General features: G+C 60.8%; 88 protein-coding genes, 2 tRNA genes and 3 rRNA genes (2 of these 93 cut by a window edge). 24 read left to right on the top strand and 69 right to left on the bottom strand.

Annotated features, from left to right (window positions below; all coding sequences use genetic code 11):
• From cyoA to BLS41_RS33290, 5 genes are all read left to right on the top strand, one after another.
• Positions 1-182, top strand: partial view of a ubiquinol oxidase subunit II gene (gene cyoA / locus BLS41_RS33310; RefSeq protein ID WP_083380199.1) — the final stretch only. The gene continues 820 nt to the left of window position 1, outside the view; only the last 182 of its 1,002 coding nucleotides appear in the window; the start codon falls outside the window, past its left edge; the stop codon is at positions 180-182.
• A 5-nt stretch (positions 183-187) separates the two neighbouring features.
• Entirely contained in the window at positions 188-2,164 is a 1,977-nt protein-coding gene (gene cyoB, locus BLS41_RS33305; protein WP_074772065.1) for a cytochrome o ubiquinol oxidase subunit I, read from the top strand.
• 2 nt (positions 2,165-2,166) lie between these two features.
• Positions 2,167-2,784: a cytochrome o ubiquinol oxidase subunit III gene (gene cyoC / locus BLS41_RS33300; RefSeq protein ID WP_074772063.1), complete on the top strand. Its 618-nt coding sequence runs from the start codon at positions 2,167-2,169 to the stop codon at positions 2,782-2,784.
• On the top strand, positions 2,781-3,164 hold the full coding sequence (gene cyoD / locus BLS41_RS33295; RefSeq protein WP_074772061.1) for a cytochrome o ubiquinol oxidase subunit IV: 384 nt from the start codon (positions 2,781-2,783) through the stop codon (positions 3,162-3,164). The genes cyoC and cyoD overlap by 4 nt, the downstream gene beginning before the upstream one ends.
• A gap of 96 nt (positions 3,165-3,260) precedes the next feature.
• Positions 3,261-3,641, top strand: coding sequence for a winged helix-turn-helix transcriptional regulator (locus tag BLS41_RS33290; protein WP_074772059.1), 381 nt, complete (start codon positions 3,261-3,263; stop codon positions 3,639-3,641).
• A 33-nt stretch (positions 3,642-3,674) separates the two neighbouring features.
• Here BLS41_RS33290 and BLS41_RS33285 read toward each other — a convergent pair whose 3' ends face one another.
• On the bottom strand, positions 3,675-4,316 hold the full coding sequence (locus BLS41_RS33285; protein ID WP_074772057.1) for a DUF1109 domain-containing protein: 642 nt from the start codon (positions 4,314-4,316) through the stop codon (positions 3,675-3,677).
• Positions 4,313-4,885: a sigma-70 family RNA polymerase sigma factor gene (locus tag BLS41_RS33280; protein WP_074773371.1), complete on the bottom strand. Its 573-nt coding sequence runs from the start codon at positions 4,883-4,885 to the stop codon at positions 4,313-4,315. The genes BLS41_RS33285 and BLS41_RS33280 overlap by 4 nt, the downstream gene beginning before the upstream one ends.
• A 260-nt stretch (positions 4,886-5,145) precedes the next feature.
• On the opposite strand from BLS41_RS33280, the gene BLS41_RS33275 reads away from it, so the two are divergent.
• The 5 genes from BLS41_RS33275 to BLS41_RS33255 all read left to right on the top strand — a co-directional run bounded on the left by BLS41_RS33275 (position 5,146) and on the right by BLS41_RS33255 (position 9,408).
• The gene (locus tag BLS41_RS33275) at positions 5,146-5,334 is read left to right on the top strand and encodes a pentapeptide MXKDX repeat protein (RefSeq protein WP_074772055.1); all 189 of its coding nucleotides are present in this window, start codon (positions 5,146-5,148) and stop codon (positions 5,332-5,334) included.
• A gap of 147 nt (positions 5,335-5,481) precedes the next feature.
• Positions 5,482-6,261, top strand: coding sequence for a DUF1223 domain-containing protein (locus BLS41_RS33270; RefSeq protein WP_074772053.1), 780 nt, complete (start codon positions 5,482-5,484; stop codon positions 6,259-6,261).
• Positions 6,262-6,319: 58 nt separating this feature from the next.
• On the top strand, positions 6,320-6,946 hold the full coding sequence (locus BLS41_RS33265) for a cytochrome b/b6 domain-containing protein (RefSeq protein ID WP_074772051.1): 627 nt from the start codon (positions 6,320-6,322) through the stop codon (positions 6,944-6,946).
• 24 nt (positions 6,947-6,970) lie between these two features.
• The gene (locus BLS41_RS33260; RefSeq protein WP_074772049.1) at positions 6,971-7,747 is read left to right on the top strand and encodes a molybdopterin-dependent oxidoreductase; all 777 of its coding nucleotides are present in this window, start codon (positions 6,971-6,973) and stop codon (positions 7,745-7,747) included.
• A 47-nt stretch (positions 7,748-7,794) separates the two neighbouring features.
• Positions 7,795-9,408 (top strand): MFS transporter, encoded by a 1,614-nt coding sequence (locus BLS41_RS33255; protein ID WP_074772047.1) that lies wholly within the window; start codon positions 7,795-7,797, stop codon positions 9,406-9,408.
• Positions 9,409-9,452: 44 nt separating this feature from the next.
• Here BLS41_RS33255 and BLS41_RS33250 read toward each other — a convergent pair whose 3' ends face one another.
• Positions 9,453-10,997 (bottom strand): carboxylesterase/lipase family protein, encoded by a 1,545-nt coding sequence (locus tag BLS41_RS33250; RefSeq protein WP_074772045.1) that lies wholly within the window; start codon positions 10,995-10,997, stop codon positions 9,453-9,455.
• Between the two features lie 103 nt (positions 10,998-11,100).
• Positions 11,101-12,048: a LysR family transcriptional regulator gene (locus tag BLS41_RS33245; RefSeq protein WP_074773368.1), complete on the bottom strand. Its 948-nt coding sequence runs from the start codon at positions 12,046-12,048 to the stop codon at positions 11,101-11,103.
• 111 nt (positions 12,049-12,159) lie between these two features.
• Between BLS41_RS33245 and BLS41_RS33240 the strand changes: the two genes are divergently transcribed.
• The gene (locus tag BLS41_RS33240) at positions 12,160-13,200 is read left to right on the top strand and encodes a LysR substrate-binding domain-containing protein (protein ID WP_083380198.1); all 1,041 of its coding nucleotides are present in this window, start codon (positions 12,160-12,162) and stop codon (positions 13,198-13,200) included.
• 17 nt (positions 13,201-13,217) lie between these two features.
• Here BLS41_RS33240 and BLS41_RS33235 read toward each other — a convergent pair whose 3' ends face one another.
• The 15 genes from BLS41_RS33235 to BLS41_RS33165 all read right to left on the bottom strand — a co-directional run bounded on the left by BLS41_RS33235 (position 13,218) and on the right by BLS41_RS33165 (position 31,953).
• Positions 13,218-14,747 (bottom strand): FAD-dependent oxidoreductase, encoded by a 1,530-nt coding sequence (locus BLS41_RS33235; RefSeq protein ID WP_074773365.1) that lies wholly within the window; start codon positions 14,745-14,747, stop codon positions 13,218-13,220.
• Between the two features lie 18 nt (positions 14,748-14,765).
• Positions 14,766-15,509, bottom strand: coding sequence for an SDR family oxidoreductase (locus BLS41_RS33230; protein WP_074772043.1), 744 nt, complete (start codon positions 15,507-15,509; stop codon positions 14,766-14,768).
• Between the two features lie 30 nt (positions 15,510-15,539).
• Positions 15,540-16,502 (bottom strand): NAD-dependent epimerase/dehydratase family protein, encoded by a 963-nt coding sequence (locus BLS41_RS33225; protein ID WP_074772041.1) that lies wholly within the window; start codon positions 16,500-16,502, stop codon positions 15,540-15,542.
• A 48-nt stretch (positions 16,503-16,550) separates the two neighbouring features.
• The gene (locus tag BLS41_RS33220; protein WP_074772039.1) at positions 16,551-16,973 is read right to left on the bottom strand and encodes a cupin domain-containing protein; all 423 of its coding nucleotides are present in this window, start codon (positions 16,971-16,973) and stop codon (positions 16,551-16,553) included.
• Between the two features lie 2 nt (positions 16,974-16,975).
• On the bottom strand, positions 16,976-17,893 hold the full coding sequence (locus BLS41_RS33215) for an NAD-dependent epimerase/dehydratase family protein (RefSeq protein WP_074772037.1): 918 nt from the start codon (positions 17,891-17,893) through the stop codon (positions 16,976-16,978).
• On the bottom strand, positions 17,890-18,747 hold the full coding sequence (locus BLS41_RS33210) for a sugar phosphate isomerase/epimerase family protein (RefSeq protein WP_253189871.1): 858 nt from the start codon (positions 18,745-18,747) through the stop codon (positions 17,890-17,892). Before BLS41_RS33210 ends, BLS41_RS33215 begins: the two co-directional genes overlap by 4 nt.
• The gene (locus tag BLS41_RS33205) at positions 18,744-21,332 is read right to left on the bottom strand and encodes a branched-chain amino acid ABC transporter ATP-binding protein/permease (protein ID WP_074773359.1); all 2,589 of its coding nucleotides are present in this window, start codon (positions 21,330-21,332) and stop codon (positions 18,744-18,746) included. The genes BLS41_RS33210 and BLS41_RS33205 overlap by 4 nt, the downstream gene beginning before the upstream one ends.
• Positions 21,333-21,340: 8 nt before the next feature.
• On the bottom strand, positions 21,341-22,210 hold the full coding sequence (locus BLS41_RS33200) for a branched-chain amino acid ABC transporter permease (RefSeq protein ID WP_074772035.1): 870 nt from the start codon (positions 22,208-22,210) through the stop codon (positions 21,341-21,343).
• Between the two features lie 32 nt (positions 22,211-22,242).
• Entirely contained in the window at positions 22,243-23,475 is a 1,233-nt protein-coding gene (locus BLS41_RS33195; RefSeq protein WP_074772033.1) for an ABC transporter substrate-binding protein, read from the bottom strand.
• A gap of 107 nt (positions 23,476-23,582) precedes the next feature.
• On the bottom strand, positions 23,583-25,361 hold the full coding sequence (locus BLS41_RS33190; RefSeq protein ID WP_074772031.1) for a thiamine pyrophosphate-binding protein: 1,779 nt from the start codon (positions 25,359-25,361) through the stop codon (positions 23,583-23,585).
• Between the two features lie 13 nt (positions 25,362-25,374).
• A complete protein-coding gene (locus BLS41_RS33185; RefSeq protein WP_074773356.1) occupies positions 25,375-26,811 on the bottom strand; it encodes an aldehyde dehydrogenase family protein in 1,437 nt (478 codons plus the stop codon).
• Positions 26,812-26,887: 76 nt separating this feature from the next.
• Positions 26,888-28,588: an FAD-dependent oxidoreductase gene (locus tag BLS41_RS33180; protein ID WP_074772029.1), complete on the bottom strand. Its 1,701-nt coding sequence runs from the start codon at positions 28,586-28,588 to the stop codon at positions 26,888-26,890.
• 129 nt (positions 28,589-28,717) lie between these two features.
• Positions 28,718-29,506 (bottom strand): class II aldolase/adducin family protein, encoded by a 789-nt coding sequence (locus BLS41_RS33175; RefSeq protein WP_083380197.1) that lies wholly within the window; start codon positions 29,504-29,506, stop codon positions 28,718-28,720.
• Positions 29,503-30,867 carry an MFS transporter gene (locus tag BLS41_RS33170; protein ID WP_074772027.1) on the bottom strand — a complete coding sequence of 455 codons (1,365 nt, stop codon included), beginning with the start codon at positions 30,865-30,867 and terminating at the stop codon, positions 29,503-29,505. The genes BLS41_RS33175 and BLS41_RS33170 overlap by 4 nt, the downstream gene beginning before the upstream one ends.
• A gap of 78 nt (positions 30,868-30,945) precedes the next feature.
• Positions 30,946-31,953 (bottom strand): NAD(P)-dependent oxidoreductase, encoded by a 1,008-nt coding sequence (locus BLS41_RS33165; RefSeq protein WP_253189870.1) that lies wholly within the window; start codon positions 31,951-31,953, stop codon positions 30,946-30,948.
• Between the two features lie 280 nt (positions 31,954-32,233).
• Here BLS41_RS33165 and BLS41_RS33160 point away from each other — a divergent pair, with 280 nt between their 5' ends.
• Positions 32,234-33,157: a LysR family transcriptional regulator gene (locus tag BLS41_RS33160; RefSeq protein ID WP_074772023.1), complete on the top strand. Its 924-nt coding sequence runs from the start codon at positions 32,234-32,236 to the stop codon at positions 33,155-33,157.
• A gap of 59 nt (positions 33,158-33,216) precedes the next feature.
• On the opposite strand, the gene BLS41_RS33155 is transcribed toward BLS41_RS33160, so the two are convergent.
• From BLS41_RS33155 to BLS41_RS33140, 4 genes are all read right to left on the bottom strand, one after another.
• Positions 33,217-34,530, bottom strand: a complete 1,314-nt coding sequence (locus BLS41_RS33155; RefSeq protein WP_074772021.1) for an MFS transporter — start codon at positions 34,528-34,530, stop codon at positions 33,217-33,219.
• Between the two features lie 62 nt (positions 34,531-34,592).
• Complete coding sequence (tcuB, locus tag BLS41_RS33150) at positions 34,593-35,765, bottom strand: tricarballylate utilization 4Fe-4S protein TcuB (protein WP_074772019.1); 1,173 nt, start codon at positions 35,763-35,765, stop codon at positions 34,593-34,595.
• Entirely contained in the window at positions 35,752-37,170 is a 1,419-nt protein-coding gene (gene tcuA, locus BLS41_RS33145) for an FAD-dependent tricarballylate dehydrogenase TcuA (protein ID WP_074772017.1), read from the bottom strand. Before tcuA ends, tcuB begins: the two co-directional genes overlap by 14 nt.
• Before the next feature lie 100 nt (positions 37,171-37,270).
• Complete coding sequence (locus BLS41_RS33140; protein ID WP_074772015.1) at positions 37,271-38,206, bottom strand: LysR family transcriptional regulator; 936 nt, start codon at positions 38,204-38,206, stop codon at positions 37,271-37,273.
• Between the two features lie 483 nt (positions 38,207-38,689).
• On the opposite strand from BLS41_RS33140, the gene hpnH reads away from it, so the two are divergent.
• Positions 38,690-40,249, top strand: a complete 1,560-nt coding sequence (gene hpnH, locus BLS41_RS33135; protein WP_216350637.1) for an adenosyl-hopene transferase HpnH — start codon at positions 38,690-38,692, stop codon at positions 40,247-40,249.
• Between the two features lie 602 nt (positions 40,250-40,851).
• On the opposite strand, the gene rrf is transcribed toward hpnH, so the two are convergent.
• The 5 genes from rrf to BLS41_RS33110 form a co-directional block, all read right to left on the bottom strand.
• Positions 40,852-40,965, bottom strand: a 5S ribosomal RNA gene (gene rrf / locus BLS41_RS33130).
• 166 nt (positions 40,966-41,131) lie between these two features.
• A 23S ribosomal RNA gene (locus BLS41_RS33125) occupies positions 41,132-44,011 on the bottom strand.
• Between the two features lie 322 nt (positions 44,012-44,333).
• A tRNA-Ala gene (locus BLS41_RS33120) sits at positions 44,334-44,409 on the bottom strand.
• A 57-nt stretch (positions 44,410-44,466) separates the two neighbouring features.
• A tRNA-Ile gene (locus BLS41_RS33115) sits at positions 44,467-44,543 on the bottom strand.
• Between the two features lie 64 nt (positions 44,544-44,607).
• Positions 44,608-46,138, bottom strand: a 16S ribosomal RNA gene (locus tag BLS41_RS33110).
• Together the 16S, 23S and 5S rRNA genes with 2 tRNA genes alongside form the textbook arrangement of a ribosomal RNA operon.
• Positions 46,139-46,396: 258 nt before the next feature.
• On the opposite strand from BLS41_RS33110, the gene BLS41_RS38710 reads away from it, so the two are divergent.
• The 3 genes from BLS41_RS38710 (at position 46,397) to BLS41_RS33100 (ending at position 48,067) form a co-directional block, all read left to right on the top strand.
• Positions 46,397-46,765, top strand: a complete 369-nt coding sequence (locus BLS41_RS38710) for a hypothetical protein (RefSeq protein WP_143026440.1) — start codon at positions 46,397-46,399, stop codon at positions 46,763-46,765.
• A 173-nt stretch (positions 46,766-46,938) separates the two neighbouring features.
• Positions 46,939-47,415: a YqhA family protein gene (locus BLS41_RS33105; protein WP_074772013.1), complete on the top strand. Its 477-nt coding sequence runs from the start codon at positions 46,939-46,941 to the stop codon at positions 47,413-47,415.
• A gap of 382 nt (positions 47,416-47,797) precedes the next feature.
• The gene (locus BLS41_RS33100) at positions 47,798-48,067 is read left to right on the top strand and encodes a DUF4148 domain-containing protein (RefSeq protein WP_074772011.1); all 270 of its coding nucleotides are present in this window, start codon (positions 47,798-47,800) and stop codon (positions 48,065-48,067) included.
• A gap of 306 nt (positions 48,068-48,373) precedes the next feature.
• Here BLS41_RS33100 and BLS41_RS33095 read toward each other — a convergent pair whose 3' ends face one another.
• From BLS41_RS33095 to BLS41_RS33045, 11 genes are all read right to left on the bottom strand, one after another.
• Positions 48,374-49,561 (bottom strand): fumarylacetoacetate hydrolase family protein, encoded by a 1,188-nt coding sequence (locus BLS41_RS33095; protein ID WP_074772009.1) that lies wholly within the window; start codon positions 49,559-49,561, stop codon positions 48,374-48,376.
• 84 nt (positions 49,562-49,645) lie between these two features.
• On the bottom strand, positions 49,646-51,430 hold the full coding sequence (locus tag BLS41_RS33090) for an IlvD/Edd family dehydratase (RefSeq protein WP_074772007.1): 1,785 nt from the start codon (positions 51,428-51,430) through the stop codon (positions 49,646-49,648).
• 5 nt (positions 51,431-51,435) lie between these two features.
• On the bottom strand, positions 51,436-52,860 hold the full coding sequence (locus tag BLS41_RS33085) for an MFS transporter (protein ID WP_074772005.1): 1,425 nt from the start codon (positions 52,858-52,860) through the stop codon (positions 51,436-51,438).
• 224 nt (positions 52,861-53,084) lie between these two features.
• Positions 53,085-54,101 carry a LacI family DNA-binding transcriptional regulator gene (locus tag BLS41_RS33080; protein WP_074772003.1) on the bottom strand — a complete coding sequence of 339 codons (1,017 nt, stop codon included), beginning with the start codon at positions 54,099-54,101 and terminating at the stop codon, positions 53,085-53,087.
• A gap of 138 nt (positions 54,102-54,239) precedes the next feature.
• Entirely contained in the window at positions 54,240-55,130 is an 891-nt protein-coding gene (locus BLS41_RS33075) for an SMP-30/gluconolactonase/LRE family protein (protein WP_074772001.1), read from the bottom strand.
• Positions 55,127-55,894, bottom strand: a complete 768-nt coding sequence (locus tag BLS41_RS33070) for a D-xylose 1-dehydrogenase (RefSeq protein ID WP_074771999.1) — start codon at positions 55,892-55,894, stop codon at positions 55,127-55,129. The genes BLS41_RS33075 and BLS41_RS33070 overlap by 4 nt, the downstream gene beginning before the upstream one ends.
• 79 nt (positions 55,895-55,973) lie before the next feature.
• Positions 55,974-58,379 (bottom strand): glycoside hydrolase family 3 protein, encoded by a 2,406-nt coding sequence (locus BLS41_RS33065; RefSeq protein ID WP_074771997.1) that lies wholly within the window; start codon positions 58,377-58,379, stop codon positions 55,974-55,976.
• A 183-nt stretch (positions 58,380-58,562) separates the two neighbouring features.
• On the bottom strand, positions 58,563-59,693 hold the full coding sequence (locus tag BLS41_RS33060; protein WP_074771995.1) for an ABC transporter ATP-binding protein: 1,131 nt from the start codon (positions 59,691-59,693) through the stop codon (positions 58,563-58,565).
• A 72-nt stretch (positions 59,694-59,765) separates the two neighbouring features.
• Positions 59,766-60,596 (bottom strand): carbohydrate ABC transporter permease, encoded by an 831-nt coding sequence (locus BLS41_RS33055; RefSeq protein ID WP_074771993.1) that lies wholly within the window; start codon positions 60,594-60,596, stop codon positions 59,766-59,768.
• 3 nt (positions 60,597-60,599) lie between these two features.
• Entirely contained in the window at positions 60,600-61,517 is a 918-nt protein-coding gene (locus tag BLS41_RS33050) for a carbohydrate ABC transporter permease (RefSeq protein WP_253189869.1), read from the bottom strand.
• Between the two features lie 59 nt (positions 61,518-61,576).
• Entirely contained in the window at positions 61,577-62,869 is a 1,293-nt protein-coding gene (locus tag BLS41_RS33045; protein WP_074771991.1) for an extracellular solute-binding protein, read from the bottom strand.
• Between the two features lie 244 nt (positions 62,870-63,113).
• Here BLS41_RS33045 and BLS41_RS33040 point away from each other — a divergent pair, with 244 nt between their 5' ends.
• Positions 63,114-64,160 carry a LacI family DNA-binding transcriptional regulator gene (locus tag BLS41_RS33040; protein ID WP_253189868.1) on the top strand — a complete coding sequence of 349 codons (1,047 nt, stop codon included), beginning with the start codon at positions 63,114-63,116 and terminating at the stop codon, positions 64,158-64,160.
• 11 nt (positions 64,161-64,171) lie between these two features.
• Here BLS41_RS33040 and BLS41_RS33035 read toward each other — a convergent pair whose 3' ends face one another.
• The 10 genes from BLS41_RS33035 to BLS41_RS32990 all read right to left on the bottom strand — a co-directional run bounded on the left by BLS41_RS33035 (position 64,172) and on the right by BLS41_RS32990 (position 74,204).
• Complete coding sequence (locus tag BLS41_RS33035) at positions 64,172-64,561, bottom strand: type II toxin-antitoxin system VapC family toxin (protein ID WP_074771987.1); 390 nt, start codon at positions 64,559-64,561, stop codon at positions 64,172-64,174.
• A complete protein-coding gene (locus tag BLS41_RS33030) occupies positions 64,558-64,791 on the bottom strand; it encodes a type II toxin-antitoxin system Phd/YefM family antitoxin (protein WP_074771986.1) in 234 nt (77 codons plus the stop codon). The genes BLS41_RS33035 and BLS41_RS33030 overlap by 4 nt, the downstream gene beginning before the upstream one ends.
• Before the next feature lie 594 nt (positions 64,792-65,385).
• The gene (locus tag BLS41_RS33025; RefSeq protein WP_074771984.1) at positions 65,386-65,619 is read right to left on the bottom strand and encodes a type II toxin-antitoxin system Phd/YefM family antitoxin; all 234 of its coding nucleotides are present in this window, start codon (positions 65,617-65,619) and stop codon (positions 65,386-65,388) included.
• A gap of 85 nt (positions 65,620-65,704) precedes the next feature.
• Entirely contained in the window at positions 65,705-66,835 is a 1,131-nt protein-coding gene (locus BLS41_RS33020) for an ABC transporter ATP-binding protein (protein ID WP_074771982.1), read from the bottom strand.
• Between the two features lie 118 nt (positions 66,836-66,953).
• Complete coding sequence (locus tag BLS41_RS33015; protein ID WP_074771980.1) at positions 66,954-68,291, bottom strand: GH1 family beta-glucosidase; 1,338 nt, start codon at positions 68,289-68,291, stop codon at positions 66,954-66,956.
• Between the two features lie 76 nt (positions 68,292-68,367).
• Positions 68,368-69,207 carry a carbohydrate ABC transporter permease gene (locus BLS41_RS33010; RefSeq protein ID WP_074771978.1) on the bottom strand — a complete coding sequence of 280 codons (840 nt, stop codon included), beginning with the start codon at positions 69,205-69,207 and terminating at the stop codon, positions 68,368-68,370.
• On the bottom strand, positions 69,204-70,229 hold the full coding sequence (locus tag BLS41_RS33005; protein WP_074771976.1) for a carbohydrate ABC transporter permease: 1,026 nt from the start codon (positions 70,227-70,229) through the stop codon (positions 69,204-69,206). The genes BLS41_RS33010 and BLS41_RS33005 overlap by 4 nt, the downstream gene beginning before the upstream one ends.
• Before the next feature lie 103 nt (positions 70,230-70,332).
• The gene (locus BLS41_RS33000; protein ID WP_074771974.1) at positions 70,333-71,580 is read right to left on the bottom strand and encodes an ABC transporter substrate-binding protein; all 1,248 of its coding nucleotides are present in this window, start codon (positions 71,578-71,580) and stop codon (positions 70,333-70,335) included.
• A gap of 182 nt (positions 71,581-71,762) precedes the next feature.
• On the bottom strand, positions 71,763-72,839 hold the full coding sequence (locus BLS41_RS32995; protein ID WP_074771972.1) for a LacI family DNA-binding transcriptional regulator: 1,077 nt from the start codon (positions 72,837-72,839) through the stop codon (positions 71,763-71,765).
• A 213-nt stretch (positions 72,840-73,052) separates the two neighbouring features.
• Positions 73,053-74,204 carry a porin gene (locus BLS41_RS32990; protein ID WP_074771970.1) on the bottom strand — a complete coding sequence of 384 codons (1,152 nt, stop codon included), beginning with the start codon at positions 74,202-74,204 and terminating at the stop codon, positions 73,053-73,055.
• A gap of 899 nt (positions 74,205-75,103) precedes the next feature.
• Between BLS41_RS32990 and BLS41_RS32980 the strand changes: the two genes are divergently transcribed.
• Positions 75,104-75,397 carry a BON domain-containing protein gene (locus tag BLS41_RS32980; protein WP_074771966.1) on the top strand — a complete coding sequence of 98 codons (294 nt, stop codon included), beginning with the start codon at positions 75,104-75,106 and terminating at the stop codon, positions 75,395-75,397.
• 280 nt (positions 75,398-75,677) lie between these two features.
• Here the strand turns inward: BLS41_RS32980 and yicI are convergent, their stop codons facing one another.
• The 6 genes from yicI to BLS41_RS32950 form a co-directional block, all read right to left on the bottom strand.
• Entirely contained in the window at positions 75,678-78,002 is a 2,325-nt protein-coding gene (gene yicI / locus BLS41_RS32975) for an alpha-xylosidase (RefSeq protein ID WP_074771964.1), read from the bottom strand.
• An 89-nt stretch (positions 78,003-78,091) separates the two neighbouring features.
• Positions 78,092-79,168 carry an ABC transporter ATP-binding protein gene (locus BLS41_RS32970; RefSeq protein ID WP_253189867.1) on the bottom strand — a complete coding sequence of 359 codons (1,077 nt, stop codon included), beginning with the start codon at positions 79,166-79,168 and terminating at the stop codon, positions 78,092-78,094.
• A gap of 50 nt (positions 79,169-79,218) precedes the next feature.
• A complete protein-coding gene (locus BLS41_RS32965) occupies positions 79,219-80,031 on the bottom strand; it encodes a carbohydrate ABC transporter permease (protein ID WP_074771960.1) in 813 nt (270 codons plus the stop codon).
• Between the two features lies 1 nt (position 80,032).
• A complete protein-coding gene (locus tag BLS41_RS32960; RefSeq protein WP_074771958.1) occupies positions 80,033-80,935 on the bottom strand; it encodes a carbohydrate ABC transporter permease in 903 nt (300 codons plus the stop codon).
• Positions 80,936-81,024: 89 nt separating this feature from the next.
• Positions 81,025-82,236, bottom strand: coding sequence for an ABC transporter substrate-binding protein (locus tag BLS41_RS32955; RefSeq protein ID WP_074771956.1), 1,212 nt, complete (start codon positions 82,234-82,236; stop codon positions 81,025-81,027).
• A gap of 273 nt (positions 82,237-82,509) precedes the next feature.
• A complete protein-coding gene (locus tag BLS41_RS32950; RefSeq protein ID WP_074771954.1) occupies positions 82,510-83,568 on the bottom strand; it encodes a substrate-binding domain-containing protein in 1,059 nt (352 codons plus the stop codon).
• 306 nt (positions 83,569-83,874) lie between these two features.
• Between BLS41_RS32950 and BLS41_RS32945 the strand changes: the two genes are divergently transcribed.
• Positions 83,875-85,059 (top strand): endo-1,4-beta-xylanase, encoded by a 1,185-nt coding sequence (locus BLS41_RS32945; RefSeq protein ID WP_074771952.1) that lies wholly within the window; start codon positions 83,875-83,877, stop codon positions 85,057-85,059.
• 43 nt (positions 85,060-85,102) lie between these two features.
• Here BLS41_RS32945 and BLS41_RS32940 read toward each other — a convergent pair whose 3' ends face one another.
• The 10 genes from BLS41_RS32940 to BLS41_RS32895 all read right to left on the bottom strand — a co-directional run bounded on the left by BLS41_RS32940 (position 85,103) and on the right by BLS41_RS32895 (position 100,982).
• Complete coding sequence (locus tag BLS41_RS32940) at positions 85,103-86,668, bottom strand: alpha/beta hydrolase (protein WP_074771950.1); 1,566 nt, start codon at positions 86,666-86,668, stop codon at positions 85,103-85,105.
• A 458-nt stretch (positions 86,669-87,126) separates the two neighbouring features.
• Positions 87,127-87,348, bottom strand: coding sequence for a hypothetical protein (locus tag BLS41_RS32935; RefSeq protein ID WP_074771948.1), 222 nt, complete (start codon positions 87,346-87,348; stop codon positions 87,127-87,129).
• 10 nt (positions 87,349-87,358) lie between these two features.
• The gene (locus tag BLS41_RS32930) at positions 87,359-87,685 is read right to left on the bottom strand and encodes a hypothetical protein (protein ID WP_253189866.1); all 327 of its coding nucleotides are present in this window, start codon (positions 87,683-87,685) and stop codon (positions 87,359-87,361) included.
• Positions 87,686-88,098: 413 nt separating this feature from the next.
• Positions 88,099-89,457, bottom strand: coding sequence for a hypothetical protein (locus tag BLS41_RS32925; RefSeq protein WP_074771944.1), 1,359 nt, complete (start codon positions 89,455-89,457; stop codon positions 88,099-88,101).
• 18 nt (positions 89,458-89,475) lie between these two features.
• On the bottom strand, positions 89,476-90,252 hold the full coding sequence (locus BLS41_RS32920; RefSeq protein ID WP_074773347.1) for an outer membrane lipoprotein-sorting protein: 777 nt from the start codon (positions 90,250-90,252) through the stop codon (positions 89,476-89,478).
• Positions 90,253-90,296: 44 nt separating this feature from the next.
• A complete protein-coding gene (locus BLS41_RS32915; RefSeq protein WP_074771942.1) occupies positions 90,297-91,475 on the bottom strand; it encodes an ABC transporter permease in 1,179 nt (392 codons plus the stop codon).
• The gene (locus tag BLS41_RS32910; protein WP_083380195.1) at positions 91,475-92,212 is read right to left on the bottom strand and encodes an ABC transporter ATP-binding protein; all 738 of its coding nucleotides are present in this window, start codon (positions 92,210-92,212) and stop codon (positions 91,475-91,477) included. Before BLS41_RS32910 ends, BLS41_RS32915 begins: the two co-directional genes overlap by 1 nt.
• A 15-nt stretch (positions 92,213-92,227) precedes the next feature.
• Positions 92,228-93,262: a zinc-dependent alcohol dehydrogenase family protein gene (locus tag BLS41_RS32905; protein ID WP_074771940.1), complete on the bottom strand. Its 1,035-nt coding sequence runs from the start codon at positions 93,260-93,262 to the stop codon at positions 92,228-92,230.
• Entirely contained in the window at positions 93,259-94,608 is a 1,350-nt protein-coding gene (locus BLS41_RS32900) for an aminotransferase class I/II-fold pyridoxal phosphate-dependent enzyme (RefSeq protein ID WP_074771938.1), read from the bottom strand. The genes BLS41_RS32905 and BLS41_RS32900 overlap by 4 nt, the downstream gene beginning before the upstream one ends.
• Before the next feature lie 38 nt (positions 94,609-94,646).
• Complete coding sequence (locus BLS41_RS32895; RefSeq protein ID WP_171910367.1) at positions 94,647-100,982, bottom strand: type I polyketide synthase; 6,336 nt, start codon at positions 100,980-100,982, stop codon at positions 94,647-94,649.
• A gap of 789 nt (positions 100,983-101,771) precedes the next feature.
• Here BLS41_RS32895 and BLS41_RS32890 point away from each other — a divergent pair.
• The gene (locus BLS41_RS32890; RefSeq protein WP_074771934.1) at positions 101,772-102,254 is read left to right on the top strand and encodes a helix-turn-helix domain-containing protein; all 483 of its coding nucleotides are present in this window, start codon (positions 101,772-101,774) and stop codon (positions 102,252-102,254) included.
• 2 nt (positions 102,255-102,256) lie between these two features.
• Positions 102,257-103,588 carry a type II toxin-antitoxin system HipA family toxin gene (locus BLS41_RS32885; RefSeq protein WP_074771932.1) on the top strand — a complete coding sequence of 444 codons (1,332 nt, stop codon included), beginning with the start codon at positions 102,257-102,259 and terminating at the stop codon, positions 103,586-103,588.
• 8 nt (positions 103,589-103,596) lie between these two features.
• Here the strand turns inward: BLS41_RS32885 and nhaC are convergent, their stop codons facing one another.
• The 3 genes from nhaC to BLS41_RS32870 form a co-directional block, all read right to left on the bottom strand.
• Positions 103,597-105,108, bottom strand: coding sequence for a Na+/H+ antiporter NhaC (nhaC, locus tag BLS41_RS32880; protein WP_074771930.1), 1,512 nt, complete (start codon positions 105,106-105,108; stop codon positions 103,597-103,599).
• Between the two features lie 132 nt (positions 105,109-105,240).
• Entirely contained in the window at positions 105,241-106,497 is a 1,257-nt protein-coding gene (gene arcA, locus BLS41_RS32875) for an arginine deiminase (RefSeq protein WP_074771928.1), read from the bottom strand.
• A gap of 48 nt (positions 106,498-106,545) precedes the next feature.
• Positions 106,546-107,967: a basic amino acid/polyamine antiporter gene (locus BLS41_RS32870; RefSeq protein ID WP_074771926.1), complete on the bottom strand. Its 1,422-nt coding sequence runs from the start codon at positions 107,965-107,967 to the stop codon at positions 106,546-106,548.
• Between the two features lie 812 nt (positions 107,968-108,779).
• On the opposite strand from BLS41_RS32870, the gene BLS41_RS32865 reads away from it, so the two are divergent.
• Positions 108,780-109,853 carry an AI-2E family transporter gene (locus BLS41_RS32865; protein ID WP_074771924.1) on the top strand — a complete coding sequence of 358 codons (1,074 nt, stop codon included), beginning with the start codon at positions 108,780-108,782 and terminating at the stop codon, positions 109,851-109,853.
• A 90-nt stretch (positions 109,854-109,943) separates the two neighbouring features.
• Here the strand turns inward: BLS41_RS32865 and BLS41_RS32860 are convergent, their stop codons facing one another.
• Positions 109,944-112,202, bottom strand: coding sequence for a hypothetical protein (locus tag BLS41_RS32860; protein WP_074771922.1), 2,259 nt, complete (start codon positions 112,200-112,202; stop codon positions 109,944-109,946).
• 1,476 nt (positions 112,203-113,678) lie between these two features.
• On the opposite strand from BLS41_RS32860, the gene BLS41_RS32855 reads away from it, so the two are divergent.
• Positions 113,679-114,665, top strand: a complete 987-nt coding sequence (locus BLS41_RS32855) for a patatin-like phospholipase family protein (protein WP_074773340.1) — start codon at positions 113,679-113,681, stop codon at positions 114,663-114,665.
• Between the two features lie 2 nt (positions 114,666-114,667).
• Positions 114,668-115,343: the 5' end (the start) of a GntP family permease gene (locus BLS41_RS32850; RefSeq protein ID WP_074771919.1), read on the top strand. 833 nt of this gene lie beyond the right edge of the window; the window shows 676 of its 1,509 coding nt (coding positions 1-676); its start codon is at positions 114,668-114,670; its stop codon lies beyond the right edge, outside the window.

The following is a 115,343-nucleotide window of genomic DNA, read 5'->3' as shown; positions in this document are numbered from 1 at the left end:
AAAAGCCTAGCGAGAAGAATCCCGTGACGGTGTACGCGAACGTCGCGCCGCGTCTTTTCGATCATGTGGCGAGCCAGTACATGCACTCGTCGGCGAACGATCCGATCTGCAGCACCGCCAACACCGCGCCTTCCATTGAACATATCGGAGCCCGAATGCCTGCCCGACAGGCTGGGGAGTAGTCATCATGTTTGGAAAACTTAGCCTCGACGCTATTCCGTATCACGAGCCCATCATCATGGGCACACTGGCCGTGGTCGCCGTGCTGGGCGCCGCCCTGCTCGGCGCGGTCACGTACGCCGGCAAATGGACTTATTTGTGGCGCGAGTGGCTCACTTCGGTCGACCACAAACGCATCGGCGTGATGTACATCCTGCTCGCACTCGTGATGCTGCTGCGCGGTTTTGCCGACGCCATCATGATGCGCGCGCAGCAGGCGCTCGCCTACAACGACGCGGCCGGCTATCTGCCGCCTCATCACTACGATCAGATCTTCACGGCGCACGGCGTGATCATGATCTTCTTCGTCGCGACGCCGCTGATTCTCGGCCTGATGAACGTGGTCGTCCCGTTGCAGATCGGTGCGCGCGACGTGGCATTTCCGTTCGTCAACTCATTGAGTTTCTGGCTCGCCGCAGTCGGCGCAGTACTCGTGATGATGTCGATGTTCGTCGGCGATTTCGCGGCGACCGGCTGGGTTGCGTATCCACCGTTATCCGAACTCGGCTACAGCCCGACTGTCGGCATGGACTACTACATCTGGTCGTTACAGATATCGGGGCTCGGTACGACGCTGACCGGCATCAACTTCATCGTGACGATTCTGCGTATGCGCGCACCGGGCTTGAATCTGATGAAGATGCCGGTGTTCGTGTGGACCGCGCTCATCACCAACATTCTGATCGTCGCGGTGTTTCCGGTGTTGACGGGCACGCTCGCACTACTCGCCGCAGACCGCTATCTCGGCATGCACTTCTTCACCAACGAACTCGGCGGCAACGCGATGATGTACATCAACCTCATCTGGGTGTGGGGCCACCCCGAGGTGTACATCCTGATCCTGCCATGCTTCGGCGCGTTCTCCGAAATCATCTCGACGTTCTCCGGCAAGCCGCTGTTCGGCTACAAGTCGATGGTGTATGCAACGGCGTCGATCGGCATTCTGTCGTTCTTCGTGTGGCTTCATCACTTCTTCACGATGGGCTCGGGCGCGAACGTGAATGCGTTCTTCGGCATCATGACGTCGATCATTTCGATCCCGACCGGCGTGAAGCTGTTCAACTGGCTGTTCACGATGTTTCGCGGACGCATCCGCTATCACACTGCCACGCTGTGGACGATCGGCTTCATGATCACGTTTGCAGTCGGCGGCATGACGGGCGTGCTGCTGGCCGTGCCGGGCGCGGACTTCGTGCTGCACAACAGTCTCTTTCTGGTTGCGCACTTCCATAACGTGATTATTGGCGGCGTGGTGTTCGGCTGCCTCGCGGGCATCAGCTTCTGGTTTCCGAAGGTGTTCGGCTTCACGCTGAACGAGTTCTGGGGCAAGGTCTCTTTCTGGTGCTGGCTGGTCGGGTACTGGCTCGCGTTCACTCCGCTTTACATCCTCGGCTTCGAGGGGATGACGCGCCGCATGAATCACTACGCGGTGCCGGAATGGCATAAATGGCTGGTCATTGCGCTGATCGGCGCACTGTTCATCGCCGCGGGCATCGTCGCGATGATCGTTCAGTTCGCGGTCAGCATTCGCGATCGCGAAGCCAATCGCGACGTCACCGGCGACCCGTGGAACGGCCGCAGCCTGGAATGGTCGACCGCATCGCCCGCACCGTTCTATAACTTCGCACACGTGCCGGTTATCACGTCGCTCGAACAGCATTGGGACAACAAGGAAGCAGGCCGCGCCTATCTGGAACCGGGCGAATACGAAGACATCCATATGCCGCGCAATACGGGTTCGGGTGTGATCATCGGCGCGTTCAGCCTGCTGCTCTGCTTCGCGCTGATATGGCACATGTGGCTGTTCGCGGCGATCGGTCTCGCGGGGATGATCGGCACATTCATCGTCCGTACGTATGACCAGGATGTCGACTATTACGTGCCGCCGGAAGAAGTCGCGCGAATCGAAAGCGCGCGCTATGCGCAACTGGAAGAGGTGGTCTGATCATGACGACAGTAGCAACGAATCACGCCCACTCGCATCATGACGGGCACCACCATGCGCACGACGATGGGTCCAAAACCACGCTCGGGTTCTGGATCTACCTGATGAGCGACTGCCTCATTTTCGCCACGCTGTTCGCGACGTTCGGTGTATTGGCGAATGCAACCGCAGGCGGCCCGAGTGGCAAAGGGTTGTTCGAATTGCGCTATGTACTCGGCGAAACCCTGCTGCTTCTGGCGAGTAGTTTCACGTTTGGCCTCGCCATGCTCGCGTTGCAGATTCGCCGCAATGCTCAGGTAATCGGCTGGCTTGCGGTGACGTTCGCGCTTGGCGCGGGCTTTATCGCGATGGAACTGGTCGAGTTCGCGAAGCTGATCGGCGACGGCGCGGGGCCGCACGTCAGCGCATTTCTGTCGGCGTACTTCGTTCTGGTCGGCACACACGGCTTGCACGTCACATGCGGCCTGCTGTGGATCGCGGTTACGATGCATCAGGTCTACAAGTTCGGGCTGACGGGCGTGACGCGCCGCCGCCTCGCCTGCCTGAGTCTTTTCTGGCACTTCCTCGATCTCATCTGGATCTGCGTGTTCACCTTTGTCTATCTGCGAGAGTTTGTATGAACAAGACTTCTCAACACTCAGCTTTGCACGAGGTCGGTCACGAGTCGTCGCACGGTACGCTGAGAAGCTATGTGATTGGAATGGTGATGTCGCTGGCGGTGACACTGGCGTCGTTCGGCGTCGTCATGACCGACATCGTGCCACGCGGATTCGGCCTCGCGATCATCGTGGTGCTGTGTGTGGTTCAGCTAATCGTGCAACTGGTGTTCTTTCTGCATATCGGCGCGTCGCGCGATCAGCGGGCCAATACCGGCATTTTTATCTGCACGGGCTTTCTGATTGCCGTCATCGTCGGCTTGTCTTTGTGGGTGATGCATAACGCCAACGAAAACATGATGCCCACCCATATGACGATTGAACGGGCGATCTCCAAGGACTAGTTTCCTCGCTTCTCTATCCCGCTGACGGAAGGCAATGCAGTCCGACGCATCGCTTTCCGTTCACCCTCAGTGCCAATTGAATGCGTGGAGCAAGCCATGTTGCGAACTTCTCATTTGCCAGCGGACGCGTTTTCCAGAATCTGCCCGTCCCGCGATGTTCTCGCCAGACTCGGTCAAAAGTGGACGATCCTGGCAATGGTCGCTTTGCGCGACAGACCGCTGCGCTTTGGCGATATCCGACGCCGGATACAGGGCGTCTCCGACAAAATGCTCACGCAAACCTTGCGCGCAATGGAACGCGACGGCCTCGTTCAGCGTAGCGTGTTCGACGAACGGCTGACACGTGTCGAGTATGCGTTGAGTCCGCTGGCCCGCTCCGTGTTGCCGATTGTTGTCGAGTTGAAGAAGTGGGCGGAGCACTCGCTGGAACGTATCGAAACGAGCATGAATACGTTCGACCACAAAATCGATTCGTAGCAACGGCGCACTGAACCGGCCTGTGGTTTTCAATCACCAGCGCAATAAACGCGGCCCAAGCGTCGCGCCGACCACCGTCGGCACCAGCATGCCAAGCAGATACCACGCGCCCCAGAACGGAATGCCCATTTCCGGGCAATGCAGGCAGTAGGCAAGCGTCGCCGTCGATCCGGCGAGCAGGCCGCCCGCCGCGCCGGTTAGCGCGAGCCGCGTGGGCGCCAGTCCCTTGAGCGCCCAGAACACCGCGATAAAGCCGGGAATCGACAGCATCGCGATGGCGAACGGGCAAACCCGCCACGTCTTGCCAAGCACGATGACGAGCCGCTCGGAGTCAGGCGCGGCCATCAGCACATAAGCCGCCGCTAGCCATACCACGACGACCGGCGTCGCAACCAGCCAGCCGCTGCCGCCAGGCCGGCCACCGGGCCGCGCTAGCCGCGAGGTCATCCACAGCGCGCCGATCATCAGGCATAACGGCAACGCTACTTTGGCCCAGAAAATCGGCGTGACGGCCACCTCGGCGAGATCGCGGCGGATGCCGAGCGTCATCGCCATGATCAGCAGCGCGCCCGCCGCGCCGGTCAGCACGGCAATGCCAAAGCGTTTGGGGAGCGCCTGACGATCCACCGGCTCGACGCCGGAGGCTAACAGGGAAATGAAGTCGTCCGTTTTCATCGCGTTCCTCGAATCTTTGCCGCCAATGCCTTGAGCCCGCGATGCACGCCGACCTTCACCGCCGACTCCGACAACCCGGTCAGCTTCGCGGTCTCCGTCACGGACAGGCCTTCGAGTTTCATATGCATGATCGGCAGACGCTGCCGCTCGGGTAACTGCTCGAGCAATATGCCCAGATCGCGCCTGGCCTGCGCCGGCTCGAGATCGGGCGCGGCGAGCAGTTCCAGCGCGTCGTCCAGCGGATCGTTCAGCGCGTCGTGCCGCGAACGGGCCCGAAAGTAATCCGTCAGCTTGTAGCGCGCGATGGCATGAATCCACGCGGTCAACGGTTCTTCCGGCCGGTACGTCTGCCGCCCGTTATGAACCGCCAGCAACACCTCCTGCACGAGATCTTCGATATCCGCCGGGTCGGCCTGAAGCCGCCTGCGCAGAAAACCCCGCAGGTGCGCGCCCAATTCCGTCAGGAACTGCCGGTACGCGGCTGCGTCGCCGGTCTGTCCGCTCACGAACAAGGCTCGCAGATGCGACTCTTTCGCCTGCGCTGCGGTGATATCGGTAGTTCGATTCATCGTGGGCATTGGTTACAGGAATCGCAAGTTTATTCCATCGGTCGTGGCGTTGGGGTCTGTACACGCGCAGCTGATGCGCATTTTGCCCGCGTCGAAAAAATTTTCGTGTGTGCTGTAACCGGTCAGCCTCGCCCGGCGAATTACCTCATAGATGCGTAATGACGACGCATCGACGACGCATCGGTCGTTGCCGTGAGACAGTTTCGTTCGACACACAGACGGGTCACGACGGCCCGCTAAACCACATCCAAGGAGTTGTCATGAAGCGCATTGCAATTGCAGCATTTGCCACGGTGTTGCTCGTTAGCGGTGGCTCGGCGTTCGCGCAGGCGAGCGGCGCGATGTCCAATGATTCGATGTCGAAAGACACGATGAGCAAGGACTCGATGGCCAAGGGTTCGATGTCCAAAGACGCCATGGGCAAGGACTCCATGGCGAAGGACTCATGAGCAAGGACAGCAAGATGAAACACGACGCGATGAAGAAAGAAGACGCGATGAGCAAGTAAGTAGCCGCCGTGCGTTCCCGGCTCGCAATGGCGACCGGGAACGCGCTTACCGTTCCTCACGCTTTTCGCCATTCGGCGGGAGTCTGTCATGCGCTTCCTGTTATTCGTATCGATCTGCGCCGGGTTGATTGCCTGCACGGTTGGCAGCGTCGACGCCAATGCTTCGGCTACCTGTAGTGTCAACAGTCCGGCGCATCGTGTCGCACTCGTCGAACTCTATACGAGCGAAGGATGCAGCAGTTGCCCGCCCGCCGATAACTGGCTAAGCGCACTCGACCGCACCCGCAGCGCGAACACGGTTGTTCCAATTGCGCTACATGTCGACTACTGGGACAGCCTCGGCTGGAAAGACCGCTTCGCGCAGCCGACCTTCACCGAGCGCCAGCGTGAGCTAAGCGAACAAGGCCGCCAGCACGTCGTGTACACACCCGAAGTGTTTATCGGCGGACACGAAATGCGCGCATGGTCGGACAACGCGCGTTTCACTTCCACCATTCAGCAGTTGAATACCCAAGCGTCTCCGATTGATATTCATGTCGAAGCGCGTGCCGCTCAGCCTGGCCGTATGAAATTCGACGCGACATTTCAGTCGTCCGGCAAACCGGTCGACAACGTCGTCGCCTATGCCGTGGTGTACGAAAACCGCCTGGACAGCGATGTAAAAGCCGGCGAAAACGCGGGCGTCGTGTTGCATCACGATCGTGTCGTGCGTCAGTGGATCGGCCCCGTGACCGTCGCCAACGGACATGTTGCGATTACCGGCGACTATCCAGGCGGCTCAGGGCAAAGCGGCGTCGTGGCGTTCGCAGAAAGCCGGACAACCGGCGAAGTTCTGCAAGTCGCGGAACTGCGGCCATGCGCCAACTAGAACACGTCGAACCCAGCGGAGTTCTCTACCTTGAGCACGCCAGCCCCGGAGACTCAACATGAACGCGATACTCAAACCTCGTACCTCGAACAACGCAGCACGAACGATTCAACCGGCGTGGGTCCGTATCGCGCACTGGCTCAACGCGCTGGCTGCGGTGCTGATGATGCTGTCAGGATGGAGAATCTACGATGCGTCGCCGGTATTCGCGGGCTTCAGGATTCCGACCGGCATCACGCTGGGTGGTTGGCTCGGCGGCGCATTGCAGTGGCATTTCGCGGCGATGTGGCTGCTGTTCTTCAACGCCCTCTTCTACCTCGCGATGAACGTCGTCACCGGGCGAATCAAAACCAAGTTCTTCCCATTGTCCGTTCGCTCGATCATCCACGACCTCGGCGAAGCGCTCAAAGGACACCTGTCGCACGCAGACCCGAGCCGCTACAACGCGGTGCAGAAATTCGCGTACCTGTTCGTGATGCTCGACATTGCCGTGCTGATTCTGTCGGGCCTCGCCATCTGGAAATCGGTGCAGTTTCCGCACTTACGCGAATTGATGGGCGGCTACGACTTCGCGCGCGTCGTTCACTTCTGCGCGATGGCGTTGCTCGCCGGTTTTATCGTCGTCCATCTGACCATGGTCGCACTCGTACCGCGCTCGCTGCTTACGATGATTCGCGGACGCTAACTGACGCTAACGGGAAATACGACTGTGAAGCTCCTTAAACCCTTCACCTCGACCGTCGATCAAAAGTCGCTCAGCATCGACGTGCGCCGCGAACTCGATATGCCGTCGCGACGTCTGTTCGGCAAACGCATTCTGACGCTCGGCGGTCTTGCGATGCTGACAGGTTGCAGCCTGTCGGACGATAAATCGGTCGAGACGTTTTTGTCGCGCGTATCGCGAATGAACGACAGCGTGCAGGGCTGGCTGTTCGACCCGAACCGCCTCGCGCCCACTTACACCGAAGCACAGATCACGCGCCCGTTTCCGTTCAACGCGTTCTATGGCGTCGACGATGCGCCGCAAGTCGACGGCAACGATTTCCGCCTGAAAGTGAGCGGTCTGGTGCAGGACAGGAAAGTGTGGACGCTCGACGAACTTTACGCGCTGCCCAAAGCGGAGCAGATCACCCGGCACATCTGCGTCGAAGGCTGGAGCGCGATTGGCCGCTGGGGCGGCACACCGTTTTCCGAGTTCCTGAAGCGGGTGGGCGCGGACACTTCGGCGAAATATATCGGCTTTAAATGTGCAGACGATTACTACGAAAGCATCGATATGCCGACCGCGCTTCATCCGCAAACGCTTCTGACATTCACGTACGACGGCCAGCGCTTACCCGCAAAATACGGCTTTCCGATGAAGCTCAGAATGCCGACTAAACTGGGTTACAAGAACCCGAAGCACATCATGGAAATTTTCGTGACCAACACGTTTCCGGGCGGATACTGGGTCGACCAGGGCTACAACTGGTTCGGCGGTTCCTGAGTCGTAGAACGAAGTCTGGCGCGCAACGCGCGCTCGAGGAATATGCGATGTTCCAGACAAGCGCCACCGTCGATTCCACGCGTCAGCTTTTACCCTTTCGCCAATCGTTGCTGGCGATGCTCGGGCTGGCTTTCGTCGCGATGCTCGTCGCGCTCGATCAGACCATCGTCGGCACGGCGATGCCGCATATCGTCGCCGAACTGCGGGGCTTCGATCTTTACGCGTGGGTCGCCACGTCGTACATGCTGGCGTCGGTCATCACCATTCCGATCTTCGGCCGTCTCGGCGATCTGTATGGACGCAAGCGCTTCCTGCTTGCCGCCATCGCGTTGTTCACCGTGGCGTCCGTGTTGTGCGGGTTGGCGAACACCATGCTGGTGCTCGTCATTGCGCGCGGCGTGCAGGGCATCGGCGGCGGCATCCTGATCGGAACGATCTTCGCAAGCGTCGCCGATCTGTTCCCCGACGCGCGACTGCGGCTGCGCTGGCTGGTATTCGTCAGCACCGCGTTCGGTCTGTCGAACATCGTCGGGCCGACGCTCGGCGGCCTGCTTACTCAATACGGCGGCTGGCGCCTGGTGTTCTTCGTCAATGTGCCGATCGGCATCGTGTCGTTTCTTTTCGTGCAGCGCTATCTGCCGAATGTGCGCCAGTCGCGCATGGGGGACCATGTTCGACTCGACTGGCTCGGCGCGCTCGTCATTGCGTTGACGTTCGGCGCGCTGCAACTGCTGATCGAATTTCTTCCCGACAATGGAATTACTGCAACCACGTCGAGTCTCGCCGCGATTGCAGTAGGCGGCGCAATCACACTGTGGTTCTGGGAACGGCGTATGGGCTATCCGATCGTCCCCGTCGATATGCTGGTGGATCGCAAGCTCGCCGCGCTGTTCGCGATGTCGCTACTCGGCGGTTTCGGCCTGTTTTCGCTGGTGTTTTACGTGCCGTTGCTGTTTCAGGGCGGCTATGCGATGTCGCCGCACGACTCCGGCATGCTGATCACGCCGCTGGTAATCGGCACGACGATCGGCACCGTCGCGAACAATCGCATCGTGACGCGCATCCGGCGCGCGAACATCATCATGTACGTGGGTTTCGCGCTGTTTGCGCTGGCGAGCCTGTCGGTCCTGTTGATTACCGGCACCGCGCCGCATCTCGTCTGGATGACCTGCATGCTGGTGAGCGGACTTGGGCTTGGGCTGGTCGGCGCAAACCTGACGATTTTTTCGCAGCAGATCGTCCCCCGCGACAACCTCGGCGCGGCGACCGCGTTGCTGCAATCGCTGCGCACCTTCGGCGGTATGCTCGGTACCGCCATTACCGGCGCGTTGCTCGGGCAACTTTATGTGCGCGGCGTACATCGCTCGCTAGATGCGTATCAGGCCACTCAATGGTTCAAGTCGTTCGCGAGCCCTGAACTGTTGATCGACCGCAATGAGCAGGTGGCGCTCGTCGGGCGTCTGATCGAAGCCGGCCATGCCGGCGACGCGATGATGGACGCGGCCCGTCACGCGCTCGTCGAATCGATTCATGCGGGACTGGCGATAGCGGCCGCGACCGCTATCGCAGGATTGTGTCTCGTGTGGTTTGTACCGCCGGTGCGACTGGCCCGTCTCACCGATGACGAAGTAACGGGCAACGCTATAGAACCAGGTCATTGATGTTCGCGCGGAACAGCCGCCGTCGCACCAAATCGGGCGTCGCGTTAGAACAGCCCAATCCTTCCACCTGCTGCCAGCCAATCGTGAAATGCCGCGCGCTGATCTTTCGACAGCAACGGCGTGACCATCTGCTTATCGCCTAATAGCATGAAATTGTCGCTATCGAGTGCGGGCCATTTCATCACGCCTGGCCCATTCGGATTGCCCGTGCGGATGAAGTTCGCCCAGTAATCCTGCAGCAGATGCGAAATCGCGCGATCGCTCGCGGTGAACGGGCGATGACCGTATTGCAGCGTGCCGAACACATACGGCACCTCGGAACTATGGAACGTCGCGAACCGCGCGGCCAGCGGTCCCGGCTCGGGATGCGTGTAGCGATAACCATAGGCCGGAGCAGCTTGCGGATCGCGCGCCTCCGACCACGCAATCACGCCAGCAGTCGCGGAATCGGCGAGAAGCTGCCGCACTGTCGCGGGCACAGCCGCCTCGTCTTGCGCCGGATAAAGCGCGGCAAATCGCGCGGACAGCGGCGCAAAACGCTGATCGAGTAATTGCTGATAAGCCTGAATCGTGCTGATCTGCCAATCGGGGCTAAAGGCGCTCGCTTCGTCGTGGTTCGATCCAAGCAGCACCGGAACGTTGCTACGTTCCTTCGCGCCGTCGGGAATGAACTTGCCATCGTCGACGGGAAGGAAGCGCACGTGCTCACCCAGCCGCGAATCGGTCTGCCATGCGAGAAGTTGATCAGCGGGAAGCGCGCGAAGTGCATCTAAAGTCGTGGCCCCGCTCAGGCTCGCGACTTTCTCGCCGATCGCTTCGGCTTTCTCTCGCGGAGCGAGCTTCGTATCGGCCCACGAATTACTTTCGGCGATGGCGCGAGCAAACAATCCTTCAGCCGATGGCGCGGCCAGCAGATGGTGAACCGAGATCGCGCCCGCCGACTGGCCTTCGATCGTCACCTGCGCAGGATCGCCGCCGAAACTCGCAATATTGGCTTTGACCCACTGCAACGCGGCGACCTGATCCATCATTCCGTATTCGCCCGAGCCGCCCTGCTCGGCATCGAGCAACGGACTCGCGAGAAAGCCGAACAAGCCGAGCCGGTAATTGACCGTGACGACCACGATGCCCTTTTGCGCGAGGTGCGCGCCGCGATACACCGGCACTTCGCCCGAGCCTTCGGCAAAGCCGCCACCGTGAATCCACACGACCACCGGCAGCTTGCGGGCCGGATGCAGCGCAGGCGTCCACACGTTCAGGAACAGACAGTCCTCGCTGAAGGGCGGATCGGCGAGATATTCCTCCGTCCACGGAATGACCGCCGTCGAGTTACGTCGCGGCTGCTCGCAACTGGCTCCGAACTTCGTGGCGTCGCGTACGCCTTGCCACGCCAACGGTGCAACGGGAGGCCGCCAACGCAAAGCGCCAACTGGAGGTGACGCATAAGGAATGCCCTTGAAAGCAAACACATGCTCTTCCGACGACCCGCTCAATGCGCCGCTTTGCGTTTGAATCAACGGCGCCGCGAATGCGTCGAGTGCGAGCGCGGCGAGTGCGATGGCCAATACCAGTCGAATGACAGAGATCATGAGCACGCTTCCTTCGGGAGTGAGGTCCGCTTGAGCGAATCGATCATATACGTGCGCCCTTTCATTTGAATCACAGCTCGCGGTATTGCAGCGTCGACGTCGGTCAGGATTCCTCGCTTGCTGCGTTCAGGTCATGAAACGTGGTGCCGGGCCAGTGTCCGCCGATGGCAAGGTCGCGTGCAACATCGGCGATCACGACACGAGTGGCCTGCGCGGCCGGCGACAATTCGTCTTCGGACGGGCTTGCAATCAGGGTCTGCCGGCGTGCATCCGAATCGGCGATCAAACGCGCCTTCAGTTGACGGCCCGGCTCGCGGCATATGACGGAGCCGGGTTGCAGCGTCGCGCCGAGACCGGCGCACACGGCGTCCATCAGCAGCGCAAGGCCGTCGATTTCGAACGCGATATGCGGTTGCACGCCCGCCCGCGCGAACGCGGCGTCGAGCAGCGCACGCAGACCGTGAGAGCCGCTCGGCATCACCAGCGGCAGAGCGCCGAGGTCGGCGAGACTCAACGTTTCCGCCGACGGGAAGCCGGGAAGATCTGCACGGCCAAGCAGATAAACCCGCTCGTCGATCAACGGACGAATGCTCCAGCGCCGCACCGCATTGCCACGCGCGACCAATGCAAGGTCGAGTTGGCGCGCGTCGAGCATCGCGGCCAGATGCCCCGATAACGCTTCGACCAGGTGCACGCGCAATTCGGGGTGACGTTCACGCATCGCCATGACGAAGGGCACGCCGAGCACCGCCGCCGTGCTCGGCGGCAAACCGACACTCACGTGTCCTACCAGGCGCTTCTGGCGCGCGGCTTCGACCGCATCGACCGCGTGTTGCAACGTCAACTGCGCGTGGCGCAGGAATGCGAAACCGGCGTCGGTCGGCATCAGCCCGTTGCGCGTGCGCCGAAGAAGCTGCGTGGCCAGTTGCGCTTCGAGCCTGTCGAGATCCTGGGTGACGAGGGAAACCGTCACTCCCAATTCGGCGGCGGTCCGTCTTATACTTCCCAGTTCCACCGCACGGACGAAATAGCGCAATTGTCGAAGTTCGATCGGCAATTCGACCTGGTCCTCATTTGCAAAAATCAGACTTGCAATCGACATGGGGTTACGTCCAGAAAAGGAGACGTGCAGAACGCTCGCCGCTCCGCACAGGGATCACACATGGACATGCGTCAGTTGAAGTATTTTGTGCAGATCGTCGAGAGCGGGAGCCTGTCGAAAGCATCGCGGCAACTGTTCATCGCGCAACCTGCGCTGAGCCAGCAAATGACCCGGCTCGAAGACGAAGTCGGCAAACCGCTTCTCGTGCGCTCCTCGCGCGGCGTGACGCCGACCGAAAACGGTGAAGCGCTCTACCACCACGCGTGTTTCATCCTGCGTCAGCTCGATCAGGCGGTATCGGTTGCGCGCCGCGAACATTCGAATGTGAGCGGCCGCGTGAATCTCGGCATGGCGCCTACCACGGTGTGCGCGATCGGTCTGCCGCTCATCAAACATCTGAACGCGAAATACCCCGGCATCGTGCTCAATGTCGTCGAGGCGCTGTCCGGCCATCTCGAACACATGACGCGCCTCGGCGAACTCGATCTCGCGATTCTGTTCAGCACGACAGCCGCGCTGGATCTGAGCGTCGAATTGCTGGCGGAAGAGGAACTGTTCGTGATCCTGCCGCGCAACAGCCGGATGATCGCGCCGGACCGCAAGGACATCACGCTGCTTGAACTGACCAAAGTCCCGCTGATTCTGCCGAGCCCCGGACATGGTCTGCGCCGGCGCATCACGCTCGAATTCGAGCGCGTGAATCTGGCGGTCGATGCGGTGGCGGAAATCGATTCGCTGCCGCTTCTGATGCATTGCGTGGCCGACGGAATTGGCGCAACCATCAAGCCGATGGCCGCCGTTTATTCGCTGCAGAACAAGCCCGAGCAATGGCGTTGCCTGCGTATTTCCGACGCCGACATGGTGCGTCGAAATTACCTGTATGCACTCGCGCCGGAAAAATTGTCTCAGGCGGCTGCGATCGTGCGCGACGAACTCAAGCACGTCGTGCGCACGCTGATCGAGAGCGACGCGTGGCAAGGCGTACGGTTGATGTCGCCGCTCGACTCGCTCGATCCTCCCGATCCGCTTTCCGCAACGAGCGGACCGGATGCCGATCCGCTCGAATTCGACGATATCCCGCTGGACAACGCCGAAAGCTGATGTCCCCGGCGCGGTCGTCATGCGGGTTCTCTCAGAGCCGCTGGTTGGGACGCGCCGCGCGAGGCCGCGGCGGCGAGACGTCCCGCGCGTCGGCCGGACGCAAATGCCCACGCGAGATGATGCCCGTGTCCTTTGAGCAGCAAGCCACCCTGTCCCGTCGAACCCGCCGCGTAGAGACCGGCAATCGGCTGATCCGCCGCATCGATCACGCGATGCTCGGCATCGACCCGCAATCCGCCTTCGCTATGCACGAACACGGCGCGCACCGGTCCTAGCGCGATAAACGGCGCGCGTCCGAGCGCCCGGTCTCCCGACACGCTCGCCATGCTCGCACGCAGCGCGGCGGCGTCCATCCCCGTGATCCGGGCAAGGCCTTCCAGAGTGTCCGCCTCGCGGTACACATCGGGACGGTTGCGCCGGTAATCCGCGAGATAGGCGTACGCGACGCCTGGCGCGGTCGAAATGAAATGCGGCCAGCGCGAATAGCGCTCGGCAATCCGTCCATCGATGACGATATAGCCGATGCCGTCCGGCTGGTCGGGCAAGCGGTAAGCGGGCTTATCCGTTTCATCGCAGAAACGCTCGCCGCGCGTGTTGACCAGCAGCGCGCCGTCTTCGAACAGCGCGAGCGCGGGCGCCAGGGCGGTGGTCAGGAACTTCATCAGGAACGGCCGCAGAATCGCGTTCGGAACGTGTTTCATCGACCATTGCATGACCGCTGCCAGCGAACGCCATGGCGGCAACCTGCGCACGAAATTTTCCTTCGCCGGTGCAATGAAGCGAATCTCAGGACCCAGCGCGAGATCGCCGTTGACGATCTGCGCGCCGCAGCGCTCGGCCATGCGCTGGCCGTCGCCGGTCGCGGTCGGATTCACCGCGTCGACTTTTGCCTCCTGCGGTCCCATGAAGCGCGCCTTCAATTCGGGGCTATTGGTGAAATCGCCCGCTGTGAGAATCACGCCGCCGCGCGCATCGATACGCCGCGTCGTGCCGTCGGCCTGCTCGACTAACGCGCCTCGCACGCCGTGCGCATCGAGCACGAGTTCGGTGACTCTGGCGCGCACGCGAATGTCCACGCCACATCGGCGCGCGCGTCGCGTGAGGTGATAGATGAACGAACGCGAATTCGGCAGCACGTTGTGCATGCGCGGCACGCGATGCGGCGGCTCCGGCATCGGTCCCATGAAACGTATGCCACTGTCGAGCAGCCACTGGAAGGTGTCGGGCATCGCGTCGCAAAGCACACGCCGCAGCGCGTCGTTGTCGCGGCCCGCGAGGTCGCCCGCAAAACCTGGCATGTCCTCCCAGTGAGCTTGCGGGGTGTCCTCGATACCCTGAGCTCGCTGATGCGGCGTTTGCGATGCGCTCACGGAGCCGATCGACCATGCCGTCGATCCACCGGGCGCGGCGTTTTTCTCCAGCAGCACGACGCGTGCGCCTGCCCCGGCGGCTTCGATCGCCGCCGCGAGGCCTGCGCCGCCAGCGCCGATCACCAGCACATCAACGGTCTCGTCGGCTGGCGGATAGAGTCGGGTTCGTGTCTGCATCGTCGTGCGTCCGGGCAATCAAACGAGTGCGCCGTTGGCCTGGACGATCTGGCCGTCCACCCACGACGCCTTCGCGGACACCAGAAACGCCACCACTTCCGCCACTTCTTCCGGCGTGCCGATGCGGTTCAGCGGACTCATCCCGGCGGAGCGCTGTTTGGCCTCCTCGGTCTTGCCCGCGCGAAACAGTTCCGTGTCGATCGGGCCAGGCGCAACCGCGTTGACGCGTATGTTGCGCGACGCCAGTTCTTTCGACATCGAGCGGACGAGGCACTCCACCGCCGCCTTGGTCGCGCTATACGGACCGACGCCGGGCACCGCATGACGCACCAGCGACGTGGTCAGCGCGACAATCGCGCCGCCATCGGCCACCTCGCGCGCCGCCGCGCGCAGCACATGAAACGCGCCGATCAGATTCACCTCGACGAGCCGCCGGAAATCGTCGTCGCCGAATTGCGCGACGGGTGCGGCCGGAACGTTGATGCCGGCGTTCGCCACGACTGCCTGCACCGGGCGTCCAAAGTCGCGTTGGACATCGGCGAATACGGCGTTCACCGCGTTGGCGTCGCAAATGTCGACGCGATAGCCGCGCACTTTCGCGCCGTTGCTGGCAGCCTTGTCTTCGAGTTCGCGCGCCGCCGCCGACTGGCTCGCGTACGTGAACGCGACGTCCATTCCGTTGCCCGCCAGCACTTGTACGCACGCAGCGCCAATCCCGCGCGATCCGCCGAACAGCAGCGCCACCGGCTTGTTGTCACTCATTGTTTCTCTCCTCGTAGTGTGCGTGCCGCGTCAGGCGGCACGTTGCGCCAATGCCGCGCGGGTGGCTTCGATTGTTGCCTCGATGCCGCGTTGCAGGTCGTAGCGCGGTTCGTAGCCGAGTTCGGCGCGCGCCCGGCTGATATCGAGTGCGCCCTTCTTCGCGCTCAGCACCTTGCCGCCGTGCCGGTACGGGCCTTGACTGCCCACGCTGATACGCGCACCGGGAATCGCGCGATTGACGGCCTCGGCGACATCCGCGATGGTCGGCGCGACACCTGTCGCGACGTTGTAGCTGTCGAAGCGATGCGTTGGCTTATCGAGTGCGAGCAGCAAACCAGCCACCGTATCGTCGACATAAACCTGATCGACGGCGAGTTCCGCACCGTCCGGCTCGTGCAGCGCCTCGCCGCGCAGCGCGGCCTCGACAAAGGTGCGCGGCACCCGCAGGCGCGGCAGATGCGGTCCATACACCCAGCACGTACGCACGTTGATGCATTCGAGCCCGTGATCGCGCGAATACATGCGCCCGTAATGCTCGACCGCGAGCTTGGTCGCCCCGTAGACGCTGACCGGCTTCTGCGGATGCTCTTCGTCGATAGACGGCGCGGTGAAGTCGCCGTAGGTTTCCTCGGTGCTGACATGCACGATCCGCTTGATGCCCGCGAAGCGCATCGCCTCGAACAGATTGATCGAGCCTTCCACGTTCACGCGATTGGCCTTGAGCGGAATATCGGCGCACTGAATCACGCCGACGATCGCCGCCGCGTGAATCACCGCATCCGGCCGATGGTCGCTCAGCAGACGCATGACCTGCGGCCACTCGCACAGGTCCGCAGCCACCGTCCTCAGCGCCGGATAACGTGCAGCGAGGGCGGTCGTCGCCGGGCTGACGACGATATCGGTGCCGATCACCGCGTCGCCGCGTGCCAGCAATGCCTTGACGATTTCAGTGCCGAGCCAGCCGCTCGCACCCGTCACAAGAATCTTCTTCATGGTCTTCTCTCGTTGTCTTCGATCGCTGTCTTCTCCCGATGCACAGCCTCAACGCGGCTGCGGTTCCTCATCGGTCGGCGGACTGGTGATCACCAGAAACACCAGTGTGTCCGTGCCGGTGCAATGAAACTCGTGACGCACGCCGGGCGGGATATAGGTCACATCGTTCGCGCGCACCAGACGCCGCTCGCCGTCGACCACCAGAATGCCCTCGCCCGACAGCACGTGATAAATCTGCTCCTGCACCTTGTGCACATGATCTTCGACGTAAGCACCCGGCTCGTAGCACGAGATGCGGTGATCGAAGAAGCGGCTGCCCACCGTGTCCGGCGTCACGATCGCTTTCGACAGCGCCTGGTTGAAATGGCCGGGGTACTGCACCCATAGCAGTTCGCCGAGATTGCGCGTCACAGCCTGCTTTTCCTTGGCTGCGTTCCTGAAATGCTTATCGTCGGGGATGATCGTTGTCATGGTCAGTTCTCGAAGCCGGGCAGGCCGGCCAACAGATGCCGCTGATCGAACTCGGGCACGAAGCCGAGCCGCGTCGCGGCGTGCTTGAGGTCATAAAGCGGGGCAAACGGATTGCGGCGGTAATACTCGGGATCGCGAATCTCGACCGCGTCGCCATGCAGGCGGCGCAACCGCTCGACAGTCGGCTCCGGCGACAGCGTGACGCTCGCCGACAGATAGAAGCGGTCGAATTCGCCGGGCTGCATCGGCAACTCCAGCGCGAGGCGGAACGCGCGGGCCAGGTCGCGTGCATCGATATGGTGATGCAGCGGGCCGCCGCCCGCCGTGGACGGTCCGCCCGCGACCGGCACGTGATAGTTGAGCGGATCTTTCGCACGCGCGACGATCTCGCCCGCCATCTCCGGGTACGCGACGAACACCGTGCGCAGCGCCAGCACCGACATGCCGCGCAGCGAGTAAGCACGCGCAATGTCCTCACCCGCGACCTTGCTCAGCGCGTACGGGTCGGTTGCATTCAGCGGATGCGCGAGATCGAGCGGCGCGTAGCGCGGCGGCAGCATCCGGCCTTCGCGCACGGTGTAGCCCGCGACCGAATCGCTCGAACAGAACACGACGCGCTGAATACCGGCCGCTTCGGCTGCATCGAAAACGAGCCACGTACCCTGCGTATTCACGTGCATGATGGTCGGCCCGTCGCCGGACCAGATGTTCGGCACCGCCGCGATGTGCAGCACCGCATCGATCCCGCGCATCGCGTCCTTGACTGCCGCAGGATCGGTCACGTCGGCCACGATCCATTCGATGTCGTCGTCGCCCGCGCGACGGTCGAAGCCGCGCACGTCGTAGCCGTGCGCACACAATTCGCGGACCACGAAGCGCCCCAGCAGACCCGCTGCTCCGGTGACGAGAATGCGGCTCATGCGGCCCCCTGCACGAGCGGTGCGAAGCCGAACGCGGTCAGCGCGTGATGGCTGCGCTGAATCGCGCGAGCCGGTTCGTTCGAGATGATTTCGAGCATGCAAGCTCCGTCGAAGTTGATGTCGTCCAGCGCGGCGGGCACCTCCGCAAAGGGCACGTCGCCCAGACCGACTTCGTCGTGACGCCACGCGTCGCGCGTGGTATCCGACAGATGAACCAGCCGCACGAGTTCGCGCAACACACGCAAGCCCGCAGCAGGCGACTCGCCGATGAAATGCGCGTTGGCCGCGTCATAGCAGACACCGAGCGCGGGCGACGCGTATTCGCGCACGAACGCGCCGAGCGTGTTCGCATCGGGGAACGACGCGAACGGCACGTTCTCCAGCGCCAGCGTCACGCCGCGCCGCTGCGCGTGCGGCACGAGTGCGTCGAGGCTTTCGCGCATCCACGCCTCGCGCTGTCGAAGCGGCGGCGCAAACAGCGGACTCATGCGACCAGGCACGACCACCAGATGCGCCGCGCCGAGATCGGCGGCGAGATCGATCGCGTCGAGAAAAAGATTGACCGAATACTGGCGCATACGCCGCATCGGACTCGCGAGGTTGTGATCGAGGCTCGGCACGTTCAGCGAGCGCACCACGAGTCCGCTGGCAGCCAATGACGCCGCGAGCCGTTTGCGCTCGGCCGGCGCGAATTCATCGAGCGCGAGATGCGGCGGATTGAGCACGAGTTCGAACTCGCGATAACCCAGCGCATCGAGCTGGCGAAGGCAATCGGCCACCGGCGTCGACCAGATGTAGCTGTAGGTGTTCACGCCAAGCGAACGAGCGCGGTGCTTCGTTTGTGTCGACATCATGCTGTTTTCCGCAGAAGTTGTTCCGGATCAGCGGCTGTGACGCCAAGCAGGCGCTCCTGCAGCGCGGTGTCGGCGGCCAGTTCCTGCGCGCTTCCGCCGAACGCCACCTTGCCGTTGACGAGCACGTATGCGCGATCGGACATCGACAGAACGGACTCGGCATGGTGCTCGACGATTACGAGGCTCGCCCGCGAGGTCAGTTTCGCGACCGCCTCGCGCACCTCGTGTACGACCGCCGGCGCAAGACCTTCGAACGGTTCGTCCAGCAGAATGAGACGGCACGGCACCATCAACGCGCGCGCAATCGCCACCATCTGACGTTCGCCGCCGGACAGGTTGCCGGCCCGCGAACGCATCAGCACCTTGAGCTTGGGGAACAGTTCGCAGATTTCGTCGAGCGGTGCGCCGCCCGCGCGCGCGCCGATTCTCAGGTTGTCCTGAACCGTGAGGTTCGAAAACAGCCGGCGTCCTTCCGGCACCAGCGAAATGCCGAGCCGGTTGATCAGATCGGCCCGCATCGCGCTGATATCGTTGCCGTTGAAGTCGACGCGTCCTGCGGTGGCGGGCAGCGTACCGGTGATCGTGCGCAACAGCGTGGTCTTGCCGACGCCGTTGCGGCCAAGCAGCGCGACGACTTCGCCTGAATGCACGGTCAGGTCGATGTCCTCCAGCACGGTGCCGCCGTCGTAGCCTGCGCTGACCTTTTCAAGTTGCAGCAGCGTCTGCTGCTTTGCCTCAGCCGTTTTTGCGACGACTCGCACTAGTTCGGGCGTGACGTCGCTATGCTCGACCTTCGTCCCCTTGACATTCGAATCGCCGAGATATGCGCTGATCACCTGCGGATTGCGAGCGACGTCAGCCGGCAAGCCGTCCGCGATCAACCTGCCCTGATGCAGCACCGTGATGCGATCCGACAGCGCGAGCACGCGGTCGATGTCGTGCTCGATCAGCAGCACCGCGTGCGAATTGGCGAGACGCCGGATCAACGCGGCCACGACGATCCGATCCGATTCCGCGAGACCCGCAAGCGGCTCGTCCAGCAACAGCAGTTTCGCGCTGGTGGCGAGCGTCATCGCGATTTCGAGCAGACGCTTCTCGCCGTGAGACAGGTCCGCGCAGAGATGGGCGGCACGCTCGGCGAGACCGACCGCGTCCAGCAGCGACCAGACGCGCTCGTTGGCTTCCTCCGTCGTGTACGCGTCGTGCAGAAAACCGCGCCATTCCTTGCGCGCAGCCTGCACGGCAATGCGCACGTTCTCGAACGCGCTCAGATTCGGAAACACGCTAAGAATCTGGAACGACCTCGCGAGTCCCAGGCGGGCGCGCTTGTGCGCCTGCATACGCGTGATGTCGGTGCCCTCGAAGACGATACGGCCGTCGTCGGGCATGAGGAAGCCGGTCAGGATATTGAAGAACGTCGTCTTGCCCGCGCCGTTCGGACCGATGAAGCTGTGCAGCTGATTACGCTTCACATCGAGCGAAATGCCGTCCTGCGTGACGATCGAGCCGAAGCGCTTCGACAGGTTCTGCACCGACAGCACGGCCTGCCCTTCGTCACCGCCCGCATCGAGCGGACGATACGGCGTGATGCGTGCCGGCCGCACGGGAATGGTGTTGCGGGTAAGGGTCCAGCGCGAGCGCTTCGTGAAGCGTTGCCAGAAGCCCTGAATGCCTTCCGGCGACAGCAGCGCCATGATGATGATGACCGGCGCGAAAAACAGCCACCAGTTCTCCGTGATCGCGCTGAGCCGGTCTTCCAGCACGATGAACGTAATCGCGCCCCACAGCGGTCCGAGAAACTGATGCACGCCGCCGAGCACCGCCATCAGCACCGGATCGCCCGCATGCTCCCAGTTCAGGTTGTTCGCATAGACGCCTTGCAGCAGCAGCGCCATCAGGCCGCCTGCCACGCCAATCGTGCCGCCCGCGATCAGCAGCGCGATCAGCCGCGTCGTGTAGACATCGTAGCCAAGGCTGGTCACGCGCTGCTCGTTGTCCCGCAGCGCCTGCATCAAGCGGCCGAAAGGTGCGTGCGCGATGCGCCACAACATCCACGACAGCGCGATCACGATCACCAGCGTGAACGCATGGAACGACAACGCCGAGCCGAACAGCGGCCGCGCGATATTCTGCAAGCCGTTCTCGCCGCCGGTCACTGCTGTCCACTTGTACGCGATCTCGAATGCGATCTGCGAACAGGCGAGCGTCAGCAACGAAAAATATAGTCCCTTGCGACGCAGTATCAACGCGCCGATCACCAGCGCCAGCAGCAGCGAAAACGCCGCCGCGACCAGCACGCCGGTGATTTCGTTGCCGCCCCAAGCGCCGAACGCAATCGCCAGCGCGTAGCTCGAACAGCCGAAGAAAAACGATGCGCCGAACGGCACCAGGCCGAGATAGCCGATCAGGAAATTGGTCCCGGCGGCGTAGAGCGTATAGATCGCGATCTGCGTGATGCGGTCGATCGGCATCCCGACCGCCAGCGCCATCCCCGACACGGCGACCAGCACCGCCGCCATCGTCACGACCGGATGTCGCCACGGACGCACAGGCGCCCGCTCGTGCAGCTTTGCGTCCGTATTCATGCGCGTGTTCATTCGAAGCGCTCCCAGTGTTCACCAAACAACCCACGCGGACGCAACAGCATCACGAGGAACATCAACGCATACATCGACGCGGCCGCCGCATCGGGCTGGAACTGGATCGTCAGCGAACTCACGACGCCGACCGCCAGCCCCGCCACCACCGCGCCCGCAAACGAACCGAGACCGCCGATCGCGACGACCACGAACGCGGGCATGATCGCGTTGGCCGCCATCGACGGCGACACGGTCCACAGCGGCGCCGCGAGCACGCCGGCGATCGCCGCCAGCGCGCAACCGAGTCCGAACACGCCGGTCAGCACGCGCGGCAGATTGATGCCGAGCAACTCGACCATCTCCGGATCGCGGCTGCCCGCGCGCAGGATGCGGCCATACGGCGTCCATGCGAGGAATGCGCCGAGCGCGACCAGCGTGCCGACCGTCGCCACCAGCACCGCGACCCGGTATTTGGTGATCAGCAACGGCCCCGCCTCGACGATGCCCGACAGGAACTCCGGCTGGTTGAACGGCTTGCCGTCCGCGCCCCAGAAGAAGCGGATCAGCGCTTCGATCAGCAGCGCCAGCGCGAAGGTGACGATCAGGCTGGACAGCGGCTCCCTGCCATACAGCCGCCGGATGATGACAACCTCCACCACCATGCCGATGATGCCGACGAGGATCGGCGCGAGCACCACGGCGGGCCAGCCGAACATCTGATAGAGCTGGTAGGCCACGTAGGCGCCCAGAGCGAAGAACGCGCCGTGCGCGAAATTGATCACGCCGAGCAGTCCGAACGTGATGGACAGGCCCACGGCGATCAGCACGTAGACGAACCCCAGTACGAGTCCGTTGGCGGCCTGTGAAACGAGCATATCGAGCATGACGCCCCCTGAAACGTGCGGTCGCGACGCTGTTAGAGCGGCGGCATGTTGCAACCGACCTGCTGCCTGTCACCGAAAGCCTTCTCGGTGTCGGCGGCCGAATTCGACGTATCTCTCACCACGTCGAAGAAATCGTACTTGTCGGTGATCTTCGACTTGACCCGCACGACCACCGAAGGACGCACAAGTTGATGATCCCAATCGCGGAAGTAGAACGGGAATGCGCCGTCGGTGTTCTTCCACTTTTCGAGCTGGGTGACGATCGACTTCGAATCCGTCGCCTTCGCGGCGTTGATCGATTCGAGCAGCGAGCGCATCGCGATCCAGCCCGACCATGCCTTGTCAGACGGCGGACGGCCGTATTTCTTCTCGAAGTCGGCGGTGAACTGCTTTTCGGCGGCGGTGTTCTTCGGATTGTTGTAGTACCAGGGCTTCACGTAGATGCCCGCCGACGCCTGCGGGCCGACATCCCAGAAATCGGTGTCGGTCACGGCGACGGCCACGTAGGGAATCTTGTCCTTCATCCCCATCTCGTTCCATTGCTTCAGGAAGTTCGAGAAGTCGCCGCCGACCAGGCCGCCGAGCACCACGTCCGGCTTCGCCTGCCGGATCTTCAGGATGTACGAGCTGTAGTCGGCGGTATTGACGGGCACCTCATCCACGCCGACTTCGGTCATGCCGTTTTCCTTGAGCCGGCTGCGTGCCGATCGCAGGATGTCCTGGCCGAATGCATACGAGGGCGTCAGGAAATAAACCTTCTTGCCGATCTGCGACAGATACGGCATCACGCCGCCAATCTGCACCGGCACCGTCGCCTGGGTGCGGAACGTGTAGCGGCTGCAATCCTTGCCGGTGATCTCGCTGGCCGCCGCGCCCGGCAGAATCAGCGGAACCTTCGCGCGATTGGCGACGCTCATCATGGCGAGCGCGGACGAACTGTAGTTGCCGCCGACCACCGCGACGACCTTGTTCTCGTCGACCAGCTTCTGCATGTTCTGTTGCGACACCTGCGGATTCGGTTCGTCGAGCCACACGAGTTCGACGGGCCGGCCGAGCACCTTGCCGCCGGCCTGTTCGAGCGCGATTTCACTGCCGCGTTCGAGGAACTGGCCGATCGACGCGCCCGGCCCCTGCTTCGAATAAATCAGGCCGATGCGCACGGGGTCCGTGCCTTGCGCGAGTGCGGTAACACCGCAGGTCAACCCCATTACGATGGCGAAAAGCGAGCGAACACCTACCCGCCCGCGCGGATTGCGGAAAATCATGACTGTCTCCTGTTCTTGGGACCGGCGCGGACCGTGCGGTATCACGGCGCGCCGTGGAGCTTGCGTGGAACGACTGCTCTCTCGTTGTGCTGAATCTGCTGCTGTGGTCAGGCGATATACGGCTTACCGTAAATCGGCTCTTTATACGGAATAGGCGGCAATTGCCAGGTGCCGGTTGACGGCGGTCTGACTTCGGCGTCGACGTGTACGTCGATCACGCACGGGCGGCGGTTTTTGAGCGCCTGTTCGACCGCATTGCCGAGGTCCTGCGGACGCGTGACGGTCACGCCGTCTGCACCGGCCGCGCGTGCCCATGCTGCAAAGTCGGGGTTGTAGCGCTCGCCGCTCTGGCCTTTATAAAACGCGGTGCCGATCTCCCGGCCGTCGAACAGACCGTATTGCAGATCGCGAATCGCGCCCCACGCAAAGTTGTTCCAGATGATCCACACCACTGGCAGGTTGTATTCGACCGCCGTGCACAGCACGTACGGCGTCATCGTGAAGCCGCCGTCGCCGACCACCGCGACGCACGGACGATCCGGCGCGGCCAGTTGCGCGCCCAATACGCCGCATACGCCGAAGCCCATCGACGAATAGCCCCAGCTGTTGAGCATGCTTTGCGGACGCTTCGGCTTCCAGAACTGCATGAACCAGTTGTGATGCACGCCGGAATCGAGCGCCAGAATGACATCGTCGGGCAGCGTGTTCTGCAATGTGCCGACCACGAACTCCGGCCGCAGCGGGTTGGTCGAATCGCCGAAATGCGGGCGCACGAACGCTTCCCACTGACGCACCCAGCCCAGCACTTCCTCGGCCCACGGCGCGTAGCGCTTCGCTTCGATCGCGGGACGGCCGGGCAGCGCGTTGAGCAACTGCCGCGTGAACACCTTCGCATCGGCGACGATGCCGACCGTCGCCGCATAGTTGCGGCCCAGCTCGTTGGGATCGATATCCACGTGGACGAGGCGCGTGCTCGGGAAGTTCCACGAATAGCCCGGATGCCAGCTCGACGACGAACGGTCGTCGAAGCGCGTGCCGATCGTGATCACCAGATCGGCGTGACGTCCCGCTTCATTGGCCGGAAACGCCCCGTTACGGCCGATGAAACCGAGCGTCAACGGGTCGGTGGCGGGCACGCAGCCCATCCCGTTCGGCGACGTGATCACCGGGATCTGCAGCGTTTTTTGCAACTCGGCCAGTTCAGGGCCGGCTTCGGCCAGCGTCGCGCCGTGACCGATGAACAGCACCGGCTTGCGGGCGGCGGCGAGCAGATCCAGCACGGCGGCGATATCGGCTTCGTTCGCGCCCGGCCGCACCCGGCGATCCATTTGCGAGGCGGGCGGCAACTCGACATCCGCCTCTTCCTGGAACACGTTGTACGGGATGTCCAGATTCACCGGACCTGGGCGGCCCGACACCATCGTATCCATCGCCTGACGCAGCGCGAGCGGCAGCATGTCGACGCGTGAAGGCTGGAACGCGCGTTTGACGACCGGCCGCAACACCTGCGCGAAGTCGGCCTGATTGTGGTGATACAGCTCCTGGAACGGGCCGCGATTGTGCTGCGAGGTCGGCACGTTTGCGGTGATCGCCATGAACGCCGACGAGTCCGACAACGCCGTCGCCAACGACATCACCATGTTCGCCGACCCCGGTCCGGTGGACGTCAGCGTCGCGACGGGCCGGTGCTTCACACGAAAGTACGCGTCGGCCATGTGACCCGCGCACTGCTCGTGGCGCGGCGAAATCAGTTGCAGTTTGTCGCGCACGTCGTACAAGGCATCGAGGATGCCGACATTGCCATGACCACAGATACCAAAGACGTACGGCACCTTTTCCTTGACCAGCGTCTCGGCGATCACCTGACCGCCCTTCATCATCGGCATTGCATCGTCCCCTTCAAGTGCTTAGCGTGATCAAACGTTCTTCGCTCATCTCCCGCACAGCGTAGTGCGGTCCTTCCCGTCCGAAACCGGAGTCTTTGCTCCCGCCGTACGGCATCAGGTCGACGCGCGAACTCGACGTCTCGTTGATATGCACCCCGCCCACATGCAAGCGGCGCGCAGCTTTGAACGCCGCGTCGAGGCGGTTCGTGAAAATGCCGGTGGCGAGGCCGTACGGCGTCGCGTTGACGCGATCGATCGCTTCGTCGAGCGTGTCGAACGGCACGAGCGACATCACCGGACCGAATACTTCCTGGCAACTCACCTGCGAAGCCGGATCGACATCGGCGAGCAGGGTCGGCGGAACCACCGCGCCTTCGCGTGCGCCGCCTACCAGCCGGGTCGCACCGCGCGTCACCGCATCGTCGATCCATCGTTCGATACGCTCGGCCGACGCAAGACTGATGACAGGGCCGACAAGCGTCGACGGATCGCGTGGATCGCCAAAGCGCAGTTCGCCGACGAGTTCGGTCAGACGCGCTTTCACTTCTGCGAGGCGGCTGCGTTGCACGAGCAGCATCTGGATCGACGTGCATACCTGGCCCGCCTTCCGGTAGCCCGCGGCGACGATCTTCGGCAGCGCCTGATCGAGGTTCGCGTCGTCGCCGACGATCGTGAAAGCGAGGCTGCCGAGTTCCATCTGCGTGCGGCGGAGGCCTGCGCGCTGCTGGATCGACCGCCCGACGTCGGTACTGCCGGTGAAGGCAAAGAAGCGCACGGCAGGTTCGTCGATCAGCCAGCCTGCCACATCCGCGGCCCCGTGCAGCACGGTGATCAGCCCCGGCGGCAAACCGGCTTCAAGCAGACACGACGCCATCAGATTGGCGAGCGTGGGCGTATGCGTCGACGGCTTGAGTACGACAGCGTTGCCCGCCGCGAGTGCCGGAGCGACCTTGTGCGCAACCGTGTTCAACGGCGCGTTGAACGGCGTGATCGCGCACACCACGCCGAGCGGTACGCGGATCGTGAAGCCGAGACGGCCCGACTGCTGCGGCGCGCCGTCGAGCGGCACGATGTCGCCGGCCAGCCGCCGCGCTTCTTCCGCCGACAACCTGAAGGTCTGCAGACAGCGCTTGATCTCGCCTTGCGCGTCGGTCAGCGTAAACCCGCCTTCTGTCTGCAACGCGGCAACCAGTTGCTGCGAGTCGCGTTCGAGCAGCACCGCCGCCCGTTCGAGTACGGCACCTCTTTCGTACGGTGTCAGCGTCGATGCGGCAAACGCACGATGCGCCGCCGTCACCGCGCTATGCACCTGTTCCCGCGAGGCGATATGCAGGCTCGCGCTCTGCGTCAAACGGTACTTGTCGAGCACTGCCATGCGGTCGACACCGTCGGTCCATTCGCCGTCTATCAGCAGTCGTACCTCGGGCAATGCAGTGAATGATTCGGTCATCGAATTGGGCTCCATGCGATAGCAACCAGTGTAGGGTCGCGATTTCGTGAGCAAAACTATTGTTTTCCGAGACCTGCTATACGGTCAGCTTATGGCCGAGCGCGTGACATGCCGCGATCACGCCGAAAACCAGTGCAGGGCCGAGCGTGATGCCGGGACCGGGGTACGCACCGTTCATCACCGATTGCATGTCGTTGCCGCACGCGTAGAGTCCGTCGATCGGCGAGCCGTCCGCTCGCAGCACGCGCGCATGTTCGTCGGTGATCAAGCCAGCAGCCATGCCGAGGTCGGCGGGAAAAACGCAGACGGCGTAGAACGGGCCTTGCTCGATTGGCGCAACGCAAGGGTTGGGATGCTGATCGCCGTCGCCAAGATGACGTTGATAGATATCGCCGCCACGGGCGAATTCGCTGTCGCGGCCTTCTTTTGCTTCGGCGTTGAAACGCTGCAGCGTCTGAGCGAATGCCGCAGGAGGTACGCCGATTAGCGCGGCCAACGCGTCGAGCGTGGACGCTTTCTTCAGATAGCCGCTGGCGACGTCGTGTCGGGTCGACAGCGCGAATGGGCGCACGCGGCCCAGCCCGTATTTCCACAAAAAGCGGCTATCGCAGACGAGCCATGCGGGAATCGCGTCGTCTGCGTGGCGCAGTTGTGCTCTGACGAACTCGTGATACGAAAGCGCTTCGTTGACGAAGCGCTTGCCGTGCCGATCCACGGCGATCAAGCCGGGTTTCGCGCGATCGGTTACGGTGTGCGGGAACATCGCGGTCGAACCGTCTTCGCGCTGCCAGCAGGAAACGGGGACCCAGAACGCGAGTGCGTCGTCCACGTTGTGTGCGGGTCGGCTCAACGCCGCGCCCGCAGCCTGCGCGATGCGTACGCCGCCTTGCGCGGTTCCGGCGTTGGCAGTCGCGGACCGCTGCCCCGCCGACGCCGGGACGAACGACGCGCGCAGTGCGGCATCGTGTGAGATGCCGCCGGTTGCGAGCACCACCGCTCGCGCGTGAATCTGCCTCTCGCTTCCGCCGATGTGCACGCGCAAGCCCGAAACGCGCTCACCGTCCAGCACGAGATGAACGACGCGGGCCTTCGTGACGATATCGACGCCGAGATCGCGCGCCGACTTGAACAGGCGCGCGGCAAGCGCATTACCGAGCACGAGCGTCGTTCCGCGATGCGCGCGCAGCCGCTGCCAGCCGTACCTACCGATCAGCTTGAGAACGTCCCAGGTCGCGAGCGGCGACTTGCCGATCCGGCGCAATTTGGGAATGTCTTCGCGGCTGATCATCATCCCGCCGAACAGCATGAACTCGGGCAACGGATCGCGCAGCAGCGCGAAGTCGCGACCCAGTTCGCGGCCGTCGAATGGAACGGGTTCGAGTACGCGGCCGCCCGCTGTCGCGCCGGGCAGGTCCGGATAATAGTCGGGATAGCGACGCACCGGTCGCAACTTCAACGCGGTATGGACTTCGAGATAGCGAATCGCCGGGTCGCCATGCTGAAGAAACGCGCGCATCCGCTCGCCATTCGCGCCACCGGGCACGGTCTCGTCGATATAGCGGCGAGCGGCTTCAGCGCTATCGTCGAGGCCGGCTTCCTGCATCTTGTGATTCGCGGGAATCCAGACCATGCCGCCGGAAATCGCGGTGGTGCCGCCAATTCGCGCGGTGTGCTCGATCAGTAGAACACGATGCCCCTGCGCCGCGCCGACCGATGCAGCCGCGAGTCCCGCCGCGCCCGCCCCGACAACAATCAGATCGTAGTTTTCATCCGTCATGTAAAGCAGTGTAAGCCGGTGGGTCGCCCGTGCGGGACTAGCGATTTACGATACCGGCCATCGCTTTTTTGTATGGCCGTCCGCGTTGCACCGTACCGACGGCCACCTTCCCGCGACGATACCCACGCACTAATCGCGATAACCCCGATCCATCCGGTCGAGCATGCGCAGCAACGCGGGCCACTCCATCAATCCATAAGGACGACGCGTTTGCGGTTGATAGTTCATATACGTTTCATCGAGCACTTTGGCAGGTACGTCGTTGAGTTCGACACCGCACGCCATCGCCGCGAGTTGCGATTTGCACGACAGTTCCAGCCGGTGCATCGCATTGAATGCCTCGGCAATCGTATGCCCGACCGTCAGCAGTCCATGATTGCGGAAAATCAGTGCGTTATTGTTGCCGAGGTCGTTCACAAGCGAGTCGCGCTCCGCCATGTCGAGCACCACGCCCTTGTAATCGTGATAGCCGATGTGGACGAAACGCATCGACGTCTGCGTGATCGGCAGCAAGCCGCATTTCAGCGTCGACAGCGCCATGCCCGCCCAACTGTGCGTGTGAATCACGCAGGCAATCTCGGGCTTCGCATCGTGGATCGCGCCATGAATCACGAAGCCCGCGCGATTGACGCCGTAATCCGCACCGACGAACGCGGGCTTGCTCAGAATCGTGCCGTTGCTGTCGATCTTGATCAGGCTCGATGCAGTGATCTCCTCATACATCATGCCGTACGCGTTGATCAGGAAACTGCCGTGTTCGCCGGGAATGCGCGCTGAAATATGATTCGCGGCCATGTCGGACATGCCGTAATGCGCGATCAGCCGGTAACACGCGGCGAGGTCCACGCGCATTTGCCACTCTTCGGGCGAGCACTGGTCGCGCATCGACGGAATTGAAAATTCGGGTTGTGTTGTCACAGCGGCCTCCTGCCGGAAAGAGAAGTCGGAAGATGTTCGGTGTCGGATTTGCGCATGCAGAGCGCGGCGATCAGCGTGCAGGCAATGCAGAGCGATGCGTACGCATAGAAGCCCGTTTCATGGCCGATGCTTTTGAACCAGAGCCCGACGTATCCGGCCGATCCGCCGAAAATCGCCGTGGCGATCGCATACGGCACGCCCACGCCGAAGGCCCGCAAATGCGCAGGAAACAGTTCGGCTTTCACGATCGAGCACACCGACGTGTAGCCGGTGACGATCAGCAAGGCGAGCGACAGCAGCAAAAACGCGGTGCCGACACTATGCGTACGCGACAACGCGGCAAGCAGCGGCCAGGTTCCAAACGTGCCGCCGATGCCGAACGCCAGCAGCAACGGCCTCCTGCCGATGAAATCCGATAGCGCGCCGAACAGCGGCTGCACGAGCATGAACAGCGTCAGCGTCGACAGCGACACCCAGGCGCTTTGCTGCGCGCTCAGGCCCACCGTGTTCACCAGATAGTTGTGCATGTACACGGTGTACGTGAAGAACGCGAGCGTGCCGCCGGTCGTCAGACCGAATACGAGCAATGTCGCGCGCGGACGCCGCAGCAGTTCGCGGAAACCCGACTTGCGCTTGTCTTCCGTGGTGAGCTGTTTGAATTCGCTGGTTTCGTCGATATTGCGTCGAACGTAGTACGCGACCAGCGCGAGCGCCGCACCGATCAGAAACGGCACGCGCCACGCCCATGCGTCGAGTTGCGACGTGCTGAAAACGACGCCCTGCAGAATCACCTGCACGGCAGTTGCCAGCAACTGGCCGAGAATCAGCGTCACGTAATGGAAGCTGCTGTAAAACCCGCGTCTACCGGGTGGCGCGATTTCGCTGAGGTACACCGAACTCGCGCCGTATTCGCCGCCGAGTGAGAAGCCCTGCACAAGACGCGAGAGCAGCAGCACGACCGGCGCGGCCAGGCCAATCTGCGGATAGGTCGGACACAGGCCGATTGCGAGCGAGCCGCCGCACATCAGCGCGACGGAAAGCGTCAGCCCCGCGCGTCGTCCTTTGAGATCGGAATAGCGGCCGATCAGCCAGCTACCCACCGGGCGCAACAGAAAACCCAGCGCAAACACGGCAGCGGCGCTAAGCAACTGGATCGTGCGGTTCTCGCGCGGAAAGAACGACGCCGCGAAGTACACGGAAAACGTCGTGTACACGTGAAAGTCATACCACTCGATCAGATTGCCAATCGATCCGCCGACGATCGATCGCGCCTGACTTCGTACGCCCGTGGTCCGCTGATCGCGGGCTCCTGCGAGGCTGCCGAAACTACCGCTCGCCTTGGTACTCGACGTTTCCGCCATGGTTCGTCTCCATTTTTTTATTGAACGACTGGTATCGTGGGTGCCGCTTGCTGCGTTTCCCGCTGAGCCGTCTCAGCCTTATTGCGCTTCGACGCCCGTGTGTAGTGCGGACACGCCGGCCACGGGCGTGACCTCGTTGTTCAAACGCTCGCGCCGGTTCCAGCGCGCGAGGTTATCCAGCCACATGCGATCCACCGCAGCGGCATTGCCGCTCGAATGACCCGCGCTGTGCGGCGACACGATGACGTTCGGCAGGTCCCACAATGGCGACGCCGGATCGAGCGGCTCCCGTTCGAATACGTCGAGGTAAGCGCCTGCCAGCTTGCCGCCGCGCACCGCAGCGATCAGGTCGGCTTCGACCAGCACCTCGCCTCGCGATACGTTGATCACATGTGCGCTAGCGGGCAGCAGCGCGAGACGGCGTGCATCGATCAGGCGGGACGTCAGTGAAGTCAGCGGACACGCGAGAATCAGCCAGTCGCAGCGCGGCAAAGCGACGTCGAGATCGCTAAAAGCAATCGCGTTCGGCGTCACGGCTTCGCGCCGAACGACCATCACGTCGATGTCGAGCGCTTCGAGCAGACGAACGAGGCGCTGGCCGATCGGCCCGTAGCCGACCACGACGGCGGTTTGTCCGGCGAGCGGCGGCGGGGCGTCCGCGAGAAGCTGACGCCATGCATGCTCGCGCTGGGCTTCGGCCAGTTGGGGAAAGCGCCGCGCGAGCGCCAGCAGCGCGCCCAACGCGGTCTGAGCGACGATCGGCGCAGTCGCGCCGGACGACGTCGTCACCCGAACCTCGCGTCGCAGCAGCTCGGTAAAAATGGGACGATCGGCGCCCGCCGAGTGCGTATGGACCCACGTGAGTCCGGGCGACGCGCGCATCGCGTCGTAGAACGCGAGCGTGGCCGGTTCGAGTTGCGTCTTCGACGATCCGCCGGTCACATCCCGGCTGACGAATGCGATATCGGCAGGACCGCTGCCAGCGGCATGCGGCGCAACCAGGCGATACGGCCGACCGGCGAGAACACGCCCGATCTCGCGATCAAGCCGTTCCGACGCCACGCTGGATAAAAGAATATTGATCAACTTTGTCTCCTTGCCTCCTGTGCCGAGGTTCAGATTCATTGTCGCCATTCGATGCCCGCGTGCCGCGCTTTTTAGTGAACGCAGCGTTTCCTGAAATTCAAACCGGCGTCGATTTCGAGCCGTGAAAATGGGGCTCGTGATGCGCCGCGTTGCTTTCCGTCGAAAGCGCGTGCAAAAAAACGGCATCGACCAGGGCAATCCCCGAGCGCTTTTACGGCTCGAAACTTTCGGCGCAATTTCAGCGCTATATTGACGGCCGGCATCCCAACGAAGCGCATCCATGAAGATAGATCTACCCGGTCTGCAGATGCTGGTCTCAGCCATCGAGCTGAAGAGTCTGTCGAAGGCGGCCGAGCACGAGAACCTCGTCACGTCGGCGGCGAGCAAGCGCATCTCCGAACTCGAACGGCAACTCGGCGCGGTGCTGCTCACGCGTCACGGCCGGGGCGTCGAGCCGACCCCGGCGGGCATCGCGCTGTATCACCGCGCCAAGTCGATTTTGCGCAGCGTGGAACTGGCGCAGAGTTGCGTCGCGGAGTTCGGGCCTGGCGGCATGCCGCGCATCCGGCTGGCCGCCAATCGTTCGGCCATCGCGCAATATCTGGCGCTCACGCTCAGCCGCTATTTCGCCGAACGGCCCGATGCGCAGGTCGATCTGCAGGAGCGCTATAGCTACGATATTCCGCGGCTTGTTCATGAAGGCGACGCGGACCTCGGCATTTATCACGCGCTGTCACCCGCACCAGGCGTGCACTCGGTGCCGTACCGGCGGGATCGGGTGGGGCTGGTGGTGCCGCTGGATCATCCGCTTGCTCAACGCGCGGAGATCGAGCTTGAAGAGGCGGTCGAATATCCATTCGTCGGATATTTTCCGAGGCATTCGTTCGAGGCGTTTCTGTCGCTAGCGGAGCGCAGCCTGTCGCATCCGCTGAAGGTGCGCATCGAGGTGTCGAACTATGAGGCGCGCTGCCAGATGATCCGCGAAGGGATCGGGATCGGCATCATGCCCGAGCAGATTGCCGCGTCCTACGTGGCGGCGCATGGTCTCAGGATCGTTCACTTGCGCGACGCGTGGGCGTTCCGGCAGTTCTATCTCTGTACCCGCGCGCTCGAAGAGCTTGAGCCGCCGATTATCGAGTTCATGCAGCATGTGCTGACGTTCGATCCTGAGCAGACGCATGCCGCGCAGGACGGCCTGCAATAAAAAAACGGCGCTTGCCGTGAGGAAGCGCCGCCTTTCTGTTCACTCCAGTTCTCAGCGGATCACCCAAGCTTCGCCTGCAACTCTGCTGCTCCGCCTCGCCGGTAGAGCGCGAGCGTCGCCGAGAATCCGCACAGCGCCGCGAAAATAAGCCAGTACGCGGGCGCGGCCTTGTCTCCCGTCGCCTGAATCAGGAACGTGGACACCGCCGGGGTGAAGCCGCCGAATATGGCCGTCGCGAGACTGAACGCCAGCGAGAAACCGGCGACCCGCACGTTGACCGGCATCACTTCGGTCAACGCAGCGACCATCGCGCCGTTGTACACGCCGAAGAAGAACGAGAAGTACAGCAGCACCGCCAGCATCCGCAGAAAGCTGGGCGATTGCGCGAGCCACGAGAGCGCCGGGTACGAACTCACGATGGCGAGCGCCGAAATGAACAGCAGCAACGGCTTGCGCCCGATCCGGTCCGACAGCGCACCGCCGATCGGCAACCACACGAAGTTCGATACGCCCACCAGCAGCGTCACCACGAGGCTGTCTGCCGTGCTCAGGTGCAGCACCGCGCGGCCGAATGTCGGCGTGTAGACCGTGATCAGGTAGAACGTGGTCGTCGTCATCGCGACCATCAGCATGCCGGCCACGACCGTCCGCCAGTTTTCGAGCATCGAGCGGAAGACTTCGGAAGTCGCCGGGTGATGACGACGCGCCTGGAACTCCGCGGTCTCCTGCAGCGAGCGGCGCAGCACGTAAAGAAACGGCACGATCATGCAGCCGATAAAGAACGGCACACGCCATCCCCACGCGCCGATCTGCGCGGGAGTCAGCATGAGGTTCAACGCATAGCCGAGCGCCGCCGCGACGACGATCGCCACCTGCTGGCTCGCCGACTGCCACGCGGTGTAGAAGCCCTTCTTGCCGGGCGTCGCCATCTCAGCCAGATAGACCGAGACGCCGCCGAGTTCCGCGCCCGCCGAGAAGCCCTGCAGAAGCCGCCCGATCAACACGAGCGCTGGTGCGACGAGCCCGATACTCGCGTACCCCGGCACACAGGCGATCAGGATCGTCCCGCTCGCCATGATCGACAGCGTGACGATCAGCCCGCGCCGTCGCCCGACCTTGTCGATATAGGCGCCCAGTATGATTGCGCCGAGCGGACGCATCAGGAAGCCCGCGCCGAATACGGCGAAGGTCTGCATCAGCGACGCGAATTCGCTCGCGGCCGGGAAAAACGTCTTGGCGATGAAAGTCGCGTAGAAACCGAATAGAAAGAAATCGAACTGCTCGAGGAAGTTGCCGCTCGTGACGCGCAGCACGGCACCGAACTTCGAAAGGGGCGGTGCGCTCGCCGATTGTGTATTGGGGGCGGTTGCCATGGAGAGTCTCCTTGTAGGTATGAATTCGCGATTCGTACTTATTGTTATGTGCGTAGTATGGACTAATCCTCGACCAGCAATCCGCTCGGTTTTCTCTTTTCCACCGCCCATTTCAGGAGCGCCGCGCTCCGGTAAATGCCGTGCGCGAACTTCCCGTACGGCAGTGTCAGGAACAGCGCCATCACCACGCCCAGGTGAACGGCGAGCAACGCTGTCATGAACGTCGTGTCGCGCAGCAGCATCAGCGCGAGGCCGCTTGCGCTCGTCAGCAGAAGCAGCGCGATGAAGCCACGGTCCATCGGACGCTGCGCTGCATCACCGGCTAGCGGATGGCGCTTCAGGTTCAGCCACAAAAGACCCGCAGGACCGCCGAGCAAACCGAGGCCGCCGACTGTACCGAGTATCACCGGCAGGCTTGTCAATGCGTAGGGCGCTTCGAGTTTCAGCAGGTAGTGATAGAGCGTGGCGACGCAGGTCGACGCGAAGCACAACATGAAGCCGTAAAACGTCAGATGATGAAAACGGCGGCGTGCTAGTGAGAACTTGTCGTCGCCGGTATTGCAGCCTTCGCCGTGACCACCGCCGAGATAACGCAGGCTCAGCACGTCGTGAACCGCCTCCCCGACCGCTGCGCCGGACATCGCGCCGGGGTCTTCATTGCGCCAGAAACGCCGCACGCCGACACCTAGCGCGATCATCGAGAACAGGAAGACCACGCCGAACAGCAGCGCGAGCGTGTTGTGCGGAAACACCGCGTAGAAGTTGCCGGCGAGTGGTGACGAAAACAGCGAACCCTTGAGCGCCATCGCGAGCGCGAGGAACAGCGCGAGGCCGCCCGCCAGCGCCAGTGCGAGCGTCACGCCGTTGCGCTTGTACAGCGCACCGAAGCCTGCGGGCCACGCGTAATCCACATACGTTTGCATGCGCACCTCGGCCATCGCCTTCGGCACATTGACCATGAATTCGTGCGGCGGCGCGTACTGACAGGCATGCAGACAGGCGCTGCAGTTGTGGCAGAGATTCGCGAGAAAGTGCGCGTCGGCGCGGCCGAATTCGAGGCGGCGGGTCATTGCGGGGAACACGGCGCAGAAGCCTTCGCAATAGCGGCACGCATTGCAGATCTGCATGACGCGGCTGACTTCCGATTCCGCGGAGGTCATCGCCGTCAGCGTGATGGGCATTTCGTTCGAGGCGAGCGCACTCGCCTCGCGGGTGAGCGCTTCAAGCGACTGCATGAGTGGCTTCCTTCAAGGCTTGTTTCGATTTCAATGCCGCCCGCGCGGCTTCGGTTCCGGCGATCCGTCCGAACGCGGTGCCGATCGCCATGCCGACGCCCGCCGTGTAGCCCTTGCCGAGCACGTTGCCCGCCATCATTTCGCCGGCCACATAGAGGTTCTCGCTCGGCTTGCCGCCGAAATGCACCGCCGACCGTTCGTCGACCTTCAGCCCGAGATAGGTGAACGTGATGCCTGGTCGCAGCGCATATGCATAGAAAGGCGGTTTGTCGATCGGCTGGGCCCAGTGCGTTTTCGCCGGTTGAATGCCTTCGGTATGACAGTCGTCGAGTACCGCGTGGTCGAACTTGCCGATCCTGCACGCGGCGTTATACGTCTCGATCGTTTTGACGAAAGCCGCTTCGTCGAGCCCGCTCGCACGCGCGAGTTCGCCAAGCGTGTTGGCCTTCGTGCCGGGGAAAACGGGCGGCATGAAGCGGCCAATCGCTTTTGAATCGATAACCGAATACGCAATCTGTCCCGGTTGCTGCGCGACGAGGCGGCCCCAGATCGCATAGCGCTTCGGCCAGAAATCCTCACCTTCGTCGTAGAAGCGCTCCGCGTTCCGGTTGACCACGACGCCGAGCGACACACAGTCCACTCGCGTGCAGATGCCGCCGTCGTAGAGCGGCGCGCGCGCGTCGATCGCCACGCAATGCGACTGCGACGGATCGCCGATGGCATCCGCGCCTGCATCGATCATGTATTTGAGCAGCACGCCCATGTTGAAACGCGTGCCGCGAATCAGGAAGTTTTCGGCGACCCATTCGCCATTGACTTGCCCCCAGGCCTCGCGCAGCCACTCGCGATTCGATTCGAAGCCGCCGGCCGCGAGCACGCACGCGCGTGCTTCGATCCGTTCGTCACCGATGCGCGCGGCGACGAAACGGTCGCCGTCGAGTTCGATCGAATCGACGGGCGCGTTGTAGCGAATCTGCACGCCGAGCGCTTCGGCACTGCGGAAATACGCGTTGACGAGCGCCTTGCCGCCGCCCATGAAAAACGCGTTGGTGCGCGCGACATGCAGCGCGCCCGACAGCGGCGGCTGAAAATGCACGCCGTGATGGCGCATCCAGTCGCGACAGGACGACGATGCGCGAATCGCGAGACGCGCGAGTTTTTCGTCCGTCAGTCCGCCGGTCACTTTCAGCAGATCCTGCCAGTACTCTTCTTCCGGGTACGCGTCGATGAGCACGTCTTGCGGCGCGACGTGCATGCAACGCAGGTTGCGTGTGTGTTGCGAATTGCCGCCGCGCCACTCGCGCGGCGCCGCTTCGAGCAGCAATACCGACGCGCCGGCTTCGCGCGCCATTAATGCGGCGCACAAGGCCGCGTTGCCCCCGCCGATGACAAGTACGTCCACCATGTTCGAGCGTCTCCTCCAGTTGCCCGGAGTGTAGGACGCCCGACCCTTCAGCCGCCAGAAGCCAACCGGCAACAGGTGTTCACGAATCGTGAAGACAGAGTTATCGCGCTGGCGATTCGGCGAGCGTCGCGCCCACCCATTGGCCGCTCGTGACCAGCGAACGCGCGACATCCGCGAGCACCACGCGGGCGGCGAGCCCGGCGGGCGACAATTCGTCGTCGGAAAGGCTCACGAGCTGGTTGGTGCGAACCATGTGCCTGTCGGCAATCGGAATGGCACGAAAGGCCGCCCTGTCGCGTCGCGCGAGCGCCGCCCCCGGCTGGATGGTTACGCCGATGCCGCCGCCCACGGCATCCATCAGCATCGCCAGCCCGTCGATCTCGGCGATGATGTTCGGCTCGCACCTGGCGCTCGCAAACGCGGACGTCAGCAGCGAGCGCAAGCCGTGCGGACTGCTCGGCAGGATCAGCGGCAGCGGCGCGATTTGCGCGAGCCTGGCTTTCTTGGTCGCCGGCATGGGTTCGAAATCGGCGGCGGCGATGGCGAACAGACGTTCGTCGATCAGCGGTGTCGCGCTGAAACGCTGTCCGACAGCGCTCTGGAACAGGATAGCGAGATCGATCTGGCGGCCGTTGAGCATGGTGGCGAGGTGCCCCGACAGGCTCTCGACCATGCGCAGGCGCACGTCGGGATAACGCTCGTGCATCGCGCGCATGAACGCGAGACCGAGCACGCCCGTCGTGCTCGGCGCCATGCCCACGCTCACGTGGCCCGACAGGCGCGCGTGCTGCGCGGCGTGCGCCGCACCGTCGACGTGACGCAGCGCGAGTTGCGCCTGACGCCAGAACGCCAGCCCGGCATCCGTGAGAATCACGCCGCTCGATGTGCGTTGCAGCAGGCGCGTCGACAGTTCGCTTTCGAGGCGGCTGATCTGCTGGCTCAGCGCAGAGGTGACCACACCGAGTTCCGCCGCTGCGCGGCCCATGCTGCCGTGTTCGACCACGGCCACAAAATAGCGAAGCTGGCGCAGTTCCAACAGTTCCCCCTTTCCTCGTCGGCACGTTTTGAGATCCATTCCTTATACACGACCGAGGGGTAGCCGGAAGGCAACATCCCCGATTAAGCGGCCGTAAGTAGATGGCGTATTTCGGTCGCCTGTTCGAGCAAATATTTGAGAAAATCACGGGTTCGCAGTTTTGCGCGGTGTTTCGTCAGCAACGAAAAACAGTTCTTTCATAACGACAAAAAACCACCCGCAAATGGCTTGCGCCGTGGCCCGCGCGAGCCTCCGGAATGTTTCGCAGCCTGCTCGATATGGCGGTTTGTGCGATCATCCCTTAATTTCAGAAATTTCGAACCCACAGAGTCGGGTGCCAGCTCGGCTCACGCCCGGTCGCGCACACTTGCGCCGACCCGTTTTCGCAGACAATGGCGCCCGATCGGGGTGCGTTGCACCCTGAATGAACGCATTTGCGGGGCTTGCCCCGCCAAGTAATAGTTACCGAGGAGAATTAGCAGCATGGGAGTGCCAATTTCACAGGCATGGACGGTCGCCAGTTACGTCCTGAAGCAGAAGTTGATGCGGCGGAGCAAGTATCCGCTCGTCCTGATGCTCGAACCGCTCATGCGCTGCAATCTGGCGTGTGCGGGGTGCGGGAAAATCCAGTACCCGGCGCACGTTCTGAAGTCGCAACTCACGCCTGAACAGTGCTTCAAGGCCGTCGAGGAATGCGGCACGCCGATGGTCGCGATTCCCGGCGGCGAACCGCTTCTGCATCCGCAGATGCCGGAGATCGTCGCTGGTCTCGTCGCGCGCAAAAAGTACGTGTACATGTGCACGAACGCGTTGCTGCTCGCAAAGAATCTTCATCTGTTCACGCCGAGCAAGTACCTGTCGTTCTCGGTTCACGTCGACGGCCAGCGCGACCACCACGATTTCGCCGTGTGCCGTGAAGGCGGCTACGACATCGCGATGGAAGGCGTTCGGGCAGCGGTCGCGGCGGGTTTCCGCGTGACCACGAATACGACGCTGTTCGACGGTGCAGACCCGAACAGCGTGCGTGCGCACTTCGACGAAATGATGACGGCGGGCGTCGAAAGCATGATGGTGTCGCCCGGCTACACGTACGACAAAGCGCCGGACCAGAAGCACTTCCTCGGCCGCGCTCGTTCGAAGAAGCTGTTCCGCGCGATCCTGTCGAACCGGAAGAAGAGCTGGCGCTTCAACGCGTCGCCGATCTTCATGGAATTCCTGATGGGCAAGAAGGACCTGACCTGCACGCCGTGGGGCATGCCGACATACAGCATTTTTGGCTGGCAGAAGCCGTGCTATCTGCTGCAGGACGGCTACGCGGACAGCTTCGACGAGCTGATGGAAAGCGTGAAGTGGTCCGAGTACGGCACTGAAAGCGGCAACCCGAAATGCGCGAACTGCATGGTGCACTCGGGCTACGAAGCGAGCGGCGTGAACTACACGTTCGGCTCGTTCAAGGGCATGTTCCAGACGGTCAAGGCGATGCTGTTCGACCGTTACGACGACAAGGGCGCGACCGAAATTCTCGCCGGCTGGAAGAAGACGTCGCACGAAGTGCCGATGGTGTTCGTCCCGAAGGCTGAGCGCACGGACGCTGCCGCCAAGCTGGCCGCAACTGGGGCGCAAGCCGCGGCAGCCGCCAAGGTCGATCCGGATCAGATGGAAACCGCCGCCGGTACCGAGCACGAGCAACTCGAGGGTTGGACGCCGGAACTGACGACCGAAGCCGAAATTCGCGAGGCGATGGAAAAGGCCTTCGATTATCGCGGCGACGTGACGATCACCCGCAAAGACGGCTCGACCGTCGCGGGCTATCTGTACGACCGTCAATACGGCGCGGCCTTCAAGGACTGCTTCGTCCGCATCATCCCGACCGGCAAGCAGACGAAGGAAGTGATTCCGTATCCGGAGATCAGCGCTATTGCGTTCACCGGTAAAGATACTGCGGCTGGCAAGACCTTCGAAAACTGGGTCAAGCGATATTGGGAAAAGAAGGCCGCTGGCGAGAAGAACATCCAGATCGAGCCGGAATATCTCGGCGATTAAGTGGTGCGATATGCCGGCGCGGAATTTAGCGTCGGCATATCGGCAGGTGATCGCTCCTGCCAAACAGGAGCAACTTTCCGCTATCAACCGATTGGCCGATGCAGTCGGTTGGTAACGCGGGTTTCTTTTCCCCGCAGTTGTGAATCCCCGTTCAGACTCTCTTCGACGCGACTCGCTGTGTATTCATTAGCGTGCGTTTGAGCGCGTTAGTCCGCTAATGGCAGCGTTACCTGTCGGCAATGGGCAGCTTTTCAGTTTCGAAACGTTGGCGACTGTCCGGCAGTCATGCAGAAATCCAAACTCGACGACTTCGTAGAAGCGATACGCGTCGCAGGCCGTAAGCCATTCCCTCGATTCGTTCCGTCACCACCGACGTTGAACACGGTCGCGTTGCATTCGACGCAGCTCACATCGTCACGGTGCGTGCGGCGTCTTTATCGCGCGCTAGCGCCCGAACCGGGCGATTGAACTCGCGATGATGTCCCTGCGGATCAAGGCGTAGGAGTGGTGGACAACTCAGCGATTTGACATGCGGAGTATTTTTGGCCTGTAAACGCAGAAACCCCACCTTTGTGGGGTGGGGTTTCTGATACTGCTGGGGAGCCTGACGATTACCTACTTTCACACGGGCAATCCGCACTATCATCGGCGTGGAGTCGTTTCACGGTCCTGTTCGGGATGGGAAGGGGTGGTACCGACTCGCTATGGTCATCAGGCATGACTTGTTGTCGTACTGCTCGTGGAGCAATACAACCAATCTGGAAGAAGTAGTTTCTGGTGATGCTCACCAGAGAAGCTTTTGGGGTTGTGCTGTTTCTGGCACAACACTGATCTCAACCGTGCGTCTCGTGTCCCTTTGCGGGAGCAAGACACACCTGTTATAGGATCAAGCCTTACGGGCAATTAGTATCAGTTAGCTTAACGCATTACTGCGCTTCCACACCTGACCTATCAACGTCCTGGTCTTGAACGACCCTTCAAGGGGCTTAAAGCCCCGGGGATATCTCATCTTAAGGCGAGTTTCCCGCTTAGATGCTTTCAGCGGTTATCTCTTCCGAACATAGCTACCCGGCGATGCCACTGGCGTGACAACCGGTACACCAGAGGTTCGTCCACTCCGGTCCTCTCGTACTAGGAGCAGCCCCCTTCAAATATCCAGCGCCCACGGCAGATAGGGACCAAACTGTCTCACGACGTTTTAAACCCAGCTCACGTACCTCTTTAAATGGCGAACAGCCATACCCTTGGGACCGGCTACAGCCCCAGGATGAGATGAGCCGACATCGAGGTGCCAAACACCGCCGTCGATATGAACTCTTGGGCGGTATCAGCCTGTTATCCCCAGAGTACCTTTTATCCGTTGAGCGATGGCCCTTCCATACAGAACCACCGGATCACTATGACCTGCTTTCGCACCTGCTCGACTTGTCGGTCTCGCAGTTAAGCACGCTTATGCCATTGCACTATCAGCACGATTTCCGACCGTACCTAGCGTACCTTCGTACTCCTCCGTTACACTTTGGGAGGAGACCGCCCCAGTCAAACTGCCTACCATGCACTGTCCCCGACCCGGATAACGGGTCAAGGTTAGAACCTCAAACAAACCAGGGTGGTATTTCAAGGTTGGCTCCACGCAGACTGGCGTCCACGCTTCATAGCCTCCCACCTATCCTACACAGATCGGTTCAAAGTCCAATGCAAAGCTACAGTAAAGGTTCATGGGGTCTTTCCGTCTAGCCGCGGGGAGATTGCATCATCACAAACACTTCAACTTCGCTGAGTCTCGGGAGGAGACAGTGTGGCCATCGTTACGCCATTCGTGCAGGTCGGAACTTACCCGACAAGGAATTTCGCTACCTTAGGACCGTTATAGTTACGGCCGCCGTTTACCGGGACTTCAATCAAGAGCTTGCACCCCATCATTTAATCTTCCGGCACCGGGCAGGCGTCACACCCTATACGTCCACTTTCGTGTTTGCAGAGTGCTGTGTTTTTATTAAACAGTCGCAGCCACCAGTTTATTGCAACCCCTTCACCCTTTGCCCGCAGGGGCATCAAGCTACAGGGGCGTACCTTATCCCGAAGTTACGGTACCAATTTGCCGAGTTCCTTCTCCCGAGTTCTCTCAAGCGCCTTAGAATACTCATCTCGCCCACCTGTGTCGGTTTGCGGTACGGTCTTGTTAAACTGAAGCTTAGAGGCTTTTCTTGGAACCACTTCCGATTGCTTCTTCACCTAAGTGAATGGCCTCACACCCTTGAATTCCGCGCCCGGATTTGCCTAAGCGCCTTCTCCAATGCAAGGACCGGGACTTCCAACACCCGGACAACCTTCCGCGATCCGTCCCCCCATCGCATTTAACAATGGTGCAGGAATATTAACCTGCTTCCCATCAGCTACGCATTTCTGCCTCGCCTTAGGGGCCGACTCACCCTACGCCGATGAACGTTGCGTAGGAAACCTTGGGCTTACGGCGAGGGGGCTTTTCACCCCCTTTATCGCTACTCATGTCAGCATTCGCACTTCCGATACCTCCAGCACACTTTTCAATGCACCTTCGCAGGCTTACGGAACGCTCTCCTACCATGCACATAAATGTGCATCCGCAGCTTCGGTATATTGCTTAGCCCCGTTACATCTTCCGCGCAGGACGACTCGATCAGTGAGCTATTACGCTTTCTTTAAAGGATGGCTGCTTCTAAGCCAACCTCCTGACTGTTTTAGCCTTCCCACTTCGTTTCCCACTTAGCAATATTTGGGGACCTTAGCTGGCGGTCTGGGTTGTTTCCCTCTTGACACCGGACGTTAGCACCCGATGTCTGTCTCCCGTGATTGCACTCTTCGGTATTCGGAGTTTGCTATGGCGTAGTAATCCGCAATGGACCCCACAACCATGACAGTGCTCTACCCCCGAAGGTGATACACGAGGCACTACCTAAATAGTTTTCGGAGAGAACCAGCTATTTCCAGGTTTGTTTAGCCTTTCACCCCTATCCACAGCTCATCCCCTAACTTTTCAACGTTAGTGGGTTCGGACCTCCAGTACGTGTTACCGCACCTTCATCCTGGCCATGGATAGATCACCTGGTTTCGGGTCTACACCCAGCGACTGAATCGCCCTGTTCGGACTCGCTTTCGCTACGCCTGCCCTAATCGGTTAAGCTTGCCACTGAATGTAAGTCGCTGACCCATTATACAAAAGGTACGCAGTCACCCCTTGCGAGGCTCCTACTGTTTGTATGCATGCGGTTTCAGGATCTATTTCACTCCCCTCCCGGGGTTCTTTTCGCCTTTCCCTCACGGTACTGGTTCACTATCGGTCGATCACGAGTATTTAGCCTTGGAGGATGGTCCCCCCATCTTCAGACAGGATTTCACGTGTCCCGCCCTACTTGTCGTACACCTAGTTCTTCCTCGCTGCTTTCGTCTACAGGGCTATCACCTGCTATGGCGGCACTTTCCAGAGCCTTCGACTAACAATGAAGATAAAGAGTACAGGCTGGTCCCATTTCGCTCGCCACTACTCTGGGAATCTCGGTTGATTTCTTTTCCTGCGGTTACTTAGATGTTTCAGTTCACCGCGTTCGCTTCTCATAGCCTATGTATTCAGCTATGGATACTCCATTAGGAGTGGGTTTCCCCATTCGGATATCGGGGGATCAAAGCTCGTTTGCCAGCTCCCCCCCGCTTTTCGCAGGCTACCGCGTCCTTCATCGCCTGTGATCGCCAAGGCATCCACCACATGCACTTGTTCGCTTGACCCTATAACGGGTGTGTCTCCCGCCGTCTTCACTGGGAAGACCGCGTTTTCTCACACTCGCTACAGGTTGAGTATTCGTGTTGCGCCGTATTCCAAAGCAATCTTTCGATCACCTTTTCATACATTGATACAATCACAACCCTGATCCACCTACTCACACACCCATCTCTAAGTATGCTTTCGTGAATCTCTTTACTACTTCTTCCTGATTGTTAAAGAACGACAGCCGATATCGCGATTGCTATAACCGCGTATCCCTACTGACTGGCTCAATCGCCAATGCATAACGTTCTGCGCATTCACAGAACACTAGGCACTGAAGATTGGTGGAGGATGACGGGATCGAACCGACGACCCCCTGCTTGCAAAGCAGGTGCTCTCCCAGCTGAGCTAATCCCCCAGTCATACAGATATCACAGAGGTTTTTTATCGATTAGTGCAGCCACCGCAGAAACAGTGGTGGGTCTGGATGGATTCGAACCATCGACCCCCGCCTTATCAAGACGGTGCTCTAACCGACTGAGCTACAGACCCCTGAGTCTGTCTTGATTTACAGCCGATAAGCGTGAGCGCTCAACACTTGATGCGTTAGCTCGAGAAAGGAGGTGATCCAGCCGCACCTTCCGATACGGCTACCTTGTTACGACTTCACCCCAGTCATGAATCCCACCGTGGTAAGCGCCCTCCTTGCGGTTAGGCTACCTACTTCTGGTGAAACCCACTCCCATGGTGTGACGGGCGGTGTGTACAAGACCCGGGAACGTATTCACCGCGGCATGCTGATCCGCGATTACTAGCGATTCCAGCTTCACGCACTCGAGTTGCAGAGTGCGATCCGGACTACGATCGGTTTTCTGGGATTGGCTCCCCCTCGCGGGTTGGCGACCCTCTGTTCCGACCATTGTATGACGTGTGAAGCCCTACCCATAAGGGCCATGAGGACTTGACGTCATCCCCACCTTCCTCCGGTTTGTCACCGGCAGTCTCCCTAGAGTGCTCTTGCGTAGCAACTAGGGACAAGGGTTGCGCTCGTTGCGGGACTTAACCCAACATCTCACGACACGAGCTGACGACAGCCATGCAGCACCTGTGTTATGGCTCCCTTTCGGGCACTCCCACCTCTCAGCAGGATTCCATACATGTCAAGGGTAGGTAAGGTTTTTCGCGTTGCATCGAATTAATCCACATCATCCACCGCTTGTGCGGGTCCCCGTCAATTCCTTTGAGTTTTAATCTTGCGACCGTACTCCCCAGGCGGTCAACTTCACGCGTTAGCTACGTTACCAAGTCAATGAAGACCCGACAACTAGTTGACATCGTTTAGGGCGTGGACTACCAGGGTATCTAATCCTGTTTGCTCCCCACGCTTTCGTGCATGAGCGTCAGTATTGGCCCAGGGGGCTGCCTTCGCCATCGGTATTCCTCCACATCTCTACGCATTTCACTGCTACACGTGGAATTCTACCCCCCTCTGCCATACTCTAGCCCGCCAGTCACAAATGCAGTTCCCAGGTTAAGCCCGGGGATTTCACATCTGTCTTAGCGAACCGCCTGCGCACGCTTTACGCCCAGTAATTCCGATTAACGCTTGCACCCTACGTATTACCGCGGCTGCTGGCACGTAGTTAGCCGGTGCTTATTCTTCCGGTACCGTCATCCTCCCCGGGTATTAACCAGGAAGTTTTCTTTCCGGACAAAAGTGCTTTACAACCCGAAGGCCTTCTTCACACACGCGGCATTGCTGGATCAGGCTTGCGCCCATTGTCCAAAATTCCCCACTGCTGCCTCCCGTAGGAGTCTGGGCCGTGTCTCAGTCCCAGTGTGGCTGGTCGTCCTCTCAGACCAGCTACAGATCGTCGCCTTGGTAGGCCTTTACCCCACCAACTAGCTAATCTGCCATCGGCCGCCCCTGTAGCGAGAGGTCCTAAGATCCCCCCCTTTCCTCCGTAGAGCGTATGCGGTATTAATCCGGCTTTCGCCGGGCTATCCCCCACTACAGGACACGTTCCGATGTATTACTCACCCGTTCGCCACTCGCCACCAGGGTTGCCCCCGTGCTGCCGTTCGACTTGCATGTGTAAGGCATGCCGCCAGCGTTCAATCTGAGCCAGGATCAAACTCTTCAGTTCAAACCTGTTACTGTTTTTCGGTTCCGTTAAGAACCGGTCGCTCACTCAACGTACTGACGAATGATTCATCTGTCCGAAGACAGAAAAACCTTCCTTTCATTACTGTGTGAGACTTGATACTTTTGCTTTGCAGCAGACCCCGAAAGATCCGCTCGCATCGCGCATCAAGCGCCCACACTTATCGGCTGTTAATTTTTAAAGATCATTCGCTTGGAAGCTCTGCTTTCTTCGCGTCCGTCATCTAACGGGAGGCGAATTATGCAGACTGAAAACGCATTGGTCAACACCCTTCGCGCAAATAATTTTTTCTTTTCTGTGTTGCTCAGAAAGAAGGCAGAAGCAGAACTACTCCTCTCATGCAAAGTTCTGCTGCGTTCGCTCGATTCGATAAGTTCTCTGTTCGCCAGAAAAGGGCACAGAAGATTTGGCCTGTCGCTATTCGCGCAGGAAGAACACGAGATCGGGCAGCGCGTTCTATTCGTGGAGGCCGGACCTCTTCGCACGAAGACGATACTGCGCGCGTCATCAACTGCGTCGCATCCATACCTGGCCAGATGGATCCACGCCGTCACTAACGCAGCATCATTGCCGCAGATTCATTCGCCAATCCCGCTTGCTCGAATTTGAATCAATCGACGGATCTATACTTCGTCATACACGCGGGCAGCCAGATCGTCCGCTTGATTCCCCTCATCACTTCACTTATAAATTCTGAGCCGGAAGGTCGAACTCATTGATGCAGCACCGACGCAAAGTGTGATCTAGCCCAACTCGCCCAATCATGCCGACAGAGGTTTCTGATGGTACGACGTATCCTGGCTTCGAGCCGTTACATCATGGTCGTTCCGGTCGTCGGAACGTTTCTGGGTTCGTTGGCGCTGATTCTTTACGAGGCGGTAGTCCTGTACACGAACGCCGTTGATGCCATCCGGAATCGCTCGTTCACTACCAAGTCGGTCAAGATATTCGCGGTTGGAATCGTGGAAGCTGTCGACGTATTCCTGATCGCGATTGCGGTCTACATCATCAGCATTGGCCTCTATTCGCTGTTCGTCGATGACAAACTGCCGCTGCCGAAGTGGCTCGAAGTCAGCAATCTCGAAGACCTGAAGGGGAATCTGGTCAGCGTCGTCATTGCCGTCCTTGCGGTTCTGTTTCTGCGCGAAGCGGTGGCATGGGATGGATCGCGTGAAATCGCTCCGTTCGGCATTGCGTTAGCGTTGGTGATTGCTGCCCTGACTTTCTTCCTTATGAAAAACAATATCCGGAGAAAGTGAGGCGCCAACATCTGCGTTACCCCGCCCCTTTCGTCAGCAAAATTTGTCCGATATGAGAAAACAGAGGTCGCATCGGGGGCGGCCCCACCTGGCCCAAAGCCGCGCAGCCCTCAGAAAAAACTCACCTCCGGACCGTCCCACACACACCGCATCTCTACGGAGAGCCGCGCCGCGCAAAGCAACACTCAAATCCCAATGTTTGAAACATGCGTATTAATTTCCGCAAAATGCGACCTTCAACCCCCACATTGTTTTAATTTTGGCAACAGTGATTTCATAAATTAGGTATTTACCCTAGTTTCCCCGACTCCTAGACTGTCATCACTGCTGCAAACGAATGAGTTCGCAGCCTAAACAAGACAAATCTCTGGAGGTAGTAATCATGAAGTCGCTCGTTCAAGCCGTTGTTATCGCCGCTACCCTTGCTGCTCCGGTTGCTGTTTTCGCCCAGTCGAACCAACCCCTGACCCGCGCTCAAGTGCGTGAACAACTGGTTCAGATCGAAAAGGCTGGTTACAACCCGGCACGTTCGAACCCGAACGAATATCCGGCGAACGTCCAGGCTGCTGAAGCACGCGTTGCTGCTCAAAACAGCGCAGTGGGTGGCGTCACCAGCGGTTCGTCGCAAGAAGGCCACGCAGTCGCGCAGTAAGCTGTATCAAGCTGCAAATGCTGTTGATGTAGCGGAGCGCGTGTCCCCACCGCGCTCCGCTACATGAAATACCGAACCCGCGATCGTGCCTTGTACGGCGATCGCGGGTTTTTCACGTCAGAACCTCCGCCTCCGGATTTCCGGCGGCTTCTGCCTCCCCTCCGCGTTTTCGACTGAGCCACGTAGACTGCCCTGCGCCGCTCGGCTTCAAACCTGCTGGTCTGAAGCCGGACGGAGGCGACAAAAATTACGCTTCGAAGCCGAAGGTGGTTCAGCCACCGCTTACGCCATGGCTCGTCACACCGCTCACTCAGCGCCCAGCAAACCGCGCGCGGCCAGATTGCGGTAAAGCGCGCGCACGCCGAACGTCCATGGCTCGATTTCCGTGCTCAGGCGGACCGTGTTGGTCAGCGCGCCCAGTTGCGACGTCGAAATCGTCACCACGTCGCCGAGGTGATGAGTGAAACCGCCGCCCGCTGCATCGCGGTCCTTGATCGGCGAGAACATCGTGCCGAGGAACAGCATGAAGCCGTCCGGGTACTGGTGATGACGTCCCCACGTCTGCGACACGAGGTCGGCCGGGTCGCGGCTGATCTCGCTCATGTGGCTCACGCCTTCGAGCACGAAATCATCGTCGGCGCCTTCCACCCGCAGCGCAACGCTGGCCGAGCGCACCGAGTCGAGCGAGAACGTGTCGTCGAACAGACGCACGAACGGACCAATCGCGCACGAGCCGTTGTTGTCCTTGCACTTGCCGAGCAGCAACGCCGAACGGCCTTCGATATCGCGCAGGTTCACGTCGTTGCCGAGCGTCGCGCCGACGATCTCGCCACGGCTATTCACCGCCAGCACAATTTCCGGCTCCGGGTTGTTCCAGGTCGACGCGGCCAGCAGACCCACGTCCGCGCCGAAACCAACCGCCGACATCGGCTGCGACTTCGAGAACACTTCCGCGTCGGGACCGATGCCGACTTCCATGTATTGCGACCACGCACCGCGTCGTTCGAGTTCGGCCTTCAACTTCATCGCCGCTTCCGAGCCCGGCTCGATCTTCGACAGATCCGTGCCGATCATCGACGCGATGGTTTCGCGCACTTCCTTCGCCTTCGCCGGATCGCCGCCCGCCTGTTCCTCGATGACGCGCTCGATCAGGCTCACCGCGAACGTGACGCCGCATGCCTTGATCGCCTGGATGTCGCACGGCGCGAGCAGTCGCACGGAGGACGCAGCGGCACCGGGCACGTTAGCCGCGATCAGATCGGCGACCGCGCCGAGCGACACGCCGGGCGCCGTACGCGCGACCTGCGCAGCGTTTTCGCGCTCGAACAGATCGGCCGTGGTCGGCACGGTTGCGGTGATGTCGAACACCTCGCCGTTACGCACGACGACCACGCACGGACCTTCGTGCTGATCGCTTTTACGCCACACGCGGCCCACGAGCAGCGCCTGATCGACATCGCTCGGGAGGAAACTGGAGGGGGAAGTTGCGGACATGGAAATAGATATCTTCAGGAAAGTTGGGAGACAAAAAAACCGCGCTCGATATCGGCTATCAGGCGCGGCTCTGCAACTTGCACTTCAATGCGAATGCCGCGGATTGCCACGCTCGGCAATCACCTTGAGATAAAGCGTCGCCGGTTCGAGACAGCCGCCGGTCGACAGCTGGCCGACGGTCTTGCGATACAGCTCCTGCCACGGCGTCTGCGCCGGGGGAATCTCGAAGGTCGCTGTTTCGCGGCGTCGCGCGAGTTCATCTTCGTCGACCAGCACGTTCACGCTGCGCGAATTCAGATCCACGCGGATACGGTCGTTCGTGCGCAGCAGCGCAATTCCGCCGCCAACCGCCGCTTCCGGCGACATGTTGAGAATCGACGGACTCGCGGACGTGCCGCTCTGACGTCCGTCGCCCAGAGTAGGCAGCGACGTGATGCCCTGGCGCACGAGTTCAGCGGGCGGCGCCATGTTCACCACTTCGGCGCTGCCCGGATAACCGACCGTGCCCGCGCCGCGAATCACCAGAATGCAGTGCTGGTCGATTTCGAGCGACGGGTCGTTGATACGCGCGTGATAATCCTCGGGACCGTCGAACACGATCGCGCGTGCCTCGAAGGTATTTTCCGCGCCCGGCTCGCTCAGATAGGTCTGACGGAAAGCATCGCCGACCACCGACATCTTCATGATCGCACTGTCGAAGAAATTGCCGGACAGCACGATGAAACCCGCGCCATGCTTGAGCGGCTCGTCGGTCGTCTTGATGACGTCGCGATCGGGCGTCGGCGCCTGATCTGCGATCTCGGCAATCGTGCGGCCCGACACGGTGAGACATTCACCATGCACGAGGTCGGCCTTCCTGAGTTCCTGGAACACGGCAGGCACGCCGCCCGCGCGGTGAAAACTCTCGCCGAGGAATTCGCCCGCGGGCATGCAGTTGACGATCAGCGGCACCTGCTCGCCCACACGCTGCCAGTCGTCGAGACTCAACTCCACGCCGATGTGGCGCGCAATCGCAATCAGATGCGGCGGGCAGTTGCTCGACGCGCCCAACGCCGACGCCACGACAATCGCGTTTTCAAATGCTTCCTTCGTCATGATGTGCGACGGACGCACGTCGTCACGCACGAGGTCGACGATGCGCTTGCCCGTTGCATACGCCATCTGGCCGCGCTCGCGATACGCCGCCGGAATGCTCGCGCAACCGGGCAGCGACATGCCGAGCGCCTCGGCGATCGCGTTCATCGACAGCGCGGTGCCCATCGTGTTGCAGTGGCCGATGGAAGGCGACGATGCGGTCGTCAGTTGCATGAAGCCTTCGTAGTCGATTTCGCCGGTCGCCAGCAGATTCCGCGCGTGCCAGATGACCGTGCCCGAACCGACCCGCTTGCCTTCATGCCAGCCGTCGAGCATCGGACCGCCCGACAGCACGATAGCGGGCATGTCCACGGTCGCGGCTGCCATCAGTAGCGCGGGCGTGGTCTTGTCGCAACCGGTGGTCAGCACGACGCCGTCGAGCGGAAAGCCGTGCAGGATTTCAACGAGGCCGAGGTAGGCGAGGTTGCGGTCGAGCGCGGCGGTCGGCCGGCGGCTCTGTTCCGCGAGCGGATGAACCGGAAACTCCATCGGAATTCCGCCCGCATCGCGAATGCCCGCCTTCGTGCGCGCCGCCAGTTCGATATGGTGGCGATTGCAAGGCGCGAGGTCGCTGCCCGTCTGCGCAATGCCGATGATCGGACGACCCGACTGAAGCTCTTCGCGCGTCAGGCCGTAGTTCATGAAACGTTCGACGTACAGCGCCGTCATATCCGCGTGCGATGGGTCGTCGAACCATTCCTGGCTACGCAGCCGGCGCGGTGTGGATGCTGACATGTTGCTTATCTCTCTGTCATGGGGAGGGTTGAACCGCTTGCGTGTTCCATGGCACGCGGTGCGTGGCTGGGCTTGCCGCCATCGGCCGATGCGTTGCGTGCCAGCATGCTGCGCGGCACGAGCAGGATCAGCACACAGCTGACCAGCAGGCACGCACCGAGCGCATAGGTACCGTTGTTGATATCGCCGGTCACGTTCTTGGCGACTGCCGTAATCATCGAGCCCGTAAAGCCGGACAGATTGCCGATTGCGTTGATCATCGCGATGCCGGCGGCAGCCGCCGCGCCTGACAGCAACTGGCCCGGGAAGGTCCAGTAAATCGGCATCAACGCGAGGATGCCGGCCGTTGCAATGGTCAGGAACGTGATGGCGAGCACGATCTGATGCGCAAACGCCGCGCTCAGAATCAGCCCGATTCCGCCGATCAGCGCAGGAATCGCCGCATGCAGGCGCCGCTCACCGGTTTTCTTCGAATGCCACGCGTTGGCGAGCGTTGCGATGATCGCCACTCCATAAGGAATAGCCGTCAGCAAGCCGATATGCAAGGGATCCTGCACGCCCGTCGCCTTGATGATCGACGGCAGCCAGAAGGCAAGGCCGTAGAAGCCGGTGTTGAAAGTCAGCAGGATGGCAACCAGCAGCCACACTCGCGGATCGCGCACGGCCGAGCCGAAACGCGCGGTCTTGTGCGTGCTTTCGCGTTGCAGATTCGCGGCCAGCAGGCTCTTTTCCTGCGGCGTCAGCCAGCGCGCGCGGTCGATACCGTCGTCGAGCGAGAAGTACACGACGAATGCGGTCAGCAGCGACGGTACGCCTTCGAGCAGCAGCATCCATTGCCAGCCCTGATAGCCGAACAGCCCCGCCGTGTGCTCCATCAACCAGCCGGAGATCACGCCGCCGAGCATCAGGCTGACCGGCATCGCGATCAGGAAGCCGGACATCACGCGGCTCTGGCGTTGCGCCGGAAACCAGTAGTTCAGGTACAGAATCACGCCGGGGAAAAAACCGGCCTCGCAGATACCGAGCAGAAAGCGCAGCACGTAAAACATGGTCGCGGTTTCGACATGTGCGAGGTGCGCGAGCGGTTCGACGAACGCGAGCGCCATCGACACGATGCCCCATGTGAACATGATCCGCGCGATCCAGAAGCGCGCGCCGTACTTATGCAGAAATACGTTGCTGGGTACTTCGAAAATGAAATAGCCCCAGAAGAACACGCTGGCGCCGATTGCGTACATGGTGTCGGACAGACCGAGATCGTCGAGCATCTGCAATTTCGCGAAGCCGACGTTGACGCGGTCCAGATAGGCCACCACGTAGCACAGCAGCAGCACGGGCAGCAGGCGGCGCACGACCTTGCGATAGGTGCGCTCCTCGAACTCGCTGGTCCCCGCGGGATGGGTCGCGCTGGTGGAAGGCGCTGTGGTCATTCGTATCTCCGTTGCGTATTTGTTCTGGCAATGCGTGGCGCGATGGTGGGCGTTTTCTTCAAACCCGCGCCGTTCGCGCCCCCGGTTAAGTTACCGGTAACATTTGATGCTGTGGATGTTACGCGTGGTGAATCATCCGAACAACCAAGGGATATCCCTGACCCGCGCCGCCGGACCGCAGGTGGAATGTAATGCGGAGGCGCTATGCGTTCAGCCGCGCCCGCTCACGTGCTTTCGCGAGGAATCACGGTGAAGTCGATCTTGACGGCTTTCGCGCGCTGCGTCGGAACCGGCGCATTGCCAGCGCCGCCCGCTTCACGCGCTTTCAGTTCGGCGAGCAGCGTTTCGCCCGCGCGCAGTCCGATACCGTAAGCGTCTACCGATACCGTCGTGATGGTCGGCTGCGAACACCACGACACTTCGAAATTGCCGAAGCCTGCAATCGCGATATCGCCCGGCACCGACAAGCCGCGCCGATGGCACTCCATCATTGCGCCGAACGCCGACATGTCGCTCACGCACATCACGGCGTCGGTGTCGGGCCACGCTTCGAGCAATGCGCCGATTGCGGGCGCGCCGTGACTCATCGTGATCGGCGAATCGCCGAGGCGGATCACGCGTGGCTCGCCAAGACCGAGGGCTTTCATTTCGGCGATATACCCGCGCATCCGGTCAAGCCCGCGCCGGTCACGCTCGCTCGCCCCGCCGATAAACCCGATACGCCGATAACCACCTGCATGCAGATGCCGGACCATCGCGCGCGCCGCCGTTGAGTTCGAGAAGCCGACAGCCGCGTCGATCGGATCGGCGGGCAGGTCCCACATTTCGACGACCGGAATGCCCGCGCGCTTGAGCAGCGTGCGCGTCGCTTCGGTATGCCGCCCGCCGGTCAACGCAACACAGCGCGGCTGATGACGCAGCATCGAACGAACCAGCAGTTCTTCCTGCTCCAGACGGTAGTCGGTATCGCCGAGCAACAATTGCAGGCCGTGCGGGGTCAACGCGGCATTCAGGCCGCGCACGGTATCGGAAAAGTTGGAACTGGCAAGCGACGGCACCAGCACCGCGACGAACTCCGAGCGCCCCGACGACAACGCGCCAGCCGCCGCATCGGCCACATAGCCGAGTTCGTCGATCACTTTCTGAACCCGCTCGCGGGTTGCCTGCGACACGCTGCGCCCGGCCAATACGCGGGACACGGTCATCTTCGACACGCCGGCGCGTTCGGCAACATCGGACATGCGGGGCGGAACAGGCGGCCTGGACGTCATGGTATCGATCACTGCGAGTGCGCAGAAGTCAGAGAACGCACATGATACCTGGCGACACTGCGGGCAGGGCCAGGTTTCATGGATCGCGACTCTGGCGGTATTGACGCGCTATTGCGCGAAGCCCCATTTGCACTGCGCCTGAGGCTGCCCCGGCACTGGCGCGCGAAACGAGAACAGGCCGCCCGCCTGCGGCTGCCGCTGACGTTCGGCGGCCGACAAACCTTTCCACGCCGTCGACGCATACACGGTTTGCAGATCGTCGCCGCCGAACGCGAGCTTGGTGACGTTGGCGCACGGAAACGGCACCTGCTCGACCAGTTCGCCCGCGGGCGAGTAGCGCTCGATGCGCCATCCGCCGAACAGCGCGACCCACACGAAGCCTTCGGAATCGACGGCCATGCCGTCCGGGTGGCCGTCGCCGGAAATGGTGGCGAACGTGCGCCTGTTCGACAACGCGCCGTCTTCGGCGACATCGAACGCGTACACCACGCGCTGCATCGTGTCGTTGTGATACAGCGTGCGCCGGTCGGGGCTCATCGCGGGGCCGTTGGTGATCACATAGCCGTTGTCCTGAGCAAGCACCTCACCGCTGTCGTTCACGCGATACAGCGTGCCGGTGGGTTGCTCCTCGGCGTCGTCCATCGAGCCGAACCACAGGTGGCCGCTTGCATCGACGAAACCGTCGTTGAGACGATTGCCCGGCAAATGCGCTTCGATATCTTTGAGCTTGATGAACTGACCGCTGCCCGTATCGAATCGATACAGACCGCCCGGCATTCCGCAGATAAAAGCGCGATCGCGGTTAGCGAGCGGCGCGACAAAGCCGGGCTGATCGGGGGCATTCCACGTCTGCGTATCACCCAACCCACCCGACCAGCGGTGAATCTGACGGCCCTTGATATCAACGAAGTAAACCGCGTTCTCTTCGGCACGCCAAACCGGGCCTTCGCCCAGCTCCGCATTGACCGGCCATACGCAGACAGGAATGCGGAGTTTCATTCGCCGTACCACCCTGCATCGACGAAATAATCACGGCCCGAGCAACGCGATGCGTCGTCGGAAGCGAGGAACAACGCCATGCGCGCAACGTGCTCCGGTTCGACACGCAAACGCAGGCACTGGCTCGCGACCACCTTCGCTTCGCTTTCGGGCGATTGCCACAACTGCATCTGACGCGGCGTGCGAACCGCGCCCGGAATGATCGTGTTCACGCGGATGCCGGCATCGCCGAGATCGCGCGCAAGCCCACGCGTGAGGCCCTCGATACCCGCCTTCGCGGTCATGTAGATCGCGAGGTTCGGCAGCGCGAGATGCCACGACACCGAGCCGAGATTCAGGATCACACCGCGCCCCAGCTTGCGCATGCCGGCCGCGACGGCCTGCGCGCAAAAGAACTGATGCCGCAGATTCACCGCGATGCGTCCGTCCCAATACTCAGGCGTGACGGCTTCGATCTCGTGCCGGTCGTCATTGCCCGCATTGTTGACGAGGATCTCGATCGGGCCCGCCGCTTCGGCGATCGCGTTGAACGTGCTCTGAATGGCGTCGGCGCTGCGCAGATCGCAGCGATGGAACACCGGCGGATGAGCGGAGCCGCGCAGCGCTTCCTGCAACGCCAGCGAATCTTCTTCGGCTACGTCGAGGAAAAAGACCCGCGCGCCCTGCTGCGCGAAAGCCTCGACCATCGAGGCGCCGATACCGCTGCCGCCACCGGTGATGACAACCGTTTTGCCCGACAGGCTGGGATAGATTGCGTACGACATCTGTTATTCCACTTGTTCCGAGTATGACTACGAACGATGGCGCGCTGCCTCCCCTCGGCTGCGCGCCACACCCTATCCTTTACCGCTCGACCTTGACCTCGCTGACCATCCGCCAGTCGCGCTCGAGCGTTCGCACTGCATTTCCGGTGACCGTCACCGTACCGCTCAGGTGCAGGTCGCGGCTCGAACTGCCGACCATCAGGTCGAAGTCGCCAGGCTCGACAATACGCTCACCGCGCCCGTCGGTGAAGTTGAGCATATCGACGGGAATCTTCACATGAACCTGTGCCGTGTTGCCAGCGGCCAGCGGAACGCGTGCGAACCCCTTCAATTCGCGCACCGGGCGCGTGGCTGATGCGAGACGGTCGCGTACGTAGATCTGCACGATTTCGGTGCCTTCGCGCGAACCGATGTTGTCGACCGAGAAGCTGAGTTCGATCGTGCCGTCGGCAACCGGCACTTCGCGCTGCGCCACCGCGAGATTGCCATAACGGAACTGCGTATAGCTGAGCCCGAAGCCGAACGGGTAGCGGCTGCCGAAGTGATACGCCACCGGAGTGCCCGCGCTCTTGAGCTTGTGGTTATACACGTAGGGCACCGCGCCCGCGCTTTTCGGCACCGACAACGGCAGACGGCCGGTGAAGTTCGCGCGGCCCACCAGCAGGTCGGCGAGCGCTTCCGCGCCGCGTTCGCCCGGCGCGAAGGCCATGATTTGCGCCGCGATACGATCTTCCAGACCGCCGAGGTTGTACGGACGGCCGCCCGTCATCACGACGACCGTCGGCGTGCCGCTGTCGACCACCGCCGCGAGCAACGCCTGTTGCACGCCCGGCAGATCGAGGCTGTCGGTATCGGAACCTTCGCCCACCGTGCCGGACTGGAACAGCCCCGACAGATCGCCGACGAAGACGATCGCCACACCGGCCGCGCGCGCGGCATCAACCGCCGCTGCGATGCCCGCCGTATCCTGGCTGATCAGTTCGTCGCGATTGGTGATGGCCATCGTGTCGAGCGATACGTCGCCCGGGAACACCGGCGCACCGGCGCGTCGTTCGGCGATGATGTCGCACCCGTGCGAGTGGACCACGCGATCGTCGCCGAGCAATGCGCGCAGCGATTTCAACGGCGTGCTGATCGACGCCACCGATTGCTCGCCCGAATTGATCAGATGCACCGGGAAGCTGTAACCGGCCAGCAGCGCGAGCGGATCGTCGGCGGTCGGTCCGATCACTGCGATCTTCGTCGCGCCCTTCGGATCGAGCGGCAGCACGCCGCCTTCGTTGCGCAAAAGCACTGCCGATTCGAGCGCGACCTGATAAGCGGTATCGCCTGCGGATTCGCTTTTTACATCGACCTGATCCGGGTCAGCATACGGATTCTCGAACAGGCCGAGACGGAATTTCGTGCGCAGCACGCGCGACACCGTCGCATCGATCGTGGCCTCGCTGATCTCGCCACGTGCCAACGCCTCCTTCAGATGCAGCGCACATTCGTGACCGGGCAACTCGACGTCGAGGCCCGCATTGAACGCGAGCGCGGCCGCTGCGGCGCTGTCGGGCGCGACAGCGTGGTGGCTGAACAGCAGATCGACACCCGCATAGTCGGCGACGATCAGACCATCGAAGCCCCACTTGTCGCGCAACGTTTCGGTCAGCAGCTTGCGGTCCGCATGACACGGCATGCCGTCGATGTCGTGATATGCGGGCATGACCGAACCGGCATCCGCGAGCTTGACCGCCATTTCGAACGGCAGCATGAACACGTCGTTCAGTTCACGCGGACCGACATGCACAGGAGCGTGATTGCGCGCACCTTCGCTCGCCGAATGGCCGACGAAATGCTTGAGCGTCGCGAGCAGATCACGCTTCTCGCCTTGCAGGCCCTTGACGTAATGACACGCGAGCACGCCGACCAGATACGGGTCTTCGCCGAGCGTTTCTTCGGTGCGGCCCCAGCGCGGATCGCGCGACACATCCAGCACCGGTGCAAGCCCTTGATGGCAACCAATCGAGCGCGCCTGTTCGCCGATGATTTCCCCAACCTGTTCGACCAGCGCCGGATTCCACGTGGCCGCATAGTTCAACGGCGACGGAAACAGCGTGGCGTCCTTGATCATCAGGCCAACCAGACATTCTTCGTGCGACATCACCGGAATGCCGAGCCGCGTGTCTTCCACCATCTGACGCTGCAACGCATTCAATGCGCGCACGCCTTCTTTCGGGTCGACCGTGTGCGTGCCGAGCGGACGCGTGATCTGGCCCAGACCGTGCTGCAGGATCATGTCGACAGTCACGCCGGCATCGCCATGCGCGAAATCCACCGTACGCGCTTCGTGCTTGCCGTCGGACGACAGCTTCAGCCACGCCGAGTGAAGCTGCGCGATTTTCTCGTCCTGGGTCATGCGCGCCAGCAGATCGGCGACGCGCTCGTCAACGGCAGCTTCCGGGTTGCGGTAAAGCGGAACATCACTTTGGCGAAGCAACATCAAGAACTCCTTTAAATGATCCTGGTGGCCGGAGCGCGCATCGCGTCCGACATTTTTTTGTTCTTCACAATTTCGCGCCTCCTAAACCAGTTGGAGTACTAATAAAACGCGAAATTCATCGATCTGGAATGGCGGCGAGGCTACACCGCCTCGCCTTGGTGAAAAGTATTGGTTGCCGCTCGATCAGTGCAAACGTGGCAGCGCGAAATCCTGTTGATCGAACACATGGCAGGCTTCCGGCGTGAGCGTGAGTTCGATTCGCTCATCGTGTGTCACGCCGCCGTCGCCCGGCAATTTGGCGATCATCGGACTGCCGTCGCGACTGCCGCCGTCGATATGAACGTAGCTGTGCTCGCCCATGCGTTCAACGAGACGCACCGCGCAGCGAATCGTCTGTGCGCCCGCGTGACCATTGGGCAAACCCAGATGCTCCGGCCGGATGCCCAGCGTGACCGGGTTGCCCAGTTGCTGCTTGCGGCCATCGACCTGCGCCCGCACGCGCTCACCGCTCGTCAGTTCGACCTCGATACCGTTGGCGTCGATTGCTGTCACATAGCCCGGCAGGAAGTTCATCTTCGGCGAGCCGATGAAGCCCGCGACGAAGCGGCTCTTCGGACGGTGATACAGATCGAGCGGTGCACCAATCTGCGCGATGCTGCCGTGTTTCTCGAGGTCTGCACCCGCTTGCAGCAACACGATCTTGTCGGCCAATGCCATCGCTTCGATCTGGTCGTGCGTGACGTAAATCGCGCTCGCCTGACGGAATTCGCGATGCAGTCGCGCAATCTCGATACGGGTCTGCACGCGCAGCGCGGCATCGAGATTCGACAACGGTTCGTCGAACAGAAACACGCCCGGCTCGCGCACGATCGCCCGGCCAATTGCCACGCGCTGCCGCTGTCCACCGGACAACGCAGCGGGCTTGCGTTCGAGCAGTCCGTCGAGTTGCAGCGTCGCAGCCGTGCTGCGCACCTTGCGGTCGATGGTCGCCTTGTCGATCTTTGCCTGACGCAGCCCGAACGCCATGTTCTCGTAGACGCTCATGTGCGGATACAGCGCGTAGTTCTGGAACACCATCGCGACCCGGCGCTCTGCCGGCGACACGCTGTTCATCAGCTTGCCGTCGATGCGCAAATCGCCGGAGGTGATCGATTCGAGGCCCGCGATCATGCGCAGCAGCGTGGACTTACCGCAGCCCGACGGCCCGAGGAACACGCAGAATTCGTTGTTGCCGACTTCGAGGTTGGCGTCGCGAATCACCGCGTTGCCGCTCGCATAGGACTTCTGTACGTTAGAGAGAGAAATGCTTGCCATATCGTTTTATGCGAAGTTCGGTGTGTGCGGGCCACGTCGGCCCGCACGATTGGAGGCGGTGTGCGATACGGATCAGCCCTTCAGCGAGCCGGCCATCATCCCCTTGATCACGCGCTCCTGACCGAACGCGTAAGCGACGATCAGCGGCAACGACGTGAGCACCAGGACGGCCAGCATCGACGGGATATTCGACGCGTATTGGCCCATGAAGTCCCAGATCGCGAGCGGCAGCGTGCGGTGTTCGGATGTCGACGTGAGCATGTACGCGAAGATAAATTCGTTCCACAGTCCGATGCCGTTGAAAATCGCCACCGTGGCGAGCCCCGGTCCCGACAGCGGGAAAAAGATGCGCCAGAAGATCGTGAACGGACCGCAGCCGTCGAGTTGCGCCGCCTCTTCGAGCTCGCGCGGAATCTGGCGCATGAACTCGGTCAGAATGAAGATCGACACCGGCAGACTGAGCGCCACATAAGGACCGAGCAGCGCGAACGGTGTGTCGTAAAGACCGAGGTTGCGCGTGAGCAGATAGATCGGCACGAGCGTTGCATGCAGCGGCACGATCATGCCCGCCACCACCAGACCGAACAGCAGCTTGTTCAGCTTGAAGCGCATGCGCGCAAACACGTAGGCCGCCATCGCGCTGATGATGACGATCAGCAACACCGACACGCCCACCGTGAACACGCTGTTACGAAAGTACGTGAAGAACGGCCCCTTCAGCACGGCCGCGTAATTGCCCCAATACAGTTGGCTCGGCGGTGCCCAAACGGACGTCGCAAAGGTCTCTTCCTGACTCTTGAGGCTCGACACGACCATGAAGAGAAACGGGATCGTCGTGACAGCCAGCCAGATCAACGCAAGCAGAGGAATCCCCACGCGAGGGAAGCGCAGTGTCTTGTTCATGGTTCAGACCTCGGTTGCAAAACGGCGGGTGAAATACATCGATACCGCCGCCACCGCGATGACGATCAGGAACATCGCCGAGCCGATGGTGCTGCCGTACCCGAGCTGGAACGAACTGAATACCGTGCGATACATGTAGGTCGCCATCACTTCGGACGAGCCTTCGGGACCGCCGCCAGTCATCACGAAGACAAGATCGAAATAGCGCAGCGAGCCGAGCACGGACAGCAGCACCGCCGTGCGCACCGTGCCTTGCAGATGCGGCAGCTTGATGCGCCAGAAAATGGTCCACTCCGAAGCGCCGTCGAGGAGAGCCGCTTCGTTGACTTCGGCGGGCATCGACGAGAGACCGGCGAGAAACAGAATCATGTAGAAAGGCGCGTTCTGCCAGATGATCACGGCAATGGTCGCGCCCAGCGACAAGTGCGGATCGCCCAGCCAGTCCTTCGCGAGACCATCGAGCCCGAATGCCTGCAGCGCGACGTTGAGCGGCCCGAAGTTCGGATCGTAGATCTGCTTGAACAACACGCCGATCGCCACGCTCGACATCAGCAGCGGCAGGAAATAGAGAACCTTGAGCACGCGCGAGCCACGGCCGGCTTTTTCCAGCAGCACGGCGAGCACGAGCGCGATAGGAAGCTGGATGACGATCGACGCGACAGCCAGAATCACGTTGTTCCTGAGCGATTGCCAGAACACCGCGTCGTGCGCAAGACGCTCCCAGTTCGCGAGCCCGATATAACGGGCGGTATTGCCGAGACCGTTCCAGTCGACCAGCGACAATCGCAGGCTGGAGACGAGCGGATACAGCAGGAACACGGCCAGCAGCAGCAGCGACGGCGCAAGGAACACAGCCGTGACGAGCGTTTGCGACGAGATTCGCAGCCGGCGTTCGGGTGTAACGGAAAGTGCGATATTCACGAGCTTGTATGCCGGCCGGCACCTCGCGGCGCCGACCGGCCCTTCCTTAAGGACTGAGATTAACCGCCCTTCTTCGAAGCGGCTTCCATTTGCTGCGCGGCAGCCTCAGGCGTCAGCGACAGACCGAACAGTTGCTGCGTCGTGTCCTTGTGCATTTCGCCGAGCGCCGGCGGCAGAGCCTGGTCGTACCAGAGCTGCACGCTCGGAGCGGCGGCAAGCAGTTGCTGCAGACGCTGCGTGAACGGATCGTCGATCTTGACGTTGTTGACCGGCGGGAGCTTGTGGTCGTCCGATGCGCGAGCCTGCATCGCCGAGTCGTCGGTCATTGCCTTGATCAGCTTGAACGCTGCGTCGGGCGTCTTGCACTCGGTCGAGATGCTCAGGAAGCCGTCGCCGACCGTACCGATCAGGTCGCGCGGATCACCCTTCCCGCCCGGCACGCTCGGGAACGGGAAGAAGTCGAGATTCTTCGAGAAAGCCGGATCTTCGTTCGCGATGGTCGAGGCTTCCCACGCGCCCATCAGTTCCATTGCGGCCTTGCCCGAATACAGCAGACGGCGCGATGCGCCCGAGTCGTAATCCAGACCGTTGATACCCGGCGCAAACGCACCCGCTTTCACGAGTTCCTGAATACGCTTGCCGGCTTCGATGAACGCCGGATCTTCGAAGCCCTTGCCCTTGCCGTCGATCGCGTCCTTCACGACTTGCGGACCACCGATACGGTCGACGAGGTACATGTAGTACATCGAGCCGGTCCACTTGTTCTTGTTCGCGAGCGAGAACGCAGCGACGTTGTGCGACTTCAGCACGGCGACGACGTGCATCAGTTCATCCCACGTCTTCGGCGGCGTGATGCCGTACTTCGCGAAAACGTCCTTGTTGTAGAAGATCACCGCAGCCGCCGCGTTTTCAGCCGCGACACCGTAGGTCTTGCCGTCGAACGTCGTGACGTTCCACGACGATTGCATGAAGCGATTGCGATACGCCGGGTCTTTGTTCAGGTACGGCGTGAGGTCCACGATCTGGCCGGATTTGACATACTCGTGCAGGCCGCCGCCGCCCCAGTTCTCGAACACGCACGGCGGCTGGTTCGCGCCGAACGCGACCTTCAGCTTCGTCTTGTAGGCCTCGTTCAGAATGTGCGAATTCTCGACCTTGTAGCCCGGGGTCGCCTTCTCGAAGCGATCCGACGCGTCACGAATGATCTTGCTCGACGACGTGTTGGTTTGCTGATCCCACGCGGTGATCGTCGAATCTGCGAATGCGGCTGTCGAAACGACTGCGGACAGCGTGAATGCGAGCGCCGCGGCGCTGGCAATTGACCGCGCTTTGGAAAAAGCCGGGTACGCCATGTTTGTGTCCCCTCTCATGGATATTAGAATGTCAACCGGATCGTGTAACGTTAGCCTTAACGTTAGCGAATGTTAGACTTGTGTTCAAACGGTTGCTATGCGGGATTTTACCTGGTGACCTGAGACGCCTGTCACCGACTGCGCAATACGATCAAACCCTGCGTAGCCGCGATCATAGCCGGTTCTGGTAGAATAATCGCCATCAAGACGTTACCGCTAACGTTGGCAACGAGTCGATTTCGACATGACCACCCGGACCCCCTCGTCACGCATGGCAAAGCAGACCCCTACGCTCGAGCACGTTGCCAAGCTCGCTGGCGTGTCGCAAATGACCGCTTCGCGCGCACTGAACGGCCGTCCCGGCGTGTCGCGCGAAACGCGCGACGAAATCATCCGCATCGCGTCGGACATCGGCTATGTCGTCAACCGCACCGCGCAAAAGCTGTCGGGTGGCCGCAACGGCATCATCGGCATCATCACGCCGACGCTCGACACGCAGTTTTCCAGCGAACTGATTCTCGGCGCGGGCCGTGCGGCACGCGGTGCGGGCTGCGAGATTCTGGTCTACACCGTGTTCGACGAAGACCGTCATCCGCATCACGATCTGCTCGGGCTGATCCAGCAGTTCTCGGACGGCATCCTCGCGATTCTGCCGCGCGAGTCGTTGTGCCTCGAAGCGCTGGCTAATGCGAAGGTGCCGGTGGTCGTCGTCGATCAACGCGGCAGCACGCTGACCGATTTCCCGTCGGTTTCCGTCGACAATTACGGCGGCGCCCGCCTCGCAGTCGAGCATCTCGCGGAACTCGGTCACAAACGGATCGCGTTTCTCGCGGGCAATGAGACGATTGAAGGCGTGCGCGACCGGCAGCGCGGGTACCAGGACACGTTGGCCCGGCTCGGCTTGCCGCGCGAAGATGCGCTCGTCGCCGAAGGCGATCTGTCGCAAATGATGGCGTTCGACGTCACATTCGATCTGCTCAATCTCGCCGATCCGCCCACCGCGATCTTCACGGCGAATGACCAGAGCGCGTTCGGCGTGATCGCTGCGATTCGGGAAGCGGGCCTGCGCGTGCCGGACGACATCTCGGTGATCGGCTTCGACGACATCCCGATGTCGGAGCAATTTCATCCGGCGCTCACCACGATCCGCCAGCCGTTCCAGCAAATGGCGCGTTCCGCCGTCAATACGTTGCTCGCGCAGATCGCCGGGATCGGCGCCGCTTCGCAACGCATCACGCTGCCGGCGGAACTTGTCGTGCGCGACTCCACCGGCCAGGTCCGGACGAAGTAGAGCCGCGCGCATTACCAGATTGTTTCTACGTAAGTGGAGGCGCGCACCTTGGCATCCGAGGTGACGAGCGCCCCGCCGAAAGTGCGCGCGGTGGCGACGATCAATCTCTGATGCGACGTCAACGCGGGCGGCAACGTGGCCGCGCGAATCGCGATCTCGGTGTCGACCGGGACCATCCGCACGCCTTCCATCGACGCAAACGTGGACAGCCAACTACGGGCGTCCATCGACAACCCGAGCCGGCCATCTTTCACGAACTCCGCGATTTCAAGCGCGCTAATCGCCGAGATGAGGATTTCGCCGCCGTTCAGTTCGCGATCGATTGCATCGTGTGCCGCCTGACTCAACGCCTTCTGCCTGCCTAGCCAACACACCAGCGCAAGCGTGTCGAGCGTGATCATCGCTCTTCCTGTTCCAACGCCGTTGGAACAGCCGGGTGTTTCATATTGATGTGTACGATCGACGCGCGCAGCAGTTCGAGCGGATTTTCCTGCTTGCTCCGGTAGGGCCGGATTTCAATGGTGGGTTGTCCCCGGTCGGTGACGACCACGGTTTCACCCAGCATTTCCACTTGCCGGAACAGTTCGCATGCGCGCGACTTGAAAATGGCCTTCGATACTCTCTTTTCCATTGCGATCTCCACCCAACCTATTGGTACGGCTATTTTTATGAATCGGGACCACCGCCCTGACTTACGGTTCGCGGCCCGATATTCTTTATCAATCTTGCCCAGCAACTTCCAGAAGCTCTCTCAGACTTCCAATACTTTCCAATGCTTATGGCTCTCGCCGGCGAACATGATTACGATGTAGGCTCGCCTCAAGCATCAGCTCAACGCCACTACGCGCTTCATCAGCAACAAACACGATGAAGCCGCCCCAAACCGGTCCTTGCGCCGGTTTCTATCGATCAGAAAACGCTCCGATACGGTCGATATTTGTCCTCGCCGTGGATAGTCGAATAAGCACAGAATCTGTCTAACGTTATCCCTAACGTTAAATGATGTTAATGTCGTGCAAGTATCGCCGCCATGCGGAGTTTACCTGGTCTCCTGAACCCTTTTCACGCTTACTGGTCATGGGATTGCGCCGAATCTGCCACGCCGTGAAAGTCCCATTGGGGATTCGTTCATTGCATGCACATATGACACCAGAATCGTCCGTTTTAATAATGCGATTCGCATATAAAAATGAGCCCCGGAATGCCGTGAAAATATTGCACGCTGTTACTGGCTTTCCGTTTCCAACGGGTCCGGCTGCGACGCGTGATGGGCATCGAAATGCACGATCGACGCGCGCAGCAGTTCAAGCGGATTTTCGTCCTTGCTGCGGTATGGCCTGATTTCGATGGTGGGTTGTCCGCGATCGGTGACGACCACGGTTTCGCCCATCATTTCCACGTGCCTGAACAGTTCGCATGCTCTCGACTTGAAAATGGCTTTCGATACCCTCTTTTCCATTTCGCTCTCCACCCAGGCAATTCATACGTCTACTATTTTTTGAGCCGCAACCGTCGTGCGCGACGGCCGGGTTCCCGACGAGTCGTCAGGCGACGGCCTGCGCCCGCTCTCCCACTTCACGATGTTCAAATGCCACCGCAGCGCCTTTCGCATCGAAGAGCGTGACCGACGCCGCCGCCACCTTGATGCCGACGTGCGCGCCGACAGCGTGCTGAGCGTCCTTCTTGTCGAGCTTCAGCGAAATGGGCTTGCCCACGCCGTCGAGTTGCGCGTGCAGAAGCGACACGTCACCCAGGTGCTCGACCAGTTCCACGCGAGCAGGAAGCCCTTCACCCGGCGCGCCGACGCCGAGGTACTCAGGGCGCACGCCGAGCGTCAGCTCACCGGCAATCGCGCGATCCGGGCGGCCCGGCAAGACGATCTGGTCACTGCCGCCGGTCAGCGTGACCACCGTTTGCGATTCGCTCTGCGACACGAGCGTGGCGGGCAGCATGTTCATTTGCGGCGAGCCGATAAAGCCACCGACAAAGCGGTTCGCCGGCCGGTCGTACAGGTCGAGCGGCGCGCCGATCTGCTCGATATGTCCTTTGTTGAACACGACGATCTTCTGGCCGAGCGTCATCGCCTCGACCTGGTCGTGCGTGACGTAGATCATCGTCGTGCCGAGTTCGCGGTGCAGCTTCGCAAGTTCGATCCGCATCTGCACACGTAGCGCGGCGTCGAGATTCGACAGCGGTTCGTCGAACAGAAATACGCGCGGCTTGCGCACGATCGCGCGGCCGATCGCGACGCGCTGACGCTGGCCGCCCGAGAGCGCCTTCGGCTTGCGGTCGAGCAGATGGGTAATCTGCAGAATCTCGGCGGCACGCCCCACCGCGTCGCTCACTTCGCGCTTCGATTTGCCCGACAGCTTCAGCGAAAAACCCATGTTTTCCGCGACCGTCATGTGCGGATATAACGCGTAACTCTGGAACACCATCGAGATGCCACGGTCCGCGGGTTGCAGGTCGTTGACCCGTACGCCGTCGATCAGAATGTCACCGCCGCTCACCGATTCGAGTCCGGCGATCATGCGCAGCATGGTCGACTTGCCGCATCCCGACGGCCCGACGAATACCGTGAACTGACCATCCGGAATATGAAGGTCGATGCCCTGAATGACCTGTGGTCCTTCACCATACGTCTTCGCGACGTTACGCAATACGAGTTCGCCCATTTCTAGCTTCTCCTGAAACCTGAATCCTGATGCCCGATACCTGCTGTCCCGCGCGACGTGGCGCGCCGCCACGTTCTGCCGCGTCGCGCGGGTTGCGTGCGATGCCGATGAATCCGCGTTAGCGCGACGCCGCCACGCCCGCGTGCTGCGCAATCACGTCGCGATACCAGAGCGCGCTGTCTTTCGGCGTGCGCTGCTGGGTTGCATAATCGACGTACACCATGCCGAAGCGCTTGTCGTAACCCGACGCCCATTCGAAGTTGTCCATCAGGCTCCACGCGAAATAACCGGCGACGTCCACGCCCTTCTTCGCCGCATCCGACAACGCCGACAGATGCAGGTCGAAAAAGCTGATGCGGTCGGTATCGCGCACGCGACCGTTATCGAGCACGTCTTTCGCGGCACAGCCGTTTTCGGTGATGTAGATCGGCGGCAGGTGATAGTCGGCGTTCAGCTTCGTCAGCAGTTCCGTCAGGCCTTGCGGATAGATTTCCCAGTCCATGTCGGTAAAGCCGAGCACGCCCGGCGGACGCTTCGGACCCGACGCGCTCGCGAAAATGCGCGTGTAGTAGTTCACGCCGAGAAAGTCCATCGGCGTGCCGATGATGTCGAAGTCACCGTCGCGGATCACCTCTTGCGGGCCGTTCTCGCCGTACCACGCAAGCGCTTGCGCCGGATAACGGCCTTTGAACAGCGGGTCCATGTACCAGCTCACGAACTTCTCGTATTCGAGCGACGCGGCGGCCTGGTCTTCAGGCGAATCGGTCGCGCCATCCGACGACGACTGGTTCAGCACGATGCCGAGCGGCACCTTCACGCCGTCGGCGCGCAACGCCTGCAACGCGAGACCATGCGACAGCAGCAGGTGGTGCGCGACATGGGCCGCTTTCTTCAGGCTCTCGTTGCCCGGCGCGAAATAGCCGGTCACGTTGCCGAGCCACGCGGTACACCACGGCTCGTTATGCGTGGCGATGGACGCCAGACGGTCGCCCAGCACGCTGCCGATCTTGCTTGCGTAGTCTGCGAAACGATAGGCGGTGTCGCGGTTTTCCCAACCGTTTTGCGAGTCCTGCAATGCTTGCGGCAGGTCCCAGTGATACAGCGTCGCGAACGGCTGGATATTGCGCTTCAGCAGACCGTCGACGAGACGCTCGTAAAAGTCCAGTCCCTTCTCGTTGAATGCGCCACGGCCGTCCGGCTGCACGCGCGGCCACGCGATCGAAAAGCGATACGCCTGCAGGCCCAGTTCGGCCATCATGTCGAGATCCTGCTCCAGACGATGGTAGTGATCGCAGGCAACGTCGCCGTTCTCGCCTCTCACCACTTTGCCCGGCACCTTGCAGAAGGTGTCCCAGATCGACGCGCCGCGGCCGTCTTCGTTCGCTGCACCTTCGATCTGATACGAACTGGTCGCTACGCCCCAGACGAAGTCTTCTTTAAACCGGTATGTCGACATAAATAATGTTGCCCTGAATGGTCATGCCCGTGAGGGTCAAAAGTGAGTCGTTAGTCGTTAATCGGGAGAAACGGGATCAGGCCTTGACCGCACCGGTCGTCAGACCGTCGATCAGTCGGCGCGACGTGAAAGCGAACAGCACGAGCAGCGGTATCACGGCGACCGCCGAGCCCGCCATCACCGCGCCCCAGTCCGAATTGGTCGGGCTCTGCAAGATACGCAGCGCGAGCGGCAGCGTGTACATCGACGGCGAGCGCAGCACGACGAGCGCCGACAAAAAGTTGTTCCATGCCTGAATGAAGCTGATCAGGCCGAGCGTGCCGAGTGCCGGTCCGAGCAGCGGCAGCACCACGCTCCAGTAAATGCGGAATTCGCCGCATCCGTCGATACGCGCCGCCTCGATCAATTCCGACGGAATCGCCGACGCCACGTACTGACGCATCAGGAACACGCCGAGCGCGGCGGCCGCGCCGGGCACATACAGCGCGCGCGGCTCGTTGATCCAGCCCAGCAGGTTCATCGTCATGAAGGTCGGAATCATGCCGAGGAACGGCGGCACCAGCATCGCCGTCAATGCGACCGCGAACAGCGCCTTCTTGAAACGGAACTCGTACATCGCGAATGCGTAGCCCGCCATCGATGTGACCAGCAGCGTCAGCACCGTTTGCATCGTCGCTGTGTAGAAGCTCCAGCCGAGGTTGCGCCAGAACGGGATATGCCGCATCAGCGACGCCATGTTGTCCAGAAACGCGCTGCCGAACCACAACGGCGGCGGCATCGAGAAGATTTCCGAACTCGTGTGCGTCGCGAAGACGAACATGAAATAGAACGGCGAGAACATCAGCACCGCGCCCGCCAGCACGATCGCGTAGCCGGTATAGCGGGCCTTGTTATTCGACAGTTGCGACAGTTTCATCGCTGTCCCTCCTCGTTCATGCCGCTGCGGTGAAAGATGCGTGTGTTGAGCCACATCAGCGCGGCAATGGTGATGAACAGCAGCCACGCAATCGAACTCGCCGTACCGAAGTCGCCGTCGTGAAATGCCGTGCGGTACATGTAGACCGCCGTCGTCAGACCCGACTGACTCGTGCCCATGCCTTCATTCGGCAGCAGGATGAACGGCTCTTCAAACAGTTGCAGGCCGCCGATAATGGAGAGCGTCACCGCGAAGAAAATCATCGGCTTGATCAGCGGAATCGTGATGCGCGTGAACTGTTGCCAGCCGTTCGCGCCGTCGATTTTCGCGGCCTCGTAGAGATCCTTCGGAATGGTTTGCAGCGCCGACAGATAAAGCACCGTATTCCAGCCGACATAACGCCAGAAGATCACCACCGACACCGCCGGTTTGACGTTGGCCGGGTTATACAGCCACTCGATGCGATGCGCGGGCACGATCCAGTGAAGCCCCGGCAATTTGCCGATCTCGGCAATAGCGAGATTGATCATGCCGAAGTCGGTCGAATACAGCGACGAGAAGATCAACGCAATCGCCACACTCGACGTGATGAACGGCAGAAAATACAGCCCGACGACGAAATTGCGCCAGCGCCGGAATGCGGTCTGCAGGAAAAACGCGAGCGGCAATGCAATCAGATGTTGCGGCAGACCCGACGCGATCGCCATGTACGCCGTGTTGTACAGCGACTTCCAGTACCACGGGTCGGTCAGCGTGAACATGAAGTTCGACAGGCCCACCCACTTCATGCTGGCGAGCCCCGCTGTTGCGTCCCAGCTCTGGAACGACAGGTACAGCGAGAACAGCAGCGGAAACGCGATGAACAACGCGAACAACAGAAAGAACGGCGCGACAAACAGATAAGGCGCGACCTTCACTGGATTGACCAGCGATTTTCTGCGCGGCGCCGCGAGCGGCGGCCGCACGTCGCTCACGCGCCCTTCATGGGCGCCCGGCTCGGGTGTGGGCAGTGACAAGCTCATCAGTAGTTCCGTCCAGTCGGGCGTGGCCGGCAGGCATCGCCGGCCACGCTAGTGCAAACTTCAGCCACGGCGACGCTGCATGACAGCACGCCGTGGTGTTTCATCAACGGCGAATGCGGTGCGTGATCTGGTCTTGCGCTTCCTTCAGTGCCGTGTCGACGTCCTCGTTGTCGTCGACCACCTTGTCGAGCGCGGAGTGGACGGCTTCTTCCGCCACCTGGTCATACTTGCTGCGCTGGATTGCCGGAATGTGCGACGCTGCATCGCGCCAGATCAGACGGGCCTTTTCGTTGCCGAGGAACGCAACCGGCTCGGCGAAGAAACCGTCGTTCTGCGCGGAGAGCAGTGCGGGGAATGCGTCGATCGAACGGAACGAGGCCAGTTGCGTATCCTGGCGGGTGGTCAGGAACTTGATGAATTCCCACGACATCGCCTTTTGCGTCGCCTTCACGGGAATCGAGTAGAACGTGCCGCCGAACGATGCGTAAGAGTTGTTCGGCAGATTCGCCGCGCGCCACAGACCCTTCGTGTCCGGTGCGATCCACGACGACAGATGGCCGCCGAGCCATGCGCCCATCATCTGCGTGGCGACGGTGCCGCGCTTGAAGCTCTCGGCCCATTCGTTCGACCACGGCGTGATCTTCGCGTCGAGACCGAGGTCGCGCGCCTTCTTCGCGAGCTTGAACGCAGTGACGAAACGCGCGGACGTAACGACCGGATTGCCCGCCTTGTCGAAGTACACGCCATCGCCCTGCTTCAGATCGGCACGAATGTAGATGTCTTCGATATCGCGCGACGACGCCATCAGATACGCGCCCGTCGCCTTCTTGATCTTCACGCCCGACGCGAGATACGAGTCCCACGATTTGTTCAGATCGGCTTCGGTCACGCCGGCCTTGTCGAGAATGTCCTTGCGATAGAACAGCGTGCCCGGACCGATATCCGACGGCATGCCGACAATCGCGCCATCCTGCGTAGTGGCCTGCGCGAACGTATAGCCGATGAACTGGCTCTTGTACTGGCCCGCGTTGTACGGTGGCTTCGACAGGTCTTCAAGACCGCCGCCCGCTGCGAACCGGCCGATAAAGCCCACTTCGACCGCCATCACGTCGGGCAGATCGGAGCTGGTGGCGAGCGCGGTCGTCATTGCGTTGTGGTGATCGGCAATCGCCAGCGACGACACCTTGATGTCCACATCCGGATGGAGCTTCTTCCATGCCGGAAGCGCGTCCTTGATTTCCTGATCGAGCTTCGGGAAGACGGCGACCGTCAATGTGGTGTTCGCGTGTGCGCTGATCGCCGCGATGCTCAGCAGAACTGCGGCGGCTGGCCCTGTAAATCGGAATGTCATTTGTTTGTCTCCTGTTGAACCGTTTGTAGATTGCTGTCGGTTACTTCGTCGTTGCTTCTGGGGCTTTCCTGTTGCGACTCATCAATTACGATTTACTTTCCTTTATGCGTTTTGAAAGCGCTTTCATGGGCTTTCAAAAAAAACGCACCGAAGGGTGCATCCCGCTAACTTCTCGTCCGTGCCTACTGCTGACGCCGCGGTTTTGACCGCTTCGACACAGGTGTTGGCGCTGGCGCCGGACCTATTCGCTGCGTCGTCTCTCGTGTCACCAGCGTGAGCGGAATCGGATTCAGCGCGACGGCCTGCTTGCGGATCATCTGCACGATGCCTTGAGCCGCGAGACGGCCAATTTCATAAGTGGGCTGGCGGACCGTAGTGAGCGGCGGCGTCATGTACGACGAGGTGGGCAGATCGTCGAAGCCGACCAGCGACATATCTTCCGGCACCCGCAACCCGCGACGGAACAACGTGAGACGCGCGCCGTAGGCGGTTTGATCGTTCGCGCAGAACACGGCACTGAACGACGGCCCGCGCTCGAACAGCCGCTCCATGGCCGTGACTCCACCGGTCTCGAGATAGTCGCCCTGCTCGACCAGTTCCGCGTCGAACGGGATGCCCGCTTCTTTCAATGCGATCCGGTAACCGTCGAGACGCTCGATCGCATCTTCGTGATTCGGCGGCCCGGCGATAAACGCAATCTTGCGATGCCCCTCGCCGATCAGATGACGGGTCGCATCGCGCGCGCCCTGCAGATTGTCGATCGGCAAGCTCGCGAGAACGGCACTGTTCCGCACGGAGCGTCCGAGTACGAGCAAAGGTGCATGCCGCGAGTATTCGATCAGCGAGGTTTCGTCGAGCTGGGCATGCAGAAGAATGATGCCGTCGACACGACGCGCAATGAACTGCTCCATGCGCGACATTTCATCCTTGACGTTCCAGCGACTGCTGACGAAGAGCGGCGTAAAGCCTGGCTCATACAGTCCGTCTTCGATACCGCGCAGCCACTCCGCGTAAAACGGGCTGGACACGGTTTGCGTAAGGACGCCGATGGTGTCGGTCTTGCCGCTCGCGAGGCTTCGCGCCAGCACGTTCGGCCGATAGTTGAAACGCGCGATAGCCTGTTCCACCGCGTGCTGCTTCGCGGGCAACACACGCGCAGTGCCATTCAGAATGCGCGACACCGTACTGGGGGAAACGCCGGCTGCCCGCGCGATTTCCTCGAGTGTCACATTGGGTGGAGTTTGACCGTCGTCGTTCATGGTCCAAGAATACTGCTTTTTGAAAGCGCTTTCAAACTTGAGTTTACCCTTACTACAACAAGGACACCTGCATTACATGTGAAGTGACTACATAAAAAAGCAGCCGGTGCGACGAGGGTGGAGGATGCGTCGCACCGGCCTCTCTACGAAAGAGATGTAAGCAGTACTAGAAACACAGAGATCACTACGATTGCCGGTCAGGCAATTTGCTACTTAGAACGTGGTCATGATGCCGGCGAAGACACCTGTCTGGCTGTGACCGTAGTCCGGGTTGCTGTTGGACGACGTGCCGGTCGCCGGGTCATAGTTGTTGTTGCCGTACGGGCCGTTGCCGAGGTTGATGTTCGACGTCGAGCTGTTGTGGATGTAGCCGGCTTCCGTGTACAGGAACGTACGCTTGGACAGCGCGTAGGTTGCTGCGAGCGTGAACAGCGTCGCGTTACCGTTGCCGTTGTTCGCATTCGCATGGAAGACTGCGCCGGTCACTGCCGTTGCGCTCGTCACTTGCCATGCAGCGCCGAACCATTCGTGGTTCACGCCCGTCGGTGCGCCCACGCCAACCGGTTGCGATGCAGCGGTCACGCCCATGCTCGCGTTGGTTGCGTCAGGTGCGCTCAGGTGCTGATAGCCGGCATACAGCTTCACAGGACCGATCACGTACGTACCGCCGGCCAGAATCGAGCGCGAAGCCGAGTAGACGTTGTTGAACGAGCCGTCTGCGCCGCGCACTTCGTCATAGATCACGCGGAAGTCGCCGCTGCCGAACGTGTAGATACCTTCGACAGCATTGGTGCGGCCCTGGCCGGTCGGAACACCTGCCGAATTGACCGGTGCCGAGTTCCAGCTGGTGTTGTTCGTCAGCGAGTATTGGCCCTTCAAAACGAGGCCGCCGAGCAGGACGGGCGAATTGTACTCTGCGCCGTTGCTTGCGCTGGCCCAGTTACGGCCACGCACCAGCGTCGAGATTGCGTAACGCTGCATCAGTTGCGGGTCGGTGCCCCAGCTGTCCTGCGACAGTTCGCCAGCGCCGAGGTTACCGATCTTGAACAGACCGAAGTGGTCATTCGTGAAGCCGACAGTGGCGTGACGGCCAAACAGATTGCCCGCCGAAGCGCCGGTCATCGTATTGAGCTGCCCTTCCAACTGGAACACGGCCTTCGTGCCGCCACCCAGGTCTTCAGCGCCTTCCAACCCGAACCACGAGCAACCCCAGTTACCGCTCTCGGCTGCCCATGCATGGCCGCCAGGAATGCCGGTTTCGTACTGGATGCCGTTGTCGATACGACCGTAAAGTGTGACGCTACTCTGCGCGTGGGCCGCCGCTGCAGCTGCCATCAGGGACAATGCAATAACCGTTTTTTTCATTAGATATCCTATATTCGTTTTGGCGTCTCCGAGCCGCTCAGGACATGTACTGACTCCGCACACTCCCCGCTTGCTGAAATGTCCGCTTCACATTTCGAGGCGATTATAGGTATGGGTATCGCGTGCAGTAACGATCTTCCGTGTCAGGGAAAACGCTGTTGCTCATAGCTGTTGCGCGCGATCAAATGACGAAGTAGCAAGCGCTTCGTGACCATGAGGTCATGGTCATCTGTCTGGCAAATCCGTTTGAATCCATACATGCAAAATCGGCCCGCGGGACCTGTTTGCGCTTCCCGCTGCCGCGCGAAATGCGTGCGGTCGTTTGAACGGGTGCGAAAGTCGATTTCGATGTTGCACAAATGCAACGACGAAAGTTCTCACCTGATGTATCGGCGCTGTGCTTTTGTTGGTCTCACCGATTCGTGTTCCCGAAACGCGAAGAAGTCGCCTGCTTTGCGGGCGTCGCTAATGCGCTTCTGGCAACCTTCCAGCAAGGGTTTTTATTCGGGACTATGATTCCGCCATAGGACGCCGAATCACGAGTCGTGCCCAGCTTGAGAGCGCTGGACACAAGGCCTGGAATCGCATTGGAGGGCTTGCCTGCCTCCGGCGGATTTCACCACAAAGGTCATGACCCGATCGGCTTCGACTGGCCCGAGCCACGCCGCAAGTCCACCCCCGCGTTCCACCACGACGAACGCGCAAGCTTTTCGCGGGGCGACAACTCATCCTCCAAACGTCCCGACAGACAAAATCCCTCGACGCACCATCGAAAGAGATGGCTATGCACGACGCAGACGGGGCTTTTGTCGTTGACTTCCGCGGCCCATCCTGGAGTCCGACTGGAAGTGTCGTCGCCGGAGTTCGCCGGCAGATCTGCCTCTCTGCAAGGAGTTATTGTGAAAAAAGCTATTGCAACCACTCTCGCGTTATTGATTGCCGGCACCATTGCGCCGGTCGCCGTTGCCGACACCGATTCGTCGATGAGCGATGGGCAACTCGCGCACGCCGTCCGCGTTTCAGCGGCGCGTAGCGGCGTAAGTCTGTCTCATGTGTTTGTCTTTGCGCGCTCGGGACAGGTCACGCTGATCGGCTGGGTCCCTGAGCGCACCCAGGTCGCGCTGGCTGAACGCAGTGCCACCTCGGTGGATGGCGTGACGTCGGTAAACAACCTGCTTTCTCGTGGACGTTGAACGCAACGCAAAAAACACGCGGACGATTTTTTACCGTCCGCGTGTTTAACGTTTGCGTCTGCTGCGACGTATTGAATGTTTGCTTAGCGGATTCGCAGGCCGCGATTTCCGCTTGTCGATCTAATGGCTCGCGGGCGATATAGGTCTGCAGAATAGAGGCAAGCGAAGCGCGGCTTCTATTGCCGCGCTACGTGCGAGTCGTTGCAGCTTCCAGGCGTTGCCAGAGACTTGCGTCGCTTCGTGACGGTGACAGCAACGCCCGGATCGATCGAATACGGCTTTAAACGTGGACCGTCACGTCTCCTTCACCTGCGGGCAAAGTAATGCTCACACCTGCCTCGCCACTCTTCGTCGGCAATCCGCCGGCATCCCGCAAGCTATTCCACTGACGCAACACCAGCGGCAACGGAGCCGGCACCCCATCGCGCCGAATTCGCAACGTATCGCCTTGACGCGTCACGCTGACATGCGTGACAGCTGCGCCGCCAAGATCGCGCAACGTCACCGTAGCGGTTTTGCCGTCGCAAAGTTCGAACAGATGCAGTTCGCTTTGCTTTGCATAGTCGTAATCGGGACGCTGATTTTCAGTACCGAGTGCCAGTAGCGTGTTGGGCCGCACGAACAGCGGCAGGCTCATGAACCCGTGCCGTTCGCGCAGCCAGCGGCCGCCCTCGACCTGCTCGCCGCTGAACAGATGCGTCCAGCGTCCTGCGGGCAGATAGAAATCCACGTCGCCGACTGCGTTGAAAACCGGCGCAACCAGCAACGAATCTCCAAGCACGTATTGACGGTCCAGGTAATCGCACGCGGGATCGTCGGGAAACTCCAGCAGCATGGCGCGCAACATGGGCGTGCCGTGATCGACGGCCTGCTTTGCGGCGTCAAACAGATATGGCATCAAGCGCGATTTCCACTCGGTGAAATGCCGCACCACGTCGACCGCTTCGTCGTCGAACAACCATGGAACGCGATACGACTTGCTGCCATGCAAACGGCTGTGGCTCGACAACAATCCGAACGCGCACCAGCGCTTATAAACATCGGCTGGCGCGGTGTGCTCGAAGCCGCCAATATCGTGGCTCCAGAAGCCGAAGCCGCTGAGTCCAAGCGACAGGCCGCCGCGCAACGTCTCCGCCATCGATTCGTAAGTCGCGCTGCAATCGCCACCCCAATGCACCGGCAATTGCTGGCTGCCGACCGTGCCCGAGCGCGCGAACACAACAGCTTCGCCTTCGCCGCGCACTTCTCGCAATACGTCGAACACCACCTTGTTGTACAGGTAGCTATAGTAGTTGTGCATCTTCTGCGGATCGGAGCCGTCGTGGTACACGACGTCGGTCGGAATCCGCTCGCCGAAATCGGTCTTGAAACAGTCCACGCCCATTTCCAGCAGGCGTCGCAAATGTCCCGCATACCATTGCGCAGCAGCCGGATTCGTGAAGTCGACAATGCCCTGGCCAGGTTGCCAGCGGTTCCACTGCCACACGTCACCATTCGGCTTGCGCAACAAATAGCCTTTCTCCATGCCTTCCGCAAACAGCGGCGACGGCTGCGCGATATACGGGTTGATCCACAAGCAGATCTTCAGACCACGCGCCTTGAGCCGTGCCAGCATCGCCCGCGGATCAGGGAACGTCTCACGGTTCCACTCGAAGTCGCACCAGTGGAAAGCCTTCATCCAGAAACAGTCGAAATGGAATACGTGCAACGGAATGCCACGCTCCGCCATACCGTCGATGAAATGATTCACCGTGGCTTCGTCGTAATTCGTCGTGAACGACGTGGTGAGCCACAGACCGAACGACCACGCCGGTGGTAGCGCGGGACGGCCGGTCAGACGCGTGAAGCGCTCCAGCACTTCCTTCGGCGTCGGCCCGTCGATCACGTAGTACTCCAGTTTTTCACCGGCGACGCTGAATTGCATCTTCGCCACTTTTTCGCTGGCTATCTCAAACGAGACGTTTTCGGGGTGATTCACCAGCACGCCGTACCCGCGATTGGTCAAGTAGAACGGCACGTTTTTATAGGCCTGTTCGGTGCCCGTACCGCCATCGCGATTCCAGCTCTCGACCACCTGCCCGTTCTTCACGAACGCGGTAAAGCGCTCGCCCAGTCCATAAACGTTTTCGCCGACACCGAGATCGAGCCGCTCGAACATGAACGGCGCGTCGCCCTGATTTGCATCGCTGACATGACCCGCGCCGCGAAAGCCGCTACCTGTAATGCGTTGACCGTCGCGCAGAAAATCTACTGACCAATCGCCCGACTTTGCAATGCGTACGCTGAGAGAGCCGCTGGTGAGCGTGGCTTCGTCGTCGGTATTGCGCGTGGTGACAGGCCCATCTACGCGATTGAGCTGGAAATGTGGGCCGATATCTCGCGTGCCACGAAAATGTTCGACCTTCACGCCAATCACGCCGCTTTGCGGCGAAAAGAAACGCCACGTGAGCAAGCCGGTATCGAGTTGCCGCTCGCGGCTCGATACGTCGCGCGGCGCGGCGTGAACGAGTAGTTCGTCACCGAGCGCTTCCACACTGTGCAGTGCAGCCGAGTACAGCACATTCAGGCCGTCGCGGATCAACCAGTTGCCATCGCTGATTTTCATACAAGCTTTCTCATAGCGTGTTGATACCCGCTCCGCCGGGCGGCGGAACGAAACTCAATGGAGTGCCTAAGTTAAGACGTATTCGGTGCCTACAGCGCCTGCTCCGTCTTCCGGTCGAAGACGTGAATGTGGTCGCTGGCGATGTCGAGACTCACAGCCTCGCCACTTCGTATGGCCGAAACGCCCGCATGCGAAACCAGCACGAGCGATTCGACACCGTCGACACGAAGGGACGCAAAGGTCATCGACCCCGTCGTTTCCACGCTGTCGATCACGGCGCTGAAGCCTCTGCCACCAGCATGAATATGCAGATGCTCGGGACGCAAACCGAGCCACACTGCAGTGCCCGCAGGCAGCCTACGGCCAGGGCCGAGGTCGAGCGTCTGCGGCTGCGCGCCGCCGAACTGCGCGCGACGGCCATCGGGGCCGATCACGGCTTCGATGAAGTTCATCGATGGCGAGCCGATAAAGCCTGCAACAAACTTGTTCGCCGGACGGTGATACAGGTCCAGCGGTGCGCCCTGCTGTTCGACCTGCCCCGCGCGCAACACGACGACATGATCGGCCATCGTCATTGCTTCGATCTGGTCGTGCGTAACGTACACCGACGTCGCCTTGAGCCGCTCATGCAGCTTGCGAATTTCGGATCGCATATGCACGCGCAGCGCGGCATCGAGATTGGACAACGGTTCGTCGAAAAGAAACACCTTGGGATTGCGCACGATTGCGCGTCCCATTGCGACCCGCTGCCGCTGTCCGCCCGACAGTTGACGCGGCATGCGTGCGAGCAGATGCTCCAGCCCCAGCGTGCGCGCCACTCCATCGATGCATTCGCGAATCGCCTGCGGCGCAGTGCCTCTTAACCGCAGCGAATACGACATATTCTTCTCGATGTTCATATGCGGATATAGCGCATAGCTCTGGAACACCATCGCGACGTCGCGCTTACGCGGCGGCATGTCGTTCACCACCTTGCCGTCGATCCGCAACGTGCCGCCGGTACTCCGTTCGAGTCCGGCAATCGTGCGCAGCAAGGTCGACTTGCCACACCCCGATGGCCCGATCAGCGCGACAAAACATCCTTCCGGCACGCGGATATCGATGTCTTTCAACACCTGCACGGGTCCGTAACTCTTGCTCAGACGCTCGATCTGAATTCGATCCACAGCGATTCTCCGGCCGGTATTCACCGGCAAATACATAGGCGTGACTTGAGTTACTTGAGCGCGCCAGCGGTCAGGCCGGCGACGATCCTGCGTTGCAACAACATGAACGCGACCAGGATCGGCGTGACGAAAATGGCCGAGTAGGTCATGATGCCGATCCAGTCGATCCTGGTCGCACCGACGAACGCGGACAACCCCACCGTCGCGGTCTGATACTGGTCGTCGAGAATCAGCGAACGGGCGTACACATACTCGCCGAACGATTGCAGGAACACCAGAATCGCCGACACGAGAATGCCGTTCACGGCGAGCGGCAAGATCACGCCGAAGAACGCGCGCATCGGCGACGCACCATCGACCAGCGCGGCATCGCGCAACTCACGCGGCACCTGCACGAAGCTCGGACGGCACAGCACGATGTAGAACGGCAACGTCTTCGTGATCTGCGCGATCACTACCGCAAGGCGCGGCGTCTCCAGCAACCCGAGCGCCTTGAACGCGGTGAAGATCGGCGTCACCATCAGGCTCGAAGGGAGTGCCTGCAAAACCAGTACCGTGAAAATCGCAAAGCTGGTCCAGCGGTTCTGCACGAAGGCCAGCGCATAAGCGGCACCTGTACCGACGAAAACCGTCACGGCCACCGTGCCGCATGCGGTCACGAGCGAATTCCACAGGAAGTTGCCCATGCCCCGCTCGGTGAACACCTGCCACAAATGCGATTCGGGATGCTGCGGCCAGAACGTCGGCGGATACTGGAACATCTCGCTGGCGCTCTTGAACACGGTGATGTACATCCAGTACAGCGGGAACATGTAGACCGCCGTCACGCACAACGCGATCACAAAAAGGATGTAGCGCTTCATGTCAGACCATCCTTTCGTTGCGGGTCGAGCGTACGTAAATCACCGCGACCACCAGCACCAGCAACAACATCAACGTAGCGACCGCAGAGCCCGCCGACACCTCGAACGTTTGCAGCGACAACTGCCACGACCAGAACTGCGCCACTTGCGACGAGTTGGCTGGGCCGCCTTGCGTCAACGCGGCGATCAGATCGAATTGCTGCATCGTCATGATTGCGCCGAGTGCGATGACTGCGCCGAGCGTAGCCTTCATCATCGGCAGGGTGATGCCGACAAAGCGCTGCAATGGGTTCGCGCCGTCGAGTTCGGCCGCTTCATACAGATCGGCGGGAATCGCGGCAAGGCCGACCGACAACAGCAGCATGTTGAACGGCACGCCGAGCCATACGTTCGCAAGAATCACCGCGTACAGCGACCAGGCCGGGTCCGATAACCAGAAGATCTTCTCGTTCAGCAGATGCGTTTGCATCAGCACATGATTCAGCACGCCGTAATCGCCCGCGAAAATCAGTTTCCAGATCACACCGACTACTAAACCCGGCATGATCCAGCCCGCGAGAAACAGGCCACGCATTGCACTAGCAAACGGAAAATCCTGCGCAAACAGCAACGCCAGCAGAAAGCCGATGATGATCTGGAACGTCAACGACAAACCGACGAACAACACTGTATTAACGAGTACCTGGCGCGCTTCGGGCCGCCCGAACACATCGCGATAATTGGCGAGTCCGACAAATGGCCGCAACAGCGTGGCGGGCTCCATCAGGTCGACCTGCTGGAACGACAACACGATGTTGTAGATAAGCGGCAACCCCGCGAATATCAGCAGATACAGCAGTGCGAACACCGCCAGCGATATTTCAAAAGCATTGGCGCGCGGGAAGCGGCGCATTAATGTGTTCATGGCTTTGATCTGACAGGTACGGCATGGGTCAACCGGGCACCACGAAGGGCGCCCGGCAATCCCGGCACAGCGACGTGAAAACCCGTTGCTTAGTGAGCGACGCCCTGCACCGTTTGACCGGCAGTGGTCATCGCCTGAGCTGGCGCGGCCTGGTGCGTCAGTACCGATTGCATCGCGTCGGAAATCGCCTTCGAGACTTTCGGCCACTGCGGATTAGGACCGCGCGCACGGGCGTACTCCATCTGCTCGTTGAACGCCTTGTACGCTTGCGGCCATTTCGGATTCACCGTGTTGGTGTCCTTCGACGGCGGTAGCATGCCGAAATCGTTCCAGTTGCGGCCGCGCTGCGAGTACATGTATTCGAGGAACTGGAACGCGACGTCCGGATCTTTTGCGCCGCGCAGAATGGCGTGATTCTGTTCGCCGAGCGCCGACGCGCGCGCGCCGCCCGCTTTTTCTGTCGGCAGCAATGCGACTCGCCACTTGAACTTCGCGCCCTTCTCGACCGCGTTCAGTTCCCACGGACCGTCGATGTCCATCGCGGCATTGCCGTTGATGAACGTCGCCGCCGCTTCCGATTGTGTGTGCGTGAGCGTATCGGGCGATGCCACTTTCGCGTCCATCAGCTTCTGCCAGAACGTTGCCGCGCGTGCCGCACCCGGATCGTTCAGCTTGTCCCAATCGGCGCCCGTCGCCTGAATGAACGGCAGGAACTGGAACACACCTTCTTCGTTATTGATCGCAGAAAACGCGAGACCGTAGACGTTTTTCTGCGCGTTGGTCAGCTTCTTCGCGTCCGCGTACAACTCGTCCCACGTTTGCGGCGGATGGTTCGGGTCGAGTCCTGCAGCCTTGAACATGTCTTCGTTGTAGTACAGCGCGAGCGTGTTGGTGCCGCGCGGAATCGCATACACCTTGCCGTTCCAGCTTGCGTTCTTCAGCGGTCCGGGGAAGATCTGCTTCGCGTCGATCACCTTCGACTTCGCCAGATAAGGTGTGAGGTCGAGCAGCGCGTTCTTCGACGCGAACATCGCGGTATTCGGGTTATCGATCGGCACGACGTCCGGCATGCTGCCCGACATCACTGCGCGCATGGTCTCGTCATTGAGCGCGGCGAAACCTACCTTGCGGATTTGCAGATGCACGTCCGGATGCAGTTTGGCAAACTCCTGCGCCATTTTTTCGGTGTAATTGTCCGGCTCGTCCACGGCCCAGACGGACAGCGTCGCGGCGTGCAAGGCGGTGCAGGAAAGCGAGAATGCCAAACCCAATGCCGCGGACGCGGCCAGTAGCTTCTTCATGGTGTCTCCATTTTCGCGCGATCAAACCACGCTCGTCTCTGGCTCATTTTTCGAACTGCGGTTGAGCCGTCTCTCTCGGTTTTTCTGACGACGCGCGACGTTTCAGGTCGTCGGCGTCGCCGCTGTCGTTGTTTCCGGAAACGTTTCCGGAAGCCAGCGCATCTTTGCTTGTAGAACGAATAGTGTCAAGTCGGCGGCGAAAATCGCAATCGGATTTCCCGAAATACGCAATGCCGGTTGCGGTTCAAGTACGGGTTAGCCATGAGCCGTCACTTACCTTTTCCTGACGGCTTTTGACGACTCCGGCGGTAACGCGTCGCTATCACGCTCTCGCAGCGACAACGGCCAAAGCGAAGGCTCGCGCGCGTCGCCGTAGGTATCTGCGAAGTCGGGAAACTGCGCGAGCAACGATTGCGCGAGGCGTCGTCCTAACTCGTAAGCGTCGAGTGTGAAACCAGTCAGACGCGGCGCGAGGAATTCGGCAAGCTCGCCTGTCAGCACGCCACCGGAGATAGCCAGATCGCGACCCGGCGTCTTGCCGAGTTCGTAAAGCTTCCGATATGCACCGATCGCCATACAGTCGCTCTGGAACATCAATGCGGTCGGCGCCCGCGCGAGTTCCAGCAACTCCTGCGTGATCTGATAGCCGCCGCGTTCCGACAACTCGTTGCGACGTACGAAGCCCTTGGGCACTTCGAGCCCGTGCTTCGCCATTGCCTCCTGCCAGGCATGCAGATAAACGTGCGCCTGCATCGCGTCGTTATCGGGAATGCCCAGCGCGATTCGCCGATGTCCGAGCGCCACCAGCCGCGCAACACCCGCCTCGGCGGCGGATTTGAAATCAAGGTCGACCCATGCGTGCTCGCCGCCCGACTCGCTGCGGCCCAGCGCGACGAAGGGAAAATTGCGAGCCGCCACATAGTCGATCCTTTCATCGTGATGCCGGGTGCCCGCGAGGATCACCCCATCCACGTGACGACGCTCGACAATGCGGCGCAACCGGGCACATTCGTCGTCCCACGATTCGCTCGCGTACATCACAAGGTCCATGCCGTGCTGCGACAGGATGGACTGCAGGCCGTCGGCGAGCGTCATGAAAACGCCGAGCGTGTAGTTCTCTTCTTCGCGGCGCATCGGCAGCATCAGCCCGATGATGTCGAGCCTGCCCTTGCGCAGACTTTCGGCCGCCTTGTTAGGCGCATAGCCATGCCGAAGCGCTGCGGCGCGTACACGTTCGCGGGTTTCGGCACTGACTTCGTCGCTGTCGTTCAGCGCGCGCGAAATGGTCGAAACGGAAAGATTAAGCTCGCTGGCGAGCTGTCGAATGCCCATGCGTTGGTCTGACCCGATGTGTAATCCGGTCAAGCTTATCAAACTGATGCGGTTTCAATATCGGCTGCGTGCCGGACCGTTTAACGGCTTTCGGAATACGCAGCCACCTCTTTTTCCGACTTCGGCGACCTTCGGATGTAGCCCGCTCGCGCACGAATCGGCGCCTGTCGATGACACCGTGGAACGGGTCAGGTAAACCCCGCATAGCGACTGTTGCAGCGTCTGCTTAGTATCGCATGTTACCGATAACGTTACGACAGGTTAGGCGACGTATCGACAGAAAAACATACGACACGGAGACCCCGGATGCGCTTCAGATCGACCTCGACACGCCTGCTCTACCTCGCGGCCACGCTCGGTGCCGTCGCATTGACCACAGGCTGCGTGAGCACTAACGCGCCGCTCGCTCACGACGGTCCGCCGCTTGCAGCCGCACCGGCTGAAGCGACGCCGCAACTGAAAAACGTGATGGCTGCGCATTTCAAAATCGGCGCGGCGATCGAACCTGACTCGATAGAAAGTCCTAAAGACGCAGCCCTTCTCGCCGCGCAGTTCTCGAGCCTGACCGCAGAGAACAAGATGAAACCTGGCACCATCGGCGTAGCTGAAGGCCAATACAACTTCGCGCCCGCCGACGAGATAATCGCGTTCGCGCAGGCGCATGGCATTGCAGTGCGAGGTCACACGCTCGCCTGGCATTTCCGTGCGGGCGACTGGACCGAAGCGCCCGCGTGGTTCTTCGCGGGCGATCCGAAAGACCCGCATTATCACGACATCGTCGCCGCACGTCTGCGCCGGTATGTGACCGATGTGGTCACGCATTTTCGCGGCAAGGTCTATGCGTGGGACGTGGTCAACGAAGTGATCAGCGACGATCCGCATCAGGTCTATCGTGAAGACAGCCCGTGGTATCGCGCGCTGGGGAAGGACTACATCGCGATTGCGTTCCGTGCGGCGCGCGCCGCCGATCCCGACGTCAAGCTCTATATCAACGAATACAGCACCGACGACGCGAGCAAGCGCGCGAAACTACTGTCTGTAGTGCGTGAATTGCGCGCGCAGGGCGTGCCGATCGACGGCGTTGGGCATCAGATGCATATCAGCGTCAACTGGCCGCCTGTGGCGCACCTCAAGCAGGCTTTCGACGACGTGGCCGCGATGGGCCTCGAAAACCAGGTGACCGAACTCGACGTGAGTCTCTATACCGATTCAGGCGCATGCTGGAGCGATCCGCATGCGTGTTTGCCCGACCTCGGCAATCCGGTCCCGAACGACGTGATGCGCGCGCAGGCGCTGCGCTATCGGGCCGTGTTCGATCTGTTCGAACATGAGCCGAGCATCAAGGCAGTGACGTTCTGGGGTTACTCGGACAAGCACACGTGGCTGACTTCGACGCCCGCGCCGCGCAACAATCTGCCGCTGTTGTTCGATGCAAATTTGCGGCCGAAGGCAGCGTTCTGGACGATCGTCGATCCGACTTATCAGCCCTGACACTTGTGATGATGGCCCGCGATTATCGCGGGCCTTCCATCGTTCACGGCACATACGAGTCGGTTTCTTCCAGCTCGGCAGCGTCGGCGGCCTCGTCGGCAGGCTGCCCCGCAGCGGTCGCATGAGAACGTACCGGCGACTGAACCACAGGACCAGGCATCTTGCCGATCCCTTCGTCGATACGTTGCAGCAAATATGGGAAGAACGGATTCGACGCGATTCGGAACATGGAGTCGAGCGTGAGAATCAACGTGCCGCGTTCGCCGCGCGGTGCGAGTGTGCCGAGGTTTTCGTTGAAGTTTTCTTCGTCGTTCGGCGCAATGCCGTAGAGCGCATCCGTCACCGGAAACGGAATCGCGACGTGCGACAACGAGAAAATATCCTGCGGATAATCGATGTCCAACGGCTTCACCCGCACATCCACTTCTCCCGCATCGACACTGCGCTCGACCGTGTGAGCCGATTCCTGAGATGCGTTGGCGATCACCGTGGTCCGATAGTTTTGCGGACCGATACGCAGCAGACGCGATAGCGCGGTGTACGACGCTACGCGCAGGAAGGTGCGGAATCGCACGCTGCGGTTCACATCGAACAACACGACTTCGCTGCCGTTCTGCGGAAGCTGATCGTATAGAGACGACATCACGGCCGGCGTGCTGACAGTGAAATCCGTTACGGACTGGAACGTCAGCACAGGCGGCAAGTCGACCAGTCTGTTCTCACGCTGCAACCGGATGATCTGATCCTGAATGGTCCGGGTCAGCAGATACGATTGACGCGCGCCGTTCACCGGGAACGAGTTGTACTTGAACGGATTGAACTCTGGAACGACACCGAGCCACGCGGCTTTTTCGAAGGCTGGCAGGATTGCCGGGATTCCCGCGAGCCCGGCAAATCGTGCGTAACGAGTCACGCCGATCATCGGTGAAATGAGCACGACACGAGTGGGGCGGCTCAGCGCGGGATTGTCGATCGAGTCCAGTGCATATTGCAAAGCCAGCGCGCCGCCATTCGAAAAGCCGACCAGTTCCAGCGGCTTGTCGGGACCGATGCGCCGACGCGCTTCACGCACCGCCAGCCGCGTCGCCGCAGCCCAGTCGCGCCATTCGACGCTCGTCAGACCCGCCGGCACCGTGCCGTGCCCCGGCAGACGAATGCCGATAGCGACAAAGCCCCGGTCGCGATAACGGCGCGCAATGTGCCGCAAGCTGAACGGTGAATCCGTCAGGCCGTGCAGCATCACAACTGCGCCAACCGGCGGGCCCGACGGTTCGAGTATGTACGAGCGATTCCAGTCGTCCTTGAAGTGCTCGGGATAAATCGGCGCACCTTCGTAGTACCGGTTCGACGGAACACGCTCGGCGGGACTTATCTTTTCGACGACGTTGGTGCGCACGTCGTCGAAGATGCGGGCCTCCGCCTTGAGATACGTATTCCAGTCGCCGGTGTCCATTTCCTCGACTGTCAATTCGCGCGGCACGTAGGTATGCCAGACCGACAAAGCGGGTCCGCGCTGCGAATACCATGCACGCAATGCCAATGCGCCTATGGCGAGCAGGACCAGAACCAGTACGCCTATTTTTGTCACCTTCAGCAGCTTGCGTAGCATTCTTGCTCTCACAGTGAGGGGTGTGGTTTTTGTCAGCGCTCTGCGTTCATACCGTTAATCGACCTGCCACTGATGTGATCCACGAAGGCTATGAAAGTGCTTTGGATCGGTTGTGGTCACGGCACGTTGTGTCGATTGAACTCCGCTTCGACATCCTAAAGTCTTTTGGACATTCGTTCAATTTCGACGGATGGTTTGCGTGGCCGTTCAGGTTCTCCCGTCAACGTATCGACGCTAACGTAGGATGCCACATTCCGCCATGGATTGAATTGCGATGAACTGGAAGAACCGGACGAGCGGTTCTTTTAGACAGGCGCGCGGCGCGCAGCAATCAGCCACGCCCGCGTGTAAAAAGCAGATGAATTTCTGCGAAGCAACATTGCGTTGCTTCGCGTCCGGCAAGACTTACCTGACAGTGTGTAATTGACGATAACTTCCAGGCCAACTACGTGGCGACTCTATCGACGCCCACCTGCAATATTCCCAGCCACACCGCCCGCCGCGCCGCCGATGAGCGCGCCGGTCCACGCGTCGCCGCCCGCGATCGCCGCGATGCCCGCGCCGCCCGCCGCCCCGAGCGCTGCACCGCTCATCGTGCCTTGCTGCCGCGGGGTCATGTCCGTGCATCCGGCTGCAATGACCAGAGCCCCGATTGTCACGATCCATCCAAGTCGTTTCATGATCGGCTCCTTATTGACTCTTTTGCAAACCGGGCAAGACCATTTCAAACCAGATGGTCTCGATCACGGGATGCTGGATCATCGTGGGATTGGTGGCATACCAGTTATCGACGCCCTGACGCACGCTGTCGAGCGTTTGCCCCTGCATGCCTTTCGCAAAGCGCGGCGCGATGTCCCTGTTGGTCGCCTGGCCGTTTTTCGCATAGTAGGCGTTCTCTATATCGATCAGATTGGCAATGCCCACGAGATAGGCATTCTTGGCTTCAACCGTTGAGGTCGTCCATTGCTGGCCCGTGACGATCGGAATTTCATCCGCGCGGGCGACGTTGCCCATCATTGTGAACGTGAGGAAAGTCAGAGATAACAGCGTTCGCCATGGTGTTCTGGTTGCCATCGCTTACTCCGTGGAAGTTGTGTTCTCCTGCGATCCGCCACCGGGCACATTCGGCGGCATCGATCTGGTGAGCAGAAACATTTTCTTTGAGTGATGTCGGGCCGTGTCTCCTTTCGTGGTCTCTCACCGGGTCTGTCTGAATAGCGCTGCATCCGACATGGGCTAAGAAACAATCTATCTCCATGCTGGCCCGGCTAGTTGCTGCAGCGCCCGATTCAACTCCGGAAAAACAGCGAAGAAAAGGGCACGAAATAAAGTCTAGAGCCTTTTTCCATATTTCCAAGCCCATTATTTCCGACGAATCCGCATGAGAGAACCGCTGCGCGATGCACGGGTTTTCGCCAATCCCCTTGATGTCAATTCCAGTAGTACCGCAAACCACTTATCACGGAGAACCGGTAGAGCTGGGCAAACTCGGACTGCGAATTCCCCACATTCCATTGCCCGTATGCAAACAGTTCCGCTGTCGGGCTCAATTTGTAGTTGACCGACAATGCCAGATTACCGCCTCGTGGCGCGTCGAATGCCTGCATGTACCGTAGCGTTACATCGAGCTTGTTGAACAGATCCGTACGGCCCAATTGAACCAGCGCGTAACGTTGCCCGAGGAGACTCTGCTGCGGGTTAAGGGATTGCCCGAGCAAACCTGCCGCCGCTGCATTACCTGCTGCAAGCGCCGTATTGCCGGACTGAATCGCATTCTGATAAGAACGCCGTTCACCACTGCTGTACCCATCGCCGTTGTAGAGCAGTTCGAGAGTTTGGGTCCAACCCGAGATAAACGTGTAACTCGCGCCGAGCAGCGCACTCGTGCGAAGCGAACTGTCGCGTGTCTGATTTTGCAGGAAGGTCCAACCTGCCGGTGCCTGGGGCTGCTGTACGGCGAATAACGCATTACGCCCACGCCCCAACGACGCGTCGCCATAGAACAGCAGCGCATCCGACGCCGTCCATGTTCCATATGCGCCGATCCGGTCCACCCCGTTATCGCGATGCGACACCAGCGCGCTCGCCGACGCCGAATCGCCGGTCCAGTTGACCTTGAGCGCCGTCACGGGAGAGAAGTTTTCTTTTGTCGTATCGCGTGTATCCACGTGGAAGTTGCTGATCGCTTCAACGCTCCACGACGGGTTGATCTGCGCGCTCACGCGCACGATGTCGCGACCAAGCAACTCCCTGACCGGATCGGTCTTGCCCGTTTCCGCGAAAAAAGGGTTACTCGGCGACAGCATGATCGAACTGCCCCAAAGCAGTACGCTGCGGCCAACCTCGACATTGACCGGACCCGCCTGACATGACAGACGCCCTTCATTGAGGTAAGCGTCGGTCGACGTGCCGCTCGCGCCAGGCGTATTGCCTTGCCAGACGAAAAAGCCACGCGGCTTCAGTTGCAGATAACACGGATCGACCGTCAATGTCAGGTCCACCCGAGGAGCGAATTGCGCCTGCGTTGTGGGCAGCTTCGCGATCTGGTTATTCGGATTGGCAAGCGAGCGCGTATTGACGACGTACGCCGACGCGTAGCCGACCAGTTGCGTATGTTGACGCAACGTGAAGCGGCCCGACGACGCGTCGTCATCCTGCGCGTCGGCAGCCCGCACCGAATCCGGCATAACGGTCGATATCAGCGCGAGCGTGCGAAGCAGGCCAAGCGCGACACGCGTCGTTCCGACCGGCTGCTTGCGCGGCCGTCCCTTCGCCCTTTTCAGATGCATGACTTCGATAGCCTGCGATCAGGGGCGATTGAGTGAGCCGAGGTTGAACATATCCGCGCCGAATTTCTTCGTGGTGACTTCGCTGTATTGCAGCAACGAGAAGTTCGACTTGTCGATAGCGTCCTGAATACTCATCTTGCTGACAAACGGCTGCACAGCGCCGTCGATATCGAGTCGGTTCCCCATTTCGAACGAAGCCGTTTTGAAGATCTTCCCCGATACGGTGTAAAACTCGGCCTTGAGCGGCACGAGGCGCGACATGGACACGTAGTAGACGATCCGGTCGTAGGTCACGAACTTGCTCTTCGCGACCAGATCGAGCACGTACGCGTTTTCACCGTTCACCTGCTCGATACGGAGCAACGTGGCGTCGTAATCCTTCGCGTAGTTGGTGGACGCAATGTCGCCATTCGATGCAGGGCCCACCATTTTCTGTCGCGTCGAAATGGAGACAGGCTTGGTCAGCGTCGACTTGCCGAACCACATGCTGCGTCCGTTCTGCAACAGACGGCCACCCGCTTCGCGCGGCGGATAGGTGGCCTCGGCGAGACTGTCTTCACCGCTTGCGCGGACAACATACGTACGCTTGTCGATCGGTCCGCCCGAATCCTGGCCCGTAATGTCGATGGTCCATTGCACGCCATTGAGGCCGCCGCCGCGAGCGCGATCGCTGGCCGCCACGATCTGCGTCGCGTCCGGCGTCGATGTTGAATTGGCTGGTGAACCGGCCGCGTAAGTTGCACTGGCGAGCACCAGCGAAGCCAGCAGAAAAGCGGTCTTCTTTAAGAGCTGCATAAACGTCATACCTGATAAAGAAACAATTGAAGCGACCCAGCCGCTTAAACGAAGCTCAATGCATCGACCACTTCGACGCGCGTCGCGCGATACGCCGGATAGGCGGCGCACAGCACAGCAAAGAAGCTCACTGCCAGCGCGATGCCACCCATACGAATCCAGTCGAGGTCGACCTGGAGCAGCACGCGATCGGATGAATTGGGCGGCATATAGCCGATGCCAGAGGCGTTAATACAAAGCGCGGCGATGATCGTGACGATCAGACCCAATAGACAGCCGAGCAGCGCGATCCAGAATCCTTCGAATGCAAACAGCCTGACCACCCCCGCGTTAGTCAGACCCAGCGCGCGCAGCGTGCCGATTTCACGGGTGCGCTCGATCACCGCCATCGACATCGTGTTCGCCACACTCATCGCGGAGATCACGAGAACGATGCTTGCAATGAACGAGAAGATCATGTCGAAGAGGCCCTTCACCTGCGTGTAGAAGCTCGACATTTCCTGCCATGTTCTGATCTCGACATCGAATCCTGCAGCCCGCAGACGATGGCTCAGTTGCAGCTTCACCTGCTCGGTATTCATCAGCGACTGCGCGAGCGCGAGCGTGGTCAGCACATATTTGTCATTCGTGCCCGCGCTGCCGGTGTTGAAAATATCGACGACATCCGCATCGACCGCGTTGGCCTGGCCGTCGATAGTCGAAGCTAGCAGGCTGAAGGTCTCGCCCTTTTTAAGGTCGAGCAGCTTCGCGAGATCAGACGACACGGCAACGCCAGCATCGCTATGCGGATCGAGGTGACCGCCCGAATCGCCTTCGAGAGCCGCGCCGAGTTTGTCGTTATGGTCGGCAACAATGCCCTCGCCAATGAATACCGTCGACGCGTTGCCATTCGAAATCAGCCCGTTCAGACTGAGCCGCGGCGACACCAGTTTCGTGCCCGGCTCACGCAAAATAAGCGCGTCGATTTTCTTCGTTTCTTCTGGCGAAAACAGAAAGCGCTTTGGATGGAGCTTGCCTTCCAGCTCGAAGCCCCGTTTGAAGATCGTCAGATGTCCAAGCCGTTCGCCCATCACGGCCTGCTGTTCAAGCCCTGCATAAACATTGGCGATATAACCGCTAAACAGATTGATCGCGGCGAGCCCGAGGGCAATTGCGGCCAGCGTGACAAAACTGCGACGGCGGTTTCTGAACGCGTTCTTGAGCGCGAGAACAAGCGAATGCATCAGAGTTCTTCTCCATCTGGCAGCCGTCCGTCGCATAGGCGTATGGACCGGCTCATATAGCGCAACGCGCGCTCGTCGTGGGTCGAAAAAACGAAGGTCGCGCCGTGCGTCCGGTTGAGTCGCTGGAACAGTTGCATCGCCGCTCGTGTGTTGTCGGTGTCGAGGCTGGCGGTCGGCTCATCGGCGATAACCAGGCGAGGCTCGGTGATCAACGCACGCGCGATCGCGACACGCTGACGTTGCCCGCCGCTCATCTGGTCCGGGCGTTTGTGGTGATGCCCCTGCAGTCCGACTTCGTCGAGCAGTTCGCGAGCGCGTGCATTCTGCGCATGGCTCGTGCGACCGGCGAGGCGCAGCGGCAGCAACACGTTGTCGACTGCATCGAGTACGGGGATCAGGTTGTAGCTCTGGAATACGAAGCCAATCGACGATTGCCGGCGCTTCGCGTATTCCACCGGACTCAGGCGCGCCGTCGATTCACCCAACACCTGGATCTCGCCCGCCGACGGTTTGTCGAGCAGGCCGATAAGGTTCAGCAGTGTGGTCTTGCCGCTGCCGGATGGCCCGACAATCGCCAGCATCTCGCCGGCCTGGACGTCCAGGTTGATGTCGGCAAGCGCATGCACATCGCCATATGTCCTGCTCACGCCGATCAGGCGTGCAACCGGCGCGGCGCGCGCGGCTACGTGCCCGGCGTCCGCATCGTGCGGCGCGGATTCATGCAGATCGATACTCATGGATATTCCGATTCTTTAACGATGGGCGGCGACAGCATCGACAGGCGACGTGCTGTGCCGCTCGATGGGTCCGTTCGGCAGCAGAAAAACCTTGCCGCGACGGCCCGGTTCGTCCACATGACGCAACGCGTTGCCGATGGCATCGAGCGGATAGGTCGCTGCAATTTCTGCGTGGAGAACGCCGAGGCTCAGCAAACCGACCGCCTCCGCGATCAGTGTGTTGCGCTGTACTTGCGTCATGCGCGATAGCCATTGGGTCAACCAGAAGCCCTTCAGATTGATGCCGCCGAAAATGACTTCGTCGCAGCCGAGTTCGATCGGCTTGCCGGACAACATGCCGTAGTTGACGATCGTGCCGCCGCGCTCGAGTAGCTGGGCGAGCCTCGCAACGCCATTGCCGCCGACCGCGTCGAGCGCAAGCATCGCCGGCGCGCTGCCCATGACGTCCCGGGCAGCCTTGACCAGATCCGGACCATCGACGATGGCGGCATCACCGCCAGCCGCTTTCACTTCGTCGATCGCGTCAGGACGCCGCACGATGTTCAGCGTGCGCAGGCCGTCGTGCCGCGCGATCTGCATCACCGCGCGCCCGACGCTCGACAACGGCGCTGTCTGCACGATCCATGCGCCCCGCTCCAGGGCGGCGTGACGGCGCACCAGTTCTAGCGCCGTGCACGCGCCCACCTTGAGTGCCGCAAGCTGCAGCACGTCGAGTTCGGGCGCAACCTTGAACACCTGCGACGCGGCGAGACGGCGCTGCTGACACCAGTTGTCGTTACTGATCAGAATGACGCGGTCGCCCACGGCGAGGTCCGCCACCGAGGAGCCACAAGCGACGATCCGCCCGACCGCATCGAGACCGAGGGTGGCAGGGAGCTTCGGCAACTCGCCGTAGCGCCCCGCGAGTCTCGCCAGGTCGGCCGGGTTGATCGCGCAGGCTTCGACATCGACCAGCACTTCCCACGCCGATGGCTGGCCCGGCGACGGCACCTCGCAGCAGCGCGCCGCGTGCGACGGCGGACCGAAAACATCAAAGCGAATCTGCTTCAAAACAGCCCCTTGCTCGCCGGCGCGTTAGCCTTCAGTTCAGCAAGCAGACGAATCGTGCGATCGATCTGTTCACGCGTATGGGCCGTGTTGACGAAGAAGCGCAGGCGCGCGGCGTCGCGCGGCACTACGGGGAAAATCATCGGGAACGTGAAGATGTTGTTGTCGAACATCCGCGCGGCCATCCACAGCGCCATTTCCGCGTCGGGCAACATCACCGGAATCACCGCCGACCCCGCACTCGCCCCGACATTCAGGGACGCGCGCGCCGCCTGCTCGCGGAAGTAGTTGGCGTTCTCCACCACGCGGCGCGCGCGCTCCGGCTCGGCGCGCATGATGCGCAACGCGGCCAGGCCAGCCGCGGCGTTCGCCGGCATCGGCGAGGCGATATAGAGGCCAAGCCCCGGCGCGTAGTATTTGAGCATCGTGACCAACTCGCGGCGGCCGGCAATGTAGCCGCCGATCGTCGCGAACGCTTTGCTCATCGACGCATAGTGCACGTCGATATCCGCGCTGTTCAAACCGAAGTGATCGACCACGCCGAGTCCTCGCGGACCGATCACGCCCATCGAGTGCGCTTCGTCGACCATGAGTAGCGCGCGATGCCGCTTCTTGATCTCGATCATTCGCGGGATATCGGGAATATCGCCGTCCATGCTGAACACGCCTTCGGTCAGGATCAGCACGCGCTCGAAGTTGCCGCGATGCTCGACCAGCAACCGCTCCAGCGCATCGCAATCGTTGTGCGGGAACGCGAAGCGGCGCGCGCCGCTCAGTTTGGCGCCGACCAGCATGCTGTTGTGAACCAGTTCGTCGTACAGCACGAGGTCCTGCTTGCGCGCGAGATAGCCGATTGCCGCGACGTTGGTGCCATAACCGCTGACGCCGAGCACCGCGTCCTCGACGCCGAGCATGTCCGCGAGTTCCCGCTCGAACTCGTTGAAGACAGGAATCTCGCCCATGATGATCCGCCCCGACCCGGTCGACGTGCCGAAGTCGTCGATGGCCTGTTTCGCTGCGGCCTGCACACGCGGATCGCCCGACAGATCGAGGTAGTTGTACGACGAAAAATTGATCACCCGTCGTCCGGCGACTTCGACTTCCGCGCTGGCCACGCCGACATGCTCGCGGAACATGTTCCACTCGTAGCCCTGCTTGTCGTAGTACCAGCGCGTGTTCGCGTACTCGCGCAGTTCGGGAAACTGCGCGAAGTCGTAATGCTCGGGGCCCACCGCGACCCTGGCGGAAGCGGCCCGCGCCATCGGCGCGTCGTCGCCCGACGCGGCTGCGCCGCCCTGTTTGCCGAGCAGCCTGGCTCGCAGACGCTCGACGTGCGTTTCAGCAGTCATATTCGACACTCCTTGATTGTTTCAGACGCGGGCCGATATCACGCGGCCTGAACTTCTGCCGCAGCGGCATCGCCTTGCTCGCCCCATCCGAACGCATTCAGCGCCTTGTCGACGATCGCGCGGATCGTCAGGTCGTCGAGAATCTCGAGCACCGATACGCTGATGCCGAGGTCGCGTCCAAGCAGCGCCTGGATCTCGGTCGCCATCAACGAATCGACGCCCAGATCGAGGATCGGCCGATCCACTGGAATAGCTTCGGCATCGGTTTCCAGTTCGTCGGCGATCAACGACGCGACCAGGCTCGCCAGCACGGTGAAGCGCTCGACGGCGGGCACCTCGGCCAGTTCGGCGCGCAATACCGCGCCGGGGTCGGCGTCGGGGCGGGTGTCGGCGGCAATCAGCTCTGCGTAACGCGGCGACTGTCCCCCCAGCGTCTCGTAGCGGCTCCACTCGCTCCAGTTGGTGATCAGCGTGACGCCCAGTTGCGTGACGTCGCGCAACATCGCGCGTTCGAGCCAGCTCAGCGCCTCCGCCGATTCCATGCCGCGCAAGCCCATGTAGCGCATGAACTGTTCGAGCTTGGCATCGCGCGTTACCACGCCGACATCCGCAATCGCCCCCCAGTTGATGCTGATGGCCGGCAGTCCCATTGCACGGCGACGCCACGCGAGTCCGTCGAGAAAACCGTTCGCGGCGACGTAGCTGGCCTGACGGCTATTGCCGACCAGATTCGCGATCGACGAATAGAGCACGAAGTGATCGAGCGTCATCTCGCGGGTCAATTCGTGCAGCAAACGCGCGCTTTCAGCTTTGCTGCGCATCACGTCGAGCAGGTCTTGCGGGTTCAGTTCGGCAATCGGCTGATCGATGATGACCGCCGCCGCGTGGAACACCCCGCGCAGCGGCGGCGCCGACGCGGCAATCGTCGCGAACAGATCGCGCACCTGGCCTTCGTGAGCGAGATCGCATTTCACGCAGACCACTGTCACGCCGCGCTGACGCAGATCGGCGACGAACGCGCTGCGCTCCGGGGTATCGGCACCGCTGCGGCCGGCCAGCACCAGATGACGCGCGCCCCGCTCCGCCATCCAGTGCGCCGTTTTCTGGCCGAAGCCACCGAGGCCGCCGGTGATGAGATACGTGGCGTCGGGCGCGAACGTGATTGCTTCGTGCACGCGCACCTGCAATGCAGTGGATGCGTCGTCGAAGTGGACGATCAACGGCAAGTCGCTATCGGGCAGCGCGAACTTGCGGGTCGCGAGATCGACAATCGATACCGACAGGCTGTCCGGCGCGACGATTTCGCTCGTACCTGCACAGCTCACGGCCCGGCTGAGCGCTTCGGCGAAGCGGCCAGCACGTTGCGTCAACACCGACAGGTCCGCCCGCACGATCGACGAAGCCGACTGCGGCAGCGTGAACGCGCCGGCATGCGGGTCGGTGTCGATCAGAACGCCGCCTGCGGCGAGCGAGCGCCAGCCGAAGGTGTCGGCCCATGCGCCCATCGGCGCGACAATCGCGTCGAAACCTCGGCCTTGCGTGACCTCGGCAACCGCTGCTTCCAGCGCGTCGCAGCCCGCTTCGATCAGCTTGCAGTCCGCTGTGAGCTTCGGCGCAACGGTACCCGGCCGCGTCAGCACAGTGGTCTGAATGCCGCGCCGGCGCAACGCCGAGCTGATCGACAGACCCAACTCGTCGGCTTCGACAAGGACACGAGCGTGACGATCGAGATCCGCCTGCTCGACCAGACGTTCGGCAACTGCCTCGCGCGCCGCCACCAGCAACAACGGCGCTGCATTCGTGTCATCGGCTAGTTCGACCAGATGGAAGGTCGACCGCGGTCCGCGAAGGTGGCTGGCGAAGTCGGCGGGCACGAGGCCGTAGACCCGCTGCCCTACGCGCAGATCGGAGACGGCTGCACCAACCGCGTGAACCGTCGCGATCACTTCGACGAAGTTCTGATCGAGCGTGTCGCCGTTCGTGGTACGCAGCGCGCGCATCGTCAACGCGACGCTTTCCGTCTTTAGCTCGATTTCGTCGTCGCTCAATGGCAAGCGGGCGATTTCGATCAGCTTGACGCTGCCCGCGCCTTCTTCGTGTTCGCCGAGGCTGCGCACCTGGACCGCGCGGTTGGCGGTCAGCGCCACCGGCTCGATGCGCGGCTGGCTCAACACGGGACTTGCGACAAGGTGGCTGAAGAAGCGGCGTCCACGGCGGATCGCAACTTCGTCCTCTGGCGCGTCACACAGCAACTCGAGAATCGCGGCGTCGATATCGTGGTCGGTTTCAGTGGCCGGAACGTCGATGGTGGTAAAGCGCAGGCCTTCGAGTTCGTTGAACGCGACGCGGGCGAAACCGTTGAGCGCAGTCTGCGCGGGCTGCACGGGTGCATCGCCGTCGATAACGTTGAACGCATCGCGCGTGAGCACATAAGCACGCGGCCTTTCCGACACCGGCAAGCCCGCGAGATGACGTGTCACCGCATGCATCAGGAGCAGCGCCCCCGAGCCGGTCGGGTCTGCGCCGTCGAGCTTCGCATTCGCACCATGAACGAAGACCACACCATGCAACGCGCCGGCGGCTTGCAATGCCGTTGAAATATCGTCGTTGGAATCGGGACGCACGGTCATCCGTTCGCGTTGAATGCTGAGCGACGAAGCCGTGCTCAGTCGCGCGCAAACTCGCGCGCCGAATGCTTCCAACCCGGCGGTGAGCCGGTCGGCGAGCGCCGCTGTGGCGCGATCTTCGACGATCAGCCAGTGTCCGAGACGCTTCGGCTCGGACAACCGGCCTGCATCGGACCATTCGTAGCGCGGCATTTGCAGCTTCACGGGATCGCCGTATGCGTCCGTACGTTCGACCTTCGCCGACGACGCCGTCACGCGCAGCCCGCGGATCACCGCCAGCACGCGACCTGCATCGTCCATGATCGTCAGGTCGGCGTCGACATGGCGAGGCGTCGCGCTGACCTGCACGGCGTCGCACCAGTAGCGGTCCGGCAGCGCCGGCACGAGCAGGCGGAGTTCCCTGAAGCCCGTGGGCAGAAAGGTCGATTCATTGTCGTCGAGCATGCTGACGAGGACCTGGAAACAGGCGTCGAGCATGACCGGCTGAGCGTGATATCCGTCGCTGCGCAGAGCGGCATCACGTTCGATCAGTGCGAGCACGCGGCCGCCTTGCGGCGCGAGACGCAGCGACCGTACCGACTGGAACTTCGCCCCGTATTGCAGACCGATACGCGACAACTCGCGATAGAACACGGCGGGGTCCTGCTCGTTGGACAGCGCGGCTTTCAACGCTTCCAGATCGACATGACGGATTTCCGCCGACTGCAACGCGCCGACGCCACCAGTCAGATGCAGCTGCCCTTCTCCGGTCTTGCCACTTTCTACGCTGCGGATCGTCGCGCGGTTCGTGCCGCGTTCGTAGCTCGATACGTAGTCGATCGCGCGGTCGCTCGAAATGACGAGAGGCGCGCGAATCTCCACGTCGTTCAGACGCCAGCCGGGCGCGTCCGGATGCAGTAGCGCGGCGATTTCGAGCAGTGTCTCCACATACCCGGCTGCCGGCATGATCGACGTGCCGGACACGATGTGATCCTTCAGATACGCGAGGCCGTCGTGTTCGAGATCGTTGACCCACACGTCGTGCGCGGGGTATTGCTCGCAGCCGAGCATGGGGCGATCGGTCGGGCTGACACGCTGATAAATCGCGCGATCGGTTTCGAGCCACGCACGTTCGCGTTGCCACGGATAGTTCGGCAGCGCGGTAACGTGGCCTTCGCCATTGAGCAACGTCCAGTCGATCTCGCAACCGCTTGCGAACACCTGCGCAACGGTGCGATGCAGGCGCGCGCGCTCGGCTTCATTGCGGCGCAGCGTTTCGACAAGGCGGATTTCTTTCGCGCGCGCCTTGGCGCAATCGCGCAGCGCGCTCGACAACACCGGATGGGGACCGACTTCGACAAAAGTGGTAAAGCCGTCGTCAAGCAAGGCCTGAACCGCGTCGGCGAACGCGACCGGTTGACGGACATTTTTCGGCCAGTACGTGGCGCCGAACGAAGGTCCTTCGGCGCGGCGGCCGGTGACCGTCGAGTACAGCGGAACCTGAGGCTCGCGCGCGACGATCCCGTCCAGCGACGAAGCAAGCTCGGCCAGAATCGGTTCCATCAGATAGCTGTGGTACGGCACTTCCACGTTCAGCACGCGATGGAAAACCTCGCGCGCGGCGAGTTCTACGGCCAGCGCTTCGATCGCCGCCGTCTCTCCGGACAGCGTGAGCGTGGTGGGTCCGTTGATCGCGGCGATTTCGACGCGTCCTTCGAACGGTTTCAGCAGCGTGGCGACGGCTTCACGGTCAAGGCCGACCGCAAGCATGCTGCCGCTGCCTGCGGTAGTCGCCTGCAGACGGCTGCGCTCGTAGCACACGCGCAACGCGTCCGGCAGGCTCAACGCGCCGCTGACACAGGCGGCCGTCACTTCGCCGACGCTATGGCCCATCACCGCGCCCGGCGTGACACCTGCCGCGCGAAGCACGGCCACGATGCCCCACTGAATCATGAAGTTCGCCGACTGCGCGTGAATGGTTCGCGTGATCTGCGATTCGGCCTCGCTCTTCAGCATTTCAACGAGGATCGAGAAGCCGGCGATGCGCTGGAAAATCTGGTCGGCTTCATCGACCGCAGCGCGATACGCGGGCTCGTCGCGATAGAGTTCCTGACCCATCGCCCACCATTGCGGGCCCATGCCGGTGAACACCCACACCGGCAACTGCTGCCCCGGCGAAAGCTGTTGACCCGTGACGACCTTGTCCGATTTCTCGCCCTGCTGCAACGCGGCCAGCGCGTCGAGCAATTCGCGCGCGTCAGCACCCAGAACGACCGCGCGATGGTTCAACGGGGCACGGTGTAAAGCAGCGGAATGCAGCAGATCGGCGACTTGCGCGCCGGGCTTCGACAGACAATCCGCGTAACGTTGTGCCAGCGCCTTGAGCGCAGCCGGGCTACGCGTGGACAACGGCAGATACAGCGGGAAACCAGCGGGACGCGCCGACGCCGCAACCGCTGCTTCGCGCGTCCCTTGCGGCGCCGAACGCAACACGACGTGTGCATTCGTCCCGCCATAGCCGAAGGAATTGACCGCCACGAGGAACGGCTCGTTCGGTTCGGCCAGCGGAATCGATGCATCGGCGAGACGCACGCCCAACTCGTCGAACGCAATGCCGGGGTGTGGAGTTTGCAGATTGCCGAGCGGGAATGCCTCGCGATGTATCAGCGAGAGCACGGCCTTGATCACGCCGACCACGCCCGCGCCCGCTTCCAGATGCCCGATATTGCTCTTGATCGAGCCCAGCACGACACGATCGTCGCCATGACGGCCCGCGCCATAAACCGATCCAATCGATGCCGCTTCGAGCGGATCGCCCACCGCCGTGCCCGTACCGTGACACTCGACATAGCGCACCGCGTTCGAATCGATCTCGAAGCGCTCGCAGACCTCGCGGATCAGTTGGCTTTGCGCCTGCACACTCGGCATTGAAATACCGGGCGTACGGCCGTCCGAATTGACGCCCGCACCCGCGACCGTCGCCAGAATGGTGTCGCCGTCTGCAAGCGCTTTTTCCAGCGTCTTCAGCAACACGATGCCGCCGCCTTCGCCGCGGCCGTAACCATCGCCGCGCGCGTCGAAGGATTTGCATTGGCCGTCGCGCGAAAGGAATTGGCCCTTGCTCATACCGATCGAAAACTCGGGACGCGTCATCACGTTCGCGCCGCCGACGACGGCCATGTCGCAGTCGCCCGACCAGATGTCGCGGCACGCATAACTGAATGCAACCAGCGACGACGAACAGGCCGTATCGATAGAAAGACTCGGTCCGCGAAGATCGAATGCGTAGGACAGGCGGTTCGCCAGCATGGTCATCATCATGCCGGCTGCAGTGTTGGCGTTATGGCGCGTGCGGTTGGCGACCTGCATCAGCGTGACCATGTGGTCGAGCATGAAGCCGCCAACGTAGACGCCGACCTTGCTGCCCGCATGCGCAGGCAGGTCGAGGCCGGCGTTTTCGAACGCTTCCCAGATCAGTTCGAGCAACAGGCGTTGCTGCGGATCGAGATTTTCAGCAACGCGCGCGGGCAGATCGAAGAAGTCCGCATCCATTGAGCGGACGTCCTGCGTGAGAAAATTGGCCTGGTTGACATAGGCCTTGCCCTTCACGCTTTCGTCCGCCGAATAGTAGCGAGCCGAATCCCAGCGATCTGCCGGAATGGGACCTGCGGTGACGACCCGCTCACGCAGCGCAGCCAACAGGGAATCAGGATCGTCCAACCCACCAGGAAGGCGGCATGCCATTCCGACCACAGCAATATCACGCATGTGCATTTATTCTGGATAGATGTTAAAAATATGTGCTCTTTAAACGCCAGCGCATTTGCGATGAGCTGCTTTTCCCCGTGCACATTTACTCTTCTGTTCGACACTCATAAAACTCATTCCCTGTGGAATTCATGTTTTATGTTTTCCTTCATTTCACAATCTCAAAACCAAATCCCATTTCGCGTTTTCATGCTCAAAATTTAAAATGCGATTTTTCGATCACTCATTGCAGAAATTTCTTTGGGTAATTTAAGGCAGCGTTTTCGTGGTACGCGATGATTCGAAAACCGTAACGCCATGGGGCCTTCTGACTTGAATTAAGGTCTATCGCGTTATCGCCCGGAGAGTGTCTTTTCTTTCAAATTTCATTCAATTCATACGAATTTATTTAAATAAACTTATCTCTTAAAAACTCATCTTCTTTATTTCGCCGAAAGAATACGGTTGAGGTTAATTTACAAATATCAGACAACTCTGAAAGGCCCTGATAAGTGAAAGAACCAGCGAAACTTGAAGAACCCTGCTGCGGGCGGTGTATAGGCTCAGATGGTGATCCTGTCGGCTTGGGAGATGACTGCGGAGCAGCGAAGCAAGGGGCGAATTTTCGTTGACCGTTAGTTGCAGCTATCGTCTCGCGATACTTGCCGATAGCTGGTCGAGTACGGCGGTTGGGCAACACCGCTTTTAACAGCCTTTAGGTTGTATTTTTACAATACAGCGTATAGACTGTATAAATATTTAACAGGCTTTAACCTGTTATTGTGTCGAAACACGAGTCGGAGATCTGCTGTGGACTACCCCATCAAGACGCTGGGCCAATTGAGGCCGATTCTGCAAGGCTTCCGCAAAGCTGCGGGACTCACGCAGGCCGGCATGGCCAGTCATCTCGGCGTAACACAGCAAACCTATGCGCAACTCGAAGCCAATCCCGCCGCTGTCAGTGTGGATCGGTTATTCAGGGTTCTGCGGGTGCTTCAAGTCGATTTGACGCTCATCCCTCGCGCGGCCGGATCGCCGGAAAGCGACGTCGTCGCGGAAGATACGATTCAATCGACGTCCATCGCGCAGGCTCCACGTAAAACCGCTGCTACGCGCTCGACGAAGAAAGAGCCAACGGCAACGGCGCGCAACGCAAAGGGCAAAGCCCAAGCTTCGCGCGATGAGGAAACTCCGCAAGCCACGTCTGCCCGCGCTAAAAACACGAAGGCAAAACCCGCTCTGCGCAGCACCGCCAAGCCCAAAAGCGTCGGCAAGAAACGGGAGGACTGGTAAGCATGGCGCGAAGCACGCATCCGAACCGCCTGAACCTGTGGATGAACGGCCTTCAAGTCGGCCACTGGGAGGCCACGCGCGGCGGCGAGCGCCTCGTCTATCACGACGACTGGATCGACGATCCCCAAGGCCGGCCGCTTTCGCTATCGCTTCCTTTTACGCCGGGTAATCAGCCGTATCGCGGCCAGATCGTCGCGGACTATTTCGACAACCTGCTCCCCGACAGCGAGCCGATCCGTCGACGGATCGCTACACGCTATAAGACCGGCAGCACCGCGCCGTTCCCCCTTCTGGCGGCGCTCGGGCGCGACTGCGTCGGCGCTCTTCAGATGTTGCCGCCGGACGAAGCGCCGACCGATCTCGCCAGCATCGCCGGACGGGTACTCAGCGAAAGCGAAATCGCCCAGCTTCTGCGGGGAACGACCTCCACGTCGGCACCAGGCCGGGACGATCCATTGGAAGACCTACGTTTGTCCATCGCGGGCGCGCAGGAAAAAACCGCGCTTCTGCGGCATCGCAACCGCTGGTTGTTGCCCGAGGGCAGCACGCCGACCACGCACATTTTCAAGCTTCCGCTCGGGCTCGTCGGCAATATGCGCGCCGACATGCGCACCTCGGTCGAGAACGAATGGCTCTGCTCGCAAATCGTGGCGGCCTACGGGTTGCCCGTCGCCCGTTGCGAAATCGCGCGATTCGACGATCAGAAAGTGTTGATCGTCGAACGGTTCGACCGCCGGCCGTCCAGCGACGCTACGTGGATCGTGCGACTCCCACAAGAGGACATGTGCCAGGCGACGGGCACGTCGGCGCTACACAAGTACGAGGCCGACGGCGGACCCGGCATCGAGGCAATCATGGAAGTGCTGTCCGGCTCGGAGCGCGCGACAACCGACCGTCGCAACTTCTTCGTCACGCAGATGGTTTTCTGGCTGCTTGCGGCAACCGACGGCCATGCAAAGAACTTCAGCATCGCCCATCTGCCAGGCAGCCGCTATGAGGCCACGCCGCTTTACGACGTGCTGTCCGCGCATCCGATTATCGGCACGGGAACGGGCCGCCTCGCCGCACAGAAGGTGAAACTCGCGATGGCTGTGCGCGGCAAGAACGTCCACTATCAGCTCAGTCAGATCCAGCGGCGGCACTGGATTGCGCAAGGGCAACGCGTCGGGTTTTCCGCAGCCGACATCGACGCGATGATCGACGCGCTAACCGAGCGGACCGAAGCAGTGATCGAAGAAGTCTCGTCGTTATTGCCGGAAGATTTTCCGATGGATATCGCCGGCTCGATCTTCGAAGGGATGCGGCGGTTGAACAGGAAGCTGATCGGCGAATGAAAACGTTCTCAGCCCAAGTGCGTGTCGTCGTCCGGTTTTACTAGCGCGGGGTCCGTCGCAATCTGCTCCGGCGTGGACGCGGTAGAAGCCGGTAGGCGCGGCATGCGAAAGCCGGAATACGCGATTGCAATCGTCAATAGCGGGCTCACAAAGCAGAACACCGCATAAGGCGCGTAACTCAGCGTGCTGACACCTAGCGTCACCGCCATATACGCGCCGCAGCTATTCCACGGAATCAGCGCGCCGGTGGGCGTGGCGGCGTCGCCAACAGCTCGCGACAGCACGATCGGCGCAAGGCCGCGCTTCGCGAACGCGGTCTTGAACATCCGCGCCGGAAGAACCACGGCGATGTATTGATCAGCGGTAACGACATTGGTCGCGACGATCGCTGCGACCAGGGAAGTGATCAGTGTGCCCGTCGTTTTTGCGCGCGCGATCACCGGCGCAATCAGCCGCTCGAGCACGCCGCATTTTTCGACCACGCCGCCGAACGCCAGCGCAGTGATGATCAGCCAGATGGTGTTCAACATGCTGTCCATGCCGCCGCGCGTCACGAGTATGTCGAGTTCTGCGTTTCCCGTCGACGCCTTGTAGCCACTCGCCAATGCGAGCCACACGCCCTTGAGAAGCGCGAGCCAATCCGGCACGCCCTGCTTCGCGGACGCAAATTCGATCACGCGTTCGGGCGTCACGCAGACGGCGAGCAGGCCACCGGCGAGTGCGCCCAGAAAGATCGCCGTGAACGGCGGAATCTTGAAGATCGCCAGCGCAATGACCAGCAGCAGCGGCAGGAACAGGACCAGCGAGATGTGAAACGAACCGCGCATGGCGGCAATCTCGGCGCTTGCATCGAAGTCGCCAGGTTTGCCGAGAAAGTAGAACACGCCGAGCGTGACCGCCAGCGCCACCGCCGAGGTCAGAAACATCTCGCGAATATGTCGATACAGATCAACGCCTGCGGCAGCCGCGGCGAGATTCGCGGAATCGGACAAGGGGGAGGATTTGTCGCCGAAATACGCACCCGAAATCACCGCACCAGCCGTGATCGCCGGACTCAATCCCATGCCGTGCGCGATGCCCATCAGGCCAATGCCGATCGTGCCGGCAACGGTCCATGAACTGCCGATACTCAACGACACGAACGCGCAAATAGCGGCAGCAGTAACGTAAAAGTAATTGGGGCTGAGAAGCTTGAGGCCGTAGTACACCATGGCCACGAGAGTCCCGCTGAGCGCCCAGGTGCCGATCAGCGCACCGACCGCAAACAGGATGAAGATAGCGCCGATACCCGTGCTGACGCTCGCCACCGCTGCTTCGCCGAGCGAGGCCAGCGAGTGTCCGCGCCGCCATCCGATGAACACCGCGATCATCGTGGCGACCACGAGGCCGACCTGGTTCGGGCCGCCCGCGCCGCCATCGCCGAACAGGTAGTAGGACAGGCCCACCAGCACAACCAGGCTGGCAACCGGAATGATCGCCTCGATCATCGTGACCGGTTGAGGTGATTCGGGCCTCTTCATTTAAGCTTGTCCCCGTATCGGCACACGCTGCGACTCGTCGCGATCACTTCGGCAACGTTGGCACCAGCCAATCGCGAATGCGTTGCTGCCCGCTGACGCATCAGCGGGCAGCAACGTCAATCTTCCGAGGGATTAATAGTCCACCGGATCGCGCATGATCGGGCAGGTCATGCAGTGACCACCGCCGCGACCCCGGCCGAGTTCCGCTCCGACGATCGTCACCACCTCGATACCTTCCTTGCGCAGCAGCGTGTTCGTGTAGGTGTTGCGGTCGTACGCATAGACCACTCCCGGCGACGCGCACACCAGATTCGCGCCGCTGTCCCACTGCGTGCGCTCACGCTGATAGTCGCTGCCGCCCGCTTCCACCACACGCAGTTTCTTCAGACCCAGCGCTTCCGCGACGACATCGACAAACGACTTCTCTTCGCGATGCAACTCCACGCCGCTCGGATGACTGCTGGGCCGATACGAGAACGTGCGCGTCTTGTTCATGAAGTCCGGCGCGAGCAGCACGCAGTCTCGATCGGCGAAAGTGAACACCGTGTCCAGGTGCATCGCCGCGCGAATCTTCGGCATGGCCGCGACGATCACGCGCTCGGCCGCGCCCTTTGCAAACAGCGTGGCGGCCAGCTGGCTGATCGCCTGGCGCGAGGTCCGCTCGCTCATACCGATCAGCACGACGCCCTTGCCGATCGGCATCACGTCGCCACCTTCCAGCGTCGCGAGCCCGTGGTCCTGGGTCGGGTCGCCCCACCACACGTTGACCTTGCCCGCGAAGTCGGGATGGAACTTGTAGATCGCCGTGGTAAGAATCGTCTCTTCATGACGCGCGGGCCAGTACAGCGGATTCAGCGTGACGCCGCCATAGATCCAGCAGGTAGTGTCGCGGGTGTACAGCGTGTTCGGCAGCGGCGGCAGCAGGTACTCGGTCGAGCCGGCGGCTTCCCGCGCGACTTCCAGTGCCTTGCCGCCATGTGCTTCCGGAAAATCGTGAGTCGATAAGCCGCCAATCAGCGTCTCGGCCAGCTTGCGATTGTCCAGCCCTTCCAGATAGCTGCGCAGTTCATCAATAAAACCCAGCCCGACCTGGTTCGGCACCACCTGGTTGTCGAGAATCCATTTCTTGCCTTCGGCCACCGCCACCGTCTCGGCGAGCAGGTTGTGCATCTCCAGCACTTCGACACCACGATCGCGCATCTTCGTGACGAAGTCGAAGTGATCGCGTTTGGCGTTTTCGACCCATAGCACGTCGTCGAACAGCAATTCATCGCAGTTGCTCGGGGTCAGCCGCTGATGGGCAACCCCTGGCGCGCACACCATCACTTTGCGCAGTTGCCCGACTTCGGAATACACACCGAACCCGTCCGTTTTCGCATCTGTAGCCATGACGATCTCCTGAATTCCGGCCTGAGCCGGCTGTGTTCAATTCGCGTACTAGAGCGTAATCATTCCTGTCGCGAGACCATAAATACCAATCACCGCACCGATGATGGCAACGATAAAGATGATCCAGTCCACCGACGTGAAAACGGTCTTGGCCTGCTCGCGCCGCGCCCAGATATACAGCGCCGTTCCCGGTGCATACAGCACAGCGGAGAGCAGGATGAATTTCAGACCACCCGCGTAGATCATGAAAACCGTGTAGATCACAGCGATGGTCGCCATGGTCAGATCACGCTTTCGCTCCTCCGGACGCATCTGATAACTCTCACCGCGCTTCGACAGCATGAAGCCATACGCCGCGACGAAGAGGTACGGAATCAGCGACATCGCGCTGGTGAGGTTCAGCATCAACGCGAAAGCGTCGCGTGAAAAAAACGTGCTGATAACGAAGAGCTGGACCACGATATTGGTCAGCCACAACGCGTTGGCCGGCACCTTGTTGGCGTTCTCCTTCGCGAAGATGGCCGGCATGTCTTTGGTCTTTGCCGCAGTGAACAGCACTTCGGCGCAGATCAGCGACCACGCGAGGTAAGCGCCCAACACCGAAATGATCAGACCCACGCTGACGAAAATCGCGCCCCAGTGGCCGACCACTGCTTCGAGCACCGTTGCCATCGACGGCTGACGCATGCCCGCCACGTCCGCGCGCTGCAGCACCGCATACGGCAGCATGGTCACGAGCACCATCAGCGTAGTGACAGTGATGAAGCCCAAAATCGTGGCCTTACCGACGTCGGTACGTTCTTTCGCGTAGCGCGAATAGACGCTCGCCCCCTCGATCCCTAGGAACACGAACACGGTGACGAGCATGGTTGCACGCACCTGCTCGAAGAGATTGCCTTCGAGCCCTCCACCGTAGAAGTTCGCGCTGAACAGATCCATCCTGAACCCAAATATCAGGATGACGATGAATACCAGGATCGGGATGATCTTGGCGACGGTGACGACACTATTAATAAAGGCGGCCTGCTGTACGCCTTTCAGGATCATGAAGTGGAAGAGCCAGATACCCACCGAAGCGACGAGAATCGCAACGACCGTGTTGCCCTCGCCGAAAACCGGAAAGAATGCGCCGAGTGTGGACTTGATCAGTACCCAGTATGAGACGTTGCCGATGCAGCTACCTATCCAGTAGCCGAAGGCGGAGAGAAAGCCGGGATAGTCGCCAAAACCTGCTTTGGCGTAAGCGAAGACACCTGCGTCCAGTTCGGGTTTGCGCTCGGCAAGCGACTGGAAGACCCGCGCCAGCATATACATGCCGGTTCCTGCAATCAGCCACGCGATGACGGCACCTAAAGGCCCCGTGGCATTAGCAAAAGTCCGAGGTAAGGAGAAAATCCCGGCTCCTACCATTCCACCCACCACCATTGCGGTGAGCTGCATCTTTGACATTTTTTGGGCTGTGGAAGCCATCCGGATTCCTTTTTAATTAGCCTGCCAATTACCTTCGCGACGCATTTCGAATGTAACCTGTCTCTCTCACAACTCATCTGATCTGTGTCGCCGAAGCTGTCTGCAAACGACACATGAAGAAAAGAATGGTCTGTCCGGGGGCTTTTGTCAAATGATCGCCGGATTTAACAAAACGGCCACTGCGCATGCGATTCGGGCGTCTCCCGGGAGTTTCCGTGCTTTCTTCTACCGGCCGTTTCAATCGATTAAGGGTATTCGCTCATAGGTTGTGGGACTTTGTCGGTTGGCAAAAAAGTACGATCCGAACGTACCCGGCGTTTCGATTTTTAAAGGTGTCTGGTTCGAAAATTGCTCCACGGCGAGCCGGAATTAAACAGCGAAAACGGGTAAGGTCAAAGGTCGGTACGTCGGCCTTCGTGGCGATTTTCTAAATGTTAAAAATGCGTCGTGAAGTGAGGATTCCAAAGACAAATGCTGAACGGGAAAGAAGCACTTTCGCATTTCAAAACGCCGCGGGCTTCTATGACAGACGAAGTGCGGTTCTGCTCAAAACGAATGACCAGATGGCCTTTCATGACAAGCCCCCACCCGACGTGAGCAAGCGATTGCGTTGGCGGCCGTTTTTAGAAGTCATGTTTCTGTGCGACTATCCTTCGTGGCGCTGAACAGCTACCTGTAAGGTATTCGTACGACGGCGCGTCAGCGAAGGCCTGCGATATCAAAGCATGTACCGCGCCGTTGCATCACCGCTTACATCGTTTCATTGGCGATATCCCAGGAAAAACAGTTCGCAGATCAATGGAGCATGACAGATGACCGACCGATTGCAGGCTTCCGTATGCGTTGTCGTGCTAATGCTGATTGTCGGCTGGGTGCTTTATATCGGGCGTGCAGTGTTTGTGCCCATTGTATTCGGGGTCATCGCGGTCTATGTGATCGTCGGCTTCACGCGATTGCTGCAGCGCATTCCTGTGATTGGAGAGCGACTGCCCGTGCAATTGCGCTATGCGCTGTCCGTGTTTCTGATCGCCGCCGGCATATTCTTCGCGGTCGACATGCTCGTGGCGAACTACGATGCGCTCATTGCGCTGGCGCCGCGCTATCAGGATTCGGTGCTCGCGCTGATCCAGAAAATTGCTGCGTTGCTGCATCTGGAAAATGAGCCCACGTGGGATTCGCTACGGCGGGACATGCTGGCCCAATTCAACATCCAGGCGCTGGTGACGGGCACGCTGGCTTCGTTGTCGTCGGTGATCATCAATGTGTTTGTCGTCGCGCTGTATGCGAGTTTTCTGCTTTTCGAACACCGGACGTTTGGCGAAAAACTCGAGAACATGGCGGCGAATGCGAGTAACGCTGCGCGCGTGAAGAGTGTCGTGATCGACATCAACCGTCGCATTGGCGCTTATCTTGCGCTAAAGACGCTGCTTGGCGTGGTGCTCGGCGGCGTGTGCTGGGGCGCAATGCGCGGCATGGGACTCGAATTCGCGGGGCTATGGGCCGTGTTGACCGCGCTACTAAACTACGTGCCCTATATCGGCTCGGTACTCGGCGTTCTCTTTCCCGCACTCATGTCGGTACTGCAATTCGGCGACCTCAACGAAGTACTGATCGTGGTGATAGCGCTTACTGTCATTCACTTCCTGATCGGCAACATTCTCGATCCCTATCTGATGGGTAACTCGCTGAACCTGAGTCCGTTTGCGATTCTCGCGAGCATGGCGATCTGGTCCGCCCTATGGGGTATTTCCGGCGCGTTCCTCGCGGTTCCGATCACCGTCATCGTAACGATCATCTTCTCCGAGTTCGAGATGACGAGGCCGGTTGCAATTCTTCTATCGAAAAACGGCAGACTGACTTACGGCGGGAGCGCGCCGGTCGCCTGAACCGCACGCTTTTTCTTATTGAAAAAAAAAACCCCGGAAGCGGGGACCGTAGTCCCGCTTCCGGGGTTTCGCTTATTACCAGCCCATATCTTATTGACCCGTATATCCGACCGGGACAGTTGCATTCGCCGTCGCAACAGACGCATTGTTCGACACGATGTATTGCGGCACTTCGGTCAGCGTCAACGCAACCTGACCGTTGGTGTAAGCAACCGTGCTCGTATTGCCGTAACCATCGATCTTCGTCACATTGCCCGACGTACCGGCGTTATCCACCTGAAGCGTGTAGCTGGTGGAGTACGTCTGGCTATACGCACCGCCGCTCGTCGGCCATTGCGCATTGCTGTGCGTCCACGCGGCTGTGATGACCTTGCCGTTGCCGAGCTGCTGGAACGAATACGCGAAAGTGCCGGACGGCGTACCGTTGACGCGGCCCAACGTGTTCGTCCCGTCGAGCACCCGGGTCATCGTCGCGAACGCCATCGCTTCCGGTTTCGGCGACAGATTCGTCGCGCCATATGCGCCCTGCGCGTCGTTCAGATCGAAGAACGTGCCGTATCCCACTTCGCCCGGATAGTCGGGGCCGTAGAACAGCGTCGTAAGTTGCGCACCACCGCCGAGCGTGATGATGTGCGCCCGCACGCCCACCGCCGCCTGAGCGAACAGCTGGTTTTGCGACGGCACAGTCGGTCCATAGTTCAGACCCGGATCGTAGCTCACGCCCGCTTCCGTGAAGAACAGCTTCATGTTCGGCTTGCCTGCCTGCATGACCGAACGCAACTGCTTCATCTGATTGTCGAGTGCGTTGGCCTGGTTCGCCGGATCCGGGTCCGAGTCCTGCAATTCAGGCGGATGCGCCGGGTACGTGCCAGCATTCCAGTAGCCGTGAGTGGACACCGCGTCGATGTAATTCCACAGACCCAGCGCGCCGAACTTCTGCAGATATCCGGTGGTACACGTATCGCAATTCGCGGCGAACGGATTGCCGGTGCCCATCACGACCGCATTCGGATCGGTCGAATGAATACCTTGATAGGCCGCCTTGTACATGGCGACGAAGTTGGCATCGCTATCCGCCCAGCCGAGGCTCGGCTCCCACGTCACCTGGTAGTAGTTCTTCTGCTGATTCGGATAATTGGCCGCGCGGATCAGGCTCGTATCGGTGCCGACCTTGGCCATGAAGCCCTGAAACTCGGTGAGATTCGACGGTGCGTAATAGCTGTCGTTGAACTGGCCGGTCTTCGAATCCCATGCGGGAATGCCGTCGAGACGCACGATGCGCATCTGGTCCGGATTGGCTTTATAGAACGGATCGAGGTCGCTCACGCTCGGCGTGTACGTATTCGGGCCGTTGGGTTCCATTGCCGATTGCTGGCGGTCGTCGATCGTCCACGAGATACCCAGATCGTGCAGGGCCGCAATGTTGCCGTTGAATCCCTGCATGCCGAAGCGATGTTGATCCTGATGCGCATACGTGACCGTGCCCAGAACCGGACTCAGATTCGGCAGTACGCCGAAGGTCGCGATACCTTGCGGACGCGTGCCGCTGTTCGGCAACGTGCCGCCCTTGGCGCTCAACGTCGCCGTCAGTGCGCCGTAACCCGACCACGTCGAGGTACAGGGGATCGCGTTGGTCTGCACCCCGGCGCTGACCGGGAAGCTGCCCTGCGCCTTGATTGCGCCATTCGAATCCGCGACCGACCAGACGACCGTGTCGGCGCTGGGAGCATTCGTCGTGATCGCGAGCTTGAACGCGACGTTGTTCTGGAAGATGCGCAGGCCGTCGGTCGTCGGCGTGTCGGCGCTGATTACGCCGTTCGCGGTTCCGCCTGCGGTTTGCGTCGGCGTGCTGCAGGTTAGGGTTGAACTGCCGGTCGCCGATGTTGAGGTTGTGCTGTTTGGCGTTGCTGTCGGGCTGGGGGTTGGCGCGGGCGCGGGTGTTGGCGTGGGGGACGGTGTTGGCGTGGGTGCTGGTGTAGGTGCAGGCGCCGGAGTGGGCGTGGGCGTGGGCGTCGGGGCCGGCGTAGGCGTAGCCGCAACTGCCCTTACCCAACACGATTTGCCGTAGCCATAAGCCGGATCCGTCTGCGAAACTGCACCAACGTAGCAACCGACGCCATTGCTGAACGTGCGCGGCGCGCTCAGCATGACCGACGGTGATGTGGGCGGCACGGCGCCAAAGACCACCGAGCCGGTTCCGAGGAATGAGCAGTTGCCGTTCTCCTGACCGCACAACTTGTATTGCTGGCCTGCGACCGTGATAGTGCTTGTCTGCGCCTGTGCGCTTTCCGCACCAAACGACGCCAACACTGTTGCCGACGCAACTCCCAGTAATTTCAAATATCTCATCTTTATCCGTATGTATCGCAAAGAGCAGGTTTTCCCCGAGAATTCGCAAGATCGATCCAGGTCGTCCTGCTTTGACGTTATTGAGTACAGAGAGGTGAACCTGAGAACGCAGTGATTACGTTCGTTGCTGATAAAGCCGTGACGCGCGGTTAGCCGCTGCAACGTCGCCTGACATCCCGTTGACATCGGCCTGTGCGAAGAGGCAACCGGCTTATGGCGTGCATAAACGGCCATGTACTGTCGGCAAACCCATCCGACATTACGTATTACTTACTTTTTAAATCGATTAACCGTTATTCCCGAAAGCGTTATCGCTGATTGAACCCGTTTAATTGGGACGTTGAATATCGAAGACGGGATAATCCGCCGACGTGAAATGCAAAAAATTTCCAATCAGCGAGATTCTTCATTTCACTATTGAAAGTCGATGCAGCCGATATCACGACCGGACTATCGACGGGGAACGAGTCTCAAGTTGACGCCTGACTCGCGGACGCCAACCAAACGAGTTCGTATGATGAATACTGATCCATTGCGCGCCAGAACAGCCAATGAAACTATTACTGAAGCGAAATTGAACTACTAGTTTTCCGGTAGAAGTTACATCACTCGCTAGGACTGAGGAATTATAAACGTTTCAAACGTGCAACGTCGCGGGGTCCCGGGACGATAAGTAATAAACCGAAGAATTTCTTACCGTATCTTTCCGGTAATTTTCCAAACGCCGGAAGATCGAAAATGTCTGCCTCAGCACGAACCGCAAATGACGAGGCTTTAATTTTTTCTCAATAATCGTGCCCCAATAATTTATTTTGTATTACTAATACGAATGAAATTGCATTGGCCGTTCCTAAGCATCCGGTCAAAAATAAATTCGAGCGGATTGGCGCGCGCATCGCGCCATTTCAAATATCTGTCACATTGCTTAATCTATTCAATACCCATACATATATTTTTTAACGTGACCTATGGATGAGATAGAAGCAAAACAATTCGACCTCATCCTGCTTCCATACACGTATCGATTGACCATGTCATGACCGACCGATGCACTATCTGCCCACCAGGCCAACGCCGATCAACCACAACTACGACTCTGCCCGCAAGTTAACAAATTCAGCTTTATTCCATCACGCATTTCAGCGCAACCGTCGTCCCGAATACGCTTGACTTTTAAGCAGCCGCCACTTTCAATACAACGGGTGTGTCTCCAGATTTTCAATCGTCAAATAAATCTGCACGCACGTTCAAAGATTCGCATTTTCGTAACAATGCCGTTCATTCGCTGGCTGCTTGCGGGGCTTCGATCCCGGTCGCGGCTCACACATCGTTGCTGTCGTTTCTGCTCCACTGGTTTGCACGTCCGCCGTCAATCGGCGCCAGCTCGCGACACAGAGCACTCCTCACAACGGAGTTGTCTTGGCTGCTACGAACAATGAATCCGCGCATCACTCGCCCGCCCTCATCGATCTCGCATTGCAAGGCGGCGGCTCGCACGGCGCATTTACATGGGGCGTCCTCGACCGTCTGCTGGAAGAGTCAAGGCTGCAAATAGAAGGCATTTCCGGCACTTCTGCCGGCGCGATGAACGCCGCCGTGCTGGTGAGCGGTTATCAGCAGGACGGCGCCGAAGGCGCGCGCCGCGCGCTCGAAACCTTCTGGAGACGCGTGTCCGATGCCGCCGTCTACAGCCCGTTCCGGCGCAGTCCGCTCGACATGCTGCTGGGACGCTGGACGCTCGATCATTCACCCATGTTCCTGGCGATGGATCTCGCCGCGCGCATGTTTTCGCCATACGACCTGAATCCGCGCGGGGTCAATCCGTTGCAGGAAATCCTCGACGAATCGATCGACTTCGCTCATCTACGCGATGCGCCGATCAAGCTTTTCATCACCGCGACACGAGTGCGTACGGGCCAGGCGCGCGTGTTCCGCAATGCCGACCTCTCGCCCGATGTGTTGCTCGCATCGGGCTGTCTGCCCACGTTGTTCCAGGCGGTCGAGATCGACGGCGAAGACTACTGGGACGGCGGCTATGCGGGCAATCCGACGATCACGCCGCTGGTGCGCGAATGCACGTCGAGCGACACGCTGCTTGTACAGGTGAACCCTGTCGAACGGGACGAGACGCCCCGCTCCGCGCGCGACATCATCAGTCGTCTTAACGAAGTTGCGTTCAACGCGCCGCTCATGAAGGAGTTGCGCATGATCGCGTTGCTACGGCGTGCGGCGGACGCGGGCAGCGACGAAGGCCGTCACTGGGCGGAAATGCGCATCCACCGCATTTCGAGCGAAGAGATGACAAAGCTCGGCTACTCGTCGAAGCTCAATGCCGAATGGTCATTCCTGACGATGCTGCGCGACGAAGGCCGACGCGCAGCTGAAGTGTTTCTCTCAGAACATGCCGCAAAAATAGGCGTGGAATCGTCACTCGATCTCGACGCGCTGCTCGACGGAGTCTGATCATGGACGTCATTGTTCTGTCACCCTTCGCGGCTGGTCTCGGGTTGTTTGCGATGCTCGCGAGTCTCGCGGTATTGATCGGCTTTGCATATCGCGGCTGGACCGTGTTGCTGCTCGCACCATTTGCCGCGATGCTCGCCGCGGCGATTTCCGGCGAGCCCGTACTCGCGCACTGGACGCAAACCTTCATGATCAGCGCCGCGCGATTCGTCGCGCAGTTCTTCCCGCTGTTCCTGCTCGGCGCGCTGTTCGGCAAGCTGATGGAGGACAGCGGGTCCGTCAAGGCCATCGCCAGCTACATGACGGAGAAGCTCGGCGCGCATCGGGCGATTCTCGCGGTGGTGATCGGTGGCGCGCTGGTCACGTATGGCGGCGTCAGCCTGTTTGTCGCCTTCTTCGTGATTGCACCGATGGCGACCGCACTGTTCCAGGCGGCGAACATTCCACGTCGACTGATGCCGGCGGCGATTGCGCTCGGCACGTCGACCTTCACGATGTCCGCGTTGCCCGGCACGCCCGCGATCCAGAATGCGATCCCAATGCCGTTCTTCGGCACGACGCCGTTTGCCGCGCCGGGGCTCGGCGTGATAGCGAGCATCGTGATGGTGGGCTTCGGACTTTGGTGGCTGTCGCTTCAGCAATCGCGCGCGAAGGCGGCGAACGAAGGTTTCGAGGGAT

Source organism: Paraburkholderia fungorum (genome assembly GCF_900099835.1).
Taxonomy (GTDB): domain Bacteria; phylum Pseudomonadota; class Gammaproteobacteria; order Burkholderiales; family Burkholderiaceae; genus Paraburkholderia; species Paraburkholderia fungorum_A.
The sequence above is the reverse complement of the archived record's forward strand: the minus strand, read 5'-3'. Positions and strand labels throughout refer to the sequence as shown.

Coding starts and splice junctions, on each gene's coding strand:
- BLS41_RS33190 (WP_074772031.1), bottom strand. CDS start 25,361: ATGCCGATGATGAAGGGCGGTCAGGTGATCGCCGAGACGCTGGTCAAG.
- BLS41_RS32915 (WP_074771942.1), bottom strand. CDS start 91,475: ATGCATTCGCTTGTTCTCGCGCTCAAGAACGCGTTCAGAAACCGCCGT.
- BLS41_RS33100 (WP_074772011.1), top strand. CDS start 47,798: ATGAAGTCGCTCGTTCAAGCCGTTGTTATCGCCGCTACCCTTGCTGCT.
- yicI (WP_074771964.1), bottom strand. CDS start 78,002: ATGAAAATCAGCGATGGCAACTGGTTGATCCGCGACGGCCTGAATGTG.
- cyoC (WP_074772063.1), top strand. CDS start 2,167: ATGACGACAGTAGCAACGAATCACGCCCACTCGCATCATGACGGGCAC.
- BLS41_RS33280 (WP_074773371.1), bottom strand. CDS start 4,885: ATGAATCGAACTACCGATATCACCGCAGCGCAGGCGAAAGAGTCGCAT.
- cyoD (WP_074772061.1), top strand. CDS start 2,781: ATGAACAAGACTTCTCAACACTCAGCTTTGCACGAGGTCGGTCACGAG.
- arcA (WP_074771928.1), bottom strand. CDS start 106,497: ATGGCTACAGATGCGAAAACGGACGGGTTCGGTGTGTATTCCGAAGTC.
- BLS41_RS32860 (WP_074771922.1), bottom strand. CDS start 112,202: ATGAGATATTTGAAATTACTGGGAGTTGCGTCGGCAACAGTGTTGGCG.
- BLS41_RS38710 (WP_143026440.1), top strand. CDS start 46,397: ATGCAGACTGAAAACGCATTGGTCAACACCCTTCGCGCAAATAATTTT.
- BLS41_RS33220 (WP_074772039.1), bottom strand. CDS start 16,973: ATGACAACGATCATCCCCGACGATAAGCATTTCAGGAACGCAGCCAAG.
- BLS41_RS32925 (WP_074771944.1), bottom strand. CDS start 89,457: ATGCATCTGAAAAGGGCGAAGGGACGGCCGCGCAAGCAGCCGGTCGGA.
- BLS41_RS33045 (WP_074771991.1), bottom strand. CDS start 62,869: ATGGCGTACCCGGCTTTTTCCAAAGCGCGGTCAATTGCCAGCGCCGCG.
- BLS41_RS33155 (WP_074772021.1), bottom strand. CDS start 34,530: ATGGCAACCGCCCCCAATACACAATCGGCGAGCGCACCGCCCCTTTCG.
- tcuB (WP_074772019.1), bottom strand. CDS start 35,765: ATGCAGTCGCTTGAAGCGCTCACCCGCGAGGCGAGTGCGCTCGCCTCG.
- BLS41_RS32870 (WP_074771926.1), bottom strand. CDS start 107,967: ATGGCTTCCACAGCCCAAAAAATGTCAAAGATGCAGCTCACCGCAATG.
- BLS41_RS33250 (WP_074772045.1), bottom strand. CDS start 10,997: ATGATCTCTGTCATTCGACTGGTATTGGCCATCGCACTCGCCGCGCTC.
- BLS41_RS32895 (WP_171910367.1), bottom strand. CDS start 100,982: ATGCGTGATATTGCTGTGGTCGGAATGGCATGCCGCCTTCCTGGTGGG.
- nhaC (WP_074771930.1), bottom strand. CDS start 105,108: ATGAAGAGGCCCGAATCACCTCAACCGGTCACGATGATCGAGGCGATC.
- BLS41_RS32910 (WP_083380195.1), bottom strand. CDS start 92,212: ATGAGTATCGATCTGCATGAATCCGCGCCGCACGATGCGGACGCCGGG.
- BLS41_RS33170 (WP_074772027.1), bottom strand. CDS start 30,867: ATGGCGGAAACGTCGAGTACCAAGGCGAGCGGTAGTTTCGGCAGCCTC.
- BLS41_RS33185 (WP_074773356.1), bottom strand. CDS start 26,811: ATGACCGAATCATTCACTGCATTGCCCGAGGTACGACTGCTGATAGAC.
- BLS41_RS33180 (WP_074772029.1), bottom strand. CDS start 28,588: ATGACGGATGAAAACTACGATCTGATTGTTGTCGGGGCGGGCGCGGCG.
- BLS41_RS32995 (WP_074771972.1), bottom strand. CDS start 72,839: ATGAACGACGACGGTCAAACTCCACCCAATGTGACACTCGAGGAAATC.
- BLS41_RS33290 (WP_074772059.1), top strand. CDS start 3,261: ATGTTGCGAACTTCTCATTTGCCAGCGGACGCGTTTTCCAGAATCTGC.
- BLS41_RS33200 (WP_074772035.1), bottom strand. CDS start 22,210: ATGCTCGATATGCTCGTTTCACAGGCCGCCAACGGACTCGTACTGGGG.
- BLS41_RS33065 (WP_074771997.1), bottom strand. CDS start 58,379: ATGTTGCTTCGCCAAAGTGATGTTCCGCTTTACCGCAACCCGGAAGCT.
- hpnH (WP_216350637.1), top strand. CDS start 38,690: ATGGGAGTGCCAATTTCACAGGCATGGACGGTCGCCAGTTACGTCCTG.
- BLS41_RS32990 (WP_074771970.1), bottom strand. CDS start 74,204: ATGAAAAAAACGGTTATTGCATTGTCCCTGATGGCAGCTGCAGCGGCG.
- BLS41_RS32930 (WP_253189866.1), bottom strand. CDS start 87,685: ATGATGGGCAACGTCGCCCGCGCGGATGAAATTCCGATCGTCACGGGC.
- BLS41_RS33080 (WP_074772003.1), bottom strand. CDS start 54,101: ATGTCCGATGTTGCCGAACGCGCCGGCGTGTCGAAGATGACCGTGTCC.
- BLS41_RS33015 (WP_074771980.1), bottom strand. CDS start 68,291: ATGTCGACATACCGGTTTAAAGAAGACTTCGTCTGGGGCGTAGCGACC.
- BLS41_RS33240 (WP_083380198.1), top strand. CDS start 12,160: ATGGACATGCGTCAGTTGAAGTATTTTGTGCAGATCGTCGAGAGCGGG.
- BLS41_RS33105 (WP_074772013.1), top strand. CDS start 46,939: ATGGTACGACGTATCCTGGCTTCGAGCCGTTACATCATGGTCGTTCCG.
- BLS41_RS33010 (WP_074771978.1), bottom strand. CDS start 69,207: ATGAAACTGTCGCAACTGTCGAATAACAAGGCCCGCTATACCGGCTAC.
- BLS41_RS33085 (WP_074772005.1), bottom strand. CDS start 52,860: ATGACCACAGCGCCTTCCACCAGCGCGACCCATCCCGCGGGGACCAGC.
- BLS41_RS33225 (WP_074772041.1), bottom strand. CDS start 16,502: ATGAAGAAGATTCTTGTGACGGGTGCGAGCGGCTGGCTCGGCACTGAA.
- BLS41_RS33070 (WP_074771999.1), bottom strand. CDS start 55,894: ATGTCGTACGCAATCTATCCCAGCCTGTCGGGCAAAACGGTTGTCATC.
- BLS41_RS33285 (WP_074772057.1), bottom strand. CDS start 4,316: ATGAAAACGGACGACTTCATTTCCCTGTTAGCCTCCGGCGTCGAGCCG.
- BLS41_RS32885 (WP_074771932.1), top strand. CDS start 102,257: ATGGCGCGAAGCACGCATCCGAACCGCCTGAACCTGTGGATGAACGGC.
- BLS41_RS32900 (WP_074771938.1), bottom strand. CDS start 94,608: ATGACTGCTGAAACGCACGTCGAGCGTCTGCGAGCCAGGCTGCTCGGC.
- BLS41_RS33020 (WP_074771982.1), bottom strand. CDS start 66,835: ATGGGCGAACTCGTATTGCGTAACGTCGCGAAGACGTATGGTGAAGGA.
- BLS41_RS33215 (WP_074772037.1), bottom strand. CDS start 17,893: ATGAGCCGCATTCTCGTCACCGGAGCAGCGGGTCTGCTGGGGCGCTTC.
- BLS41_RS33060 (WP_074771995.1), bottom strand. CDS start 59,693: ATGGCAAGCATTTCTCTCTCTAACGTACAGAAGTCCTATGCGAGCGGC.
- BLS41_RS33255 (WP_074772047.1), top strand. CDS start 7,795: ATGTTCCAGACAAGCGCCACCGTCGATTCCACGCGTCAGCTTTTACCC.
- BLS41_RS32940 (WP_074771950.1), bottom strand. CDS start 86,668: ATGCTACGCAAGCTGCTGAAGGTGACAAAAATAGGCGTACTGGTTCTG.
- BLS41_RS33025 (WP_074771984.1), bottom strand. CDS start 65,619: ATGGAAAAGAGGGTATCGAAAGCCATTTTCAAGTCGAGAGCATGCGAA.
- BLS41_RS33000 (WP_074771974.1), bottom strand. CDS start 71,580: ATGACATTCCGATTTACAGGGCCAGCCGCCGCAGTTCTGCTGAGCATC.
- BLS41_RS33195 (WP_074772033.1), bottom strand. CDS start 23,475: ATGATTTTCCGCAATCCGCGCGGGCGGGTAGGTGTTCGCTCGCTTTTC.
- BLS41_RS33075 (WP_074772001.1), bottom strand. CDS start 55,130: ATGAAACTCCGCATTCCTGTCTGCGTATGGCCGGTCAATGCGGAGCTG.
- BLS41_RS33005 (WP_074771976.1), bottom strand. CDS start 70,229: ATGAGCTTGTCACTGCCCACACCCGAGCCGGGCGCCCATGAAGGGCGC.
- BLS41_RS33270 (WP_074772053.1), top strand. CDS start 5,482: ATGCGCTTCCTGTTATTCGTATCGATCTGCGCCGGGTTGATTGCCTGC.
- BLS41_RS32865 (WP_074771924.1), top strand. CDS start 108,780: ATGACCGACCGATTGCAGGCTTCCGTATGCGTTGTCGTGCTAATGCTG.
- BLS41_RS33090 (WP_074772007.1), bottom strand. CDS start 51,430: ATGTCAGCATCCACACCGCGCCGGCTGCGTAGCCAGGAATGGTTCGAC.
- BLS41_RS33095 (WP_074772009.1), bottom strand. CDS start 49,561: ATGTCCGCAACTTCCCCCTCCAGTTTCCTCCCGAGCGATGTCGATCAG.
- BLS41_RS32955 (WP_074771956.1), bottom strand. CDS start 82,236: ATGAAGAAGCTACTGGCCGCGTCCGCGGCATTGGGTTTGGCATTCTCG.
- BLS41_RS33275 (WP_074772055.1), top strand. CDS start 5,146: ATGAAGCGCATTGCAATTGCAGCATTTGCCACGGTGTTGCTCGTTAGC.
- BLS41_RS33055 (WP_074771993.1), bottom strand. CDS start 60,596: ATGAACAAGACACTGCGCTTCCCTCGCGTGGGGATTCCTCTGCTTGCG.
- BLS41_RS33035 (WP_074771987.1), bottom strand. CDS start 64,561: ATGATCACGCTCGACACGCTTGCGCTGGTGTGTTGGCTAGGCAGGCAG.
- BLS41_RS33040 (WP_253189868.1), top strand. CDS start 63,114: ATGACCACCCGGACCCCCTCGTCACGCATGGCAAAGCAGACCCCTACG.
- BLS41_RS33205 (WP_074773359.1), bottom strand. CDS start 21,332: ATGAATACGGACGCAAAGCTGCACGAGCGGGCGCCTGTGCGTCCGTGG.
- BLS41_RS32935 (WP_074771948.1), bottom strand. CDS start 87,348: ATGAAACGACTTGGATGGATCGTGACAATCGGGGCTCTGGTCATTGCA.
- BLS41_RS33235 (WP_074773365.1), bottom strand. CDS start 14,747: ATGCAGACACGAACCCGACTCTATCCGCCAGCCGACGAGACCGTTGAT.
- BLS41_RS33265 (WP_074772051.1), top strand. CDS start 6,320: ATGAACGCGATACTCAAACCTCGTACCTCGAACAACGCAGCACGAACG.
- BLS41_RS32965 (WP_074771960.1), bottom strand. CDS start 80,031: ATGAAGCGCTACATCCTTTTTGTGATCGCGTTGTGCGTGACGGCGGTC.
- BLS41_RS33160 (WP_074772023.1), top strand. CDS start 32,234: ATGAAGATAGATCTACCCGGTCTGCAGATGCTGGTCTCAGCCATCGAG.
- BLS41_RS32950 (WP_074771954.1), bottom strand. CDS start 83,568: ATGGGCATTCGACAGCTCGCCAGCGAGCTTAATCTTTCCGTTTCGACC.
- BLS41_RS33210 (WP_253189871.1), bottom strand. CDS start 18,747: ATGATGTCGACACAAACGAAGCACCGCGCTCGTTCGCTTGGCGTGAAC.
- BLS41_RS33030 (WP_074771986.1), bottom strand. CDS start 64,791: ATGGAAAAGAGAGTATCGAAGGCCATTTTCAAGTCGCGCGCATGCGAA.
- tcuA (WP_074772017.1), bottom strand. CDS start 37,170: ATGGTGGACGTACTTGTCATCGGCGGGGGCAACGCGGCCTTGTGCGCC.
- BLS41_RS32945 (WP_074771952.1), top strand. CDS start 83,875: ATGCGCTTCAGATCGACCTCGACACGCCTGCTCTACCTCGCGGCCACG.
- BLS41_RS33230 (WP_074772043.1), bottom strand. CDS start 15,509: ATGAGTGACAACAAGCCGGTGGCGCTGCTGTTCGGCGGATCGCGCGGG.
- BLS41_RS32960 (WP_074771958.1), bottom strand. CDS start 80,935: ATGAACACATTAATGCGCCGCTTCCCGCGCGCCAATGCTTTTGAAATA.
- BLS41_RS32920 (WP_074773347.1), bottom strand. CDS start 90,252: ATGCAGCTCTTAAAGAAGACCGCTTTTCTGCTGGCTTCGCTGGTGCTC.
- cyoB (WP_074772065.1), top strand. CDS start 188: ATGTTTGGAAAACTTAGCCTCGACGCTATTCCGTATCACGAGCCCATC.